At 67.9% G+C, this 111,949-nt stretch carries 95 protein-coding genes and 1 pseudogene (1 of these 96 only partly in view); 48 read left to right on the top strand and 48 right to left on the bottom strand.

From position 1 onward, the window contains the following. Both E1J61_RS06655 and E1J61_RS06650 read left to right on the top strand, forming a co-directional pair. The coding region (locus tag E1J61_RS06655; protein ID WP_133093330.1) for a DNA polymerase Y family protein at positions 1–1,030 on the top strand (1,030 nt) is incomplete at its 5' end. Beyond that, on the top strand, positions 1,027–4,419 hold the full coding sequence (locus E1J61_RS06650) for an error-prone DNA polymerase (protein ID WP_133093329.1): 3,393 nt from the start codon (positions 1,027–1,029) through the stop codon (positions 4,417–4,419). The genes E1J61_RS06655 and E1J61_RS06650, both read left to right, overlap by 4 nt. A gap of 526 nt (positions 4,420–4,945) precedes the next feature. Here E1J61_RS06650 and E1J61_RS06645 read toward each other — a convergent pair. The 7 genes from E1J61_RS06645 to hppD form a co-directional block, all read right to left on the bottom strand. Then, positions 4,946–5,275: a DUF1484 family protein gene (locus tag E1J61_RS06645; RefSeq protein ID WP_133093328.1), complete on the bottom strand. Its 330-nt coding sequence runs from the start codon at positions 5,273–5,275 to the stop codon at positions 4,946–4,948. Positions 5,276–5,743: 468 nt separating this feature from the next. Beyond that, complete coding sequence (locus E1J61_RS06640) at positions 5,744–7,957, bottom strand: xanthine dehydrogenase family protein molybdopterin-binding subunit (RefSeq protein ID WP_133093327.1); 2,214 nt, start codon at positions 7,955–7,957, stop codon at positions 5,744–5,746. Positions 7,958–7,969: 12 nt separating this feature from the next. Continuing rightward, complete coding sequence (locus tag E1J61_RS06635) at positions 7,970–8,962, bottom strand: xanthine dehydrogenase family protein subunit M (RefSeq protein WP_133093326.1); 993 nt, start codon at positions 8,960–8,962, stop codon at positions 7,970–7,972. A gap of 9 nt (positions 8,963–8,971) precedes the next feature. Further along, positions 8,972–9,544, bottom strand: a complete 573-nt coding sequence (locus tag E1J61_RS06630) for a (2Fe-2S)-binding protein (RefSeq protein ID WP_133093325.1) — start codon at positions 9,542–9,544, stop codon at positions 8,972–8,974. A 253-nt stretch (positions 9,545–9,797) separates the two neighbouring features. After that, positions 9,798–10,994, bottom strand: a complete 1,197-nt coding sequence (locus E1J61_RS06625; RefSeq protein WP_133093324.1) for an amino acid aminotransferase — start codon at positions 10,992–10,994, stop codon at positions 9,798–9,800. Between the two features lie 118 nt (positions 10,995–11,112). Then, the gene (locus tag E1J61_RS06620) at positions 11,113–12,507 is read right to left on the bottom strand and encodes an amino acid permease (RefSeq protein ID WP_133093323.1); all 1,395 of its coding nucleotides are present in this window, start codon (positions 12,505–12,507) and stop codon (positions 11,113–11,115) included. 184 nt (positions 12,508–12,691) lie between these two features. Next, positions 12,692–13,771 carry a 4-hydroxyphenylpyruvate dioxygenase gene (gene hppD, locus E1J61_RS06615; protein ID WP_133093322.1) on the bottom strand — a complete coding sequence of 360 codons (1,080 nt, stop codon included), beginning with the start codon at positions 13,769–13,771 and terminating at the stop codon, positions 12,692–12,694. 409 nt (positions 13,772–14,180) lie between these two features. Between hppD and E1J61_RS06610 the strand changes: the two genes are divergently transcribed. After that, on the top strand, positions 14,181–14,654 hold the full coding sequence (locus E1J61_RS06610) for an Lrp/AsnC family transcriptional regulator (protein WP_063240375.1): 474 nt from the start codon (positions 14,181–14,183) through the stop codon (positions 14,652–14,654). Positions 14,655–14,671: 17 nt separating this feature from the next. On the opposite strand, the gene E1J61_RS06605 is transcribed toward E1J61_RS06610, so the two are convergent. Next, positions 14,672–16,588: a PAS domain-containing sensor histidine kinase gene (locus E1J61_RS06605; RefSeq protein ID WP_243736806.1), complete on the bottom strand. Its 1,917-nt coding sequence runs from the start codon at positions 16,586–16,588 to the stop codon at positions 14,672–14,674. Between the two features lie 574 nt (positions 16,589–17,162). Here E1J61_RS06605 and E1J61_RS06600 point away from each other — a divergent pair. The 3 genes from E1J61_RS06600 (at position 17,163) to E1J61_RS06590 (ending at position 19,257) form a co-directional block, all read left to right on the top strand. After that, positions 17,163–17,786, top strand: coding sequence for a response regulator transcription factor (locus tag E1J61_RS06600; protein ID WP_133093342.1), 624 nt, complete (start codon positions 17,163–17,165; stop codon positions 17,784–17,786). A 42-nt stretch (positions 17,787–17,828) separates the two neighbouring features. Next, positions 17,829–18,512: an Hpt domain-containing protein gene (locus E1J61_RS06595; RefSeq protein WP_133093321.1), complete on the top strand. Its 684-nt coding sequence runs from the start codon at positions 17,829–17,831 to the stop codon at positions 18,510–18,512. A 214-nt stretch (positions 18,513–18,726) separates the two neighbouring features. After that, complete coding sequence (locus E1J61_RS06590) at positions 18,727–19,257, top strand: hypothetical protein (protein ID WP_133093320.1); 531 nt, start codon at positions 18,727–18,729, stop codon at positions 19,255–19,257. A gap of 144 nt (positions 19,258–19,401) precedes the next feature. Here the strand turns inward: E1J61_RS06590 and E1J61_RS06585 are convergent, their stop codons facing one another. Together E1J61_RS06585 and E1J61_RS06580 are read right to left on the bottom strand one after the other, a co-directional pair. Beyond that, positions 19,402–20,304 (bottom strand): patatin-like phospholipase family protein, encoded by a 903-nt coding sequence (locus tag E1J61_RS06585; RefSeq protein ID WP_133093319.1) that lies wholly within the window; start codon positions 20,302–20,304, stop codon positions 19,402–19,404. Positions 20,305–20,584: 280 nt separating this feature from the next. Beyond that, positions 20,585–21,328 (bottom strand): YceH family protein, encoded by a 744-nt coding sequence (locus E1J61_RS06580; protein WP_133093318.1) that lies wholly within the window; start codon positions 21,326–21,328, stop codon positions 20,585–20,587. 212 nt (positions 21,329–21,540) lie between these two features. Between E1J61_RS06580 and E1J61_RS06575 the strand changes: the two genes are divergently transcribed. Continuing rightward, on the top strand, positions 21,541–23,298 hold the full coding sequence (locus E1J61_RS06575) for an FAD-dependent oxidoreductase (protein WP_133093317.1): 1,758 nt from the start codon (positions 21,541–21,543) through the stop codon (positions 23,296–23,298). Between the two features lie 8 nt (positions 23,299–23,306). Here the strand turns inward: E1J61_RS06575 and ada are convergent, their stop codons facing one another. Continuing rightward, a complete protein-coding gene (gene ada / locus E1J61_RS06570; protein ID WP_371703039.1) occupies positions 23,307–24,401 on the bottom strand; it encodes a bifunctional DNA-binding transcriptional regulator/O6-methylguanine-DNA methyltransferase Ada in 1,095 nt (364 codons plus the stop codon). An 8-nt stretch (positions 24,402–24,409) separates the two neighbouring features. Next, the gene (locus E1J61_RS06565) at positions 24,410–25,186 is read right to left on the bottom strand and encodes a 2OG-Fe(II) oxygenase (RefSeq protein WP_133093340.1); all 777 of its coding nucleotides are present in this window, start codon (positions 25,184–25,186) and stop codon (positions 24,410–24,412) included. Positions 25,187–25,440: 254 nt separating this feature from the next. Between E1J61_RS06565 and E1J61_RS06560 the strand changes: the two genes are divergently transcribed. Next, complete coding sequence (locus E1J61_RS06560) at positions 25,441–25,920, top strand: nuclear transport factor 2 family protein (RefSeq protein ID WP_133093316.1); 480 nt, start codon at positions 25,441–25,443, stop codon at positions 25,918–25,920. 78 nt (positions 25,921–25,998) lie between these two features. Here the strand turns inward: E1J61_RS06560 and E1J61_RS06555 are convergent, their stop codons facing one another. Beyond that, a complete protein-coding gene (locus E1J61_RS06555; protein ID WP_133093315.1) occupies positions 25,999–27,771 on the bottom strand; it encodes a dipeptidase in 1,773 nt (590 codons plus the stop codon). 255 nt (positions 27,772–28,026) lie between these two features. On the opposite strand from E1J61_RS06555, the gene E1J61_RS06550 reads away from it, so the two are divergent. The 4 genes from E1J61_RS06550 to E1J61_RS06535 all read left to right on the top strand — a co-directional run bounded on the left by E1J61_RS06550 (position 28,027) and on the right by E1J61_RS06535 (position 33,484). Beyond that, positions 28,027–28,758, top strand: a complete 732-nt coding sequence (locus E1J61_RS06550; protein WP_133093314.1) for a glutathione peroxidase — start codon at positions 28,027–28,029, stop codon at positions 28,756–28,758. 217 nt (positions 28,759–28,975) lie between these two features. After that, complete coding sequence (locus tag E1J61_RS06545) at positions 28,976–30,367, top strand: dihydrolipoyl dehydrogenase (protein WP_133093313.1); 1,392 nt, start codon at positions 28,976–28,978, stop codon at positions 30,365–30,367. Between the two features lie 122 nt (positions 30,368–30,489). Continuing rightward, a complete protein-coding gene (locus E1J61_RS06540) occupies positions 30,490–31,038 on the top strand; it encodes a TetR/AcrR family transcriptional regulator (RefSeq protein ID WP_133093312.1) in 549 nt (182 codons plus the stop codon). Positions 31,039–31,279: 241 nt separating this feature from the next. After that, a complete protein-coding gene (locus E1J61_RS06535; protein WP_133093311.1) occupies positions 31,280–33,484 on the top strand; it encodes a TonB-dependent siderophore receptor in 2,205 nt (734 codons plus the stop codon). Between the two features lie 9 nt (positions 33,485–33,493). Here the strand turns inward: E1J61_RS06535 and E1J61_RS06530 are convergent, their stop codons facing one another. The 3 genes and pseudogenes from E1J61_RS06530 to E1J61_RS06520 form a co-directional block, all read right to left on the bottom strand. After that, positions 33,494–34,015 carry a thioredoxin domain-containing protein gene (locus tag E1J61_RS06530; RefSeq protein WP_133093310.1) on the bottom strand — a complete coding sequence of 174 codons (522 nt, stop codon included), beginning with the start codon at positions 34,013–34,015 and terminating at the stop codon, positions 33,494–33,496. Between the two features lie 99 nt (positions 34,016–34,114). Then, positions 34,115–34,325 (bottom strand): annotated as a pseudogene (locus E1J61_RS06525) (ionic transporter y4hA); the annotation flags it as partial. A gap of 386 nt (positions 34,326–34,711) precedes the next feature. Continuing rightward, on the bottom strand, positions 34,712–35,386 hold the full coding sequence (locus tag E1J61_RS06520) for an SOS response-associated peptidase (protein WP_133093309.1): 675 nt from the start codon (positions 35,384–35,386) through the stop codon (positions 34,712–34,714). A gap of 261 nt (positions 35,387–35,647) precedes the next feature. On the opposite strand from E1J61_RS06520, the gene E1J61_RS06515 reads away from it, so the two are divergent. Both E1J61_RS06515 and E1J61_RS06510 read left to right on the top strand, forming a co-directional pair. Beyond that, positions 35,648–37,306, top strand: coding sequence for an AMP-binding protein (locus E1J61_RS06515; RefSeq protein WP_133093308.1), 1,659 nt, complete (start codon positions 35,648–35,650; stop codon positions 37,304–37,306). 147 nt (positions 37,307–37,453) lie between these two features. Further along, entirely contained in the window at positions 37,454–38,185 is a 732-nt protein-coding gene (locus tag E1J61_RS06510; protein ID WP_133093307.1) for a BON domain-containing protein, read from the top strand. A 19-nt stretch (positions 38,186–38,204) separates the two neighbouring features. Here E1J61_RS06510 and E1J61_RS06505 read toward each other — a convergent pair whose 3' ends face one another. Continuing rightward, complete coding sequence (locus E1J61_RS06505) at positions 38,205–39,305, bottom strand: helix-turn-helix domain-containing protein (protein WP_243736804.1); 1,101 nt, start codon at positions 39,303–39,305, stop codon at positions 38,205–38,207. Positions 39,306–39,502: 197 nt separating this feature from the next. On the opposite strand from E1J61_RS06505, the gene E1J61_RS06500 reads away from it, so the two are divergent. Beyond that, positions 39,503–40,762 (top strand): M20/M25/M40 family metallo-hydrolase, encoded by a 1,260-nt coding sequence (locus E1J61_RS06500; protein ID WP_133093305.1) that lies wholly within the window; start codon positions 39,503–39,505, stop codon positions 40,760–40,762. A gap of 206 nt (positions 40,763–40,968) precedes the next feature. Beyond that, positions 40,969–41,232 (top strand): hypothetical protein, encoded by a 264-nt coding sequence (locus E1J61_RS06495; RefSeq protein WP_133093304.1) that lies wholly within the window; start codon positions 40,969–40,971, stop codon positions 41,230–41,232. Between the two features lie 9 nt (positions 41,233–41,241). Here E1J61_RS06495 and E1J61_RS06490 read toward each other — a convergent pair whose 3' ends face one another. The 3 genes from E1J61_RS06490 to E1J61_RS06480 form a co-directional block, all read right to left on the bottom strand. Next, positions 41,242–42,819 (bottom strand): phospholipase D family protein, encoded by a 1,578-nt coding sequence (locus tag E1J61_RS06490; protein WP_133093303.1) that lies wholly within the window; start codon positions 42,817–42,819, stop codon positions 41,242–41,244. 123 nt (positions 42,820–42,942) lie between these two features. Further along, positions 42,943–43,542, bottom strand: a complete 600-nt coding sequence (locus E1J61_RS06485) for a superoxide dismutase family protein (protein ID WP_133093302.1) — start codon at positions 43,540–43,542, stop codon at positions 42,943–42,945. 129 nt (positions 43,543–43,671) lie between these two features. Further along, complete coding sequence (locus tag E1J61_RS06480; RefSeq protein WP_133093301.1) at positions 43,672–44,607, bottom strand: LysR family transcriptional regulator; 936 nt, start codon at positions 44,605–44,607, stop codon at positions 43,672–43,674. A 383-nt stretch (positions 44,608–44,990) separates the two neighbouring features. Here E1J61_RS06480 and E1J61_RS06475 point away from each other — a divergent pair, with 383 nt between their 5' ends. From E1J61_RS06475 to E1J61_RS06445, 7 genes are all read left to right on the top strand, one after another. After that, positions 44,991–45,941: an alpha/beta hydrolase gene (locus E1J61_RS06475; protein ID WP_133093300.1), complete on the top strand. Its 951-nt coding sequence runs from the start codon at positions 44,991–44,993 to the stop codon at positions 45,939–45,941. A 183-nt stretch (positions 45,942–46,124) separates the two neighbouring features. Next, complete coding sequence (locus E1J61_RS06470) at positions 46,125–47,366, top strand: efflux RND transporter periplasmic adaptor subunit (RefSeq protein ID WP_133093299.1); 1,242 nt, start codon at positions 46,125–46,127, stop codon at positions 47,364–47,366. Positions 47,367–47,476: 110 nt separating this feature from the next. Next, the gene (locus E1J61_RS06465; RefSeq protein ID WP_133093298.1) at positions 47,477–50,665 is read left to right on the top strand and encodes an efflux RND transporter permease subunit; all 3,189 of its coding nucleotides are present in this window, start codon (positions 47,477–47,479) and stop codon (positions 50,663–50,665) included. Between the two features lie 11 nt (positions 50,666–50,676). Further along, entirely contained in the window at positions 50,677–52,200 is a 1,524-nt protein-coding gene (locus E1J61_RS06460) for an efflux transporter outer membrane subunit (RefSeq protein WP_243736803.1), read from the top strand. A 164-nt stretch (positions 52,201–52,364) separates the two neighbouring features. Next, positions 52,365–52,931 carry an SRPBCC family protein gene (locus tag E1J61_RS06455; protein WP_165971436.1) on the top strand — a complete coding sequence of 189 codons (567 nt, stop codon included), beginning with the start codon at positions 52,365–52,367 and terminating at the stop codon, positions 52,929–52,931. A gap of 112 nt (positions 52,932–53,043) precedes the next feature. Beyond that, positions 53,044–53,460 carry a hypothetical protein gene (locus tag E1J61_RS06450; protein ID WP_133093296.1) on the top strand — a complete coding sequence of 139 codons (417 nt, stop codon included), beginning with the start codon at positions 53,044–53,046 and terminating at the stop codon, positions 53,458–53,460. A 76-nt stretch (positions 53,461–53,536) separates the two neighbouring features. Beyond that, entirely contained in the window at positions 53,537–54,007 is a 471-nt protein-coding gene (locus tag E1J61_RS06445) for a DUF2127 domain-containing protein (RefSeq protein ID WP_133093295.1), read from the top strand. Here E1J61_RS06445 and E1J61_RS06440 read toward each other — a convergent pair. Further along, complete coding sequence (locus E1J61_RS06440; protein ID WP_133093294.1) at positions 54,004–55,809, bottom strand: ExeM/NucH family extracellular endonuclease; 1,806 nt, start codon at positions 55,807–55,809, stop codon at positions 54,004–54,006. The genes E1J61_RS06445 and E1J61_RS06440 overlap by 4 nt on opposite strands. Positions 55,810–55,961: 152 nt before the next feature. Here E1J61_RS06440 and E1J61_RS06435 point away from each other — a divergent pair, with 152 nt between their 5' ends. Beyond that, on the top strand, positions 55,962–56,252 hold the full coding sequence (locus tag E1J61_RS06435; RefSeq protein WP_133093293.1) for an antibiotic biosynthesis monooxygenase: 291 nt from the start codon (positions 55,962–55,964) through the stop codon (positions 56,250–56,252). Positions 56,253–56,259: 7 nt separating this feature from the next. Further along, positions 56,260–56,898 (top strand): phosphatidylcholine/phosphatidylserine synthase, encoded by a 639-nt coding sequence (locus E1J61_RS06430; RefSeq protein WP_133093292.1) that lies wholly within the window; start codon positions 56,260–56,262, stop codon positions 56,896–56,898. Between the two features lie 45 nt (positions 56,899–56,943). On the opposite strand, the gene E1J61_RS06425 is transcribed toward E1J61_RS06430, so the two are convergent. After that, positions 56,944–58,245, bottom strand: coding sequence for an MFS transporter (locus tag E1J61_RS06425; RefSeq protein ID WP_133093291.1), 1,302 nt, complete (start codon positions 58,243–58,245; stop codon positions 56,944–56,946). Positions 58,246–58,351: 106 nt separating this feature from the next. Next, positions 58,352–58,945: a TetR/AcrR family transcriptional regulator gene (locus E1J61_RS06420; protein ID WP_133093290.1), complete on the bottom strand. Its 594-nt coding sequence runs from the start codon at positions 58,943–58,945 to the stop codon at positions 58,352–58,354. Between the two features lie 127 nt (positions 58,946–59,072). On the opposite strand from E1J61_RS06420, the gene E1J61_RS06415 reads away from it, so the two are divergent. Both E1J61_RS06415 and E1J61_RS06410 read left to right on the top strand, forming a co-directional pair. Next, positions 59,073–59,840 (top strand): SDR family NAD(P)-dependent oxidoreductase, encoded by a 768-nt coding sequence (locus E1J61_RS06415; RefSeq protein WP_133093289.1) that lies wholly within the window; start codon positions 59,073–59,075, stop codon positions 59,838–59,840. 137 nt (positions 59,841–59,977) lie between these two features. Next, positions 59,978–60,409 carry a cupin domain-containing protein gene (locus E1J61_RS06410; protein WP_133093288.1) on the top strand — a complete coding sequence of 144 codons (432 nt, stop codon included), beginning with the start codon at positions 59,978–59,980 and terminating at the stop codon, positions 60,407–60,409. On the opposite strand, the gene E1J61_RS06405 is transcribed toward E1J61_RS06410, so the two are convergent. The 3 genes from E1J61_RS06405 to E1J61_RS06395 are packed head-to-tail and all read right to left on the bottom strand — an operon-like array spanning position 60,393 to position 63,956. Then, the gene (locus tag E1J61_RS06405; protein ID WP_133093287.1) at positions 60,393–61,385 is read right to left on the bottom strand and encodes a tripartite tricarboxylate transporter substrate-binding protein; all 993 of its coding nucleotides are present in this window, start codon (positions 61,383–61,385) and stop codon (positions 60,393–60,395) included. The two genes, E1J61_RS06410 and E1J61_RS06405, sit on opposite strands and share 17 nt — an antisense overlap. 35 nt (positions 61,386–61,420) lie before the next feature. After that, positions 61,421–62,923, bottom strand: coding sequence for a M81 family metallopeptidase (locus tag E1J61_RS06400; RefSeq protein WP_133093286.1), 1,503 nt, complete (start codon positions 62,921–62,923; stop codon positions 61,421–61,423). A gap of 34 nt (positions 62,924–62,957) precedes the next feature. Then, a complete protein-coding gene (locus E1J61_RS06395) occupies positions 62,958–63,956 on the bottom strand; it encodes a tripartite tricarboxylate transporter substrate binding protein (RefSeq protein ID WP_133093285.1) in 999 nt (332 codons plus the stop codon). Between the two features lie 204 nt (positions 63,957–64,160). On the opposite strand from E1J61_RS06395, the gene E1J61_RS06390 reads away from it, so the two are divergent. The 5 genes from E1J61_RS06390 to E1J61_RS06370 all read left to right on the top strand — a co-directional run bounded on the left by E1J61_RS06390 (position 64,161) and on the right by E1J61_RS06370 (position 69,525). Continuing rightward, a complete protein-coding gene (locus E1J61_RS06390; protein WP_243736802.1) occupies positions 64,161–65,186 on the top strand; it encodes a LysR family transcriptional regulator in 1,026 nt (341 codons plus the stop codon). Positions 65,187–65,485: 299 nt separating this feature from the next. Further along, positions 65,486–66,511 (top strand): acetamidase/formamidase family protein, encoded by a 1,026-nt coding sequence (locus E1J61_RS06385; RefSeq protein ID WP_133093283.1) that lies wholly within the window; start codon positions 65,486–65,488, stop codon positions 66,509–66,511. 89 nt (positions 66,512–66,600) lie between these two features. After that, complete coding sequence (locus E1J61_RS06380) at positions 66,601–66,828, top strand: XapX domain-containing protein (protein ID WP_133093282.1); 228 nt, start codon at positions 66,601–66,603, stop codon at positions 66,826–66,828. A 15-nt stretch (positions 66,829–66,843) separates the two neighbouring features. Then, complete coding sequence (locus tag E1J61_RS06375) at positions 66,844–67,035, top strand: DUF1427 family protein (RefSeq protein ID WP_063240339.1); 192 nt, start codon at positions 66,844–66,846, stop codon at positions 67,033–67,035. 99 nt (positions 67,036–67,134) lie between these two features. Further along, positions 67,135–69,525 (top strand): acetamidase/formamidase family protein, encoded by a 2,391-nt coding sequence (locus E1J61_RS06370; protein ID WP_133093281.1) that lies wholly within the window; start codon positions 67,135–67,137, stop codon positions 69,523–69,525. Positions 69,526–69,542: 17 nt separating this feature from the next. Here the strand turns inward: E1J61_RS06370 and aspA are convergent, their stop codons facing one another. The 4 genes from aspA to E1J61_RS06350 form a co-directional block, all read right to left on the bottom strand. Next, positions 69,543–70,988: an aspartate ammonia-lyase gene (gene aspA / locus E1J61_RS06365; RefSeq protein ID WP_133093280.1), complete on the bottom strand. Its 1,446-nt coding sequence runs from the start codon at positions 70,986–70,988 to the stop codon at positions 69,543–69,545. Between the two features lie 31 nt (positions 70,989–71,019). Beyond that, positions 71,020–72,036 (bottom strand): MBL fold metallo-hydrolase, encoded by a 1,017-nt coding sequence (locus E1J61_RS06360; protein WP_133093279.1) that lies wholly within the window; start codon positions 72,034–72,036, stop codon positions 71,020–71,022. 317 nt (positions 72,037–72,353) lie between these two features. Beyond that, positions 72,354–73,472, bottom strand: a complete 1,119-nt coding sequence (locus tag E1J61_RS06355) for a nitronate monooxygenase family protein (protein WP_133093278.1) — start codon at positions 73,470–73,472, stop codon at positions 72,354–72,356. Positions 73,473–73,733: 261 nt separating this feature from the next. Continuing rightward, positions 73,734–75,497 carry a sigma-54-dependent Fis family transcriptional regulator gene (locus E1J61_RS06350; RefSeq protein WP_133093277.1) on the bottom strand — a complete coding sequence of 588 codons (1,764 nt, stop codon included), beginning with the start codon at positions 75,495–75,497 and terminating at the stop codon, positions 73,734–73,736. 177 nt (positions 75,498–75,674) lie between these two features. Between E1J61_RS06350 and E1J61_RS06345 the strand changes: the two genes are divergently transcribed. The 10 genes from E1J61_RS06345 to E1J61_RS37345 all read left to right on the top strand — a co-directional run bounded on the left by E1J61_RS06345 (position 75,675) and on the right by E1J61_RS37345 (position 89,859). After that, positions 75,675–77,225: an acyl-CoA carboxylase subunit beta gene (locus E1J61_RS06345; RefSeq protein WP_133093276.1), complete on the top strand. Its 1,551-nt coding sequence runs from the start codon at positions 75,675–75,677 to the stop codon at positions 77,223–77,225. A gap of 51 nt (positions 77,226–77,276) precedes the next feature. After that, complete coding sequence (locus E1J61_RS06340) at positions 77,277–80,594, top strand: carboxyl transferase domain-containing protein (RefSeq protein ID WP_133093275.1); 3,318 nt, start codon at positions 77,277–77,279, stop codon at positions 80,592–80,594. Between the two features lie 42 nt (positions 80,595–80,636). Beyond that, entirely contained in the window at positions 80,637–83,108 is a 2,472-nt protein-coding gene (locus E1J61_RS06335) for a CoA transferase (RefSeq protein ID WP_133093274.1), read from the top strand. A gap of 44 nt (positions 83,109–83,152) precedes the next feature. Beyond that, positions 83,153–84,181, top strand: coding sequence for a tripartite tricarboxylate transporter substrate binding protein (locus E1J61_RS06330; protein ID WP_133093273.1), 1,029 nt, complete (start codon positions 83,153–83,155; stop codon positions 84,179–84,181). 196 nt (positions 84,182–84,377) lie between these two features. After that, positions 84,378–85,724 (top strand): MFS transporter, encoded by a 1,347-nt coding sequence (locus tag E1J61_RS06325; protein ID WP_133093272.1) that lies wholly within the window; start codon positions 84,378–84,380, stop codon positions 85,722–85,724. 94 nt (positions 85,725–85,818) lie between these two features. After that, positions 85,819–86,439: a TetR/AcrR family transcriptional regulator gene (locus E1J61_RS06320; RefSeq protein WP_133093271.1), complete on the top strand. Its 621-nt coding sequence runs from the start codon at positions 85,819–85,821 to the stop codon at positions 86,437–86,439. A gap of 158 nt (positions 86,440–86,597) precedes the next feature. Beyond that, complete coding sequence (locus tag E1J61_RS06315) at positions 86,598–87,815, top strand: YbfB/YjiJ family MFS transporter (RefSeq protein WP_133093270.1); 1,218 nt, start codon at positions 86,598–86,600, stop codon at positions 87,813–87,815. Positions 87,816–87,907: 92 nt separating this feature from the next. Beyond that, the gene (locus tag E1J61_RS06310; protein WP_133093269.1) at positions 87,908–89,023 is read left to right on the top strand and encodes an NADH:flavin oxidoreductase/NADH oxidase; all 1,116 of its coding nucleotides are present in this window, start codon (positions 87,908–87,910) and stop codon (positions 89,021–89,023) included. A gap of 29 nt (positions 89,024–89,052) precedes the next feature. Then, positions 89,053–89,475, top strand: coding sequence for a VOC family protein (locus E1J61_RS06305; RefSeq protein WP_133093268.1), 423 nt, complete (start codon positions 89,053–89,055; stop codon positions 89,473–89,475). Between the two features lie 216 nt (positions 89,476–89,691). After that, on the top strand, positions 89,692–89,859 hold the full coding sequence (locus E1J61_RS37345; RefSeq protein ID WP_165971435.1) for a hypothetical protein: 168 nt from the start codon (positions 89,692–89,694) through the stop codon (positions 89,857–89,859). 47 nt (positions 89,860–89,906) lie between these two features. Here the strand turns inward: E1J61_RS37345 and E1J61_RS06300 are convergent, their stop codons facing one another. The 3 genes from E1J61_RS06300 to E1J61_RS06290 form a co-directional block, all read right to left on the bottom strand. Continuing rightward, complete coding sequence (locus E1J61_RS06300; RefSeq protein ID WP_133093267.1) at positions 89,907–91,772, bottom strand: hybrid sensor histidine kinase/response regulator; 1,866 nt, start codon at positions 91,770–91,772, stop codon at positions 89,907–89,909. Next, the gene (locus E1J61_RS06295) at positions 91,769–92,407 is read right to left on the bottom strand and encodes a response regulator transcription factor (protein WP_133093266.1); all 639 of its coding nucleotides are present in this window, start codon (positions 92,405–92,407) and stop codon (positions 91,769–91,771) included. The genes E1J61_RS06300 and E1J61_RS06295 overlap by 4 nt, the downstream gene beginning before the upstream one ends. Positions 92,408–92,670: 263 nt before the next feature. Continuing rightward, entirely contained in the window at positions 92,671–93,375 is a 705-nt protein-coding gene (locus tag E1J61_RS06290) for a Crp/Fnr family transcriptional regulator (protein ID WP_133093265.1), read from the bottom strand. A gap of 156 nt (positions 93,376–93,531) precedes the next feature. On the opposite strand from E1J61_RS06290, the gene E1J61_RS06285 reads away from it, so the two are divergent. Then, positions 93,532–95,166: an acyl-CoA synthetase gene (locus tag E1J61_RS06285; protein WP_133093264.1), complete on the top strand. Its 1,635-nt coding sequence runs from the start codon at positions 93,532–93,534 to the stop codon at positions 95,164–95,166. A 12-nt stretch (positions 95,167–95,178) separates the two neighbouring features. Here the strand turns inward: E1J61_RS06285 and E1J61_RS06280 are convergent, their stop codons facing one another. The 3 genes from E1J61_RS06280 to E1J61_RS06270 form a co-directional block, all read right to left on the bottom strand. Next, complete coding sequence (locus E1J61_RS06280; protein WP_133093263.1) at positions 95,179–95,451, bottom strand: hypothetical protein; 273 nt, start codon at positions 95,449–95,451, stop codon at positions 95,179–95,181. Positions 95,452–95,466: 15 nt separating this feature from the next. Beyond that, positions 95,467–95,745: a hypothetical protein gene (locus E1J61_RS06275; protein WP_133093262.1), complete on the bottom strand. Its 279-nt coding sequence runs from the start codon at positions 95,743–95,745 to the stop codon at positions 95,467–95,469. A 267-nt stretch (positions 95,746–96,012) separates the two neighbouring features. Next, positions 96,013–96,261: a hypothetical protein gene (locus E1J61_RS06270; RefSeq protein WP_133093261.1), complete on the bottom strand. Its 249-nt coding sequence runs from the start codon at positions 96,259–96,261 to the stop codon at positions 96,013–96,015. 179 nt (positions 96,262–96,440) lie between these two features. Between E1J61_RS06270 and E1J61_RS06265 the strand changes: the two genes are divergently transcribed. After that, entirely contained in the window at positions 96,441–97,562 is a 1,122-nt protein-coding gene (locus tag E1J61_RS06265; RefSeq protein WP_133093260.1) for an AGE family epimerase/isomerase, read from the top strand. Between the two features lie 88 nt (positions 97,563–97,650). Here E1J61_RS06265 and E1J61_RS06260 read toward each other — a convergent pair whose 3' ends face one another. From E1J61_RS06260 to E1J61_RS06240, 5 genes are all read right to left on the bottom strand, one after another. Next, on the bottom strand, positions 97,651–97,857 hold the full coding sequence (locus E1J61_RS06260) for a hypothetical protein (RefSeq protein WP_084402732.1): 207 nt from the start codon (positions 97,855–97,857) through the stop codon (positions 97,651–97,653). Between the two features lie 206 nt (positions 97,858–98,063). Continuing rightward, on the bottom strand, positions 98,064–98,432 hold the full coding sequence (locus E1J61_RS06255; RefSeq protein ID WP_133093259.1) for a hypothetical protein: 369 nt from the start codon (positions 98,430–98,432) through the stop codon (positions 98,064–98,066). A 67-nt stretch (positions 98,433–98,499) separates the two neighbouring features. Next, entirely contained in the window at positions 98,500–99,183 is a 684-nt protein-coding gene (locus E1J61_RS06250) for an alpha/beta hydrolase (protein ID WP_133093258.1), read from the bottom strand. Positions 99,184–99,310: 127 nt separating this feature from the next. After that, on the bottom strand, positions 99,311–99,610 hold the full coding sequence (locus E1J61_RS06245; RefSeq protein ID WP_133093257.1) for a hypothetical protein: 300 nt from the start codon (positions 99,608–99,610) through the stop codon (positions 99,311–99,313). Between the two features lie 176 nt (positions 99,611–99,786). After that, positions 99,787–100,827: an alpha/beta hydrolase gene (locus tag E1J61_RS06240; protein ID WP_243736801.1), complete on the bottom strand. Its 1,041-nt coding sequence runs from the start codon at positions 100,825–100,827 to the stop codon at positions 99,787–99,789. Between the two features lie 347 nt (positions 100,828–101,174). On the opposite strand from E1J61_RS06240, the gene E1J61_RS06235 reads away from it, so the two are divergent. The 4 genes from E1J61_RS06235 (at position 101,175) to E1J61_RS06220 (ending at position 104,329) form a co-directional block, all read left to right on the top strand. After that, the gene (locus tag E1J61_RS06235) at positions 101,175–101,651 is read left to right on the top strand and encodes a copper resistance protein CopQ (protein ID WP_133093256.1); all 477 of its coding nucleotides are present in this window, start codon (positions 101,175–101,177) and stop codon (positions 101,649–101,651) included. A 273-nt stretch (positions 101,652–101,924) separates the two neighbouring features. After that, positions 101,925–102,491, top strand: a complete 567-nt coding sequence (locus tag E1J61_RS06230; protein WP_133093255.1) for a TetR/AcrR family transcriptional regulator — start codon at positions 101,925–101,927, stop codon at positions 102,489–102,491. Positions 102,492–102,887: 396 nt separating this feature from the next. Beyond that, a complete protein-coding gene (locus E1J61_RS06225; RefSeq protein WP_133093254.1) occupies positions 102,888–103,520 on the top strand; it encodes a copper resistance protein CopQ in 633 nt (210 codons plus the stop codon). Between the two features lie 221 nt (positions 103,521–103,741). Next, entirely contained in the window at positions 103,742–104,329 is a 588-nt protein-coding gene (locus E1J61_RS06220) for a TetR/AcrR family transcriptional regulator (protein ID WP_133093253.1), read from the top strand. Here the strand turns inward: E1J61_RS06220 and E1J61_RS06215 are convergent. From E1J61_RS06215 to E1J61_RS06185, 7 genes are all read right to left on the bottom strand, one after another. Further along, the gene (locus E1J61_RS06215; protein ID WP_133093252.1) at positions 104,315–105,067 is read right to left on the bottom strand and encodes an alpha/beta fold hydrolase; all 753 of its coding nucleotides are present in this window, start codon (positions 105,065–105,067) and stop codon (positions 104,315–104,317) included. The genes E1J61_RS06220 and E1J61_RS06215 overlap by 15 nt on opposite strands. A gap of 15 nt (positions 105,068–105,082) precedes the next feature. Continuing rightward, positions 105,083–106,108 carry a M14 family zinc carboxypeptidase gene (locus E1J61_RS06210; RefSeq protein ID WP_133093251.1) on the bottom strand — a complete coding sequence of 342 codons (1,026 nt, stop codon included), beginning with the start codon at positions 106,106–106,108 and terminating at the stop codon, positions 105,083–105,085. Beyond that, positions 106,105–107,010, bottom strand: coding sequence for a LysR substrate-binding domain-containing protein (locus E1J61_RS06205; protein WP_133093337.1), 906 nt, complete (start codon positions 107,008–107,010; stop codon positions 106,105–106,107). Before E1J61_RS06205 ends, E1J61_RS06210 begins: the two co-directional genes overlap by 4 nt. Positions 107,011–107,153: 143 nt before the next feature. Further along, entirely contained in the window at positions 107,154–109,307 is a 2,154-nt protein-coding gene (locus tag E1J61_RS06200; protein WP_133093250.1) for a phosphocholine-specific phospholipase C, read from the bottom strand. 68 nt (positions 109,308–109,375) lie between these two features. Then, a complete protein-coding gene (locus E1J61_RS06195; RefSeq protein WP_133093249.1) occupies positions 109,376–109,564 on the bottom strand; it encodes a hypothetical protein in 189 nt (62 codons plus the stop codon). Between the two features lie 68 nt (positions 109,565–109,632). Next, entirely contained in the window at positions 109,633–111,684 is a 2,052-nt protein-coding gene (locus E1J61_RS06190; protein ID WP_133093248.1) for a LamG-like jellyroll fold domain-containing protein, read from the bottom strand. A 242-nt stretch (positions 111,685–111,926) separates the two neighbouring features. Next, positions 111,927–111,949 carry the final stretch of a DUF2474 domain-containing protein gene (locus tag E1J61_RS06185; RefSeq protein WP_133093247.1) on the bottom strand. 106 nt of this gene lie beyond the right edge of the window, so 23 of the gene's 129 nt are visible here — the last part of the coding sequence; its start codon lies beyond the right edge, outside the window; the stop codon is at positions 111,927–111,929.

The following is a 111,949-nucleotide window of genomic DNA, read 5'->3' as shown; positions in this document are numbered from 1 at the left end:
CCGGGCGGTGGGCATGGCGCGGCTGCACCGGCTGCTCGACCGCCTGCCGGTCGAGGCGCTGCACACGCTGGCCGACCCGGCCTGGCTCGACGGCATCGGCTGCCGCACGCTGGGCGAGGTGCGGCGCCTGCCGCGCGCCGGCCTGACCCGGCGGCTGGGCCCGGCGCTGCTGGCGCGGCTGGACCAGGCCTATGGCGAGGCCCCGGCGCGCTTTGCCTGGTACGCGGCGCCGCCCACGTTCGCGCAGCGCATGGACCTGCCCGGGCGCATCGAATCCGCCGAAGGCGTGCTGGCCGGCGCGCAGCGCCTGCTGCTGGCGCTGGCCGGCTGGCTGGCGCTGCTGCAGGCCGGCGTCACGCGCTGCGCGCTGGTGCTGGAGCATGAGCGCTACCGGCGCGGCGTCGATACCGAAGGGACGCCGGTCGCGCTCGGCCTCGCCCAGCCCAGCCGCGATCCCGCGCACCTGTCGCGGCTGCTGCGCGAAAAGCTCGACAAGCTCAACTTCCACGCCCCGGTCACCGGCCTGGCGCTGCGCGTGGAAGCGATGCAGGCCTGCGTGCCGCAGAGCGACGCGCTGTTCCCAGAGCCCGGCGGCTCGCCGGAAGACCTGGGCCGCCTGCTCGATACGCTGATGGCGCGGCTGGGCCGTGACAACGTGCTGCAGCCGCGGCCCTTGGCCGACCACCGTCCCGAGCGCGCCAACCGCTGGGTGCCGGTCGACGAACCGCAGCCCGGTGGCAAGGCTGGCGGCATGCCCGGCCCGCTGCCGGAGCGCCCGCTGTGGCTGCTGCCGCAACCGCTGCCGCTGCCGGTGCAGCAGCACCGCCCCAGCCACGGCGGGCCGCTGGCGCTGCTGAGCCGGCCCGAGCGCATCGAGGCCGGCTGGTGGGACGGTGCATTAGCCACGCGCGATTACTTCATCGCCGAGCGCGCCGACGGCCTGCGCTGCTGGATCTATCGCGAGCGCCCCGGCCATGGCGCGGACGAGGGCAGCGAGTACCGCTGGTTCCTGCACGGGCTGTTCGCATGACGCCGGTGATCCCTTCGCTGCCCGGCCTGCTGCCGGCGCTTCCGGACTACGTGGAGCTGCACTGCATCTCCAACTTCAGCTTCCTCACCGGCGCCTCGCACCCGGGCGAGCTGATCGAACGCGCCTTCGGCCTGGGCTACCGCGGGCTGGCGCTGACGGATGAATGCTCGGTGGCCGGCACCGCGCGCGCGCACGATGCGATCCAGACGCTGCGCAAGCGCCTGCACGACGCGGTGACACGCAGCGCGGCGCGCGGCGCGGAGGCGGACATCGACGAGCCGCTGCTCGATCCCGAAGGCGACGCCGATACCGGCGAGGACGACCCTGCCGCGCACGCCAGCCGCCACCAGCGGTTGCAGGCGCTGGCCGCCGCCGCCGACGGCTTCGCGTTGCTGATCGGCAGCCGCTTCAGCCTGCCGCCGGCCGATGGCTCCGAACGCCCCGACCGCCCGCCGCTGCGGCTGGTGCTGATCGCCCGGCACCGCGACGGTTTCGGCAACCTGTCCGAATTGATCACGCTGGGCCGCCGCCGCGCGCAGAAGGGCAGCTACCGGTTGCACCCCGAGGACATCGCCGCGCCGACCGGCGACGAAGCCCACCTGCGCGGCATGCCGGGCTGCCTGGCGCTGCTGCTGCCCGACTATTGCGCCGATCCCGAACAGCTGCGCGAACAGGCGCAGTGGTGCCGCGACGTCTTCGGCGAGCGCGCATGGATCGCACTGGAGCTGCTGCAAGGCCATGCCGACGGCTTGCACCGCGCGCGCCTGGAAGCCGTGTCGGCGCAGACCGGCGTGCCGCTGGCCGCCGCCGGCGCGGTCACCATGCACGTGCGCTCGCGCAAGCCGCTGTCGGACGTGATGACCGCGATCCGGCTCGGCCAGCCGCTGGCCGAATGCGGCATGGCGCTGGCGCCCAATGCCGAGCAGCACCTGCGCATGCGCCAGGTGCTGTCGCGCCTGTACCCGCGCGATGCGCTGGCGCAGACGCTGAAGATTGCCGCGCAGTGTGATTTCTCGCTGGGCATGCTGCGTTATGAATATCCCGAGGAACTGGTGCCGCCGGGCTTCACGCCGATCTCTTACCTGCGCGAGGAAGTGAAGCGCGGCAAGGCCGAACGTTTTCCCAATGGCCTGAAGCCGGAATGGGAAAAGCAACTGGAGGAAGAGCTGCAGCTGATCGAGGAAAAACAGTACGAGCCCTTCTTTCTCACCGTGCACGACATCGTGCGCTTTGCCCGCGCCAACGGCATCCTGTGCCAGGGCCGCGGTTCGGCCGCCAACTCGCTGGTGTGCTTCTGCCTGTATGTGACCGAGGTCAGTCCCGAGCAGGCCAACCTGCTGTTCGGCCGCTTCCTGTCGCGCGAGCGCGATGAGCCGCCCGATATCGACGTCGACTTCGAGCACCAGCGGCGGGAGGAGGTGATCCAGTACATCTACCAGAAGTACGGCCGCCACCGTGCTGCGCTGGCGGCGTCGCTGATCACTTACCGTTCGCGCAGCGCGCTGCGCGACGTTGGCCGCGCGCTGGGCATCGACGCCAGCGTGGTCGAGCAGGTGGTCAAGGGCCAGGCCTGGTGGGACGGCCCCGGCTTCGTGGAGAAGATCGCGCGCTACGGGCTCGATCCCGACTCGCCGGCAGTGCAGCAGTGGGCCAGCCTGACCGCGCAGCTGCGCGGCTTTCCGCGCCATCTGTCGCAGCACGTGGGTGGCTTCGTGATTGCGCGCCACAAGCTGTCGCGGCTGGTGCCGATCGAGAATGCGGCCATGGCGGACCGCAGCGTGATCCAGTGGGACAAGGATGATCTGGAATCGCTGGGCCTGCTCAAGGTCGATGTGCTGGCGCTGGGCATGCTGTCGGCGATCCGGCGCGCGCTGGAGATGATTCCCAACCCTGACAAGACGCGTGTGGGATTGCCTGCGCGCATGGAAGACATCCCCAAGGAAGACCCGGAAACCTACGACATGATCTGCAAGGCCGACACCATCGGCGTGTTCCAGATCGAATCGCGCGCGCAGCAGTCGATGCTGCCACGATTGCAGCCACGCGCGTATTACGACCTGGTGGTGGAAGTGGCGATCGTGCGCCCCGGCCCGATCCAGGGCGGCATGGTCCACCCTTACCTGAAGCGGCGCGAGGCGTTCCGCTTGACGAAGAAGCTGCCGGTCTACTTCAACGCCGTGATCGAGAAGGTGCTGGGCCGCACGCTGGGCGTGCCGATCTTCCAGGAGCAGGTGATGCAGCTGGCCATCGACGCAGCCGGTTTCTCGCCGGGACAGGCCGACCAGCTGCGGCGCTCGATGGCCGCGTGGCGGCGGCGCGGCGATCTGCGCCAGCACCAGGACGCGCTGGTGCGCGCGCTGACCGGCAATGGCTATCCGGAATCGTTTGCGCTGGCGATCTGCAAGCAGATCGAGGGGTTTGGCGAATACGGCTTCCCGGAGAGCCATGCGGCCAGTTTTGCCAAGCTGGTGTATGTCAGCTCGTGGCTCAAATGCCACCATCCGGCGGCTTTCCTGTGCGCGCTGCTGAACAGCCAGCCGATGGGATTCTATTCGCCGTCGCAGCTGGTGCAGGATGCGCAGCGGCATGATGTGGTGGTCTTGCCGGTGGACGTCACGTCGAGCCGGTGGGAAAGCACGCTGGAGCCGGTGGAGGCCGATGCCGCGCAAACGCATCCGCGCGTGCGCCTCGGCCTGAGCCGCGCCAAGGGCATGCGCGAGGAGGCCGCGCGGCGGATCGAGGATGCGCGTGCGCAGCGTGCGTTCGACAGCGTGGAAGACCTGGCGCTGCGTGCCGCGCTGGATCGGCATGATATCGACGTGCTGGCCGCTTCAGACGCGTTGGCGCCGCTTGCGGGTCATCGTCGGCAGGCGCGGTGGCAGGCACGCGCGGCGGCCGAGCATGCGGCGCACCGCGATCTGCTGTACGAGGCGCCGCCGGCGGAAGATGCGCTCGTGCTGCCTGCGCCGCGGCTGGGAGAGGATGTGACGGCGGACTACGCCAGCCTCGGGCTCTCGCTCAAGTCGCATCCGCTGGCGTTGTTGCGGGACAGGTTGAAGGCGATGCGGTTTGCTACCGCGAGTCAGCTGCAGCGCTGTGGCAATGGGCGGCGGGTGAGGGCTTGCGGGATTGTCACGGTGCGGCAGCGGCCTGCTACGGCCAGTGGAACTATTTTTGCGACGATCGAGGATGAGACTGGTACGGTCAATCTGATCTTATGGCCGGATCTGGTGGAAAGGCAGCGGAAGGAGGTGTTGGGGGCTACGTTGCTGGGGGTAGTGGGGACCTGGCAGCGGCAGGGGGACGTGCGGCACCTTGTGGCTAAGGAACTGGTGGATCTTAGTCCTTTGCTGGGGAGGTTGATGGTGGGGAGTCGGGATTTTCATTGAGGTTTTTGTTTTTTTGGCCTGCGGCCTGCATCTGGTGGATATTTGATGCTCCCCGTTCCGCCCTAAAGGGCGGGTAACTCTTTGTCCGAGCGACAAAGAGTCACCAGAAAGCGCGTTTACTGCCCTGCGGGCGGCTACTCTTATCGTAGTGTGCTTCGGCTTTCGTACGGGGCTTTGCTTCGTTGCAGGGCTGGACTGCCTGACGCCGTGGTGCGCCATGGTGGCTTGGGATTGACGTGATGTTTGAACGAGCCCAGAGCTGTGGGTGGCCCCTGCTGTGTGTGTCATCGCAGGAACGCCTACGGCTGCGCTGCGCGCCGGCAGCATCTCAGGTCAGGGGCTCTGGCACGCAACGCCTCGCTGCGCTCGCTTGACGCTATCGCCGATGAGCCCTCGTGCCTGTCCCCGCCCGCTTGTTTGCGCCCCTCTCCCGCGCGCGGGAGAGGGGCGGGGGAGAGGGCCAGAGTCTCCACGAAGTGGAACTCCCTTCGCACACCCTGCCTTGAATCAGCGTTGCAAGCTCTCGCTAGACAAGCGCTTGCAGCCGATCAACGCTCTTGTCGATCTGTTGCTTGAGCGGCAACAGTAGCGCATGCAGGCCGATACTGTCGACACGGGTATCGCTCTGCAAATCGAGCAAAGTCAAGACGGATTGAAACCCAGCGCTAATCCGCAGAAGATCATCGCTAGCTTGGACAATGTGCTCCTCGATCGTGACGGTCTTTCTCGATGACGGCGGTTCAGTACCGGCGAGCCGGCGGGCGAGGGCGCGATCAGCCTTGGCTCGGCTACTCGCAAGCTCGGCTTGGTCTTGGATGAGGGTTGGCTCTTTTGGAGCCCGGCTGGTGCTTTGCATGGCAACCTCCGAGTTAGAGATGGAGGCTCGCCGTCCGCTGCTAATCGGGTGGGCGAGCACAGGGCAGGGTTAGCAGACCGGGACACTCGGAAACCGGCGAGCCCAAAGGCTCCCCAGCCAAGGCTCGCCCATTGAGCAAAGGGCGTGCGAAGGCATGCCGAAGAAGGCTGAATGTGCAACCCTCTTCGATGAGTGTTCGACAGGCTGCTAAACCTGGTCGCTGTTGTCTTGGCGACGAACCATTCTCAAACACCCGCACTTAACCGGTCAATGAGCCTGACCAAGCGGAAACGAATTTTGACATACGAAGGCCGTTTAAGCATTTCTTCGGCTGCAGGGCCCTCTCCCCCGGCCCCTCTCCCGCAGGCGGGAGAGGGGAGCAAACAAGCGGGCGGGGACAGGCACGAGGGCTCGCGTCCCATGCCAATGGACAGCATGCTCGAGTTTTATAATTGCCGCGCCCCGACGTCAGTCCAGCAACTTGTCAAGCGTCAGCGGCAGGTCACGCACACGCCGTCCAGTCGCGTGGTACACAGCATTGGCAATGGCCGCGGCCACCCCCACGATGCCGATTTCACCGATACCCTTGGTGCCCAGCGCATTGATATGCGGATCGTGCCCGTCCAGCATGTCGACCTCGATCTCCCCCACGTCGGCGCTGACCGGTACATGGTATTCGGCGAGGTTGGCATTGGCCACGCGGCCGGTGGCGAGGTCCAGTTCGCTTTTCTCATGCAGCGCCATGCCGATGCCCCAGACGATGCCGCCCACCAGCTGGCTATGCGCTGTCTTGCGGTTCAGCACGCGGCCCACGTCGTAGCAGCCGGCCACGCGATGCACGCGGACCTCGCCCAGGTCGGGATCGACATGCACTTCGGCAAAGACCGCGCCGAAGGCGTGCATCGAGTATTGCTTGCGCTCATCGCCCGGCCTGGCGCTGGCGTGGGCCTCGACAGGCTGGCCGCCGGCGCGCGTGACGGCGGCGCCGACCGGCTCGCGGCGCGACGGGTCGCCGCGCAGCCGCAGCCAGCCGTCCACGACCTCCACGTCATCCGGGCGAGCGCCGGAGAACGGCGAGGCGGGATCGGCCACGGCCAGCGCCACCAGCTTGCCGCGCGCGGCGGCGCAGGCCTGCTGCACCGCCGGCGCGACGCTGGCTGCCGACTGCGATCCGCCCGAGACCGGCGCCTCCGGGAAATCCGTATCGCCCAGTTCAAAGCGCACGCGCTCCAGCGGCAGGCCGAGCGCGTCGGCCGCCACCTGCGTCATCACGGTATAGGTGCCGGTGCCAAGGTCCTGCGAGCCGCTGCGCACCAGCGCGGTCCCGTCCGGCAGGATGCGCGCCAGCGCGCTCGCGCCCGAACGGTTGGCAGGGTAGGTGGCGGTGGCCATTCCCAGGCCCACCAGCTTGCCGCCGGCCTGCATCGAACGCGGCTTCGGATTGCGGCGCGACCAATCAAAGCGCTCGGCCGCCACGCGATAGCATTCGCGCAGCGATTTGCTGGAGAAGGGCTTCTGCTTGTGCGGATCGGTATCGGCGTGGTTGCGCAGGCGCAACTCAAGCGGATCGATGCCGAGCCGATCGGCCAGTTCATCCAGCGCGCACTCCAACGCGAAGCTTCCCGGCGCCTCGCCCGGCGCGCGCATGAAGGTCATGGTGCCGACCTGCAGCCGGGCCACCCGGTGGCTGGTTTGCAGGTTGGGGCATGCGTAGAGCGAGCGCGTCAGCACGGCGCAAGTCTCGAGCCATTCCTCGAGTTGTGCGCTGCTGACGACGACGTCGTGGCGCATCGCCTGCAGGCGGCCATCGCCGCCGGCAGCGGCGAGTACGCGCTGTTCGGTGACAGGCCGCGCGCCCACCGGCCCGAACATCTGCACGCGCTCGATTACCAGCTTGACCGGCCTGCCGGCCGCGCGCGCCGCCATGGCCGCCAGCACCACGTGCGACCACATCGAACCCTTGCAGCCGAAGCCGCCGCCGACGAAGGGGCAGCGCACGCGCACCTTGCCGGCCGGGATGCCGAACGTGGCCGCTACCGCCTTGCGCACGCCGCTGACGTACTGGGTGGAGTCGTACAGCGTCAGGTTGTCGTCGTCCCAGGCGGCGATGGTGGCATGCGGTTCCATCGGGTTGTGGTGCTCCATCGGCGTGGTGTAAACCGCGTCGACCGTCGCGCTCGCTGAATGCAGCGCGGCGTCGACATCGCCGCGATGGCTGTCGGCCTCGCCAGCGTCTTCGCCCCGCGGCCTGGCGGCGTGCAGGCGCGCCTGCGCGAAATCCAGCACGGCCGGCTGCTCGCGGTAGCGGACCACCAGCCGCGCCGCCGCATCGCGCGCCTGGTCCAGCGTATCGGCCACGACCACGGCGATGGGCTGGTTGTTGTAGTGGACCGCGGTGTCCTGCAGCAGCGTCATTACGTGTCCGGCGGTCGGCGTATCTGCCCCGGCCTTGCCGCCCCTGGGCAGCTTCGGCGCGTTGAAGGGCGTCATGACCAGCCGGACGCCGGGCAACTGCTGGCACGCGGCGCTGTCGATCGATTCCACCTTGCCATGCGGGATAGTGCTGGTGACCATCACCGCGTGGACCAGTCCCGGCAGGACATGGTCGGCCGTGTAGCGTGCGCGGCCGGTGACCTTGAGCACGCCGTCGGTGCGGTCGATGGGAGCGCCGGTAACGCTCATTGCAATGCTCCTTCAGGCGCCTTGCGGGCGGGCTGCCACCTGCAGCGCGCGCACCACGGCGCGTTGCGCCAGCCCGACCTTGAAGGCGTTGTGCTCATACGACCGGGCGCCGTCGAGCAACAGGCGGGCGGCTTCTGCCGCGCTGTGCGCGCTCAGCGGCCGGCCGGTCAGCGCCTGCTCGGCGCCGGGCACGCGCCAGGGCTTGTGTGCCACGCCGCCCAGCGCAATCCGCGCGCTGCGCACGGTATGGCCGGAAAATTCCAGCGCCGCGGCCACCGAGACCAGCGCGAAGGCGAAACTGGACCGGTCGCGCACCTTCAGGTAGTGCGCATGCGCGGCGTAGGGCGAGGGCGGCAGTTCCAGCGCCACGACCAGTTCGCCGGGCGCCAGCGTCGTGTCGATCTCGGGCTTGTCTTCCGGCAAGCGATGGAAGTCGGCGATCCTGATGCGGCGCTCGCCGCCGGGCGCGCGCACGACAATGACGGCCTCCAGCGCGGCCAGCGCCACGCACATGTCGGACGGATGCACGGCGATGCAATGCTCGCTCGCGCCAAGGATCGCGTGCATGCGGTTGATGCCGTCGAGCGCACCGCAGCCCGAGCCTGGCTTGCGCTTGTTGCAGGCCGGGAAGCCCGTGTCGTAGAAATAGTGGCAGCGCGTGCGTTGCAGCAGGTTGCCGCCGAGGGTGGCCATATTGCGCAGCTGCCCGGACGCGCCGGACAAGAGCGCCTGTGCCAGCAGCGGGTACTGCTCGCGCACCGGCCGCAGGTTGGCCGCGTCGGTGTTGGTAAGCGTCGCGCCGATGCGCAGGCCGCCGTCTGGCAGCGCCTCGACCCGCGCCAGCGGCAGGCGGCTCACGTCGACCAGCTGTCGCGGCGTTTCGACACCAGCCTTGACCAGGTCGATCAGATTGGTGCCGCCGCCGATATAGCGCGCGCCCGGCTGGCTGCCCAGCCGCAGCGCTTCGTCAATGGTGTCGGGCCGCGCGTAGGAGAATGGCTGCATGCCGCGGCCTCAGTGCGCGCCTGGCTTGCCGCCGGCCTCGCGGATCGCGGCGACGATCTTGGGATAGGCGCCGCAGCGGCACAGGTTGCCGCTCATGCGCTCGCGGATCTCGTCGTCGCCAAGCGGCAGCGTGGGCGCTGCCAGCGGCCGCACCGCGCTGGCCTCGCCGGCGCGCGCCTCGGCCAGCATGCCGACGGCCGAGCAGATCTGCCCCGGCGTGCAGAAGCCGCACTGCAGTGCGTCATGCGCGACAAAGGCTGCCTGCACCGGGTGCAGCGCGTTGCCGCCGGACAGGCCTTCGATGGTGGTAAGGTCGCGGCCCTCCTGCATCACCGCCAGCGTCAGGCAGGCCTGGATGCGGCGCCCGTCGCTGAGCACCGTGCAGGCGCCGCACTGGCCGCGGTCGCAGCCTTTCTTGGTGCCGGTCAGGTGCATCACTTCGCGCAGCGTGTCGAGCAATGTGGCGCGTGGCTCGAGTTGCAGGGTGTGGGACTGGCCGTTGATCCTGAGCGTGACGGGTCGCGCGCCACTGCCTGCGGGCGCGGTGGCATCGCGCCGGGAGGGCTCCTTGTGTTCGGACATCGTGCTGGCCTCTTGTGGACTGGGCGGCACCACGGGGATGGCGTCGCGCCTGATAGTGCAGCAAGAAGGACAGCAAATTCGGTGCCCGTCGGCGGGGCAGGCTTGTACCAGCAGTGGCAGGGAAGCGGGGCCGCCGCGTGCGTCATAACTCCACGTGGGCTTGTAGAAATTACGCTCGCGCCAGCCGGCCAGCAAAAAGAAAAGCGGCGCACAATGGCGCCGCCCCTGGCATTGTTTGCGAAACCGGAAAGGCTTAGCCCTTCAGCACGCTGCCGATGGCCTTCGCCACGATGCCCACGTTGCGCTCGTTCAGGCCGGCCACGCACATGCGGCCGGAGCGCAGCAGGTAGACACCGTGCTGCTCGCGCAGGCGCTCGGCCTGGTCGGCGCTCAGGCCGGTGTAGGTGAACATGCCGCGCTGCGTCAGGTAGCGCGACAGCGCCTCGCCGCTGACATGGTCGCGCAGGTTGTGGTGGATCGCTTCACGCATGCGCGCGATGCGGCCGCACATCTGGGCCAGTTCTTCTTCCCACAGCTGGCGCAGCTCGGGCGTGGTGAGCACCTTGGCCACCACGCGCGCGCCGTGCGTCGGCGGGTTGCTGTAGTTGGCACGCACCGCGCCGGTCAGCTGGCCGAGCACGTTGGCGGCTTCGCCGGCGGTGTTGCAGAACACGCTCAGGCCGCCGCAGCGCTCGCCATACAGCGAGAAGTTCTTCGAGAACGAATTGGCCACCAGGCAAGGCACGTCCTGCGCCACCAGTTCGCGGATCGCAAAGGCGTCGTCCTCCAGGCCGGCGCCGAAGCCTTGGTAGGCCATGTCGACGAAGGGCAGCAGGTTGTTGGCCTTGACCAGCGCGATCAGCTGGCGCCACTGGTCCTGGTTCAGGTCCACGCCGGTCGGGTTGTGGCAGCAGGCGTGCAGCAGCACGATGCTCTGCGCGGGGATGGCGCGCAGCGCTTCCATCATCGCGTCGAACTTCAGGCCGCCGGTGGCGTCGTCGTAGTACGGGTAGGTGTTGACCGTGAACCCCGCGCGCTCGAACACCACGCGATGGTTTTCCCAGCTCGGGTCGCTGATCCAGACCTGCGACTGCGGGTAGTAGCGCTTGAGGAAGTCCGCGCCCACGCGCAGCGCGCCGGAGCCGCCCAGCGTCTGCAGCGTGGCGATGCGGCCGGCGGCGCGCGCCGGCGAGTCTTCGCCGAACACCAGCGCCTGCACCGCGCTGCGGTAGCCCGCCAGGCCCGACATCGGCAGGTAGGGGCGCGGGCCCATGTCGGCCAGCAGCGCGGCTTCGGCCTTGGCAACCGCCTGCATCACCGGCAGGCGGCCGTCATCGTCAAAGTAGATGCCGATGCTCAGGTTGACCTTGTCGGTGCGGGGATCTTTCTGGAAGTCCTCGTTGAGCGAGAGGATGGGGTCGCCGGGGAAGGCTTCGATGTGTGCGAACATGGGATGCGATGGAATCAGGTCGGAGAGGGCTGCTGCGTGGCGCAGGCAGGCGCCGGGCACCGCGCAGCAAGGATTCTAACCGGCGGCGCCCGCGGTTTGCAGGCGCCGCACTGGCCGTTCAGCGCAACTGCTGGGCGGCGACGCCGTCCTGCAGCAAGGCGGCTGCTTTCTTCTGGCGCACCAGGTAGCTGACGCCGAGCACCACCAGCCACACCGGGATCAGGTAGACGGAAAGGCGCAGGCCTTCGGTCAGGTACATCACCACCAGGATGCCGCCCAGGAACACCAGGCACAGGTAGTTGGTCAGCGGGTAGCCCCAGCTCTGGAACTTCGTGGCCTGGCCGGCGCGGCGCTTGTCGGCGCGGAACTTCAGGTGAATCAGGCTGATCATGGCCCAGTTGATGATCAGGGCCGACACCACCAGGCCCATCAGCAGCTCAAAGGCCTTGCCCGGCATGAAGTAGTTGATCACCACGCACACCGCGGTGGCCAGCGCCGAGAAGGCCAGCGCCGTCAGCGGGATGCCGCGCTTGTTGACCTTCAGCAGCGCCTTGGGCGCATTGCCCTGCTGGGCCAGGCCGTACAGCATGCGGCTGTTGCAGTACACGCCGCTGTTGTAGACCGACAGCGCCGCGGTCAGCACCACCACGTTCAGCACGTTGGCAACCCAGTTGCTGTTCAGCGCATGGAAGATCAGCACGAACGGGCTGCCCCCGGTGACTACGTTCTCCCACGGGTACAGCGACAGCAGCACTGCCAGCGCGCCCACATAGAAGATCAGGATGCGGTAGATCACCTGGTTGGTGGCCTTGGGAATGGTCTTCTCGGGCGAATCCGCTTCCGCTGCGGTAATGCCCACCAGCTCGAGCCCGCCGAACGAGAACATGATCACCGCCATGGCCATCACCAGGCCGCCCATGCCGTTGGGGAAGAAGCCGCCGTGCTGCCACAGGTTGGCCACGCTGGCCTGCGGGCCGGCATTGCCCGACATCAGCAGGTAGCCACCGAAGCCGATCATGCCGATGATGGCCGCGACCTTGATGATCGAGAACCAGAATTCCATCTCGCCGAAGGACTTCACGCTCGACAGGTTGATCGCGTTGATCACCAGGAAGAACACCAGCGCCGAGACCCAGGTCGGGATTTCCGGCCACCAGTACTGCACGTAGATGCCGACGGCGGACAGTTCGGCCATGCTCACCAGGATGTACAGCACCCAGTAGTTCCAGCCGGAGAGAAAGCCGGCGAAGTGGCCGCAGTACTTGTCGGCGAAGTAGCTGAAGGAGCCGGCGACAGGCTCGTCCACCACCATCTCGCCGAGCTGGCGCATGATGAAGAACGCCACGATGCCGGCGATCGCGTAGCCCAGCAGGACCGAGGGGCCTGCCATCTTGATGGTCTGGGCGATGCCCAGGAAAAGGCCGGTGCCGATGGCGCCGCCCAGCGCGATCAGCTGGATATGCCGGTTCTTCAGGCCACGCTTGAGCGTGCCGTCATTGCTGCTTGCATGCATTCAGTTGTTTCCTCTACCCATTCTCATGGAATGCGGGCCCGCGCCTCTGGCTGTTTGGAGTCGGACGCTTGGGCCGGGGGGACGCAACCACCCGCGCGGCAGGGTGACTGCCGCGTGAGTGGTTCGCTTACCGGAACCGGCTGGTGCCTGGCACAGGCGGCCGGTCAGTGAAGGCCAATGCCGGTCAGGCCTCGACCTTGAGCGTGCCGCGTTCGATCTGGTCGCGTTCCAGCGACTCGAACAGCGCCTTGAAGTTGCCTTCGCCGAAGCCTTCGTCGCCGCGGCGCTGGATGAACTCGAAGAACACCGGACCCAGCGCGGTCTTGGAGAAGATCTGCAGCAGCAGGCGGGGCTTGCCGCCTTCCGTGGTGCCGTCCAGCAGGATGCCGCGCGACTTCAGTTGCTCGACGGGCTGGCCGTGGCCGGGCAGGCGCGTGTCCAGCGCTTCGTAGTAGTAGTCGTTCGGCGCGGTCATCAGCGGCACGCCCGCGAGCTGCAGGTTGTCGATGACCTCGATCAGGTTGTCGGTCAGGAAGGCGATGTGCTGGATGCCCTCGCCGTTGAAGGCCATCAGGAACTCTTCGATCTGGCCGGCGCCCTTGGACGATTCCTCGTTCAGCGGAATGCGGATTTTACCATCCGGCGCGGTCATGGCCTTGGAGGTCAGGCCGGTGTACTCGCCCTGGATGTCGAAGTAGCGGATTTCGCGGAAGTTGAACAGCTTTTCATAGAAGTTGGCCCAATAAGCCATGCGGCCACGGTAGACGTTGTGCGTCAGGTGGTCGATCAGCTTGAGGCCGTGGCCGACCGGGTGGCGGTCGACACCCTCGATGAACTCGAAGTCGATGTCATAGATCGACTTGCCTTCCTCGAAGCGGTCGATCAGGTAGAGCGGCGCGCCGCCGATGCCCTTGATCGCGGGCAGGCGCAGTTCCATCGGGCCGGTCGGGATTTCCACCGGTTGCGCGCCCAGTTCCAGTGCGCGGGCATAGGCCTTGTGCGAATCCTTGACGCGGAAGGCCATGCCGCAGGCGCTCGGGCCGTGCTCGGCGGCAAAGTAGGCGGCGTGGCTGTGCGGCTCGCGGTTGACGATGAAGTTCACCTCGCCCTGGCGGTACAGCACCACGTCCTTGGAGCGGTGCTTTGCCACCAGCGTGAAGCCCATCTGCTCGAACAGCGGCTCGAGCACATTAGGGGTGGGCGAGGCGAATTCCACGAATTCGAAGCCCATCAGTTGCATCGGGTTGTCAAACAGGTCGGCCATGGCTTTCTCACTAAGGGGAAACTAAGAGGAGGTTAATGATTGGATCGGTGCGGCGCCCGCAGAGTGCCGTCGGGCAGGACGGGCGCGCGCCGAAGATCGGGATTCCGGTTCAGCGCTCCGCGCCGTTGGCGCTGGCGCCTGGCGTGCCAGGCTGGGAAGGCAGGTTCATGGTCATGGGGGGCGTTCAGAACCGGTCAGTCGGGAAATATTATTGCAGTGGCGACGCTGCCAGGATCGGGTGGCGCCGCCGCCAGTCATGCCGGCGTACCTGGTCTTGGCGCTGGCTTTATGTCGCTGGCTTGGGATGCAGTGTATATTCTGCCCAGCAAAATTGGATTTCGTTAGCCACACAGGGAAACCCTAGCTTATGAAATCAAATTGCTTGAATCTCTGAAGTGAGGAAATCAAAGTGCAAACGATCGAGCTGGACCGTACCGATCGCCGCCTGCTCGCGGTCTTGCAGGAGCGCGCGCGCGCCTCGAACCTGGAGCTGGCCGAGGCAATTGCGCTGTCTCCGGCACAAACGCTGCGGCGCCACCGCCGCCTGGAAGAGGCCGGACTGGTCAAGCGCTACGAAGCGCGGCTGGATGCCGCTGCCCTCGGCCTGGGCGTCGTTGCCTTTATCCACGTGACGATGGAGCGCGGGCATATCCGCGAGCTGTCCAACTTCAAGCGGCTGGTGGCGGAACTGGCGCAGATCCAGGAGTGCTTTTCCGTGACCGGCGATATCGACTATGTGCTGAAGGTGGTCGCGAAGGACCTGAAGGCGTTGTCTGACTTCCTGCTCGATACGCTGATGCGGATCCCGGGCGTCAGCGCGGTCAAGTCCAGCGTCTGCCTGGACGAGATCAAGTGCACCAGCGCCGTGCCGGTGGAAGCCTGAAACCGCGCGGGTTCCCGTTACTCCGGGACCGTGTCGATCCGGTCGCACGCCACGTTCATTGCGCGGCAAACGGCACACCAGGCCGCACAGGAGCCGGGCTTGCCGGCGTTCGGCGCATCTTCGGCGGGCGGCTCGGATCGCACCGCATGCACCGTCATCGACGGCCGCGGCGGCGGAAGGCGGCCGCTGCAGGCGCGTGCCACCGCTTCGTCCAGATCCTGCAGGCCCACCGGCTTGACGATCACCGCATTCATGCCGGCAGCCAGCGCGGCGGTGTGGTCTTCCGCCACGGCACTGGCGGTGCAGCCGACGATGGGCACGTCGCGGACCGCGTCATCACGGCCCCGCACCACACGCGCGAACGCCAGGCCGTCCATCACCGGCATCGCGCAGTCGCAGACCACGACGTCGAACACTGCGCCATCGAGCCTGGCCAGCCCGTCACGGCCGTCCTTCGCGGTAGCCACATGGTGGCCCAGGTACTCCAGCTGGCGCTGCAGCAGCAGGCGGTTGGGCGCGTGGTCGTCGATCACCAGGATGCGGGCATGGCAGCGCGCGCAGCCCGGCATTGGCACCGGCTGCGCCGGCTCGGCAGCGACGGCGTCGGCCAGCGCCAGCGGCAGCGACACCGTCACGCGCGTGCCCTGGCCCGGCTGGCTGGCCAGCGCAATCTGTCCGCCCATCGCGCTCGCCAGGCGCCGGCAGATCGCCAGGCCGAGCCCGGTGCCGCCTGCGTGCGCGCGCGACTGGTCGTGTACCTGCGCGAACGGCTCGAACAGCCGCGCTTGCGCCGCCGGTGGTATGCCGATGCCCGTATCGGTAACAGTCAGCGTCACGCCTTGCTTGCCGTCCTCGGCCGGCTCGGCTTCGAGCTGGATATGGATCGTCCCGCGGTCGGTAAAGCGCACGGCGTTGGACACCAGGTTGCCCAGGATTTGCCGGAAGCGCAGGCCGTCGACCTGGTGCAGCGGCGCGACGCCGGCGCCGGTTTCGCCGGTCAGCGTCAATCCCTTCTGCTCGGCCACGGGACCGAATATCAGCAGGGTGTCGTTGACCAGCGCCGGCAGCGATGCCGGCGCCGGGTGGACGCTGAACTTGCCGGCCTCCATCTTTGACAAGTCCAGGATGTCGTCGATCAGCGCCAGCAGGCCGAGCGCCGACTGATGCGCGGTCACCAGCTGCAGGCGGTCGCGGTCAGGCAGCTGGCATTGCGCCAGTGTCAGCTCCAGCATGCCGGTGATCGCGTTCATCGGCGTGCGGATCTCATGGCTGACCGAAGCCAGGAAGGTGGATTTGGCGCGGTTGGCGGCTTCCGCCTCGGCCTTGGCGAGAGCCAGCTCGGCCAGCATGTCGTGGCGTTCGGTCAGGTCGACGCAGCCGCCCGCGAGGCCCTTGACCTTGCCGTCGGCGCCGCGCAGCGGCGTAATCCAGTTGAGCACATGATGGCTGCGCCCGTCGAGCTGCAGGCAACGGTCCTTTCGCAGCGGCGCGCCATCGTCGAGGACCTTGCGGTAGTCGCGCGCCAGCTCGGCCATGTCGGTGACGATGGGATGCGCATGGCCCGGCGCATCGAGCGGCTGGCCGCGCAGCAGCTCGCGCGTGACGCCGACGAGTTCCTCGTAGCTGCGGTTGCAGGTGATGAGCCGCAGCGAGGCATCGCGCAGGTAGACCGGCTGCGGAATGCCGTCAAGCAGCGCCGACTGGATCGCTATATGGTCGTTCAGCGCGCTCTCGGCCGCGCGGCGCCGGCGAACCTCGCGATGGAGCACGGCGATCCATGCCAGCAGGCATGCACTGAGACCGCAGAACAGCATCGCGGCCCAGCCGTACAGGCGTTCATGGGCAGGCGACGCGGCGCGCAGCGGCGCCATGGTCTGGCCCACGGCGCCGGTCGAGAAAGCGAACAGGACCATCGCGGCCCAACGATGCAACACGGCAATGGCGTGGCGGGGTGGCGATGGGGCGCGGCATGCCGTGCTGGGGGATTTCGAACGGACCGGCAAGCAGGAAAGGAGGGAAAGGCAGGACAGGCGGGGCAAGGCGGACCAGGAAAATGCGGCTGGTATTCACTCTATGAGCCAAGCTGCACCACCTCATTCAGACAATGCCGAAAATGCCTGTGGAAATTTCCGATTCGAGTGCCGACAGTGCCTAACGCGCTGCCAAGGGCGGGCCTGCAGCGGGGATTTAGTGTGCGCCCACGCCGAAGTTATGCATGTCCGGCGACGCTCTCTGCACATTGCGAGTGTGATTGCGGCGCTATGATTCGCCCTGCCAACCGCGATGCCTACGCGCTCCATCCATGCGGCACCGCTCGCGACCGAAACACGGGCCGGCATAGGACAATCAGCACAACCCGCTTGCCCGCTCACGAAGATAGGAAGATTCCTTTCACGCCTCGGAATCTTCAGGTGTATTCGTGGGCAAATGCTGCGCACAATTCTGCAACGCCTGACTTCTTCGCGCCCTTCGCGAAGGCACAGAAAAGTTTGCAATGGAGTAAATGCAGTGGCCACTATCCTGATCGTCGACGATCATCCGCCCGTGCGAGTCGTCCTCAAGACCCACTTGTCCCAGGTGCTGGGCGTCACGCATGTACTGGAAGCAGACAATGGCCAGGCCGCCGTGGAAATCGTGCGGCAGTGTGCGCCCGACGTGGTGATCCTCGACCTGGACATACCGAAGATCAACGGCCTTGACGTGATTCCCCGCCTCAAGGCCGTTCATCCGGGCGTGCGCATCCTGGTGATCTCGGGCCAGGACCAGAATACCTTTGCCCCGCGCGCGCGCCAGGCGGGCGCGCATGGCTTCGTGAGCAAGACCCAGGAGATTTCGGAAATCGTGCGCTGTGCCGAATCGGTGCTGGCGGGCTACACGGTAATGCCCGAACTCGAGGGCGGAAAATCCGAGTTCGGCGATGAGGCATTGCGCCTGGCCAGCCTGTCGGACAAGGAGCTGATTATCATGCAAATGCTGGCGAAAGGGATGAGCAACAAGGAGATTGGGGAAGTCCTGTTTATTTCCAATAAGACTGTCAGCACCCACAAGACGCGGATCATGGAAAAGCTGGGGGCGCGCTCGATCGTGGATGTCATCGATTTTGCGCGGCGCCACCATATTGCGATCGGCTAGCATGGCGGACTTGGTTTCATTCGCATTGCCCAGGGAGTTGCCATGAATTGCGCGCTGCTGATTGCCGCCCTGCACGACGGACAGTGGGCCGCCAGCGTGGCGGCGCTGCTGCCGCGGCTGGGGTTTGCACCGCACCTCGCCGCGCCGGGTTCGGCACTTGCGCAGGCATCGGCCGGCAAGGCCGGGCTGGTCATCGCGGGGCCGGGCGCGCCCGTGCCGCCCACGCTGCTGGAAGGCTGGCATGCCGCCGGCGCGCTGTGCGCGGTCGCGGTACCGCCCGGGAAACCGGCGGACCATGGTGCCTTCGTGGCCCGATTGCCGGTGCCGACAACCGAAGCGGCGATTCTTGCCATGCTGGCCGAGCGCCATTACATTGCGCTCCCTGCGCACGAGGCGGCTGCGATCCCGGCTGCGATTGCCGCGCAGACCCTCGGCGACAAGGGGTTCGCAGCCGAATTGCTGCAGGCGCTGGTGACGTCGGCGCAGGACGACCTGGCACAATTGCGCGCCGCCGGCACCGAACTGGAAACGTGCGGCAGCATCGCACATCGGATGAAATCGTCTGCGCACTATGTCGGTTGCGACTCGCTGCGCGGGCTGGCGCAACGCATGGAAGACGCCGCCCGCGGCGGCGATGCCGGCACGGTGATGGCACTCCGCGCGGTTTTCGAACCGACCTGCGCGCGCCTGGTTGAATTGCTGGCGGCTCTGGCGGCCAGGACATAAGGCCAGGCCAGTTGATGTGATTATCAGGCACGGTGATTTACCGGATTGGCGCAGGCGCGCCGCTTGATTATGCTGGATTGACTGTGGCTGGTTATTCTGGATATCCGGTAATGAATGCCGCCGATTCATTCCGGGTGGGTATGGAAGGATTTTGGCGCGGCAATTCCAGCCAGATTTTCCCTGGCTGGTCGCCGGCATTTTCCGGGGACGGGTCATGAACCATGCGTTGGCGGCATTGCCGGAATCGGCCTTCTATTTCCACCTGGCTGCGGTGGCCCTGCTGCTGCTGTCGTTCTTTTCCGGCCGCGCCATCTTGCAGGTGCTGGCCACACGCGAGGGACGCCGCGAACGGGCGCAGCGCCTGGCCCGCGTTGCCATTGGCCGGCTGGCCGCGCTCGGCGCCATCTGGACGGCGATTGTCTATGGGCACGGCGCATGGGAGCGCGCCGGTGCCCACAACTGCCGGCACCTGCCGGCGGTGGATGCGGCTGTGCCCTACGCCGCGGAATATTGCTACCTGCGCCATGACCGGTTGCTGTTGCGCGTGTATGGCGAAGGGCGGGGCGATGGGCGTAGGGAAGGGCGCGAGCACGTGCTGGCGCACCGCACCATCACCAGCGTCGGTCCGATCCACGTGAGCTGGGATGGCCAGGCGCTGGTTTACGCGTCCCCGGCCGCGGGAACGCAAGGACGGCTGGCGCTGCCACCCACTTGGCGCGACCGGTTGCTGGCGCGGCTGCCCTGAAGCCCTCGCATGGCCTTGCTCGATCAGCAAGGCTGCGGCGGCTTCGACCAGGGCCCCTGGCGGGTACTCGCGCTGCGCTCGGTCTGGGACGGCACGCCGGCCATTCTAGCAACGTGCCGGAGCCTGCCCCCAGGGGTGCCGCCGTCAGTGCGGAGCGGCCGCCGGGATATCGGTGCTGCAGCTGGGCGACGCGTCGTCGTGCGAATGCACGTGCAGCGCGCCCGGGACATGCCGGCTCTCCAGGCCCTTGCCCTGCAGCCACTGGGCGGTGGTGGCGGCGGCACGGTCGATCAGTTCGCCGCAGCGCGTGTAGTCGTAGGGCGAGATATCGAGCGGGCATAGCGGTGGCACCACGCTGATATGCGCCCGGTCGGCAAAGTGCTGCAGGTCGTTCACCAGCTGGCGCGCCACCAGCAGCGACAGCGCATTGAAGGCATGTTCCAGCGCGCCGCGCGGCGCCCGGCGCTCGGCGCAGGTGAAGCCCGCGGGCAGCACGATCACTCGGGTGGCGCCGAGGGCGACCGCGGTGGATACGGGGGTATTGTTGGCCACGCCGCCGTCGATCAGCGTGCGGCCTTCGAACTGCACCGGCGGGAACACGCCGGGAATGGCGGCGCTGGCCAGCACCGCATCCACGATGTTGCCGCGCGAGAGCAGCACCTCATCGCCGCTGTTCATGTCAGTCGCGACCACGTGGAGGGGCAGCTCGGCCGCTTCCAGCCGGCGCGGCCCGAAATGCCGCGCCAGCAGCGCGCGCAGGCCTGCCGACTCGACCAGGTGTCCGCGGCTGCGCCCGACCATGCCGAGCACGCTGCGCCAGCCCCACGGCATGATGTCGGCGCGGCGGATGCCGCGCCACAGCTGGTCCAGCTGGCCGGCGCCGGCAACGCCTGGGTTGCAGGCGAAATAGGCCCCGTTGATCGCGCCTGCCGAGGCGCCAATGACGATGTCGGGCGTCACGCCCCATGCCACCAGCTCGCGCAGCATGCCGACCTGGATTGCGCCGAGGCTGCCGCCGCCGGCAAATACGAAGGCTGTCTTGTCCATGGCTGTCGTGATGGCGCGGTGCGTCCGCGCTGTCTCCCCTTGCATGTCGGCTCGCGTGTCGCGACCCTGGCAAAAGCATAACCGACACCAGACCGGCTCGGCATGATGGTGTCCCCGAAGCGCCGGTCCGTCACGTCGGCGTTCTGTGCCTGAATAATGCAATTAACCGCCAGGCACAAATTTTCCACAACTTCAGGCAGGGCTGGCCTCAGGAGGATCCTCGCTGGCAGTACCCGGGGCCCCGGCAGAGCATGCCGGGACGCGGAAAGTTCTGGGTGCGCTATTCCAGGAATTCGTCGGGAGCAATCCCGAGCTGGCCGGCCATATGGTCGACGAGGGCCTGCAAGCGCGCGACCTTCTCCGAGAGCGCCTGGTGTTCCGCGCGCAGTTGGGCAAGTTCGCCGGTAGTCCCGGCGCCCGCCTCGGCACTACCTTGGCCGCCGCCGTAAGCCGCCTCCTGCGCGGCTTCCAGCCCCGCATCGCCGCCCAGCAGGTGCATCCAGCGGTGCTCGCGCGCGCCGGGCGCACGCGCCAGCCGGACCACGAAGGGCGGCTCGCGCTCGGCCAGTTCATCCAGGAACCCCTCCACCGCCGAAATATCGGCAAACGCGTGCAGGCGCGCCGTGTTCAGGCGCAATTCCGCCGCGGTCTGCGGCCCGCGCAGCAACAGCATTGCCAGCAGCGCGACTGACTGGCTCGGCACGGCCAGCGCGCGCTGCATATTGTGTTCGAAGCGCGGCACGCGGCTGCTGCTGCCCTCGAAGACCAGGCTCAGGTGCTTGAGCCCGTCGATGGCGTCGAGGATCTCGGGCTCGCTCACGTTCATGACGGGCGCGCGGGCGGTCTTCTGGTTGCAGCCGGAGGCGAGGGCATTGAGCGACAGCGGATAGGTGTCGGGGACGGTGTGCTGTTTTTCCACCAGCACGCCGAGCACGCGGCCTTCCACGGCTGACAGGGGCCGCGGCGCGGGGCGGGCGGGGCGTTCGCCAGGCTGGCTGGCGTCGGAGACGGAATCGGGTTGCATCAAGACTCTGGGTTGGACTCGGACGGCGCCTGCCGGCCTGGCGGCGCGCTCCCATTCAAGCGCAAGGCAGCGCCAGGCGCAACTATGCCATGCCGGCGCTGCCGCGCCGCGGTTTGCGCCTGGTTCGTCCCTCGCATTCTGCGGCGTGCCGTCTACTATCGATAGGCCGCGCTGCCACCGGCTGCGCGCGTACCGACTACTGGGGGGCCAACATGGCGATTTCACAGGCGGAAGCGATGGCAACGGGTGCCACCGATGGCGAGGCTGGCGGAGCGGGCGCAACGTCCGACGGCGCCGGCCTGGAAGCGCCGTACTCCACGCTGGAGTCGCGCTGGCACCAGATGTTCCCGCAGCTTGGCGCCGAAGACATGGCACGGGTGAAGCGCTTCGGCACGCCGCAGCGCTGGCGCGCCGGCGAGAAGCTGTTCTCGATCGGCCAGACCGGGCGTGGCATGTACCTCGTCACCAGCGGCTGCGTGCGCATCGTGCGCCGCGACGGGCTGGGACGCGAGCACACGATCACTGAACAGGGACCTGGCCACTTCCTGGCCGAGGTCGGCACGCTCAGCGGCCGGCCGGCCCTGGTCGACGGCGTCGCCTTGAGCGACACCGACGGCTACGCCATCACGCCCGAGCGCCTGCGCGCGCTGCTGGTGGCCGAGGCCGAACTGGGCGAGCGCATCATGCGCGCGCTGATCCTGCGCCGCGTCGGCCTGATCGAGTTCGGCAGCGGACCGGTCCTGGTCGGCCACGGCACCGAGCCGCTGCTGCTGGCGCTGCAGGCGTTCCTGCGGCGCAACGGCTACCCGCATACCGTGATCGACATGGACGTGGACGGCGACTGCTCGCTGCTGCTCGAGTACGCCCACGCGCCCGCGAGCGACTTCCCGCTGGTGATCTGCCCCGACGGCCGCGTGCTGCGCGCGCCGGACGAGGGCCAGCTGGCGTCATGCCTGGGGTTGTTGCCGGAGTTCGACCCGCACCATGTCTATGACGTGGTCGTGGTGGGCGCGGGGCCGGCTGGCCTGGCCACAGCGGTGTATGCGGCATCCGAAGGGCTGTCGGTCGCGGTGATCGACTGCCGCTCGCCTGGCGGCCAGGCTGGCGCCAGCGCGCGCATCGAGAACTATCTGGGCTTTCCCACCGGCATCTCCGGGCAGGCGCTGGCCGGACGCGCCTTCGTGCAGGCGCTGAAGTTCGGCGCGCATATCGCCATCCCGCTGGAAGTGAAGGCCCTGCATTGCGGCACCGACCCGATCCGGCTGGAGCTGGTCGACGGACGCATGATCCCGACCCATACGGTGGTGATCGCCACCGGCGCGCAATACCGCCGGCCCGGCATCGAGTCACTGGAGCGTTTCGAAGGGCGCGGTGTTTACTACTGGGCCTCGCCGGTGGAGGCCAAGCTGTGCCGCAACGAACCCGCGATGCTGGTCGGCGGCGGCAACTCGGCCGGGCAGGCCGCGGTCTACCTGGCGTCGCATGCCGCGCACGTGCATATGCTGGTGCGCGGCCCCGGGCTCGCAGCGACCATGTCGCGCTACCTGATCGACCGCATCGGTTCGCTGCCCAATGTCACGCTGCATACCCATGCGCATATCACCGCGCTGATGGGCAATGGCTGGTTGTCTCGGGTGCGCTACGACGCGCCGGGCGAAAGCCCCACGCCGGTGGAAATGGACGTGCGCCACCTGTTCCTGTTCATCGGCGCGGACCCTAACGCGAGCTGGCTGCGCACCTGCCATGTCGAGGTCGACGACAAGGGCTTTGTGCGCACCGGAGGCGGCGAACTTGGCTGCGCGGCGGCGGTGCCCTATCCGCTGCAGACCAGCGTGCCGGGTGTCTTCGCCATCGGCGATGTGCGCTCGGGCTCGACCAAGCGCGTCGCGGCCGCGGTGGGCGAGGGCGCTGCGGTGGTGGCGCAGATCCATGACTACCTGGCCAAGGTGCAGCTGGCGGCGGCCCGATAGCGCAAGCTTCAGCCTTTTGCTTCGCGCGCAAGCAAATCGCGCTTGCGCGCAACGCCCCAGCGGTAGCCTGACAGGCCGCCGTCGCTGCGCACGACGCGATGGCAAGGAATCGCCACCGCCAGGTGGTTGGCCGCGCAGGCCTGCGCCACCGCGCGTACCGCCCGCGGCGCGCCGATGCGGGCCGCGATCTCGGCATAGCTGGCGGTGCTGCCCGGCGGGATTTCTTGCAGCGCTTGCCAGACGCGCTGCTGGAAGGCGGTGCCGCGCACGTCCAGCGGCAGCGCCAGGCCGGTCGCTGGCGCCTCGACAAAGCCCACTACCTGCGCCACCAGTTGCTCGAACCGCGCGTCGCCGCCGATCAGGTTGGCGCGCGGGAACTGGTCCTGCAGATCCTGCAGCAGCGCCTGCGGATCGTCGCCCAGCAGGATCGCGCAGACGCCGCGCTCGCTCTGCGCGACCAGGATCGCTCCCAGCGCGGACTGGCCGATGGCGAAGCGGATATCCGTGCCGGCGCCGCCAGCGCGGTAGCGCGACGGCGTCATGCCGAGTACCGCGTCCGCGGTCTCGTAGAAGCGGCTGTTGGAGCCGAAGCCGGCGTCGTAGATGGCCTCCGTCACCGATTCGCTGCTGCCCAGTTGCGTGCGCAGCTTGCTGGCGCGGTGCGCGGCCGCGTAGGCGCGCGGGGTCAGGCCGGTCGCGGCCTTGAAGAGCCGGTGGAAATGGTAGGGGCTGACGCCGGCGGCGCGCGCCAGTTCGGGCAGCGCGGGCAAGGTATCGGCCGCTTCGATGCGGCGGCATGCGTCGGCCACCATGGCGGCGTGCTGTGCGGCCAGCGCGGGCGGCGCGGCGCGGCGGCTTGGCCGGTAGCCTGCGGCTTCGGCCGCCGAGGCGTTGTCGAAGAACTCGACATTGGCCGGATGCGGCAGCCGCGACGGGCTGCTGGGCAGGCAATAGACGCCGGTGGTCTTGACCGCGTAGACAAAGCTGCCGTCGGCGGCGGGATCGCGCGCCAGCACGCGCGCCCAGCGCGGGTCGTTCTCGATGGCGGATTTGTTGTCGGTGCTGCCGGCGTTGCGGCGCGGCCCTGGCATGGATGCAGGCATGTCGATCCTCAGCTGGCGTCGTGAAAGAGGATGCCGAGCGTGTAGCGCTGGCCCGCATGCAGCCGGCTGACGCCATGCCGCAGGTTGACCCGGTAGCTGCCGCGGCTGCCTTGCACGGGCCGCTGGCTGACGGCGAACACCACTGCATCGCCCTGGCGCAGCGACACCACTTCGGCGCGCGACTGCATGCGCGGGCGCTGCTCGGTCATCACGAACTCGCCGCCGGTGAAATCGCGTCCGGGCTCGGACAGCAGCACCGCCACCTGCAACGGAAACACATGTTCGCCGTACAGGTCCTGATGCAGGCAGTTGTAGTCCCCCGGGCCGTAACGCAGCAGCAGCGGCGTGGGACGCGACTGGCCGGCCTGGTGGCAACGCGCAAGGTAGTCCGCGTGCACGGCGGGAAAGCGCGTGTCGATGCCCATCGCGGCGTTCCAGCGGTTGGCGACGGGCACCAGGCGCGGGTACAGCGCCATGCGCAAGGCGCCGACGATGTCGGGCAAGGGATAGGCGAAATACTTGTACTCGCCCTGGCCGAAGCCGTGCCGCGCCATCACGATGCGCGAGCGGTACAGCCCGTCCTGCTGGTAGCGCGCGGCGAGCGCCCGGCATTCCGCTTCGGCGAGCAGGCCCCGGATGGCGGCGCAGCCGTACGCGTCGAGCTCGCATTCCAGCGTGGCCCAGTCGATGCTATCGACGCGCGCGCCGATGGGCGCTCGCACTGGCGGCTGGCGCCCGATTTCCTGCGGGGCCGGCACGGGGCGGCGTGGCCCGCCTACCGCCATCGCGCGTGGCTGCGGGTGCTGTGCCTGCTTGGTCGTCACTGCCGTTCTCCGGTGTTGGCTTGCATGGTGCCCACTTTAGGCCGGGTAGCCGGCGGTGGCACTCCGGGTCTTGCTTTTGAATTCTGCACGAGAAATCGCCTTGACAAGACAGATCTGTCTACAAATAATGAGACAGGTCTGTATCATTACGACTCGTTTCGAGCGCCGATCCAGGCCGCCAACCCGTCCACCTTTTGCTTTGCAGGAGAACGCCGATGTCCGCCCAACCCGAAATCCGCCCGCCACTGCCTCCTTTCACCCACGATTCCGCCGTCGCCAAGGTCCGCGCCGCCGAAGATGGCTGGAACAGCCGCGACCCCGAGCGCGTGGCGCTCGCCTATACCGTCGACAGTGCCTGGCGCAACCGTGCCGAGTTTGTTAAGGGCCGCGCGGATATCGTCGCCTTCCTGCAGCGCAAGTGGCAGAAGGAACTGGATTACCGCTTGATCAAGGAGCTATGGGCGCACGACGGCAACCGCATCGCGGTGCGTTTTGCCTATGAATGGCACGACGATTCCGGCAACTGGTACCGGTCGTATGGCAACGAGAACTGGGAATTCGACGAGGCGGGACTGATGCGGCGCCGGTTCGCCTGCATCAACGATGCGCCGATCCGGGAGGCGGATCGCAAGTTCCACTGGCCGCTGGGGCGGCGCCCGGACGGGCATCCTGGGTTGAGCGAGTTGGGCCTGTAAGCGAAAAGCTGCTGTTGTTTGCTTCCCTCTCCCTGTGGGAGAGGAGAGCAAACAAGCGGCTTGCGGGTCAGCCCGGCGCTACTGCATCTTGTCCAGGTTGCCGATCCGCACCAGCATTTCCGTGAACATCTGCATGTCGAGGTTCAGGTCGGGCACTTCCTTGTACTCGCGCGCATTGTGCGCGGTGTACTTCTTGCCCGGCATCGCCGGCCCGAAGTTGATCGCATTGGGCATCAGCTTGGCGGTGGTGCTGCCCGCGGTCGCGACCGGCTTCGCTTCCAGTCCGGTCGTGTCGCCGAAGATATTGAGCAGCGTGGACAGCCAGGCGCCCTTGGGGTCGCGCGCCATCCAGTTGCCCTGGTCGTACTTGATCTCCACCGGCCCGTGCGTCGCGGCCCAGCCGAAGATGCGCTTGGTGATGCGGGCGCCCAGTTCATCAGGCGTGCGTCCGCGCGGCATGCGCACGTTGGTGACCACGTCGACATACTCGCCGCGCTCGCGCACCAGCGTGGGCGACATCGTCAGTGGCCCCATGAAGGCGTCGCGATATGCCAGCTCCATCTTGTTGCCGAGGTAGTCAAGCCCGTACAGGTCGTTCAGGTAGCGCACCGCGTTCAGGTAGTGGTTGTCGGCAAAGCGCACGCCGCTGGCCTGCAGGAACAGCGCCAGCCGCGGCAGCGGGTTGACGCCTTCTTCCGGACGCGAGCCGTGCGCGGAGGCGCCGGTGACCTTGACTTCGACTTCATCGCCCTCGCGCTTCACATCGATCGAGAACTTGCCGCGCGGCGCGTTGCGGCGCACGAAGTCCGCCTTCGCCTGTTCGAGCGCCGCGGCCACCGCGGCGGCATCGCCGCCGGCAATGCGCGCGGTGGCGGTCTCGGGAATGGCATTGGCCGAGGCGGCGCCGCGCATGGCCACGATGGCGGGGCCCTTGCTGTCTGCCTTGCCGCGCTCGGCCTTGCCGTCGGCCGACTTGATGCCGAACGAGACCGTCAGGGTGCCGGCGCCTTTCTCCGCGACCACGGCGGGGTACTTGCTGTCGAGCACGATGTTGTACTCCGGCAGCGTGGTGTGCTGGCGGTAGTACTTCATGCCGTCGCCGCCGGTCTCCTCGGTGGTCTCGATCATCAGGCGGATGGTGCGTTCCAGCGGCACGCCGCTTTCCTTGACGGTCTTCATCGCATACAGCACGGCTGCGATCGAGCCCTTGTCGTCGATGGTGCCGCGCCCGTAGAGCTTGTCGCCCACGCGCGTGAGGCGGAACGGATCGAGGCGGGTGCCGTCGTCCAGCACCCATTCCTCGGCCACGGCGGGAACCACGTCGGCGTGCGTCAGGATGCCGAAGGTGTCCTTGCCGCCGCCAGGCAGCGTGACTTCGAACACGCGGTTGTCCACGTTGCGGTAGGCCAGCCCGAAGTCGCGCGCCATGCCTTCCACCAGCTTGCCGAACTCCACGATGGCGGGGTTGTCGTGCTGGGCGATCTTTTCATCGCGCACGGTGCGCAGCGCCACCATCTTGCCGATGGTGTCGATCACCGCCGCTTCGTTATGGACGCGGTTGTAGACGCCCAGCAGGCGGCCGATATTGGCCAGGTTGTCGCCAGCCAGCGGCGCCCTGGCCTGCCAGGCGGCGACGGCCGGGGCGACCGCCGGCTCGGCCTTGGCGGCGGATGCCATGAAGGCCTGCAGGTCGGCCGGCGTGGCGGCGCGGGTGCTGCTCACCAGCGCGTCCAGCGCCGGCTTCTTCAGGGTTTGCGCCTGCCCCGGGTGCGCGATCAGCAGCGATAGCGCAAGCAGGGCAGCCCACCGGCGTGGCGTCGGCCGGTGGTGCGGGCGGCAAGTTGAGGTCATTGCGAAGCAGGGTGTCAGGTTGGATGCCGCATGATAGGGCACTCGCCGGGGTTTGCTGAAGAAATATGGCGTCGAATGCGCGCGCGGTGTGCCCCGGGCCGCAATAACGGATTCCAATACTGTATCAATAGCTAAAGACAATCAGTTCATTTGAAATGATGAATTGTACAAATCACATCCATGTCGACAGAATGAGGCCTTCGCTGCAACACGCAGCCGAACAACCGAATGAACCCAGACCAAGGAGTGATTCCGATGCTGCAATCCCGTGAAGGCCAACGCGTTCCCAATGTTTCTTTCCGCGTCCGTGACGACAACGAGTGGAAGACCATCACCACCGGCGAGCTGTTCAGCGGCAAGACCGTGGTCGTGTTCTCGCTGCCGGGCGCCTTCACGCCCACGTGTTCGTCCACCCACCTGCCGCGCTACAACGAGCTGGCGCCGGTGTTCGCCAAGCACGGCGTCGACGACATCCTGTGCGTATCGGTCAACGACACCTTCGTGATGAACGAATGGGCCAAGGACCAGGAGTCCGACAACATCACCATGATTCCCGACGGCAACGGCGAATTCACCGAGGGCATGGGCATGCTGGTGGACAAGGCCGACCTGGGTTTCGGCAAGCGCAGCTGGCGCTATTCGATGCTGGTGCGCGACGGCGTGGTCGAAAAGATGTTCATCGAGCCGGAAGAGCCGGGCGACCCGTTCAAGGTTTCCGACGCCGACACCATGCTGAACCACATCGCGCCGGGTGCGCGCAAGCCTGACCAGGTGGTGGTGTTCTCGAAGGTGGGCTGCTCGTTCTGCGCCAAGGCCAAGCAGCTGCTGGACGACAACGGCTTCGACTACATCGACGTGCCGCTGGACAACAAGGTGCGCGGCAAGGTGCTGGGCGCCGTGTCGGGCGAGATGACCGCGCCGCAGGTCTTCATCAACGGCAAGCTGGTCGGCGGCGCCGAGGCGCTGCAGCGGTACCTGGCCAGCTAAGTGGCTAACTAAGCGGCTAACTAAGTGGCCAACTGGCCAAGTGGCCAAGTGGCCAACTAAGCCGCTCAGATCCCTTCCTTTCCGCTTGCGCGGACCGGCAGTCGCCGGACCCGATGGCACCGTCTTGCCCGCGTTCGCCGGCAAAGGGCGGGGCGGTGCCATCCAGCCCGTTGATTGACCCCTGAATCACGCCATGACAACCAAGGAACCGTACGCCATGACTACCATCCAGACCGACGTCGCCGTGATCGGCGCGGGCACCGCCGGCCTTGCCGCCTACCGCGCCGCGATTGCCGCCGGCAAGCGCGCCGTGATCATCGAAGGCGGCCCGTATGGCACCACCTGCGCCCGCGTTGGCTGCATGCCTTCGAAGCTGCTCATCGCCGCCGCCGAGGCCGCGCACGAACTGCGCCACACCGCGCCGTTCGGCGTGCACGTGGATGGCCAGGTCCGCATCGACGGCCGCGAGGTCATGGCGCGCGTCCGCGGCGAACGCGACCGCTTTGTCGGCTTTGTCGTGCGCGGCGTGGAGAATATCCCGGAAGCCGACCGGATCCGCGGCTACGCCCGCTTTATCGACAACACCACGCTGGAAGTGGACGGCCACACGACCGTGCGCGCCAGCCGCGTGGTCATTGCCACCGGCTCCAGGCCTGCGCTGCCGGCACCGTTCAAGGCCTTTGGCGACCGCCTCATCGTCAATGACGATGTGTTCGCATGGGAAGACCTGCCGGGCAGCGTGGTGGTGTTCGGGCCGGGCGTGATCGGGCTGGAGCTTGGGCAGGCGCTGTCGCGCCTTGGCGTGCGGGTGCGCGTGCTCGGCGTCAGCGGTTCGCTCGGGCCGCTGACCGATCCGGCGATTCGCGCCTATGCCGCCAAGGCCTTCAACGATGAGTTCTACCTCGACCCGGAGGCCAGGGTCAGCGAAATGGGCCGCGATGGCGACCAGGTGGTGGTGACCTATGCCGACCGCGAAGGCCGCAGCGTGACCGAGCGCTTCGACTACGCGCTGGCGGCCACCGGCCGCGAGCCGAACGTGCGCGGCCTGGGCCTGGAAAACACCGGTCTGGCGCTGGACCAGCGCGGCGTGCCGGTGTTCGATCCCGAAACGCTCCAGTGCGGCAATGCGCCGGTGTTTATCGCCGGCGACGCCAACAACATCCTGCCGCTGCTGCACGAAGCTGCGGACGAGGGCAAGGCCGCCGGCGAGAACGCCGCCAGCTATCCGCAGGTAACGCGGCTGTCGCGCCGGGCGCCGCTGGCAGTGGTGTTCTCCGACCCGCAGATTGCGATGGTCGGCCAGCGCTATGCCGACCTGGCCGAGGGCAGCTTCGTCACCGGCGAAGTCAGCTTTGAAGACCAGGGCCGCAGCCGGGTAATGCTGAAGAACCGCGGGCTGATGCATGTCTACGCGGACAAGGCGAGCGGTCGTTTCCTGGGCGCGGAATGGATCGGCCCGCGTGCGGAAAACATTGCGCACTTGCTGGCGTGGTCGTACCAGCAGGGCCTGACCATCGAGCAGATGCTGGGCATGCCGTTCTACCACCCGGTGGTGGAAGAAGGCTTGCGCACGGCGCTGCGCGACGCGGCGGCCAGGCTTGCGGCGTGACCGGCGCGCACGATTGCTAGACAGGTCTGTCTGTCATAGTATTGACGTAGCGAGCCCGGCTGGCGTTTCCTCGCCGCCGGCCTGTTTGCCGATTCCCCTCACAGACCTTTCGCCGTGCCACCATGGCCAACCCCTCCGCCCGCGACCGCATCCTCGACACCGCCGCCCGCCTGTTCTACCAGGAGGGTTATCGCGCCACCGGCATCGACCGGATCATTGCGGAATCGGGCGTGGCCAAGATGTCGCTGTACCGGCATTTCGCTTCCAAGAACGACCTGATCTCGGCGTTCCTTGAGCGGCGCCATGACGAGTGGATGGTCTGGTTCCGCGGCAACGTCGAGGCCCGCCTGGCCGCGCGCCCGCATCTGGACGTGATTGCCGACGCGCTGGCCGACTGGTTCGCCGCGGACTTCCGCGGCTGCGCCTTCATCAACGTGGTCGCCGAGGCCGGCGGCGATGCCCGCGCGGCCGAGCAGGCTGCCGCACACAAGCAAGAACTGGCGTCATTCGTTGCCGATATCGCCACGCGACTCGGGCTGAGCGAGCCAGCACAGGTGGCGCAGGAAGCCATGCTGTGCATCGAAGGCATGATCGTGCGCTACCAGATGCACCGCGACCCGGCTGTGATCGAGGCCGGGCGGCGGTTGCTGGGCAGGTTGCAGGGCGACTGAAAACAGGCTGGCGCCGTGGCGGCATGCGATGCCGCTTGCCTTTCGGTCTGGCCGGGTAGCGCCGGCGTTCCACAAATGCCTTCGCTTTTTCCAGAGCCATCCCTGGAAAAATGTATCGCCTCTGACACATTCAGGCTACAATCGAAATTTAATTGCGAATTGTTCGTATTCGCAATCAAGAATTTCCAATGGCAAGCCGCCGGCGTCTGTGCACGCCACGCTACATTTCCGTTCCTGAGTGATGTCCTTCAATCCGATCTCCCGGGCCAGGCCAACCCTTGCCCCTACCCGGCTGGCGCCTCCCCGCGGCCTTTCGCTGACCACCCTGGCCCTGAGCCTGCATGCCGGCGGCGTGTTTGCCCAGTCGGCGGCCACACCGCAGGCTGCCTCCGGCGCGGCCGCCGAATTGCCAGCCGTGACCGTGCGTGCGTCTGCCGCGGATGAAACCGCAACCGGCCCTGTGCACGGCTTCGTTGCCAGGCGCAGCGCCACCGCGACCAAGACCGATACGCCGGTGATGGAGACGCCGCAGTCGATCACGGTGATCACGCGCGACCGGATGGAAGCGCAGGGTGCGCAGTCGGTGCAGCAGGCTATCGGCTATACCGCCGGCGTCTATGCCGGGCCGTACGGCAACGACGCGCGCGGGGACTGGGGCAAGTTCCGCGGCACGGACTTCACGCAGTACCGCGACGGGCTGCTCAACCAGGTCGGCTTCTACAACAACGTGCGCGCCGACGTTTACGGGCTGGAGCGCATCGACGTGCTGCGCGGCCCGTCGTCGATGCTGTTCGGGCAGGGCGCGGTGGGCGGCATCCTGAACCTCGTCAGCAAGCGTCCGCAGGCCGAGGCCGCGCGCGAGGTCGGCGTGCAGTTCGGCAACTACAACCGCAAGCAGGTGCAGGCCGACCTGACCGGCCCGCTCGATGCCGAGGGCAAGTGGATGTACCGGCTGGTGGCGCTGGCGCGCGACAGCGACACGCAGGTGGACTACGTGCCCGACAACCGCTACCTGATCGCGCCGTCGCTGACGTACCGTCCCAATGCCGATACCTCGTTCACGCTGCTGACCAATTTCCAGCGCGACGAAAGCGGGACCTCGGTCGGCTTCTTCCCGTGGCGCGGCACGCTCTATCCGAACCCGGGCGGGCAGATTCCCGATCACCTGTTCATCAGCGAGCCGGGCTACGACCGCTACAACGCCGAGCAGACCTCGGTCGGCTACGAGTTCCAGCACAAGGTCAACGATGCGCTGACGGTCCGCCAGAACCTGCGCTACTCGCACAGCACCGTGGATTACCGCAGCATCTACGCCGCCGGCTTCACCGGCGCGACGCACGGCTGGGTGCCCGGCAGCAGCACGCTGATGCGCCGCACGGTCTACCTGAACCAGCCGACGCTGAATGCCTTCGTGGTCGACACGCAGGCACAAGGCAACTTCCGCACGGGCCCGGTCGACCATACGCTGCTGGCCGGCATGGACTACCAGCATGCCGAGATCACCGGCCGTTCGGGCGTAGGCGGCACCGCTGCGCCGCTGGATGTATTCAACCCGGTCTACGGCAATTTCACGCTGCCTGGCACGCGCGACCTGAACCCCAGCAAGCAGATCCAGACCGGCGTGTATGTGCAGGACCAGCTGTCGTGGAACAAGTGGCTGCTGATGCTGGGCCTGCGCTATGACTGGTCGCGCGCGGCGCAGGACAACACGCCTGCGGCCAGCCGCGAAGACAACGAACTGACCAAGCGCGCCGGCCTGATGTACCGCTCGGACATCGGCCTGAACCCGTACGTCAGCTACACCGAGTCGTTCCAGGGCCTGCCGGGTTTCAACCGCTCCAACCAGGCCTTCAAGCCGCTGCGCGGTTCGCAGTGGGAGGCGGGGATCAAGTACCAGCCGCCGGGCAAGAATGCTTCGCTGACCGTGGCGGCGTTCGACATGCGCGAGAAAAACCGGAAGACGGCCGGGGTGGTCAACGGCATTCCTGACCAGGTGCAGGTGGGCGAGGCCCGCACCCGCGGCATCGAGGTCGAGGCACTGGCCTCGCTGACCAATCGCCTTGACCTGATCGCGACCTATACCTACCTGGATGCGCGCGTGATCGAAGGCAGCGCCGCCGAGGTCGGCAAGCGCCTGGCCAGCACGCCGTCGAACATGGCGTCGCTGTGGGCCAATTACCGCTTCAAGCTGTTCGGGCTGCCGGGCTTCGTGGCCGGCGGCGGCGTGCGCTATGTCGGCCCGAGCTATGACGGCACCGACCAGAACCGCGTCGGCGGCGTTACGCTGTACGACGCCATGATCGCCTACGACCACGGCCCGCTGCGCGTCGCGCTGAATGCCAACAACCTGTTCGACAAGCAGTTCCTGACCACCTGCCTGGCACGCGGCGATTGCTACTTCGGCGCGCGCCGTACCGTGGTCGGCAGCGTGACGTACCGCTTCTGACGCGGCCGGCTAGGCTGCCAGCGCGGTATCGATGGCGCGCTGCAGCCGCTCCATGCCGAAGGTCACATCCTGCACCGTGCCGTTGACGAAGAACGCGGGCGTGCCCCGCACCCGGCAGCGCGTGCCGCCGTGCTGGTCGGCGCGGATGTGCGGCAGGTGCCGGTGCGTGGACATGTCGTTGTCGTAGCGATCGAGATCCAGGCCGGCCATGCCGGCGTAATGGCGCAGGGCGTCGGGCTTCAGCCCCCGCGGGTGCTCGTAGAGCATGCGGTACATCTGCCAGAAGCGATCCTGTGCCGCCGCGGCCTCGGCGCACTCGGCCGCCGGCTCGGCGGAAGGGTGCCAGCTGGCCATCGGGTAGTGCCGGTAGACAAAGCGCACCTGCGGGCCATAGTGCTCCAGCAGGATCTTCATGGCGCCGTAGGCGATGCGGCAGTAGGAGCATTCGAAGTCGCCGTATTCGACGACGGTGACCCTGGCGGTATCGGGGCCGACGGCATGGTCGGCGGCGGTGACGGCGACTTCCAGCATTGGCGTTCTCCGGTGCGTGCGCGGCAAGGCATGCGCGGATTCGCGGTGGGAGGTTCCAGTGTAGACGCCGCAGACGCCAGGCCAAGGGCCTGGCGCCGGCTACGGCACGATCGACAAGAACAGGTAGGCCGCCAGGATCACCAGGTGCACGGCGCCCTGCAGGATCGTGGTGCGGCCCATGCCCGGCGTCAGCGACGACACTACCAGCGTCAGCAACAGCAGCACCATGTCCGTCGGTCCCAGCCCCGGCTCCAGCGGCTTGGCCGATCCGGATGAACACCGCCGCCACGGTCGGGATGGTCAGCCCGACTTGGCAGGGATTCAGCGGCTTTTGAGCCGCAGTTCGCGCCAGTAGATTGGTCAGCCGGGCCCTGGCGGATCGTCCTTGGCAGCGCAAGGCGGCCGGGTGGGCGGGCGCTCGCGTAGCGCGGGATGGTTACGCAGGATCCAGCGCGCGGCAAACAGTAATGCGACAAGGGACCCGAAAAAATACGCGCACAACGCGATGACGTTTTGCATGATGGACTGACCCGGGGATGTCGGCTCTTGTGGCCGGTGTGCGCGGCAGTATGCGCAGCATTCGCAACGTCCGACACCCTCTTGAGGGAGGGCTCGCGGCGTTTGGTGCCGGCCTTGAACCGGATTTGAACCGGATTTGAACCGGACTTACACGGCCTGGCACCGTTTGCAGGCGGGTCAGTCGGCGTCCGGGATCGGCGCGCCGGTGATCTTGGGCGCCGGTTCTGCCTCCATGGCCGCGGCGGGAAGCAGCTTCAGGAAGGTGCGGGCGACTTCGGGGTCGCGGCAGGCAAGCCACTCGTCCCATTGCTCGCGCGGGATGACGACCACTGAACGTTTCTCATCGCCTGGCTTGTGGAAGCGCTCCATCACCGGATGCTGCCCGGAGTTCACCGTCAGCATAGTGAAGGACAGGCTCGCATCGGGCCAGCCGCGCCACAGGCCGGCGATGCCGAAGGCGGGCTCGCGGGGCAGCCAGACGCGCCAGCGCACAGGCTTGCCGGGCGGGCCACCCGGCATCGCGTCCTCGGGGTAGGCGTACTCGTAGAACGCCGTAGCCGGCACCAGGCACAGCTGCCCCTGGCGCCAGTAGCGGGCGAAGGCAGGGCGCTCGCCGACGGTTTCGCTGCGCGCGTTGGTGGTGTCGTAGCGGCGCGTGCCGGGCGGGATGCGCTGCCGCGGCACCATGCCGAACGACGCCAGCCCGGCATGCCGCACGCCGTCGTCCGTGGCGCGCACGATCGGCGCCAGGTAATCGGGATAGGTCTCGGCCTTGAAGACGCCCGGCGGCGGCTCCACGCCAAAGATGTCGCGCAGGATCTGGCGCTGGACCGGGGCGTAGTTGGTGCACATGCGCTGCCCTCCTTGCCGTGATGCACGTATCGTCGGCGCCGGGCCGCATGGCGTCAAGCGCACCGCGCGTTGCGTCCGGGGCATGGCAAAAACCGTCAGGCGCGCTGGCGGAATCGGTTATTGCCCGCCGGCCCGGCAGTGCCGCACACTGCTGCGGCAGCCGCGCCACGCGGCACCGATGATCACAGACCATCACAGACGATAACAGGCACCATGTCCCGGGCAGCGTCCGCGGCAGGAGCCGGACAAACTGGAGACACCATGCGCGACTACGCCCAGGCCTACGACGGCTTTTCCTATGACGAGGCGGTGGCCCGGCAACTGCACGGCAGCCTCGATGCGATCAACGCCTGCGTGGAATGCTGCGACCGCCATGCCGAGGCTGGCCGCATCGCGCTGTACTGGGAAGGCCGCGACGGCAACGCGCGCAGCTGGACGTTTGCCGAACTGCAGGCGCTGTCGGCGCAGTTTGCCGGCTTTTTGAGGGCGCAGGGCGTGCAGCCGGGAGATCGCGTGGCGGGGCTGCTGCCGCGCACGGCCGAGCTGCTCGTGACCATCCTGGGTACCTGGCGCGCCGGTGCGGTGTACCAGCCGCTGTTCACGGCGTTCGGTCCCAAGGCCATCGAGCACCGGCTCAACAGCTCGGGCGCGAAAGTGGTGGTCACGGATACCGTCAACCGTCCCAAGCTCGATGAAGTGGAGGGCGCGCCGCCGGTCGTCACCGTGGCCGGCACCAGCGAGGCGCCCGGGGACGCAGCTTCCGGCGATTTCAGCTTCTGGGCCGAGCTGGCGCGCCAGCCGGCCAGCTTCGAGCCGGTCATGCGCGGCGGCGACGATCCCTTCCTGATGATGTTCACCTCGGGCACCACCGGGCCGGCCAAGCCGCTGCTGGTGCCGCTGAAGGCCATTGCCGCGTTTGCCGGGTACATGCGCGACGCGGTCGACCTGCGCGACGAAGACGCCTTCTGGAACCTGGCCGACCCGGGCTGGGCCTACGGCCTCTACTATGCGGTGACGGGGCCGCTGTCGCTGGGGCACGCCACCACCTTCTACGATGGCCCGTTCACCGTGGAAAGCACCTGCCGCGTGATCCGCAAGTACGGCATCACCAACCTGGCGGGATCGCCCACCGCCTACCGGCTGCTGATCGCCGCCGGGCAGGCCGTGTCGGAACAACTGCGCGGGCAGCTGCGCGCGGTCAGCAGCGCCGGCGAGCCGCTGAACCCCGAAGTGATCCGCTGGTTCGCCAGCGAGCTGGACGCGCCCATCCACGACCACTATGGCCAGACCGAACTCGGCATGGTGCTGTGCAACCATCATGCGCTGTCGCACCCGGTGCGCATGGGCGCCGCGGGCTTTGCCAGCCCGGGCCACCGGGTGGTCGTGGTCGACGACGAGCAGCGCGAACTGCCCGCCGGGCAGCCCGGCACGCTGGCGCTGGACCTGGAGCGCTCGCCGATGTGCTGGTTCGGCGGCTACCATGGCACGCCGACCAGTGCGTTCGCCGGCCACTATTACCTGACCGGCGACTCGGCCGAACTCAACGACGACGGCAGCATCAGCTTTATCGGCCGCGCCGACGATGTCATTACCACCTCGGGCTACCGCGTCGGCCCGTTCGACGTGGAAAGCGCGCTGATCGAGCATCCGGCCGTGGTCGAGGCCGCGGTGATCGGCAAGCCGGACCCCGAGCGCACCGAGCTGATCAAGGCCTTCGTCGTGCTCGACCGGCAGCACGCGGCCACGCCCGAGCTGGCCGAGGCGCTGCGCCAGCATGTGCGCAAGCGCCTGGCCGCCCATTCCTATCCGCGCGAGATCGAGTTCGTCGCCGAGCTGCCCAAGACCCCAAGCGGCAAGGTCCAGCGTTTCATCCTGCGCAACCAGGAGGTGGCGCGCGCCCGCGAGGCAGCCTCGGCCTGAGCCCGGACGCCCCTGGACCGCTTCCTATAATGAGGAAGCGGTTGCCAGGTCCCCGGCGGTGATGGAGGCCGCGGCGCCGCGCCAGGCGCGCCCGCAGGCCGGGCGCACGTCTTTTCATCTCCAGACCATTCGGGCGAGGCGATCAAAATGCAGACTAGCGAAGCGGTGCTGACGCAGGCGCGCGCAGCCTTGGCGCATGTGCCTTATCAGGGGCATGTTCTCCATCCCACCATCCAGTTGCGGCTGTCGGACGGCGCGCTGATCCTGGAGGGCGAGGTAGCCGATATCGTCGACAAGACCCGCGCGGCCACCGCGCTGCGGCGCGTGGACGGCGTGACCAGCGTGATCGACCATCTGCGCGTGATGAACGGCAGCGTCACCGTCGGCGACGGCGAACTGCGCGATGCGGTATGCGAGCGCCTGCTCAATGCCATCGAATTCCGTAGCTGCAGGATCTGCGCGCGCGTCAAGGGCCAGCACGAGACCGTGCGGGAGCCCGTGGGCGAACGCAGCGGCTGGATCGAGGTCGAGGCGCATGACGGCGTGGTGACGCTGTGGGGCCAGGTGATCAGCCTGTCGCACATGCGCCTGGCCGGCGTGCTGGCCTGGTGGTCGCGCGGCTGCCGCTGCGTGGTCAATGAGCTGGTGGTGGCACCCGCCGAAGCCGACCGCGACGATGAGATCACCGAGGCGCTGATGCTGGTGCTGGAGACCGATCCCTTTGTCGACGCGGCCCAGGTCAGCGTGCGTACCGAAAACCGCGTGGTCACGCTGGAAGGCTGCGTCGCCAGCGAGAACACGCGCCGGCAGGTCGAGCGCGACGCGTGGTACGTGCAGGGCGTGGAGGACGTGGTCAACCACATCTCGCTGCGCGCCTGACCTTGCCCCTTGCCGCCGCCTAGCCCGGCATGCCGCGCCGGGCCGCCGCATCCTCCATGCGCCAGTAGCGCCGCCGCGCGCGCAGCGCGAAGCGCGCGCGATAGTCCGACATCGACATCGCCGCGATGCGCTGGAACAGCCGCCTGAACGCGGCCGCGTCGCTGTAGCCGCAGGCTTCGGCGATCGCCTGCGTGCCGTGCAGCGTCACCTCCAGCAGCATGCGCGCGCGCTCCACGCGCAGCGTGTGCAGGTAGTCCAGCGGCGTCATGCCGGTGACCTGCCGGAAATGCCGCAGCAGGGTCCGCTCGCTGACCGCCGCGGCCTGCGCCACCGCAGCCAGCTGGTAGGGCTCGGCCACATGTTCCTGCAGCCACTGGACAGCCCGGTAGACCGGGCTGTCCGCCGTGCGGCTGAGCCAGCGCTGCGACACCAGCGCCGGCACGCTGCGCTGGCGTTCGGGCTGGTACAGCATCAGCTGCGCGGCGGCCTGCGCCAGATCGGGGTCGTGCAGGTGGCCCAGCACGCGCAGCATGAATTCCACCTGCAGCGCGGGCGCCACGCAAGAGAACACCTGCCCGTGCACGCTCATGGCCTGGTCCCCGCCCAGGTCCGCGCGCGGGAACTGGTGCGTCATCCAGCTCTGGTACATCCACGGCGCGCCGCTGCGGGCGCCGTCCAGCAGGCCGAGCTGCAGCGGCAACAGCATCCCCGACGAACACGCGGCAAGCCAGCCGCCGGCTGCCACATGGCGCTCGACCATGCGCAGCGCGGCGGTATCGCCGCGGACGATGTCGCCGAGCTGGTGCGCATTGCTGGCCAGCAGGGCCGGGATCACCAGCAGCGAGCGGCTGCCCGCGGCGCGGATGCGGCGCGTGGAGGCTTCCAGGCCCGGCAGGTCGGCCGACAGCATGCGGCCGTTGGCGCCGCACAACTGCCAGCTCAACGTCGGCGCGGCATCGGGGCGCTGCAGGCTGGCCACGCCGGCGACGGTGCGCAGCACGTCGAGCGTGGTGAAGAGGGTGCCGGGCATCGCATGGGGCAGCCATAGCAGGCGGACATGCAGGGGTGTTGCGGACGCGGCGGGGGTGTCGGGGACCAGTGGATCAGTGGGGGCGCGCATGTCAGGGGCAATTGGTGCAGGGTCGATCGCGGGCCAGGCGTGGCGGGATCGGCATTGTGATTGGCGATATTGATCCTCCCCATGCCCGCTGGCAAGGGCTAGCATCTTGCACGTTGTGCCGTGCATGCCGGCGTTGCGACACGGCATGGCCCCAACAAGCTTCCAAGATCCCAACAAGACCAACCCGAGGAGATTCCATGCCGTTTTCCGTTCGACACGTTGCCGTTGCCGCCGCCCTGGCACTTGCCGGCGCAGGCCGCCTGGCCGCTGCCGCCCAGCCTGATGCTGCGCTGCTGGCCGCTGCCCGCACCGCCCAGCCGGCGGTGGTGCAGTCGCTCAAGGAGATGGTGTCGATCGAATCCGGCAGCGCCAACGCGCAGGGCCTGGCCCAGATGGCCAGCTACACCGAGAAGCGGCTGCAGGCGCTGGGCGCCAGGGTGGAGCGCGTGCCGGTCGCCAAGGGCCCGGGCACCATGGTCAAGGGCACGTTTATCGGCAACGGCAAGCGCCGCATCATGCTGATCGCCCACATGGACACGGTCTATCCGGAAAACACGCTGGCGACGCAGCCGATCCGCGAGGAGGGCAACCGGCTCTACGGCCCCGGCATTGCCGACGACAAGGGCGGCATTGCGGTCATCCTGCATTCGCTGGAGATCCTGAAGAACAAGGGCTGGCGCGACTACGCGCAGATCACCGTGCTGTTCAACCCCGACGAGGAAGTGGGTTCGGTCGGCTCCGGCGAAACCATTGCCACGCTGGCCGCGCAGCATGACGTGGTGCTGTCGTGCGAGCCCACTGCCGCCAAGGACGTGGTCAAGGCCGAGTCGCTGCTGCTGGGCGCGTCCGGCACCGCCACCGCCACCATGCAGGTCAAGGGCCGCGCCGCGCATGCCGGCGCCGCGCCCGAGCGCGGCCGCAATGCGCTGGTCGAGCTGGCCTACCAGCTGCAGCAGACCCGCGACGTCGCCACGCAGGTGCCCGGCTCGCAGCTGAACTGGACCCAGGCGCAGGCCGGCACGGTGCGCAACCAGATCCCCGAAAGCGCGGTGGCCTATGGCGACGTGCGCACCACGGCCAGCGGCGCCGCCGAGAGGCTGAAGGTCGTGCTGCAGGACAAGGTCAGATCGGGCCAGCTGGTGCCCGACACGCAGACCACGGTGACGATGGAGGAAGGCCGCCCGCCGTTCGTCGCCGACGCCCGCGGCCGCGCGCTGGCCAGGCGCGCGCAGGAGATCTACGCGGAGCTGGACGGCCGCACCCTGGCACTGGCCGAAAGCACCGGCGGCGCCACCGACGCGAGCTACGCCGCGCGCTCGGGCAAGCCGGCGGTGGTGGAGAGCTTCGGCCTGGCGGGATACGGCTACCACGCGCGCGACGAGTACATCGAGCTGGATTCGATCGTGCCGCGGCTGTACCTGATGACGCGGATCCTGGAGGATATTGGACGCAACTGAGCGGGGGCAACTAAGGGGGCGCAACTGAGCGGGGCGCGCCACCGAGGCCCGGGCCGGTGTGCGTAGGATGGCACCCGCGGGCGCCGAGGTGGCGCGTCAGGTATGAGCCATGCGCCGCCGGCGGCCACAGGCCGCGGCATCCTGCTACAGTGTCAACGCCGCCCGCAAGTGGCGGCCATGACAAGACATAGTGGGGAGACCGCAGCATGAACCGCAAAGGCCTGGTCGATGCCGCCTCGGCATTGGAAGACCTGGCGGCCGGCAATGTGCCGGCTGCCGCGCAAGTCGCGGCAGGCGCCGCCGCGCTGGAGAAGATCCATGCCGATTACCCGGGCTGGCGCGACGTCGGCGATGCCCTGTTCGGCCTCAAGGCCCTTGCCAGCGGCAGTGCCATGGACCTGGACGCCAATGGCCGCCAGCGCGCCGGCCGCCTGGCCGACGTCGTGCGCAGCCTGATCGACCAGATCTGAACGGCCCGGCTACAGCATCGACTCGATCGGCAGGATCGACAGGAACCAGATGCCGAGCCGCCGCCACCAGCTGGTGTTGGGTTCGGTGTCGTAGCGCACCACCTCGTTGCCGCGCCGCTCCAGCCAGTACAGCTTGCCCTGCTCGTCGAGCTTGACCTGGTAGGCCGCTTCCGGCACCACCGTGGCGAAGGTCGATTCGATGCGGCCGGCCAGAGCCGGGCTGTCGATGACGAAGCCCAGCTCGGTATTGAGGTGGGCCGAGCGCGGGTCGAAATTGAACGAGCCGACGAACACGCGGCTGGCGTCCACGCCAAAGGTCTTGGCGTGGAGGCTCGAGCCGGAACTGCCGAACGGGCCGGCGCGGTTCTCTTTCTTGTCCGGTGCCGCCGACCGCCGCAGCTCATACAGGTCCACGCCTGCCTCCAGCAGCGCCTTGCGGCGCTTGGCATAGCCCGAATGGACGGCGGCGACGTCGGTGGCCTCCAGCGCGTTGGTCAGCACGCGCACCGCAACGCCCTTTTCGGCCAGCTGCGAGAAATACGCGGTGCCCGCGGTGGACGGGACGAAGTAGGGCGAGACCAGGTCCAGCTCGCGCTGGGGTTCGCCCAGGATCTCGCGCAGCTGATGCGCGACCAGCGTGTCGCGTTCCGCCTCGCCAAGGGCCTTGGCGGGATCGTCGCTGACGATGCGCGCCCTGGCCCACTCGAACTCCAGCGTGCCGTCGAGCATGTGCCGCACGTCGGGCACCTCGCGCAGCGCCGCCACGTAGGCCGCAGCGGCCGGGTTCTGCTCCACCGCGCGGGCGTTGCCGGCCAGTTCGTCCAGGCGCTCCATGCTGACCGGCGGCACCAGCCGGTCCACCGGGTATGCCGAAGCGCTCGCCCAGTAGCGGTCGAAGTCGTGCGCCACGTCGGCGGCGGCGGGGCCGATCGCAATCACGTCGAGGTCGGCGAACAGCACGCCGTCCGTGGCCCCGAAGTATTCGTCGCCGACATTGCGCCCGCCGATGATCGTGGCGACGCCGTCGGCGGTGAACGACTTGTTGTGCATGCGCCGGTTCAGGCGCCGGAAATCGGTCAGGAAATTGAGCGCCTTGGGCTGGCGCAGCACGAACGGGTTGAAGATCCGCACTTCGGCCTGCGGGTGCGCGTCCATGGCCGCGAGCAGCTCGTCCATGCCCGACAGCCCGTTGTCATCGAGCAGCAGGCGCACGCGCACGCCGCGGTCGGCGGCCTCGTGCAGCGCCTCCAGCAGCAGCGTGCCGGTCAGGTCGTTGCGCCAGATGTAGTACTGCACGTCGAGCGTGCGCTGCGCCGTGCGTGCCAGGTGGATGCGCGCGGCGAAGGCGGCCTGGGCGTTGTTCAGCGGGTGGATGCCGCTGAGCCCGGGGTGGCCGGCCAGCGCGGCCGCGATCGCGCGGCCCAGCGGCGTGGCCGCGGCCTCGGCGGGCGTGATGGCGGTGGATTCGGTGCGATTGTCCAGCGGCGGCAGCGCGCAGCCGCCCAGCAGGGCGGCGCAGCACAGCACCAGCGAACTGGCGTGCAGGCGGTGGTGGGGCACGAACGCAGCGTCTGTGGGCAATGGCATGGCTATGGTCGGTGCGTCCCGCGGGCGGGGCCGCGCGTGTCGGCAATGACCGCCATGTTGCCATGCCCTGACCCTCTCCCGCGAGCGGGAGCGGAGATACTTTAGGTGCGAAACGCCTGCGACTTACGAAGCCGCCACTACCCCACAGGCAATGCGTCCGCCCGCATTGCCGGTCGGCTGCGTCTTGTAGTCGTCCGGATCCTTGTGCACCACCACTGCGCGCCCGATCACGCTGTTGGCTCCGGTACCCACCGACAGGTCCGGCAGCAGCATGCTGACCCTGGCATTGCCGCTCGAGTCGGCAGTGATGTTGTTCATGTCGCCGGCGTGGTGATCAGGCATGGTCATCTGGCCGTGCGGCTTGCCACCCGGATTGAAATGGCCGCCGGCGCTCATCGCGTCGGGCGCGGAACAGTCGCCCTTTTCATGGACGTGGAAGCCATGGACGGTATTCGGCGGCAGTCCTGTGATCGAGGCGGTCATCAGCACGCCGCCCGGCTGCTGCTGGAAAGTCACGGTGCCGGCGGTATTGGTGCCGCTCTTGGGCTGCAGCGCGGCCGCGGCGCGGGCACCGCTCGTGGTCGACGACGATGCGGCGGCAGCGCTGGCGCTGGCGCCGGTGGCGCTGGATGAGGCCGAGGCGCTCTTGCCGGAACCGGCGCAGCCGGCCAGCACCACGGTGGCGGCAACGCAGGCGGCCAGGGGGATAAGCACTTGTTTCATCGGAATCCTCTTCTCGTCGTGATTTCGGATGAAACAGTATAGGACGGGCAACGCGCTCGCGGCTTCCGGTTTTGTCCTGCCAGGCACGTTTCGGAGGCTCCGGCGCTTGCAACTTGCGTCAGGGCGCGCTCAGGCCGCCACCGCGAGGCGCTGCTGTACCGCACCAAAATGCGGGTGGCGCGAGAACAGGTCCGCCGCCCAGTTGACAAACACCCGCACCTTGGCCGACAGGTGCCGGTTCTGCGGATACATCGCCGAGATCGGCAACTCGTCGGTCTGCCAGTCGGCCAGGATCTCGACCAGCCGGCCGCTGGCCACGTAAGGCTCGGCCATGGCGCGCGAGATGCGGGCGATGCCATGGCCTTCCAGCGTGCAGCCCACGTAGACCTCGGGATCGTTGGTCGAGATCGCCGAGGGCAGCAGTACCTCGCCGCGCTCCGTGCCGCGCGCCATCGGCCACGGCATCTCGCGTCCGGTGCGGTTGGACAGGTAGTTCACCGCCTTGTGCTGCGCCAGCTCGGCCAGGTCGCCCGGCGTGCCGGCGCGGTTCAGGTAGATCGGCGAGGCGTAGAACGCCAGCTTTACATGGCCGATGCGTCGGGCCACCATCGATTCGTCCAGCGGGATCCCCACGCGCAACACCACGTCGACGCCTTCCTGCAGCAGGTCGATGGGCTTGCCGTTGATGGTCAGTTCGAGCTTCAGGTCGGGGTAGGCCTGCAGGAAGTCATTCAGTGCAGGCACGAGAACCAGGTTGGCCAGCGGCGCGGTGGTGTCGACCGACAAGGTGCCGCGCGGCGAATTGTTCTGCCGCGTCAGCGACTGCTCGGCTTCTTCCACGTCCGCCAGGATGCGCACGCAGCGTTCGTAGTAGGCCGCGCCGTCGTTGGTCACGCTGATGCGGCGCGTGGTCCGGTGCAGCAGCTTGACGCCGAGGTGCGTCTCCAGGTTCTGGATCAGGCGGGTCAGCGTGGCCTTGGGCAGGTCCAGCGATTCGGCGGCGCGCGCAAAGCTGCCGACGTCCACGACCCGTGTGAATGCCTGCATTGATACGAGACGGTCCATGATGAGGTTCCGACGAGAGATCCGAACGGCGTGCCGCGCGCGCTCGTGACGCGCACGGCGTGGCTTGTGGTTGTGATTGGGGGAGTGCTGCCGGCTGGCTGGCGCCGGATGCGCGGGGGCGCGGGCCGGCGTGGGTTTGTCAGGGCGAGCAGCGCCCGCAACGAAGGCAGGGTTGCGGGTCGCCATGCGTGCCAGGAACTGGAGTGAATCACATTTTCGATGACCTTGTCACGCGTGGGGTTTCGGCCATCGGGAGTGGTTCGATTATTCCAATCCCGGAACAGTGCATTGGCGATCTCTCGCTTTATCCCATCCTCGTCAATCACCATAATCCGTTGCATCGCAACACTCAAGCGCATTGTTTTTCCCGTGCGCCGGACGCCATGCCAAACCAGCCAGGCCAACGCCAGAACGCCGCTTCCGCCGCCACCGGCCAGGGCGAGCCGCGCGTGGTCGAGCACACGGTAACGAGCGACGGCCGCGAGATCGCGGTGTGCGTGTGCTACCCGCCGGGCTATCCCGCGCCGGGCGCCGAGGCGGCCACGTGGCTGCCCTGGCTGGTGTACCTGCATGCCGGCGGCTTTGTCGATGGCGGCCTGGAGCGGGCGCGCAAGCTGGTGCAGGACCTGGCCAGGGCGGTGCCGGCCGTGGTGGTGACGCCGGCCTATTCGCTGGCGCCCGAAAACCCGTTCCCGGCCGCGCCTGAAGATGCGCACAGCACGGTGCAATGGGTGCTGCGCAACGCCCGGCGCCTGAAGCTGGACAAGACCCGCTTCGCGCTGGTGGGTGAGGAAGCCGGCGGCAACCTTGCGATCGCGCTGGCGCAGATGCTGCGCGACCGCGGCACCGCGCAGCCGCGCGGCCAGTGGCTGATCCGGCCGGTGACCGACCCCTGCCTGCAGCACGCATCGTGCGCGGGCTTCGGCAGCGGGCAGGTGCTGATGGAAACGTTGCGGCGCATGGCCTGCAACTATCGCGATTACTTGCCGACGCCGGCGGACAGCGTGCATCCCTATGCCGCGCCGGCGATGGCTTCGCGCCTGGCCGGGCTGCCGCCCACGCTGGTCCAGGTCGCGGAACAGGATACGCTGCGCGCTGAAGGCGAGGCCTTCGCGCAGCGGCTGGGCAAGGCCGGTGTGCCGGCCCAGGCCATGATCATGCCCGGCGCCTGTGGCGACGGCGTGGAAGAGACCCATGACGCGTGTCAGGCATGGGTCGACGAAGGTGCGCGGTTCCTGCAGCGATGTCTGGCTGCGGCCGACGATACCTCACCCCTGACCGAACGCCAGGCTGGCGCAAGCGCCAGCCGGCCTGGAGCCAAGCCCGCCGGCTGAGCCGCTCCAGCCAATCGCCAGCCGGCTCTGTATCGGCCAGAGCCAGGTCCGCCGGTTTGCATGGGCGGACCTAAGTCCGACTATCCAATCTGAATCGGTTCCGATCCGCCCTGCGCGGACCGGCAGGCGGCGTTCGGCCATTTGCTTTTCCGGTTGAAGAAAACCCGAACAGGAGTTTGAGAAATGCAGCAGCATAAGCGACATACCCTGATTGCCCTTGCCATCGTCGTGGTGCTCGGTGCCGGCGTGGCCGGCGCGGTCCTGCGCCCGTGGCACAGCGGCGAGGCCCATGCCAACACCCCGCCGCCGGCCCCGTCGATCGAAGTGGCCGCCGCGGTGGGCCAGACCATCACGGAGTGGGACGAGTTCTCCGGCCGACTGGAGGCGGTCGACCGCGTGGAGATCCGCCCGCGCGTGGGCGGCACCATCGATGCGGTCCACTTCCGCGAGGGCGCGCTGGTGAAGAAGGGCGATCCGCTCTTTACCATCGACCCGCGCCCCTACGCCGCCGAAGTGGCACGCGCCGAGGCCGCGCTGGCTGCCGCGCAAGTCCGCGCGGGGCACGCCAGGAGCGAGGGCGAACGCGCGCAGCGGCTGCTGGACGACAACGCCATCTCGCGCCGCGAGTTCGACGAGCGCATCCACGCCGCGCGCGAAACCAGCGCCAACGTGCGCGCCGCGCAGGCACAACTCGAAGCCGCGCGCCTGAACCTGACCTATACGCGCATCATCGCGCCGGTGTCCGGGCGCGTGTCGCGTGCCGAGATCACCGTGGGCAACCTGGTGGCGCCGGGCACGGCCACGCCGGCGCTGACCACGGTGGTGTCGGTGTCGCCGATCTACGCGAGCTTTGAGATCGACGAGCAGAGCTACCTGCGCTACACCGCGCCGGGCGCCGGCGGCGGGCAGGCCAACCTGCCGGTCTACCTCGGCCTGGCCAACGAAGACGGCCACCCGCACCAGGGCAAGATCCAGTCGGTCGACAACCGGCTCGATACTCGCAGCGGCACCATCCGCGTGCGCGCGGTGTTCGACAACGACGACGGCCGGCTGCTGCCGGGCCTGTACGCCAAGGTCAAGATGGGCGGCGGCGCGCCGCACGCGGCGGTGCTGGTCAACGACCGCGCCGTCGGCACCGACCAGGGCAAGAAGTTCGTGCTGGTGCTCGACAAGGCCAACAAGCTGGTCTACCGCGAAGTCGAGCTCGGACCCAACTACGAAGGCCTGCGCGTGATCCGCAAGGGGCTGAAGCCGGGCGAGAGCATCGTCGTCAACGGGCTGCAGCGGGTGCGGCCGGGCGACACGGTTCAGCCCAAGGCGGTGGCCATGGCATTCCGCAGCGAGCTGGAGCCGCGTCCGGCGGCGCCTGATCGCAAGCAGGCCGCCGCCGGGAAGGGCGACGCGGACGCCAAGCCGGTGAGCTGATCCGCCTACCGACAGCAGTAAACCTTTAGCGCTCCCCCTGCAGATGTGGATGGCGCCCGCCACGGCGGGCCGCCAGGGGGACCGCTACGCCAACGCAGGCAGAGACCAAGATGAACCTCTCCAAATTCTTTATCGACCGCCCCATCTTCGCCGGGGTGCTGTCGGTGCTGATCTTCCTGATTGGCGCCATCTCGATGTTCAAGTTGCCGATCTCGGAGTACCCGGAAGTGGTGCCGCCGTCGGTGGTGGTGCGCGCGCAGTATCCGGGCGCCAACCCCAAGGTGATCGCCGAAACCGTGGCTTCGCCGCTGGAAGAGCAGATCAACGGCGTCGAGGACATGCTGTACATGTCGTCGCAGTCCAACAGCGACGGCCTGCTCACGCTGACCGTGACCTTCAAGCTGGGCACCGACCCGGACAAGGCGCAGCAGCTGGTGCAGAACCGCGTGTCGCAGGCCGAGCCGCGCCTGCCGGAAGACGTGCGCCGGCTGGGCATCACCACGGTCAAGAGCTCGCCGGACCTGACCATGGTGGTCCACCTGGTCTCGCCCAACGACCGCTACGACATGACGTACCTGCGCAACTACGCGGTAATCAACGTCAAGGACCGCCTGGCGCGGATCCAGGGCGTGGGCCAGGTGCAGCTGTTCGGCTCGGGCGACTACGCCATGCGCGTGTGGCTCAACCCCGAGAAGATGGCCGAGCGCCAGCTCGCCACCAGCGATGTCATCAAGGCCATCCGCGAGCAGAACGTGCAGGTGGCGGCCGGCGTGATCGGCCAGTCGCCGTCGCTGCCGGGCGCCGACCTGCAGCTGTCGGTCAATGCGCAGGGCCGCCTGGGCACGGTGGAAGAGTTCGGCGATATCGTCGTGCGCACCTCCGCCGACGGCGCGGTGACCTACCTGAAGGACGTTGCCCGCATCGAGCTGGGCGCGTCCGAGTACGCGCTGCGCTCGCTGCTGGACAACAAGCCGGCAGTGGCCATCCCCATCTTCCAGGCGCCGGGCTCCAACGCCATCCAGATCTCGGATGACGTGCGCAAGACCATGGAAGAGCTGAAGCAGAACTTCCCGGACGGCATCGACTACAGCATCGTCTATGACCCCACGCAGTTCGTGCGCCACTCGATCGAGGCGGTGACGCATACGCTGTTCGAGGCCATCGCGCTGGTGGTGCTGGTGGTGATCCTGTTCCTGCAGACGTGGCGCGCATCGATCATTCCGCTGCTGGCGGTGCCGGTGTCGATCGTCGGTACCTTCGGCCTGATGCATGCGTTCGGCTTCTCGATCAACGCGCTGTCGCTGTTCGGGCTGGTGCTGGCCATCGGTATCGTGGTCGACGACGCGATCGTGGTGGTGGAAAACGTCGAGCGCAACATCGAGGAAGGGCTGACGCCGAAGGAGGCCACCTACAAGGCCATGCGCGAAGTCAGCGGCCCCATCATCGCCATCGCGCTGACGCTGATCGCCGTGTTCGTGCCGCTGGCCTTCATGACCGGCCTGACCGGCCAGTTCTACAAGCAGTTCGCGCTGACGATCTCGATCTCGACCATCATCTCGGCGTTCAACTCGCTGACGCTGTCGCCGGCGCTGTCGGCCCTGCTGCTGAAGAGCCATGACGCGCCCAAGGACTGGCTGTCGCGCGGCATGGACCGCGTGTTCGGCGGCTTCTTCAAGCGCTTCAACAACTTCTTCGGCCGCAGCGCGGAAAGCTATGGCCGCGGGGTGAAGGGCGTGATCCGCCGCAAGGGTTCGGTGTTCGGCGTCTATGCGGTGATGCTGGCGCTGACCTGGGGCGTGTTCCAGCTGGTGCCCAAGGGCTTCGTGCCGGCGCAGGACAAGCAGTACCTGGTGAGCTTCGCCAAGCTGCCCGACGGCGCCACGCTGGACCGCACCGAGGACGTGATCCGCAAGATGAGCGAGATCGCGCTGAAGCATCCGGGCGTGGAATCGGCGGTGGCCTTCCCGGGCCTGTCGATCAACGGCTTCACCAACAGCCCGAGCGCCGGCATCGTGTTCGCCACGCTCAAGCCGTTTGAAGAGCGCAAGAGCGCAGAGCTGTCGGGCGCGGCCATTGCCGCCGACCTCAACCAGAAGTATGGGGCGATCCAGGATGCCTTTATCGCGGTGTTCCCGCCGCCGCCCGTGCAGGGCCTCGGCACCATCGGCGGCTTCAAGCTGATGATCGAGGACCGTGCGGCGCTGGGCTATGACGCGCTGTTCGAGGCAACCAATGCCTTCGCCACCAAGGCGCGCGCCACGCCCGAGCTGACCGGCATCTTCAGCAACTACCAGGTCAACGTGCCGCAGCTCGACGTCAAGCTGGACCGCGTCAAGGCCAAGCAGCTGGGCGTGCCGGTGACGGAGGTGTTCGACACGCTGCAGACCTACCTGGGCTCGGCGTACGTCAACGACTTCAATAAGTTCGGCCGCACCTACCAGGTCAAGGTGCAGGCGGATGCGCCGTTCCGCGCCCATGCCGAGGACATCCTGCAGCTGAAGACGCGCAACGCCGCCGGCGACATGGTGCCGCTGTCATCGCTGGTGCAGGTGAAGCAGGGCTTCGGTCCGGACAGCGTGGTGCGCTACAACGGCTTCACGGCTGCCGACATGAACGGCGGGCCCGCGCCGGGGTTCTCGTCAGGGCAGGCGCAGGCCGCCGCCGAGCGCATCGCCGCGGAAACGCTGCCGAAGGGCATGAAGTTCGAATGGACCGAGCTGACCTACCAGGACATCCTGGCCGGCAATGCGGGCGTCTGGATCTTCCCGCTGTGCGTGCTGCTGGTGTTCCTGGTGCTGGCTGCGCAGTATGAAAGCCTGACGCTGCCGCTGGCGGTGATCCTGATCGTGCCGATGAGCCTGCTGGCGGCGATGACGGGGGTGTGGCTGACGCAAGGCGACAACAACATCTTCACGCAGATCGGTTTCATCGTGCTGGTGGGGCTATCCGCGAAGAACGCGATCCTGATCGTGGAGTTTGCGCGCGAGCTCGAGCATCACGGCCGTACCGTGGTGCAGGCCGCGATCGAAGCGAGCCGCTTGCGCCTGCGTCCGATCCTGATGACGTCGTTCGCTTTCATCATGGGCGTGGTGCCGCTGGTGGTGTCCAGCGGTGCCGGCTCGGAGATGCGCCATGCGATGGGCGTGGCGGTGTTCGCGGGCATGCTCGGCGTGACTTTCTTCGGGCTGTTCCTGACGCCGGTGTTCTACGTGGCGCTGCGTTTGCTGGCCACCCGGGGCCAGCGCCGCGCGGCGGCGCAGGAGCAGGGCGCCGCCCGCCTGACCGCATCGGCTGAATAATGGTGATCAACATGAATGCTGCTGCAATGTCGACAACAAACTACTGGTTGCCGAAGCTGGCTACGCTGGCCGCCGCGCTGATCCTGGCCGGCTGCTCGCTGGCGCCGACCTACAAGGTGCCGGAGACCGCCACGGTGCCGGCCTACAAGGAAGCCGAGGCCGCGCAGGCCGAAGGCGCGCAATGGAAGACCGCGACGCCCGCCGAAGGCCAGCATCGCGGCGAATGGTGGAAGATCTTCGGCGACGGCGAGCTGGACCGCCTGATGGCCGCCGCCGGCGAATCCAACCAGGATCTCGCCATCGCCGCGGCGCGCCTGAAGCAGGCGCGTGCCTTCACCGGCGCGACCGAGGCGGATCTCTACCCGCAGCTCAGTGTGGGGCTCGATCCGACCCGATCCCAGCCGTCGGCCGCGTCGCAAGGCCTGCCTGATGGCACGCGGGTCTCGCCGCAGACCGTGCTGAAGGCCCGCGCCTTCGCCAGCTATGAGTTGGACCTGTTCGGCCGCGTCGCGTCCAGCGTCAATGCCGCGCGCGCCGATGGCGAGGCGGCCGAGGACCTGTACCGCTCGGTGCAGCTCGCGCTGCAGGCCGACGTGGCGCAGGCGTATTTTGCGCTGCGCACGCTCGACAGCGAACGCGACCTGCTGAATGCGACCATCCGGCTGCGTGAAGACGCGCTGAAGCTGCTGAAGAAGCGCTACGACGCCGGCGAGACCACCGACCTTGACCCGGCCCGCGCCGAGGCCGAGCTTGGCACCGCGCGCGCCGACCTGGCCGGCATCGAGCGCCGCCGCGCCAACCAGGAGCATGCGCTGGCGGTGCTGACCGGCGTGCCGCCCGCGGCGTTCTCGCTGCCGGCGCGGCCGTTCGATGCCGCGCCGATCGCGATCCCGGCCGGGCTGCCGTCCGAGCTGCTGGAGCGGCGCCCGGACATCGCCGCGGCGGAGCGGCAGATGGCTGCGGCCAACGCCCGCATCGGCGTGGCCAAGGCGGCGTTCTTCCCGCGCATCACGCTGACCGGGCTGTTCGGCTTTGAATCGGCCGACCTGTCCAACCTGTTCAAATGGTCGTCGCGCACCTGGATGCTGGGGCCACTGATCGGCTCGACCATCGCGCAGACGGTGTTCGACGGCGGCCGCAACAGTTCCAACCTGGCCGGCGCGCGTGCCGCGCACGAGGAAAGCGTAGCCGCGTACCGGCAGACCGTGCTGGTGGCCTTCCGCGAAGTCGAGGACAGCCTGGCCGATGTGCGCTGGCTGAGCCAGCAGGCGGGCGCGTTGGACAGCGCGCTGGGCGGCGCGCGCCGCGCGGCGCGGATCTCGCGCAGCCGCTACGATGCCGGCGCCGTCGACTACCTGACCGTGATCGATGCCGACCGCACCGTGCTGCAGTCCCAGCGCGAGGCCAATGCGGTGGCGGGCTTGCGCGCTGCCGCAACGGTGTCGCTGATCCGCCGGCTGGGCGGCGGCTGGGGGCCGGTGCCGGAGACGGTGGCGGCAACGCAGCCGGTGACGGCCACCGTGCCCGCGCAATGACGCGCCGCAGCGGCATGCCATGACGCGGTGCAACCGCGCGCCGCAAGGGCGTCGATCAGTACGCCGATGCTGGCGCGATGCCCCGGAATCACTACACTGGAAGCATCGCGCCACGCGTCCCCGGCGCCCCGGGACAGGTCTGCGGGCGCCTGGGTTGCATCGTCATGCCTCGCTTCAGGAAACCGGTCTGGGGATTGATCTTTGCCGCGCTCACGGTGGCGCTGCTGCTGGTGCCATTGCCGTGGGCGGACCGCACCAGCATCCACGACGAAGTGGTGATCGCCCGGACTCCGGCCGAGGTGTTCGACTACATTGCCACGCCGCAGCACTGGCCGGCGTGGTATCCCGCCTCGGGCGCGGTAGCGGGGGCCACGGACCATCCGCTGGCGCTCGGTGAGCGCGTGGCCGAAAGCTTCGTGGCGGGCGAGCGCAGCGCCGTGGTGATCTGGACCGTCACCATCAACCAGCGTCCGCGCGTCTGGGCGATTGCGGGCGAGGTGCCGGGCGGGCGCCGGGCCGGTACCATCACCTACAAGCTCACCCCGGCCATGACGCCGTCGCTGACGCCATCGGCGGAAAGCACGCGTTTCGAACGGGAATTCAGCTACCAGTCGCCCACGCTGCTCTTTGCGCTGCTCAATCGCCTGATGCTGCGCTCGCGCCTGCAGTCCGAGTCCGCCGAGGCCGTCAGGCGCCTGAAGGCGAGGCTGGAAGCACCGCAGGCGCCATAGCCTTGCACGGCGGGGCGATCGGCACTAAGTTGGAAACAGCGGCCCATGCCGCTGCAGGAGCTTTGCCATCACCATGACGTCCCGTACCCTTGGCCCCGATACCGCAGACTGAATGTGGCGGCTGGCATTGGGCGCCGCGCTGGCACTGGCGTTGCAGTTCGGCGCGGCACCGCTGCGCGCCCAGCCGCATGAGTCGGGTCCAATCACGATCGGCGGATCGGCGCAAGTGCAGGGGCCGGTGCGGGTCCATGGCACCCTGACCGTCGCCGGCCACGTCTATGCCAGCGGCCCGCTGACCGCAGCATTCTTCACCGGCCCGGTCAGCGCCCGCTCGGTGCCGTATCGCGGCGGCTACCTGAAGGTGTTCAAGGGACCGTTGACCGTGCATGGCGACATGGTGGTCAATGGCGACCTGAACGTTGCCGGACCGCTGACCGTCGATGGCCCGCTTGCCGCCAGCGGCGGCATCGATGCCGACGGGCCGATGCGCGAGCGGGACTACGGCGACTACCGCGACTACCGCCGCTGACTACCGCCGCTGCGTGGCGTTTCCCTGTTGCACAATACCGGCTTTGCAGTCACTGCAATCCGGACGGGGAACACGCATGGCAAAGCAGGGCGAGGGCGCACTGGGCCTGAAGGGCATCGCAATGTTCGAGGCGGCCAAGGGCCTGCTGGTGATCGTCGCCGGCCTGGGGCTGGCCGCGCTGCTGCACCGCGATGCGCAGGCGCTGGCCGAAGCCATCATCCAGCGCCTGCACGTCAACCCCGCCAGCCGCTATCCCACCATCTTCCTGTCGCTGCTCGCGCATCCCGATGACGCGCGCCTGTGGGCGATCGGCGGCTCGGCGGCGGTCTATGCGCTGATGCGCTTCGCCGAGGCCTACGGACTTTGGCGCGGGCTCGCCTGGGGCAACTGGATCGGCATCTGGTCCGGCGGCATCTATATCCCGCTGGAGTTGTACGAAGCCTTTGTCCATCCGAGCTGGCTGCATGGCGGGCTGGCGGCGGCCAACCTGCTGGTGGTGCTGTACCTTGCGCAGGGATTGCTGCTGCGGCGCATGTCGGCCGGCTAGGGCGATCCGGCGGCCAGGGCGAGGTCGATCAGCAAGGGGTCGTGGTCGGAGGACCGGTATGCATCGGGGGCGTAGTAGGCCGGCACCGAAGGCGCGCCCGGGGCCGGCGCATAAGAGAACGCCGCCGGCTCGTCGGCATTGATATGCCACGGCTGCACGGCTACGACATGCCTCGCGGCCGCGGCATCCGCCAGCACATGGTCGAGGTAGCCGGCCTGTCCGTTGTAGACGTAGCTGTAGGCCTGCGGCCCCGCCAGTTTCGCCACCATGTCCGCATAGCCGCGCCGTGCCAGCAGCCGCACCGGATCTTCCATTGCATAGCTGTTCAGGTCGCCGATCACCAGCACGCCCGCGCCGGGGGCGCCGGTCGGCACCATGGCAATCCAGTCGGCCAGGGCGCCGGCGGCCTGCACGCGCGAGGGATTCCAGCATCCTTGCCCATCGCCCTGGTCGGCTTGCGCGCCAGCGGCTTCCGCGCAGTTCTTTGACTTGAGGTGGTTGACCACGACCGTCACTGGCGCGCCGCCGGCCTTTGCCCGGAAGCTGGCGGCAAGCGGCTGGCGGCTGCGGGCGCCCAGCCAGGTGGTGGCGGCACGGCCTACGATCTCCGTGGCGCGGGCGTTGTACAGCAGGCCCACCGCGATGGCATCGCCGCCGAGCGCGGGCGTTCCGGGATCGACGACGCGCCAGTCGGGCCCGAGCCGCGCCGCCAGTTGCCGCACGGCGCTGTCCGGGCCAAAGCCGTTGTTCTGCAACTCCATCAGGCCGATCACGTCGGCATCCAGCGCACGCAGTGCGGCGGCCAGCTTGGCCTCCTGCCGGGCCAGCGCCGCTGCGGTCCGCGCGCCGCGGTTGTCGCCCGAAGCGAGGCCACCACTGCCGCCACCGCCGTTAAGGTAGTTCTGCAGGTTGAATGCCGCCACCCGCAGCGTTGCGGCGGGATGGCGCGCCGGCGCGCGCGGGCGCGGATTTGCGGCCTGGAACGCCGGCGCCCGCGCGCCGCGTACCGGCTGCAGGCGCCACTGCCCGTGGCGCTTCTCCAGCACGCCGGCCACGCCGCTGACGGTATCGCCGGTACGCAACGGATGGCTGGCGGCAAGCTGCGGCGGCGGGTACGGCACCACTTCCGGGTACTGGCGCGTCGAGCCATCGTCGAGCAGCAACCGGTTGCGCAAATTGGCCGCCGCGGCTTGCGCTGCGCCCGCGCCTGGCAAGGCGACCTGCGTGGGCGCGAACGGGCGCCCCACGCTCAGCGCCAGCGTGCCATAGCGCGCCAGTTCATGGGTTTCGCTGACCGTCAGCGTCTGCGGCATCCTGACCAGCATGCCGGCGCGGGCACGCAGGTCGGCATCGCTGGCCGGCAACACCAGCGTTGCCGGCGTGACCGGAATGCCGCTGGCGCAGACCGCCGGCGCATCGGACAAGGTCAGCTGTGTTTGTCCGAATTTTTCCTCGACCCTTCCGGACAGGCGCACGAGGTCGCCCGTACGCGCCACTGCCCGCGGGGCATAGACGAACAGCCCTTCGGAAATGCCCGGCCGCTGCTGGCGCTGGGCGTCGGCCTGCTGCACGAAGAAGCCGCGCAGGCCGCGATCGCCGCTGAAATCCGCGGTGACCACCGCTTCGACATCGACCATCCGGCCGGACCATGCGCCGCCGTCCTGGATTTGGGCAATGGCCGTCGCCGGCGCGCCGCATGGCTGCACGGCGCCAAACGCCGGCGCGGCACCGGGCAGGCAGAGAAGAATGGTGAGGGCAGGGATGCAAAAACTTCCGGGCAGCGGTCGCAAGCGGGTCGGCATGGCAGCTCTGGCAACGAAGTGGCAAGGTCCACGATGCTAGCCGAGCGGTGTAACGGAATGCTTTCCGCGGCATGCGGCGCCGTCGATCGTGCTAAGGTAGTAAGAACCCGCCGGCGCGCGCCGGCCTCCTCCCCAAAGGTAATAAAACCGCCATGATCAAGGAAATCGCACAACTCACCATCAAGCCCGGCATGGAGCGGCAGCTCGAACAGGGCGTCAGCCAGGCCAAGCCGCTCTTCCTGCGCTCGCGCGGCTGCCATGGCGTGCAGCTGTTCCGCTCGATCGAGCAGCCCGAGCAGTACACGCTGGTGGTCGACTGGGAGACCGTGGAGGACCACATGGTCCACTTCCGCGAATCGCCGGAATTCCAGCAATGGCGTGCGCTGGTGGGCGATACCTTCGCTGCACCGCCGAGCGTGCACCACGTATCGCAGGCCCTGTAAGCGCGCGATGAACACACGGCCGGAGCGTCCCCGCCATTTCTCGATGCTGCGCGAACTGCAGCTTGCCGACGTGTTCACGCTCGGCAATGCAGCCTGCGGCATGGGGTCGGTCTTCTTCGCCATGTTCTACGTGGCGGACCAGCAGCTGTCGCACTTCTACACGGCCGCGGCGCTGGCGCCGCTGGCCTTTATCTTCGACGTGCTCGACGGCCGCATCGCGCGCTGGCGCCATGCCCATTCGGCGCTGGGGCGCGAGCTCGATTCGCTGGCCGACGTGATCTCGTTCGGCGTGGGGCCGGCCACGCTGGCGTTTGCCGCCGGCATGCGCGGCGGCTGGGACCTGGCCATTCTGATCTACTTCGTCTGCTGCGGCGTGAGCCGGCTGGCGCGCTTCAACGTCACCGCCGAATCGCTGGCCGCCGGCAGCGACAGCGGCAAGGTGGCGTATTTCGAAGGCACGCCGATCCCGACCAGCGTGCTGCTCACCGCCGTGCTGGCATGGTGTGCCTGGCGAGGACAGCTGGGTGGCGACCTGCCTGGCGGCGCCTGGGTGCTGGGCCCTGCCGTGCTGCATCCGCTGGCGCTGCTGTTCGCGCTGTCGGGCACGCTGATGGTCAGCAAGACGCTGCGCATCCCCAAGTTCTGAAGAATGGCCCGGTGCGTGCGGGAACCCGCGCGCACTGCGTGGGGCTCACGCGCGAACGGGCTCCGCCATGCTTGCCGCACGCTTGCGGCTGGCCATCAGCACCAGCAGCGCCGCCACCAGGCAGGCCGCGCCGGCGCCATACAGCGCCGGCGTATAGGTCAGCAGCAGCGTGCGGGTCATCCCCGCGCCGAACGCCGCCACGGCCGCGCCGATCTGGTGGGCCGCGAAGATCCAGCCGAACACGACCGGCGCGCGCTCGCGCCCGAACGCGGTGGCGGCCAGCTTGACCGTCGGCGGCACGGTGGCGATCCAGTCCAGCCCGTAGAACATGGCAAAGATCGACAGGCCGTACAGCGTGAAGGTCGAATGCGGCAGCCAGAACAGCGACAGGCCGCGCAGCGCGTAGTACCAGAACAGCAGCTTGCGGCTGTCATAGCGGTCCGACAGCCAGCCCGACAGGATCGTGCCGACGAAATCGAAGGCGCCCATCATCGCCAGTGCCGACGCCGCCGGCACCGGGCCCATGCCGAAGTCGCCGCAGAGCGCGATGAAATGCGTCTGGATCAGGCCATTGGTGCTCAGGCCGCAGATAAAAAAGGTGCCGGCCAGGACCCAGAACGCCTGCGTGCGCGCCGCATCGCGCAGCACCGCGAACGGCGCGCGCAGCGTCAGCGGCGCCGGGGGTGCGGACGGCTGCACCGGCGCCGCGGCCGGGACTTCGCCGAACGCCGCCAGGCCCACGTCGGCGGGACGGTTGCGCATCAGGCCCAGCACCAGCATGGCCAGCAGCGCGCACGCGGCCAGCACGGGCAGCACGGCGACGCGCCAGCCCATATGCTCGATCAGCCAGGCAGCCACCGGCAGGAACGCAAGCTGGCCGGTGGCCGAACTGGCGGTCAGCAGGCCGATGACCAGCCCGCGCCGCGCGCTGAACCAGCGGTTGGCGACCACGGCTGCCAGCACCAGCGCGGTCAGCCCGGAGCCGACACCCAGCATCAGCCCCCACGCCACGAAGAGCTGCCACAGCTCGGTCGACACCGTTGCCAGCGCCATGCCGCCTGCAATCAGCGCCAGCGCCGCGCAGACCACGTTGCGCACGCCGAAACGCTCCATCAGGATGGCCGAGAACGGCGCCATCAGCCCGAACAGCGCAAAGCGGAAGGCAAGGATCGACGAGATCTCGTCGGTGTTCCAGCCCATCTCGCGCGCCAGCGGCGACAGGAACGCCCCGGGCAGGCCGAGCGCGGCCGAGGTGGTGAGCATCACCAGGAAGGTAAGGGCGGCGACCAGCCACGCGTAGTGGATGCCGCGCCGGTCGAGCCGGCGGGAAAGGGCTTGCGCGAACATTGGGTTTCTCTGACCTGGGAGTTGGGTGGCGACAGGCGAAAGAGGCCCAGCCCGCCAGCCCGTAGGTGGCAGGGGGAGGGCCCGGCACGTGGTTAAGGGGGGCGGGCTAGGCGGAACTGCCCAGCAAACGGTTGCGGACGGCGTCGAGCATGGCCTCGGAGAGCGGATCGCCCTCGGTTGCGCGCGCCAGCGTCAGCGCGCCGACCAGCATGGCCATGCGGATCAGGGCTTCTTCCTCGCGCACCCGCGGGTCATCGCTGGCTACGGTCGTGGCCATCTCATCGACCAGTACCTTGAAGCCGTCCAGGTAAGCCTGCCGCACCGGCTTGTCGGCGGGCTCGCGCGCAACGTCCACCGCCAGCGAGGAGGCAGCGCAGCCGACGCCAGGGTTAGCGCAGTGCGCAGCGGTCAGGTAAGGCTCGACCAGGTTGGCCAGCATGGTGTGCCGGTCGCCGTTGGCGCGCGCCAGCCGGCGTTCCCAGCGCGCGGCGGATTCTTCAAAGGCGCGCTTGCAGGCCTGCGCGGCGAGCGCGTCCTTGGAGGCAAAGTGGCCATAAAAGCCGCCGTGGGTCAGGCCGGCGCCGGCCATCAGCTCGGCGACGCTGACGCCGTTCAGTCCGCGCTCGCGGAACAGCCGCGACGACGCTTGCTCGATCGCCTCGCGGTTCTTGTCGGCTTGTTCGCGTGATGCGCGTGCCATGTGAAGGACTCCTCGGAATTCTGCCTTGACCGCAGTTTAGATGATGGCCATACTTTATTCAATAGATGTCAGTCATCATCTATAAAACGCCCAAAGCAGCATCCAACCCCTTCAGGAGTTATTCGTCATGCACAATCTTTTCGATCTGAGCGGCCGCGTTGCCGTCATCACCGGATCCACCCGCGGCATGGGCCTCGCCATGGCGCGGGCGCTCGGCAACGCCGGCGCCGCCGTGGTGGTATCGGGACGTGACGGCGAAGCCGCGCGCACCGTCGCCGCGCAGCTGGAAGCGGACGGCATCCGCGCCACCGGCATCGCCTGTGACATTGCCGACGTCGACAGCGTGCGCGCCTTCGCCGAGCAGGCTCTGGCCGCGTACGGCCGGGTCGATGCGCTGGTCCTCAACGCGGCGGCCGGCGCCACGCCGGGTTCCATGCTGACGCAAGGCCCCGAGCTGTTCGATGCGGCCATGGCCGGCAATGTGCGCGGCAACCTGATGCTGGTGAACGCGCTGGCACCGCAGATGGCCGAGCGCCGCGATGGCTCGATCACTTTCATGTCGAGCATCGCGGCCAAGCGCGGCTCGGCGTTCCTTGGCCTGTACAGCGTGACCAAGGCAGCGATCGACCAGGCCATGCGCAGCCTTGCGCTGGAGCTCGGCCCGTCCGGCATCAACGTCAATGCCATTAACCCGGGCCCGGTGCGCACGGAATTCTCGCGCGATGCCTTGTGGGGCGACCCGGAGCGCGAAGCGCGGCTGGCCGCGGGCGTGCCGATGCGCCGCATCGGCGAGGCGGAAGACGTGGCGGGGCTGGCGGTGCTGCTGGCGGCGCCGGCCGGACGCTTTATCCATGGCCAGAGCATCGGCGTGGATGGGGGCTTGTCGGCGCAGTAAGGCGATGCGCGGCCAGGCGCAGCGGCGCAATTGAACGGCCATCGGCAAATCACTATGATGAATTTCCCGATGGCCGATAAGGCCTGGAAATGCCGGCGTGGCGCCCCTGGCGAGCCGAGAGAGCGGAGCATTGCATCATGCAGACAACGAGCGCGAGCATTCCGTCGACCCTGGTGGCGGTGCGCCCGGACCGGGAAATCGCCACCAGCCAGAAGCTGCCGTATTTCGTTGGCATTTCCGGCACGACGGCAGGCGCGAGGGCATTGTCGATGCACCTTGTCGTGGTCCCACCCGGCGCGCACGCGGAAGCCCATGTCCATTGCGAGCACGAGACCGCCATCTACGTGCTGGAGGGCAGGGTGGAAACCCGCTACGGCCCCGGCTTGCGAGATTCCGTGGTCACCGGGGCGGGCGAGTTCCTGTTTATCCCGCCCGGTGTTCCGCACCAGCCATTTAATCTCAGCGCCACCGAGCCGGCCCGCGCCATCGTTGCCCGCAACAGCCCGGAGGAGCAGGAGCGGGTACTGCCGTACGATCCTGCCGCGGATACGACTACTCGGTCGCCGTAAAGCCGGAAGCCATGACTACAGGCTTCCACCGCCCCCGCTGGTCCTGGATGGTCTGACGCAGTGCCGCGGCCGGCTGGCCGTTCAGTTCCATGCCCAGCGTCGCCATCCTGTCGCGGAGGTCGCGCGCGCGGACAGCCTCCAGCAGCGCCTTCTCCAACCTGGCAACGGCGGCGGGCGGGGTGCCCGCCGGCACGAACGCAGAGTACCAACCGGAGGCCGTCTCGAAGCCGGGGGCGCCGGCTTCTGCCAGCGTCGGCACGTCAGGCAGCAGCGATGAACGCCTGGTGCCGGTAACGCCGAGGAAGCGGATCTTGCCGGCGCGGTACAGCTCCATCTGCCCGGCAATGGCGTCGATGCCGATGGGCAGCGTGCCGCCGATCTCATCGGTCAGCATCATCACCACGCCGCGGTACGCCGTGGGCGTCAGCGGCACGCCGATTTCCTTGCCGAGGGTGACGACGCCGAAATGAATGCTGCCGCCGAGGGTCACCAGTCCGACTCCGCCTTTCGAGGGATCGCGCTTCACCCACGCCAGGTATTCCTGCATGGTCCGGTACGGCTGGCCGACGCTGGTCGATGCCACCAGCGGCACATCTGCCAGGTACGCGACAGGGACCAGGTCCTTGTCCGGGTCGTAGGGCAGCTGTTTGTAGGTCAGTGGAAAGATCGTGAACGGCGGCGCCGGTGAAATCAGCAACGTCTTGCCGTCGCCGGGTGAGCGCCGGACATTGTCCAGCGCCAGCCGGGCTGAAGCGCCCGGACGATTTTCCACCAGGACCGGCGTGTCGAGGGATGCGCGCAGCTTCTCGGCCAGCGCACGCGCAAAGATGTCGAGGGCGCCGCCAGGCGCGAATCCAACCACGATGCGCAGCGGGGTATCGGTGGGGGCCGCGAGCGCGGTGGCCGGCAAGACGCCCATGCCCAAGGCAAGGGAAATGCCGACTGCGAGGTTGCGCAGTGCGAATCGGACCGGCATGGTGTCTCCTTTGGGAAGCGAGAATACATCGATCATCAGAACGTCTGGAGCGCGGTGTGTTCGTCCAGCGGATAGATGGGGCGGCTCAGGTTGCGGAAGGGAAACTGGCTGTAGTCCGAGTTGCAGACGCCAGGGCCTGCCACCAGCACGATGTCCTTTGCGATCGGCTCGAAGCCGGCGCGGAAATGCTGGCGCGACTTGATCAGGACATACTTGCGGCGCGACAGGTCGATCCCGGCGTGGGTGAAGACGCCAGTATCGAATGGCTCCTGCGGCTTCTCGCAGACGACGACCAGCGTGCCGTCCACGTCAAGCACCGCTGTCCGGCCGAGGCTGAGCCGCATGCCCGTGAACATCGGCCCGGTCACCTGGTAGGCGCCATCGGTGATGCAGCGAACTTGTCCGGTCAGGCGTAGCGGCTTGCCTTTCAGGCCGAGCGCGGGCATGTCGGTCTTGCCGCCCACGTCGACCGTCACGGTCGTGCCCACACCCGCCTCGATCATCAGGGCCACGGCACCCGGGTCCCAGAAGGGCCCGGCGACAACGTCCTTCAGTCCCTGCCGCAGCACCTCACCAAGCACCGTCATCTCGTCGGTCGGCCCGCCCGCACCGCAATTGTCGCCGTGGTCGACGAGGATCACGGGGCCGGCCTTGGCTTCGCGTGCGCGAGCGATGGACGTTTCCATGGGTTCGAGCGGAAAGACGAAGTCGGCGCGGCGCTCCCATGCTGCGGCGCTGAGTTCGTCGAGCAGCTGGATGCCCGCCTCGGCATGGGCTGCATCGGCGACCACGACCACCGTCAGGCCGACATGTGGAATATCCGCAAGCGGAAAGCCGCCGAAGATCGACACGTTCAGCACCTCGCCATCGCGCTCCGCGGCGATGGCTCGATCCATGATGTCCTTCATCGGTTGCTCGCGCGGTGTCTGGCGCAGCATGTGGGTGAGCATCGGCAGCGTGCGCCACAGCATGACCGGGCGGACTTCGCCACGGATTGCCGCCATCAGCGTCTGCGCAGCGCGCGCTCCGGTCTCGTACACGTCCACATGAGGATAAGTCCGGTAGCCGGCAATGACCGTGGCATTGTCCACCAGTGCCTTGCTGAAGTTGGCATGGAAATCGAGCGATACCGCGATCGGCACCTCCGGCGCGGCGGCGCGGATCCGGGCAAGCAGTTCGCCTTCGGCATCCGCAAGGCCTTCGGCCACCATTGCACCGTGCAGGTCGAGCATGACGGCGTCGCAGCCTTCGCGCACGGCCTCGATGATGGTGGCCGACATCGATTCGAAGGCTTCCCGTGTCACCACGCCGCTAGGTACGGCATTTGCCATCAGGGGCATCACGAACTGGTCGCCCTGGGCGACCACCAGGTCCATGAACGCCGCCGCAGCGCTGTTGGTGCCCTGGCAGGCGCGCACGGCGTCGTCGCCATACAGCGGACCATCGGTGCTGCTGCCGCGGCTGAAGGCGGACAGCGGCGTGGGAATCGGCGAGAAGGTATTGGTCTCATGCCGCATCAGGGCGATGACGAAGCGCATTGGGCGAGCTCCAGAAAATGGGTCGGACGTGATGTCAGTTGGATTCGAGATTGACCGTGCGAGCGATGGCGCCGTAGCGCACGGTCTCGGCGTGGATCAGGCGGCGGCTCTCGGCGGGCGTGGTGAGGACCGGTTCGTAGGCGAGCGACTGCAGCCGCTCGACGAAATCAGGCTCCTGCATGCTGGCGCGCACCTCCCGGTACAGCCGCTCGACGACGGCCTCGGGTGTGCCGGCCTTGGCGACCAGCGCCAGGTTGGCGCGGACGAGCAGGGCATCCTTGCTGTCAGCGGCCTGCCGCTGGAGCTTGGGGAACTGCGCGACCGCCGCCGTTTGCAGCACGGCCAGCGGCTTGACCTTGCCGTCGCCGACGTAGCTGATGGAGGAGCCGATGACATCCACATGGGCATCGGTCTGGCCGCCGATCAGGTCCGACATGGCCGGCGGAGAGCCGCGATACGGCACGATGGTGAAGTCCAGTCCGTTGCGTCGCTTCCAGTCCGCCAGGCCGAGATGCGCCGCGCCGGCGACAGCATTGATGCTGATCGAGACCTTGCCCGGGTGCTTGACGATGTAGTCCCTGAGCTCGGTCAGGTTCATCTGCTTGCGGTCCACCCGCGTGACGATCCAGTGCGGCACGGTACTCACGATGGTGACGGGCGTGAAATCCCGGTCGGGGTTGTAGCGCAAGCCCTTGACGGTATGCGGATTGATGTTCAGCGTGCCGTCGCTCGCGAGCAGCAGCGTATTGCCGTCGGCCTTCTCCTTCAGTACCGACATGACGCCCGGCACGGTAGCGCCGCCAGCGATGTTCTCGACCACCACCGGCTGCCCGAGCCGCTGTTCCAGCTTGCGCGCCAGGGTGCGGCCTACGATGTCATAGGAACCGCCCGCGGGAAACGGCACCACCAGCCGCAGCGGCCGATCCGGCCATGCCGCGGCAGCGGCGGGTTGAATCGCGACAAGCATGGTGCCCACCGTGGCGGCTGCCATCACCCCGCGTACGATCCTGGCAATAGTGTTCAGCGTGATCATCGGTTCTCCTCCTGGGGTCTTGCGCCGCCTTGTATTGATGGAATGCCGCCGACTATAAGGGATCGAGGTCTCTACCAAAAGCGAATAAAAGTCACTGTAGATAAACCAAATGGTTAACTCTTAAAATGCGGCTATCTCCCCGTCACTAGTTTTCCACCGATGCCGAATGATCCTGCCCGCGCCGTCCGGGAATCCGCCCAGTCCATGCTTGGTCGCCTGAAACTTCGTCATCTCCGCCTCGTTCTTGCGCTCAGCGAAGCGGGTACGGCCGCGGCGGTGGCCGAGCGCCTGCACGTCAGTCCGGCTGCGGTGTCGAAGGCATTGGGGGAAATCGAGGATATTGTCGGCACGCCGCTCTATGTCAGGAGCCGACGCGGCCTGGTGCTGACCGAGCCCGGCCGCGAGATGGCGGCTCACGCCAAGGTGCTGCTGGCGCAGTTCGAGCGGCTGGCGGAATCGCTGCACGCGGTGCGTGCCGGCAGCCAGGGCGAGCTGCGCATCGCCTTTCGGACGATCTCGGTGCAGCCGCTGCTGGCGCAGGCCATGACCGATTTCCACCGTGACAATCCGCGCGTGGAAATCAGCGTGATCGAAGGCGGCATCGGCGAAATGACGGAGCAGCTTGTCGACGGCTCGCTTGACCTGCTGTTTGCCTACGACGATCCTCGCCTGTCCCGGCCGGCATTGCAGACCACGCCTGTAGTGCCGGCGCAGAACGTCGTGATCGTGGCCAGCCGCGACCACCCGCTGCTGGCGCGCCGCAAGATCGCGGCACAGGCCTTGTCTTCAGAGCGGTGGTGCATACCTGCGGCCGGATCGCGCATGCTCCACCTGCTGCACACGGCCTTCCACGCCTTTGGCGTTGCGCCACCGGCATCGGGAATCCGCACGAGCGATGTCGCCGCGACCGCAAGCCTGATGCAGACAGGGCATTACCTGGCAGTCTTCCCCGAGCGCATCGCCGCGCAGCTCTGCGAGGCCAAGGTCGCACGCATTCTGCGCTTCGACCTGCGCAGCCATGTGGAGCCGGTGGTCGTGGTCTGGAATGGCGAAGTCACGCCGCGGCCCGCGGCGCAGCGTTTCCGTGACCTGGTCGTGGAACGGGCCAACCCCGGCGCCTGGCGGCACGAAGGCGTGCCGGTGCTGGGCGCGCGTGCCGTGGCCGCGGCGGGCATGGTGGATCGCGAACCGAAGCCGTCAGCGAATCGTAAGCCGCGCGCGTCCCACTGATGCCCAGATCGTGCCGCCCCAGCGCACGTTTACCCTAGTACGCGCCAGCACAAGTCTTTGGGGCGTATCGCCCTATCGGTCATGCACCGGCCCTCTCTAGTATGGATTCACCGCGCGGCACCGATAGCACCGCGGCGCGGCATCCGGGCTTCCCTGCCTGGACGTGAATCGCCGGGCTCAATGACGGCGATTCATAAGAAACACGAATAGCCGATATCCCCCTCCCTGCCTGACCGGATACAGCCGATCACCGAGTGAGCGGCTGGGGATGCGGCTGCGAAAAAAATCCAGGAGACGACATGCTGCATGACCTGCCCGCCCGCCCCGAGACCATCCACTGGGGCTATTTCGATGCCACCAAGGCGCCCGCCCTGACCGTGAAAAGCGGGGACCTCATCCGCGCCGAAGCGGTGACCCATCACGCCGGCGATGCGCCAGACCTGATGATGGATGCCGCCATCCGCGAGATCTACCGGACCATCCCGCACGATGACCGCAACCCGGGCGTGCATATCATGACCGGGCCCATCTATGTCGAGGATGCCAGGCCCGGCGATATGCTGGAGGTGCGCTATCTCCAGATGATCCCGCGCTTTCGCTTCGGGGCCAACGTTGCGGCGCACTGGGGGCAGCTCTACCGGGAGTTCGAGAAAGAGCGGGTCACGATCTACGAGCTGGACCAGGCCTCTAACACCGCGCATGCGCTCTATGCCTTCGACTATCCCGGCAAGCTGACCACGCCCGGCAAGGTGGTCGACGACCGCGAATGCTGCCGCCAGCCGGCGCTTGCCGGTGTGCGCGTGCCGGTGCGCCCCCATCTTGGCACGGCCGGGGTCGCGCCCGACAAGCGCGGCCGGGTCACTACCGTCGAGCCCGGGCTGCATGGCGGCAATATCGACAACTGGCGTATCGGCGCGGGGGCCACCATGTACTATCCCGTCCAGGTCGATGGCGCGCTGTTCTCGATCGGCGACCCGCATATCTCGCAGGGCGACGGCGAAATCAGCGGCACGGCGATTGAAGCCTCGCTGAACGTGTTGTTCCAGGTGATCCTGCGCAAGGATTTCCACTTCCCTTCGCCGCTGCTGGAAACGCCCGACTGCTGGGTCGTGCACGGTTTCCACGAGGACCTCGATGAAGCCGGCAAGAACGCGGCCCGCGACATGATCCAGCTGCTGACCGAGCAGCAGGGCCTCTCGCGCGACGATGCCTACTCGCTGATGAGCGTCTCGGCCGACTTCGGCGTGACGCAGGTCGTCGATGGCACGCAGGGCATCCATTGCACCATGCCTCGCGCGATCTTCCCACCGAAAGGCAAGGGCTGAACTGGCATCCTCATCGAACCCATGCACTGCCGGACGCCCGCCGCCATAAAGGGGGGCCTCCGCGCGGCTGCGGCACCGGAGCACGCGGCATGCAATACGTCTATGTAGGACGCAACGAATGGGTGGCCCTGATCGTCGGCCTGGTCACCGGCACCCTGTATTCCTGGCTGGACTTGCCGATTCCCGCGCCCAATGTCACCGGCGGGATCTGCGCCATCCTTTTTACTTACCTCGGCTACCTGATCGTGCAGGCGTTGCGCAGGACGATCGCCTTCGGGCGCCCGCCGCAAGGCAGCCAGGGCAAGGGAATTTCCTGAGAGCGGGAGAACGACATGGTCGAAATTGCATTGGGGACGACCGAGTTGCAGGCAGCGGCCGTCGGACTGGTGACTGGTATTGTCTACACTGCTGTTCGTGCGCCGATACCGGCGCCTAACGTGCTCGGCGGCATCTTCGCCATCTTCGGCACATTTGCCGGTTTCGTGCTGGTTGCCGCGATGCGGGGCCAGCTGCTGGTCGGATAAGCTGACGGGTTGAAGGCCCTTGCATGAGATGCCTGAAGCGTTGGCGGACAATCATGTCCGCCAATTGCGCTGTTGCAGAACGCTGCCTGGGAGGCTGAATTGCACCTTTTGCGCTTTTCCACCGAAGCCTATCCGCACAACCGGCGCGGCGCCGCCTGGCGCGACGAACTCAGGATCGCGCGCCTGCATTGCGAAAGCCTGTGCGCGGATCACACCCTGCACGGCACGATCCAGTCGCGGACAACGCCCGCGGGGATCGAGCTGGCGTGCATCTCGTCGGTTCCACAGACCCTGAGCATTGCCGCGGGAGGCGGGCGCGGCATGATGCTGCTGATGCTGGTCGAAGGTAACGCCACCCTCGCCGCGCCGGACCTGCGCGAGCCGCTGCGGCCGGGCCAGCTGGCATGCGTGCCGCAGCAGGACTCCCGCAAGCTGGTGCTGAGCACCGGCTTCCGTCTGATGGCGGTACACATCGGCCAGGCCTTGCTCGGCGCAAGGATCACGGACCCGCTGCCGGGCGCCGCGCTGGTGCTTTCCGGCGATTCGGCCGAGCTGTTTGCCCGGCTGCTGCAATCGATGGCGCTCAGTTTCGATACGGTAGTGGCCGCCGAGGGCAAGGCGCTCCAGCCGTTCGAGAACACCATCATTTCGTGCCTGGGCGCGGTCCTTGCGGACAGCCGGGCAACGCCGGCCGCGGACATGACGCCATCGAGGTCCGCCATCTTTGCGCGCGTCTGCAGCCGCATCAACGCCCGCCTTTCGGAACCCGAGCTCGGCCTTGCCGCCATTGCCGCGGACGAGCGCCTGTCGGCCCGCTACCTGCAGAAGCTCTTCGAGAAATCGGGCAGCAGCTTTTCATCCTATCTGCGCACCAGCCGGCTTGACCGATGCCGGGCCGATCTGGCCAACGCGCAGTATGAAAAGCTCTCGATTGCCGATATCTGCTATCGCTGGGGCTTCAACGACCCGTCCTATTTCAGCCACGCGTTTCGCGAACAGTTCGGGATCTCGCCGCGCGCATACCGCGACCAGATGGCGATCGCGCCCGCGCCCCGGCCACCGCAGAAAGTGTCGCGCGGACTTCCCGCGCACGCGAGGCTTGCGCCTGGCATGCGCGCAGCGCCGCCCGGTGATGGCCCGGTTGGCGCGCAACAAGCAGCCCCGGCCGTGGTTTCCATTGCCCAGGCGCGCGCGCATGCCGCACGCCACGAAGGCCGGCACCACTGGCTGCAGGCGACGGACAAGACCGTGCATTGGGGCTACCTGAGCCATGAACTGCAGCCGGTGCTGGAGGTACAGTCGGGCGACACGGTCACGATCGAGACGCTGACCCAGCACGCATCGGACGACCGCGAGCGCATGATCGAGGGGGATCCCGGCGCGGAAAGCGTCTTCCACTGGACCGCGGAGCAGAAGAACGTGAACCGGCGCGGCGCCGGGCCGATCGATGCGTCGGTCTATGGCCGTGGTGCCGGAGAAGGCTTCGGCGTCCATATCTGCACCGGCCCGGTCGCGGTTCGTGGCGCCATGCCCGGCGATGTCCTCGAGGTGCGCATCCTCGACGTACGTCCGCGGCGGTGCGCCAACCCGCGCTTTGCCGGCAAGGCCTTCGGCAGCAACGCTTCGACCTGGTGGGGGTTTCACTACCGCGACATGCTGACGGAACCGCGCGAGCGCGAGGTGGTCACCGTGTTCGAGATCGATTGCGAACGTGCCGACGGTTGCGCGCGCGCGGTCTATAGCTTTCGCTGGACGCCGCAGCGCGATCCCTTCGGCGTGCTGCATCCGACCATCGACTATCCCGGCGTGCCGGTCGACCATGCCACCATCAGCAAGAACTACGACGTGCTGCGCGACGTGGCCATACCGGTCCGGCCGCACTTCGGCGTCATCGCCGTGGCGCCGGCGCAGGACGGGCTGATCGATTCCATCCCGCCATCGAGCTTCGCCGGAAACCTGGACAACTGGCGGGTCACGCGGGGCGCTACCGTCTACCTCAGGGTTGGCGTTCCGGGCGCGTTACTGTCGATTGGCGATCCCCATGCCTCGCAGGGAGACTCGGAACTATGCGGAACGGCCATCGAATGCTCGCTCACCGGAGACTTCCAGCTGGTCCTGCACAAGAGCACCATGATTGAACGCGGGGCTCCATTTGCCGACCTGAGCTACCCGTTGGTAGAGACCGCCGACGAGTGGATACTGCATGGCTTCAGTTCACCCAATCACCTGACCGAGCTGGGCAAGACGGCACAGAGCGATATCTACCTGAAATCCACGCTCGACGATGCCATGCGCGATGCCTTCCGCAAGGCGCGCCGCTTCCTGATGACGGTCAAGGAGCTGACCGAAGACGAGGCGGTCACCCTGATATCGGTCGCCGTCGATTTCGGGGTGACGCAGGTCGTCAATGGCAACTGGGGCATCCATGCCATCATCAAGAAGTCGTTGTTTGCCGGCACACCTGCCGGGCGCGATTACGGCCAGGGATGAGCCACGGCGAATCCTGTTCATGGCTTGCCGGTGGGCTTGTCTGCAGGTTTGTCGGCGAGCTTGTCCGCACGGGGCCGGATCAGCGTTTCGGGCCGCAACGCCTCGTCGAGCGCTTCGGCGGTCATCAGGCCCCGCGCCAGCACCACTTCGCGGATGGTGGTGCCCTTGGCATGGGCCTCGGCGGCGACGGAGGTCGCGTTCTTGTAGCCGATCACGGGATTGAGCGCGGTCACCAGGGCGATCGAGCGCTCGATGGTTTCGCGCAAGCGTTCAGGGTTGGCGGTAATGCCGTCGACGCACTTCTGCGCCAGCGTCTGGCAGCCATTGGTCAGGTGCCGGAAGCTGCGTAGCAGGCTGGCGGCAATCACCGGCTCGAAGGCATTGAGCTGCAACTGGCCGGCCTCCGCGGCAAAGGTGATGGTGGTGTCGTTGCCGAACACCTCGAAGGCGATCTGGTTGACAACCTCCGGAATGACGGGATTGACCTTGCCGGGCATGATCGACGAGCCCGCCTGCATCGGCGGCAGGTTGATCTCGCCGAAGCCCGCGCGCGGCCCGCTCGACAGCAGCCGCAGGTCGTTGCAGGTCTTGGACAGCTTGACGGCAATGCGCTTGAGCACGCCCGAGATCTGCACGAAGGCGCCGCAATCCTGCGTGGCCTCCACCAGGTTGGGCGCGAGGCACAGGTCGATGCCCGTGATCCGCCGCAACGCGGCCAGGGCCTTCGGCGCGTAGTCGGGATGCGCGGTGATGCCGGTGCCGATCGCGGTGGCGCCCAGGTTGATTTCGCGGATCAGCAAAGCGGTTTCGCGCAGGCGCGCCATGTCTTCCTCGAGCATGACCGCGTAGGTGGAGAATTCCTGGCCGAGCGTCATCGGGACCGCATCCTGAAGCTGGGTGCGGCCAAGCTTGAGCAGGCCGGAGAACTCCGTCGCCTTGCGGTCGAACGCGGCGCGCAGGACTTCCATCGCTTCGAGCAGGTGCTCGATGGCGAAATACGTGGCGATGCGCAGCGCGGTTGGATAGACGTCGTTGGTGCTTTGCGCCATATTCACGTGCTCGTTCGGGTGCAGGAACTGGTATTCGCCCTTGCGGTGCCCCATGTGCTCGAGCGCGCGGTTGCAGATGACCTCGTTGGCATTCATGTTCGTCGATGTGCCGGCGCCGCCCTGGATCGTGTCGACAATGAACTGGTCGTGCAGCTTGCCTTCGCGCACGTCATGGCAGGCGGCCAGGATGGCGTCGCGCAGCGTGGCGGGCAGCAGGCCGAGTTCGGCATTGGCCTCGGCGGCGGCCTGCTTGACGGAGGCCAGCGCAATGATCAGCTCCGGCCACGATGAGATGGGGGTGCCGCTGATCTGGAAGTTCTCCCAGGCCCTGAGGGTGTGGACGCCGTAGTAGGCATCGGCAGGCACCTGGCGTTCGCCAAGCAGGTCGGCTTCGGTGCGATGGGTATTGGTCATGACGCGATTCGATAAGGGTTGATGCGGCTGCTCAACGTCGCAGGTGCTCCCGGGCCGCCTGCACTTCACTGGCCATCTCCTCCGCACGGCCACGGTAACGCGGCGAGAAATGGAACGGCGTCACCGCGCGGGCGCCAATGCAGGACGCGATCCGGCCAGCCTGGGCGGCGGTCAGGTGGTTCTTGCGCAGGGCGTGGGCGCGATCCGCTTCCAGGAACACGCTCTCGATAAAGAGATGGTCGACGCCCTGCATCAGGTTCGACAGCGCCTGCATGTTGTCGCTGGTATCGCGCAGGTCGGTCGCATAGCCGATGCGCTGGCCAGGCTCGGCGTCAAGGATCAGGCGGCTTAGTTCGCCGACCGTTCGCGTTACCGCATGGTCGCCGCCGCTGTCGCGCCATTGCACGGGAATCGGCGTGTCGACGGGGGCACCGGTCAGGACCGCATGCTTAAGCTCGCGCAGCCACGCGCCTTTTGTCATGCCCGATGCGCCAAGGCGCTCCTTGTCGACGCCGAGCCGGACCTTTTCTTCGACGATGTAGGACAGGCAGGGAATGCCGTGGTCGACAAAGCAGGCGCGCACTCGGAATGTTGTCTCGTCATGCACGATATCGCCGCATTGCTCAGTCGTCGCGACTGCCACACTGGCAAAGCGGTCCCGGCTTGAAAACCGCGCGCTGCGGATGTGGCCATCCAGTGCAAGTTCGAACGCCTCAACGACCAGTTCCAGATCGTAGCGGTGCACGACATTCCAGGTATAGGCACGCAGCTTATGCCCGACTTGCGCCACGAACCCAGGCCCGCCGTACAGCGCGATGGACGGCTTGCGCCCGAGCAGTACGCGCAGCAGGTGGTCGAAGCCGGAAAAGTGATCCATATGGGTATGCGTGACGAACACATGCGACACGCGCATCAGATTGCGCGGCATCAGCGCCGTGATGTCGCCCAGGTCGAAGAGCAAGGCGCGCCGTTCGTCGAGAAAGTCGACGAACAGGACGGGGTCGCCGAAGACGTCATTGACGAGGCGGGCTTGCAGCAGGGGACGCATGGTCACACGCGCGGGGGAAATCAGGAGAGGCAAGGTGCCTGTGCGGGCACATAGGCCGATTGCCGGGCCCTTGTATCAGAATAGGACGCTCCGGTTTGCAGCGCTTCCATTGACCTTTTTTCGCGTGCGCCGGGCGATTTCGCGGGGTTCTCATCCCTCACCGGCAGTGATGGAAGGCATCACCAAAGATGTTTTACGTGAGCGGTCCGGCCACCTGATTTAGGCATACCCAACCTTATCGGCATCCCTGCTGCAAGATCAAGGCATCACGCCGGCCGGCCCGCTGCATCGCTGACACGGCGGCCGGCACGGCGATGCTAGGCGGCCACGTGTTGCAGAGAGGCCAGGCGCGCGATCGCGTCCCGCAGTTCCGACTGCAGCCGTCCGACCAGTTCGGCCGCGGGCAGCGCTCGCGCCAGCGGCACCGCCTGTCCCGCCCACTGGGCCGCATAGTCGGCGCTTCCCGTGGCCTTGGCGGCAGCGTGGAGCGCCTTGCCGGCGTCATACGTGGTGGGGTAGTCGGGGATGGCGGGCGCGTCCGGATGCTCGCCCAGTGCCGTGAGGCGGTTCGCAAAGCCCCGGGCGGCGCGGCCGGAGATGGCGCGCGTGAGCGTGGTGGGGCGCTTGCTGTCCGCCGCGAGGGCGCTGCGATAGGCGGCGTCGACCGCCGTCTCGGGGCAGGCGATGAATGCGGTGCCAAGCTGCGCCGCTTGCGCGCCGAGCGCCAATACCGCGGCAATGCCCGCGCCATCCATGATGCCGCCGGCTGCGATCACCGGCAGGCTCGTCTTCTGCACCAGGACACGCACCAGCGCCAGCGTCCCGAGGCCCTCGTCGTAGGCGGCCGGATCGAACACGCCACGATGGCCGCCCGCTTCGATGCCCTGCGCGACAATGGCGTCGATGCCCGCCGCTTCGATCTGGCGCGCCTCTTGCAACGAGGTCGCGCTGGCCAGCAGCACGATGCCCGCGCTGCGCAGGGCATCGATCTTCTGCTGCGCGGGAAGCCCGAAATGAAAGCTCACGACTGCGGGTTTCTCTTCCAGCAGCATGCGCAGCATGTCCTCGTCTTCGACGAAGCTCTTGTAGATTTCGCGCAGCGTGGCGGGGGCCGTGCCGCCGTGCTTCAGGAAGTGCGGGGTGAGATAGTCCAGCCAGGTCTTTTCGCGCGCGGGATCGGGCTGGGCCGGCGCATGGCAGAACAGGTTGACATTGAACGGCTTGCCGGTCAGTGCCCGGGTCTCGCGGATCGCCTTGCGCGCGCCCTCGGCGTCCATGGCACCGACGCCGAGCGAACCAAGGCCGCCGGCCTCGGACACGGCAGCCGCCAGTGCGGGCGTGCCGACGCCTGCCATCGGCGCCTGGATGATCGGCGTGGAAATATGCAGGCGCGCAAGCAGGCCGCGGCCATTGTCCAGGGGCTTCGATGTTTCCATGTGCAGTTCCTATGTTGAATCGCCCGGCGCCTAAACGCTCCGGGCAGAAAGCGGTTGCAGCCCGCAATGGCGCTCGAGCGGGCGCTGGTCAGTCATGGCGCAGTTCGCGCACGAAGGCCTCGTATGCGACGGGCTCATGAATGCAGGCGCTGGTCAGGCCCGGTCGCGATCGGTCGACGCACATTCTATCGACATCGGCGACGGTGCCGATAGGGCGCCTGGCGACCCGGTGGGCGGCAACTTCAGCCGGGTGGCGCGCACCTATTTCGATTGCGACGGGTTCGGTCCGCGTTCCAGGATCTTGTACAGGTGCGAGCGGGAGATCCGCAGTTGCTCGGCTGCGCGCTTCTTGTTGCCGCCATGGCGCGCGACCGCGTCCATCACCGCGGCATAGGCCAGTTCCTTCATGCCCGCGGCCGGGTCGCCCGGCGTGCGAAGTGCGGAAGAGGGCGATGGCAGCTCGTCCGCCGCGGAAGCCTCATATCGATGCGCTTGCCCGGCCGCATGCACAGGGGGCTGGCTTTCCAGCCCCGATAGCCCGCGCGCCGATTCGCCGCGTGCGAAGTCCGCTACGCGCAGCGTCCGGCCATCGCAGAAGACCAGCGCTTCCTCGATGCGCTGGCGCAGTTGGCGCACATTGCCGGGCCAGGGCTGGCCGGCGAGGTGGCGCGCCACTTCGTGGTCGATGCCTGGCGCCGGCATGGCGTTGCGCGCGCAGAAGGCGTCGACGAAATGCTGCAGCAGAGCCGGGATGTCCTCGCGCCGCTGGCGCAGCGCGGGAATGCGCAGCACCACGCCGCTGAGCCGGTAGTACAGGTCGAGGCGGAAACGCCCGGCATCGATCAGCTCGGGAATGTCGCGGTTGGTGGCCGAGACCAGCCGGAAGTCGACCCGCTGCGCGCGGCGGCTGCCCAGGCGTTCGACCATGTGGTCTTCGAGCACGCGCAACAGCTTGACCTGCATCTCCATCGGGATGTCGGCGACCTCGTCGAGAAAGACCGTGCCGCCCGCTGCCAGCTCGAGCTTGCCCGCCTGTCCCTGGCGCTGGCTCCCGGTAAAGGCGCCGGGCGCATGGCCGAACAGTTCGGATTCGATCAGCGTGGCTGGCAGGGCGGCCAGGTTCAGGCTGACCAGCGGACGGGCGCTGGCCGGCTCGGCTCCGGCGCCGTGGATGGCGCGGGCCACCAGCTCCTTGCCGGTGCCGCTTTCGCCCAGGATCAGCACCGGCACGTCAAGGCGTGCCACGGTCTGGATTTCGCGGCGCAGGCGCTGCATCGGCGCGCTTTCGCCGATCAGGCCAAAGGTCGGCTGCCGCTCGGGCAAGCCGTCGCGCAGGTGATCAAACTCGCGCTGGTAACGCGCCACTTCCGAACGCAGCTCGACCAGTTCCTTGTGCATGCGGCCCAGGGCTTCGGGCCCCTTGAACATGACCTGGCCGATGGCGCCCACCACCTCGCCGTCCTGGCGGATCGGCATGCGGTTGACCACGCGGGTGGCGCCGTCGAGCTGCTGCAGCTGCCCGATCTCCGCCTTCCCGCTGGCCACCACCTGCGGCAGCCGCGAATTGGGGATGACCTCGGCCGCCGGGCGGCCGATGCCGGCACCGGTGTCGAGGCCCAGGAATTTCTCGTGGACGGGGCTGATGAAGCGCACCCGTCCCTCCTTGTCGACCACGGTGATGGCCTGGTAGGGATCGTTCAGGAAGTGGTCCAGGATCGCGCCGGCGAAAGGCACTGTGCCAAGGAAGTCGAGCAGCACGGCCTGTCTGTCGGTGCGATGCAGAAGGATCAGCTGGTGGTCGCCGTCTTCCAGGCTCAGGCCGATGAAGCGCCGCGTGCCTGCCTCGACGGGGAAAAGCCGGCGCCCCTCGCCCGGCGCCTGCGCGTGTGCGCATGCGGTGAACGCCGCGTCGGCAATGGCCGGGTCGGTACAGGCTCCGATCGCCGCCAGCCGGCAGCCGTCGCGAGAACAGACCAGCACCCCGAGCGCGATTTCGTCGATGTCATGTGTCGTCAATGAGGACACTTGATCTCTCCATGCGTGCCTCTGATGCGGACACGCCTGTGTACTTGTGACGGACATCCTAACGGCGGCCCGGTATTTATTCAATGAAATCAACGCGTAATCGAGCGCCCTGTGGCTGGCACGGCTCCTGCGGAGTGTTGGCGACACGTGTACCGCGCAAAGACACAGGAGAGGACAGTGAGCTGGCAGCCCGAAATCGATGAACTGGCCCACCGCCGGCGGCTTGCCGCCCGGATGGGCGGCGAAGGCAAGGTGGAACGCCACAAGGCGGCCGGCAAGCTGACGGTGCGCGAGCGTATCGATGCCCTGGCCGATCCCGGCTCGTTCCGCGAGGTCGGGGGCCTGACCGGCAGCGGCCGCTATGACAGCAACGGGCGGCTGGTGGACCTGGTTCCCTCGAACCTGGTGATGGGCCGCGCGCAGGTCGGCGGCCGGCCGGCGGTGCTGGTGGGCGACGACTTCACCGTGCGCGGCGGCGCCAACGAAGGCGCAGTGGGCGACAAGCTGATCCACGCCGAAAAGATGGCGCACGACCTGCGGCTGCCGATGATCCGGCTGGTCGACGGCACCGGCGGCGGCGGTTCGGTGCGCAATATCGAGATCAAGGGCCATACCCTCATCCCCACCATGAAGGTCTGGCAGCACGTGGTGGAGAACATGTCCGTGGTGCCGGTGGTGTCGCTGGCATTGGGATCCGTGGCGGGCATGGGCGCGGCCCGCGTGGCCGCCAGCCATTATTCGGCGATGGTCAGGGAAACCTCGCAACTGTTCAACGAGGGCCCGCCGTCGGTGGTGGCCCGCGTGGGCGAGGAACTGAGCAAGAACGAACTGGGCGGCAGCCAGATCCACACCCGCAACGGCGTGGTGGACGACGAGGTCGGCACCGAGCAGGAAGCCTTCGCGCGCGCGCGCCGGTTCCTGTCGTATCTGCCGCCTTCCGTTTTCGAGCTGCCGCCGCGGAGCGAGCCCGACGACGACCCGGCGCGCCGCGACGAATGGCTGCTGTCGGCAATTCCGCGGGATGGCCGGGCCGACTACAGCATCCGGCCCATCGTGCAGGCGCTGGTGGACGCCGATTCCTTCTTCGAGATCGGCATGCACTGGGGCTGCGCCGTCATCACCGCGCTGGCACGGCTGGATGGCTGGCCGGTGGCGGTGATCGCCAGCGACCCGTCCTTCCATGGCGGCAGCTGGGACAGCGCCAGCGCCGAGAAATTCACGCGCTTCGTCGACATGGCGCAGGCCTTCCACCTGCCGGTGGTCAACCTGGTCGATACGGCCGGGTTCCAGGTGGGCCTCGAGGCCGAAAAGGCGGGAATCATGCGCTACGGCGTGCGCGCGCTGTCGGCGCTCTACCAGGCCACGGTGCCGTGGTGCTCGGTGATCCTGCGCCGTGCCTACGGCGTGTCGGCGGCCGGCCACCAGCACATGGGGCGCTTCAATTTCCGCTACGCGTGGCCCTCCGCCAACTGGGGCGCATTGCCGATCGAAGGCGGCCTCGACGTTGCCTACAAGGCCGAGATCGAAGGCGCCGACGATCCGGTGCAGAAGCGCGCCGAGATCGAGCTGCGCGTGCGCAGCCTGACGTCGCCGTTCCGCAGCGCGGAAGCGTTCGTCATCGAAGACATCATCGACCCGCGCGAGACCCGCACGCTGCTGTGCGAGTTCGCCAACCTGGCGGCGCCGCTGCGCGAAGCCGGCATCAGCCGGTTCGGCATCCGGCCCTGAGCGGCCAGGCACCCACGGCACAGACATCGAAATACAAACGAGGAGACTGCATTGAAGAAGCTGTTGATCGCCAATCGAGGTGAGATCGCGCTGCGCGTGCTGCGTGCCGCACGCGATCTCGAAATCGGGACCGTCGCGGTCTATTCGCAAGACGACCAGGGCGCGCTGCACCGGATCCTGGCCGACGAGGCCGTTGCCCTCGATGGTGCCGGGCCGGCTGCGTACATCGACATCGCAGGCATCATTGCCGCGGCGAAAGCATCCGGTTGCGATGCCATCCATCCGGGCTATGGCTTCCTCAGCGAACGGGCCGATTTTGCTCAGGCCTGCCACGAGGCCGGCATCCGCTTTATCGGCCCCACCGTCGAGCAGCTTGCACTATTCGGCGACAAGGGGCGGGCGCTGGAACTGGCGGCCGACAGCGACGTGCCGGTCATGCCGGCCACGCGCGGCGCAGCGTCGCTCGAGGAAATCACCAGCTTCTTCGACCAGCAAGGCGGCGCGGGCGTGGTGATCAAGGCGGTCGGTGGCGGCGGCGGGCGCGGCATGCGCGTGGTGCGCCGGCGCGAAGAACTGGCCGAAGCCTATGCGCGCTGCCGCTCCGAGGCGGGCTCGGCGTTCGGCATCGATGCCGTCTATGCCGAGCGGCTGGTGGCCCGCGCGCGCCATATCGAAGTGCAGATCGCCGGCGACGGCGCGCACGTCATCGCCCTCGGCGAGCGCGACTGCACCCTGCAGCGCCGCTTCCAGAAGCTGGTGGAAATCGCCCCCAGCCCGGTGCTCAGGCCGCAGCTGCGCGAGCAGATCATCAAGGCGGCGCTCAGGCTGGCGCGCAGCGTCAGCTACCAGAGCCTGGGCACCTTCGAGTTCCTGGTCGAGGAAACCGAATCCGGCGAGCAGAAGGATTTTGTCTTTATCGAAGCCAATCCCCGCCTGCAGGTCGAGCACACCATCACCGAGCAGGTCACCGGCGTCGACCTGGTCGCGCTGCAGATCGGAATCGCCGCGGGACAGACCCTCTCCGATCTCGGCCTGGACCCCGCTGCGCCGCCGCAACCCCGCGGCTATGCCATCCAGGTGCGCATCAACGCGGAAATGACCGACGCGCACGGCCTGGCGCGCCCGGTGCACGGCCGCCTGGAGCGCTTCGATCCGCCTTCGGGCCCCGACGTCCGCGTCGATTCCCATGGCTACGCCGGCTATGAACCGTCGCCCAACTTCGACACGTTGCTGGCCAAGCTGATCGTCAGCAGCGCGGCGCCGAAGTTCGACGCGGCCGTGCGGCGCCTGCAGCGCAGCCTGGCGGAGTTCCGCATCGCCGGCGTCCCGACCAACCTCGACCTGCTGCGCGCGCTGGTGCAGCGCGACGATTTCCTCGCGCAGGATGTCCATACCCGGCACTTCGAAGCGATCGTGCAGGAGCTGACCGCATCGGCGGAGGCCATCGCTCAGGCCGGGCGCGCGCAGGAAGCCTTGCTGGGCGGCCCGGCCCGTGCTTCGCATGCGCCTGCGCCGCGCCACGCCGATGCGGAAGAGGAGGTCGGCGAGGGACTGGTGGCGATCCGTGCGCCGCTGACCGGCAGGGTGGTGGAGATTGCCGTCGCGCTGGACGAGATCGTCAAGCCGGGGCAGACCGTCGCGGTGCTCGACGCCATGAAGATGGAGCACGCCATCGCCGCGGAATGCGGCGGGCGCGTGGTCGACCTGCGGCTGGAGCCGGGCGCGCTGGCCGCCGAAAACCAGGTGCTGATCGTGCTGGAGCAGCTCGAGGCCGATGGCATCGCCGTGGCTGCCGCCCAGCAGGTCGATCCCGATGCGATCCGCGCGGACCTGCAGCGCGTGCTGGACCGGCATGCCTACCTGGATGACGCCGCGCGCCCCGATGCCGTCGCCAGGCGCCGCTCGCGCGGGCAGCGCACCGCGCGCGAGAACGTCGCCGACCTGTGCGATGCGGATACCTTCGTCGAGTATGGAGCGCTGGCACTCGCCGCGCAGGCTTCGCGCCGCAGCCAGCAGGACCTCATTGCCAACACCCCGGCGGATGGCCTGATCACGGGCATCGGCAATATCAATGGCGAACTGGTCGGCAAGGATCGGGCGCGCAGCGCGGTGATGGCCTACGACGCCACGGTGATGGCCGGCACGCAGGGCAAGCGCAACCATATCAAGACCGACCGCATCGTGGAGGTGGCGCTGCGCGACGAACTGCCGCTGGTGCTGTTTGGCGAAGGCGGTGGCGGCCGGCCCGGCGACGTGGATTTCCCTTCGGTATCCGGGCTGTACCAGCCGTCGTTCGCCGCCTTTGCCGAGCTGAGCGGTAATGTGCCGGTGGTGGGCATTGTCTCGGGGCGCTGCTTCGCCGGCAACGCGGCCTTCCTCGGCTGCTGCGACGTCATCATTGCCGACCGGTCGGCCAATATCGGCATGGCGGGACCGGCCATGATCGAAGGCGGCGGCCTCGGCATCTTCAGCCCCGAAGAGGTCGGGCCCGCATCGGTGCAGCATGCCAATGGCGTGGTCGATATCCTGGTCGACAACGAGGCCGAAGCCGTGCAGGCAGCGAAGCACTATCTGTCGATGTTCCAGGGCCGCGTGGCGCACTGGAGCGCACCGGAGGCGCTGGCGCTGCGCCATGTCGTCCCCGAGAACCGGCTGCGCGTCTACGACACCCGCAAGGCCATCGAGGGCATTGCCGATGCCGGCAGCGTGCTGATGCTGCGCAGCGGCTTCGGCGCGGGCATCCACACTGCGCTGGCCCGCGTGGAAGGGCAGCCCGTCGGCGTCATGGCCAACAACCCCTATCACCTTGGGGGCGCCATCGATGCGGATGCCGCGGACAAGGCGTCGCGCTTCATGCAGCTGTGCGATGCGCATGGGCTGCCGATCGTCTCGCTGATCGACACCCCCGGGTTCATGGTCGGGCCGGAGGTCGAGGCCCGCGCACAGGTGCGGCACGTGTCGCGCATGTTCCTGACGGCGGCCAAGCTGCGTGTCGCGCTGCTGGCGGTGACGCTGCGCAAGGGCTACGGGCTTGGCGCCATGGCCATGGCGGGCGGCGGCTTCCGCTCGGCCAGCTTCACCGTGTCGTGGCCGACCGGCGAGTTCGGCCCGATGGGCCTGGAAGGCGCGGTCAGGCTGGGCTTCAAGAAGGAGCTTGAGGCCGTACCGGATGGTCCCGAGCGCAAGGCGCTGTTCGACCGGCTGGTGGCCCAGTCCTACGAGCGCGGCCACGCGATCAACACCGCGGCCGCCGTCGAGATCGACGCGGTGATCGACCCCGCGCAGACACGGAAGTGGATCGCACAGGGCATCGCCTCCGCGGAAGTGCGCAGCCGCAGGGAGCGCCGCGGCTTCATCGATGCGTGGTAAGCGCCGTGCCTGACGAGTCCACAGACAGAGCCAGGAGTTTTCATGATCAAGCATGGGATTGACCCGGCGCAGCTGGCGCTGGGTGGGTTGCGCGTGCTCGAAGTCGGCAGCGGGCCTGCGCTGGCGTACGCAGGCAAGCTGTTTTCCGATTTCGGCGCCGAAGTCATCAAGGTGGAAAGCCCCTCCGGCGACGCCTGGCGGCGGATGCCGCCCATGGTCAGCGCAGCGGGGGCCGCGCAGCCGGAAAGCGCGCTCTTTGCATGGCTGAACACCAACAAGCGCAGCGTCACCGCGGACGACGGTAACGCCGAGGACCGCGCATGGCTGGCCCATCTGGCGCGCACGTGCGACGTGGTGCTGGATGCCCGTGCGCTGGCTGAAGGCCCGGGCATCCTCGGCACGCCGGTCTGGCAGGGCATGGCCGAGGAAGCGCGGGGGCAAGAGCCGATCGAGGTGGCACTCACCTGGTTCGGCGAGAGCGGACCATACAGCCATTACGCTGGCGCTGAAGCAGTATGCCGCGGACTTGCCGGCGCCGTGCATGGCAGCGGCCCCGCAGATGGGCCGCCACACATGCCGCACGACGTGCAGTCGGCGATCGTGGTCGGCTTGAGCGCATTCTCGGCCGCCGCCGCGGCGCTGATCGGGAGCGGGCAGGGCAGCCGCCGCTATGTGCTGAGCGCCCACGAATCCATCTTCAGCGTGGTCGAGATGGAAGCCGGCATGGTGCAGGACAAGCGCCATCCGCTCCAGCGCCTTGGCGTCAACCGGTTCTGCGGCACGCATCCGGCCGGGATCTACCAGACCGCCGAAGGCTGGATCGGCATCTTTACGCACACCCTGCCGCAGTGGAAGGGCCTGTGCGAGGCCATCGGGCGTCCGGACCTCGGCAGCGATCCGCGCTACGCAAGCGGCCCGGAGCGGATGGCGCGCGCAGACGAGATCGACGCGCTGCTTCTGCCTGCGTTCCTGGCGCGCACGGCCCGGCAGTGGTTCGAGATCCTGGGCGGCAAGAAGCATCCCGCCGTGATCGTGCCGACGATGGAGACCCTGCTCGGCCAGGAAGTGCATCGGCAGCGCGGTGCCTTCGTGCCGGTCGGCGTGGGCGGCGCGTCGTTTGAAGGCCCGGTGGTGCCGCTACGCCTCGACGCGGCGGGTCCGCTGCCCGGCGGGAATGCGCCGGCAAAGGGCGAGCATGACCTGCACTATCGAACCTCGGGGCTGGATCATCGCCCGCGTCTGAGCCTCAGGCGAACGGCAGGGGAGCGCTTGCCGCTGCAAGGTATCCGCGTCATCGACCTGACGATGGGCTGGGCGGGACCGCTTGCGGCGCGGACGCTGGCCGACTTTGGCGCGGAGATCATCAAGGTCGAAAGTACCGGCTATCCCGACTGGTGGCGCGGCGCCAATTTCACTGAGGCTTTCTATCGGGACAGGCTGTACGAGAAGAACTCGAACTTCAACCTGATGAACCGCAACAAGCTGGGCATCACGCTGGACCTGACGCGCCCCGAAGGCAAGCAGTTGCTGCTGCAGCTGGTCGAAGGCGCCGACGCGGTCATCGAGAATTACTCCGCGGAGGTCTTGCCAAAGTTGGGGCTGGACTACGAAGCGCTGCGCGCCAGGAACGAACGGCTTGTCATGCTGTCGATGCCGGCCTTCGGGCTTGGCAATGCGTGGAGCAATACCCGCGCCTACGGCGGCACGCTGGAGCAGGCCAGCGGGCTGCCGCTCTACACGGGGCACCCCGATGGCCCGCCGGCGATGACGTCATACGCTTATGGCGACCCGATCGGCGGCCTCAATGGTGGCGCGGCGATCCTGCTCGCGCTGTTTGCCCAGCAAGCGACGGGGCAGGGGCGGCACATCAACCTGTCGCAGGTGGAGGCCATGTTGCCGATGGCCGCGCCGTTCATGCTGGAGCAGTCCATCTCCGGCGCCGTATCGCCGCGCCAGGGCAATCGCCATCCGATGTACGCGCCCCATGGGTGCTTCCGCTGCGCTGGCGACGATGCGTGGATCGTGCTGACTGTTACCGACGCGGACTGGCCCGCGCTATGCCGGGCGATCGGACGGGCGGACCTCTCCGCCGATCCGCGGCTGGCGCAGGCAGCGGGGCGGCGCGCCGAGGCGGACAGGATCGAGCAGGCGATCGGGTCCTGGTGCATGGCGCGGGACGCCGAACAGGCAATGCACCTGCTGCAACAGGCCGGGATCGCCGCTGGCGTGGTGCGTCCCATGTCGCAGGTGCTGCAGGACGCCCATCTGCGGTCGCGCGGATTCTGGTGCGAAGTCGAGCGCGCCCATATCGGCACCTACACCAGCAGCACTGCCTGGTTCAGGACCGGGCCAGGCCCTGTGCCCATCCGCAATGTCGCGCCGACGCTGGGCGAACACACCGAAGCGGTGTTGAGCCGCGTGCTTGGACTGGGCGCGGAGCAGATCGCAAGCCTGGAGCGGCAGGGCATCACCGGCACCGTCGCGAAACCAAAGCACGCGAAGGAAACGCCATAGGCCGGCAAGTATTCAGCACACCATTACTACGATACGGAGACGATATGAACAAACCGACATGGATCCAGCGCTGCCAGGCAAGCGCAAAGGCCGGCAAGTTCAGCATGGCGGCAGCCGCGCTGGGCATCCTGGCCGCGACGATAGCCGCGCCGGCTGCGGCGCAGAATAACGGCTGGCCCAGCAAGCCGATCCGCATGATTGTCCCGTTTCCGGCGGGGTCGTTCACGGATACCGTGGCGCGGGTGCTTTCGGAGCGCCTGACCAAATCCCTCGGCCAGCCCGTGGTCGTGGAAAACAAGGCCGGAGCGAACGGGCTGATCGGTGTCGGCGAGGCCGCCAGGGCCGCGCCCGACGGCTATACCTTGCTGGTCACCAACTCCAGCAGCATCACCATCAATCCGCAGATCTACAAGAAAGGCACTTACTCGCCGAAGGACTTCACGCCGGTCACCCTGGTCCTCGAAGCGCCATTCATCCTTGTCACCAATCCGGACTGGTCGCAGAAGAACTCGGTCGGTTCGGTACCGGAGCTGGTGCGCTACGCGACGCAGCATCCCGGCAAGGTCAGCTATGGCTCGGCCGGACCGGGCAATATCGCGCATCTCAGCTTTGCCATGCTGAACAACCGGGCGAAGATCAAGACCACGCACATTCCGTACAAGTCCGCTGCGCAGGCACAACTGGCCGTGATCAGCGGCGAACTGGATACTGCCTTCGATACCTGGACGGCACTGCCGCAGATCAGGGCCGGCAAGCTCAAGCCCATCGCCGTCAGCGCATCGAAGCGCATGGCGCAGTTGCCGGATGTGCCGACGCTGGAGGAACTCGGCATTGCGCCCTTCAACGTGACCTTCTGGATCGGCATGCTGGCACCGGCCGGCACGCCGCCGCAGATCGTCCAGAAGCTCCATTCGGTGATGCAGGGGGTTCTCGAGGACGGCAAGGCGAAGACAGCGCTGGGACAGCAAGGCGATGTCGTGATGATCGATCCGGCCAACTTTGCGAAGCGCGTGGAGAAGGAAGAGGGCAACTGGACGGCGGTGATCCAGCGTGAAGGCATCACGCTGGACTGACCCGGCAGACTGCACGGCGGCGGACGGGAATCCTGCGGGAAATGTGCATACATATGAAGCCCTCTTCAGCACGCTGAAGCGTTTTCCCGTATCGTGTCGGTCTGGTGCTGCCACTGGCGGCCACCGGTAACCGGCAACGACAGTGTCAAGCACAGCGCCCCTTCCCTCCGCGTCTGCCGCCGCCGCAGACAACGCCATGACCGCGCGCGAGCGCCGCGGCATGGCCGCCATCCTGATCGCGGTCGCCCTGGCGACCCTCGATACCGCCATCGCCAATACGGCGCTGCCCTCGATCGCCGCCGACCTGCGCGCCACGCCGGCGGCGTCGGTCTGGGTGATCAATGCGTACCAGCTGGCCATGGTCGCCACGCTGCTGCCGTTCGCGGCGCTGGGCGGCATCCTGGGGCACCGGCGCATCTATCTTGGCGGCGTCGCGGTATTCACCGTCGCGTCGGTCATCTGCGCGCTGGCGTGGTCGTTGCCGACGCTGGCGGCGGCACGTGCGCTGCAAGGCATCGGCGCGGCCGCGATCATGAGCGTCAACACGGCGCTGATCAGCTCGATCTTTCCGATGCACAGGCTGGGGCGCGGGGTGGGATTGAACGCGCTGGTGGTCGGGGTGTCGTTCGCGGTGGGGCCGACGGTGGCGTCGGTGATCCTGTCGTTCGGCACGTGGCCGTGGCTGTTTGCCGTCAACCTGCCGATCGGTCTGCTGGCGCTGGGGATCGCGCGCGGCGCGCTGCCGCAGACGCCGCGCGGCACGCAATCTTTCGACCGGGTCGCGGCGCTGCTCAACGTGGTGGCCTTTGCCGCGCTGATCTTCGCGCTCGGCGAGGGCGCGCAACGCGCGCCGCTGCACGAGTCGCTCGCGGCCGCGGGCATATTCGTGGTGGCGTTCGGGCTGCTGGTCTTGCGCGAACGCGGCCGGCCCGCGCCGATGCTGCCGCTGGACCTGTTCCGCCGGCCGATGTTCGCGCTGTCTACGCTGACCGCGGTGTGCTCGTTCGCGGCGCAGGGGCTGGCGTTCGTGTCGCTGCCGTTCTACTTCCAGCATGTGCTGGGGCGAGGGCAGGTCGAGACCGGGTTCCTGCTGACCCCATGGTCGGTGGTGGTGGCGCTGATGGCGCCGCTCGCTGGCCGGCTTTCCGACCGCTATCCGCCCGGCCTGCTGGGTGGCGTGGGACTGGCGGTGCTGAGTGCGGGCATGGTGTCGCTGGCGCTGTTGCCGGACAATCCCAGCGCGCTCGATATCGGCATCCGCATGTGCATCTGCGGGGCCGGCTTTGGCTTTTTCCAGTCGCCCAACCTGAAGGCCCTGATGGCCAGCGCGCCGCGTGAGCGCAGCGGCGGCGCCAGCGGGGTGATTGCCACCGCGCGCCTGCTCGGCCAGGCCACCGGCGCCGCGCTGGTGGCGTTGTGCTTCGGCATCGGCGGAACCCACGGTCCGGGGCTGGCCCTGGCGCTGGGCGCCGCGTTTGCCGCGGTGGCGGCGATAGCGAGCTGGCTGCGGCTGGTCGCGCCCGACCCGCTGGCGCCGGCCTGACCCTTGCCTGACCCTTGCATCGAGCATGGCCTTGTGTTTTGTATCGATCGATCTATAATTCGTTTCATAGCGAACGATACAAAATCGAGCGACCATGGCCAGACCCCGCAAATTCGACGAACAGACCGCGCTGACGGCGGCGCTGGATGCCTTCTGGGCGCGCGGCTACGAGGCCACGTCCACGCGCGACCTGACCAGTGCCATGGGCATGACCCAGCCCAGCCTGTACAACGCCTTCGGCGACAAGCGCTCGCTGTTCCTGCTGGCGCTGGAAGGCTATGTCGAAGCCAGCATGCGCGAGCGGATCGCCCGGCTGGGCACGACGCTGCCACCCGGCGCGGCCATTTCGGCGTACCTGTCTGAAAGCCTGGAGCGCTCACTGGCGGATCCGCTGCACCGCGGCTGCCTGCTGGTCAACACCGCACTGGAAGTCACGCCTGACGATCCCGGCCTGCAGCAGAAGGTCGCGGACGCATTCGCCGAAATCCGCGCATTCTTCCGCGACCGTTTCGCCGCCGCGCAGCAGCAGGGCGCGGCCAGCACCGGCGTGTCGGCCGACGACGCTTCGGCACAGCTGTTGGCGACGCTGCTCGGCATGCGCGTGCTGGCTCGCTCCGCCCCCCAGCGCGCCTTGCTCGAGGCGGCTGTGCGGCCGACGCTGGCGCTGCTCGGCCTGCCGCCACTGAGCGCGGCCGCGGTGCCCGGCACCGGCTGATTCCCGCCATCCCTGCCTGACCTTTCCCGTTTGTAGTTCCCGGACACGCCGCCCAGGCAGCGTGGCGGGCAGCTGCATGCCCTTTTTCCGGCGCCATGCCTGGCGCCGATGGCCCCGTTTTGCCTGGCGCAAGGGCGGGGGCCACACCGGAGATTCCCATGTCCAGACCTGCCGGCCTCTGCGCCGCCCCCACCGCGCCCGATCCCCTGGCATGGCGCGAGATCTACGCCGCGCTGTGCGGCCTGTGCGCGAGCCTCGTCGCCATCGGCCTGGCGCGCTTTGCCTACACCGCGCTGGTGCCGCCGCTGATCCAGTCGCACTGGTTCCCGGCCTCGCAGACTGTCGCGCTGGGCGCGGCCAACTTCGCCGGCTACCTGGCCGGCGCCTTGCTGGGCCGGCCGATGGTATCGGTCTGGTCCAGCCGCACGGTGCTGCGCGCGTTGATGCTTGCCGCGACGCTGGCATTCTTTGCCTGCGCGTGGCCTTTGTCGGTGGCGTGGTTCTTCGGCTGGCGCTTTGTCTCGGGGCTGGCCGGGGGCGGCATCATGGTGCTGGTGGCGACCTCGATCCTGCCGCATATCCCGGCGCCGCGCCGCGGGCTGGCGATGGGCACGATCTTCGTCGGGCTTGGCCTGGGTATCGCTGCCTCGGGCACGCTCGTGCCGCGCCTGCTGCAGTTCGGCCTGCGCGAGACCTGGCTTGGGCTGGGCGCGTTGGCGCTGGCGCTGACCGCGTTCAGCTGGTTCGGCTGGCCCGGCCCGCTGCCGCAATCCGGTGCGGGCGCGGCGGCAAAGGCACCGCCGGCAGCGGCGCGGCGTCGGCTGCAATGGCTCTACGCGCAATACGCGATCAATGCGTTCGGACTGGTGCCGGCGATGCTGCTGCTGGTCGACCTGGTCGCACGCGGGCTGGGGCGCGGCAGCGAGGTCGGCGCATCGTACTGGGTGCTCTATGGCCTGGGCGCGATCGCCGGGCCGCTGGTGTGCGGCTTTGCCGGCGAACGCATCGGCTTCGGCGTTGCCTATCGCGTCGCGCTGCTGCTGCAGGGACTTGCCGCGGCGATGCTGGCATTGTGCGGCGATCCGCTTGCGCTGGGCGTGGCGGCGGTGGTCCTCGGTGCCTTCACGCCCGGCATTGCGCCGCTCGGACTGGGTGCGATCCAGGAGGCGCTGCCGCACGACCCTGCCGCGCAGCGCGCCGCATGGAGCCATGCCACCAGTGCCTTTGCGCTGTTCCAGGCGCTGGCCGGCTACGGCTATGCATGGCTGTTTGCGCATTCGCATGAGAACTACGCGCTGATCTTCGGCTGCGGCGCGGCGGCGCTGGCACTGGCGCTGGTGTTGAGCCTGGCCGGCCAGCGCCGCGCGGCACCGTGAACGTCGCCGGCAGCAATCCCGGCATCGGCCTAGAATCCAGATTTCCCCCGGCCCCGCTGCGGGCCGGCATGACCTGCAAGGAGCAGCAACGCATGAGCCATCTGTTCGAACCGCTGGAAATCGGCAGCCTCCGGCTCGCCAACCGCATCATCATTGCGCCGATGTGCCAGTACTCGGCGCAGGACGGCAACGCCGGCGACTGGCACATGATCCATCTCGGCACGCTGGCGCTGTCAGGCGCCGGCATGCTGATCGTGGAAGCGACCGCGGTCTCGCCGGAAGGCCGCATCACGCCGCAGGACCTGGGCCTGTACTCGGACGACAACGAGACGGCGCTGGGGCGCGTGGTGCAGGCGATGCGCGCGCATTCGCCCATCGGCATCGCGATCCAGCTCGGCCATGCGGGCCGCAAGGCGTCGAGCCATGCGCCGTGGGACGGGGGTCAGCAGATCGCGCCGGATGCGCCCGGCGGCTGGCACGCGGTGGCACCGTCGGCGGTGCCGCATGGCGACGGCGAAGTGCCGCCGGCCGCGCTCGACCGCGCCGGCATGGACAAGGTGCGCGACGACTTTGTCGCGGCGGCGCGGCGCGCGGCACGGCTCGGGCTGGACGGCATCGAGATCCATGCCGCGCATGGCTACCTGCTGCACCAGTTCCTGTCGCCGCTGGCCAACCATCGCGACGACGAATACGGCGGCAGCCTGGAAAACCGCATGCGCTTTCCGATCGAAGTCTTCGACGCGGTGCGCGAAGCGTTCCCAGCGGAGCGGCCGGTGTGGATGCGCATCTCGGCCACCGACTGGGTGCCGGGCGGATGGGACATCGAGGGCACGGTGGCCTTGTCCAAGGCAGTGCAGGCGCGCGGCTGCGCGGCCATCCACGTCACCACCGGCGGCGTCTCGCCGCAGCAGGCGATCAAGCTCGGCCCGGGCTACCAGGTGCCGTACGCACAGCGCGTCAAGGCCGAAGTGGGGCTGCCGACGATTGCGGTGGGCCTGATCACCGAGCCCGAGCAGGCCGAAGCGATCATTGCCAACCAGGAGGCCGATGCGGTCTCGCTGGCGCGCGCCATGCTGTACGACCCGCGCTGGCCGTGGCATGCGGCCGCGCGGCTGGGCGCCAGCGTCCATGCGCCGAAGCAGTACTGGCGCTCGCAGCCGCGCGAACTGAAGGACCTGTTTGCCGGCGCCGCCTTCGGCCAGCGCTAGGCCCACCACATCTGCAGGAGGGTAGTGCCATGAAGCCTCGCATCACACTGGTCACGCTGGGCGTCGACGACCTGGAGCGCGCGGTGCGCTTCTATCGCGATGGCCTGGGACTGTCGACAACGGGCATTGTCGGCCAGCAGTTCGAGCACGGCGCGGTGGCGTTCTTCGACCTGCAATCCGGGCTGAAGCTGGCACTGTGGCCGCGCGCGAGCCTGGCGCACGACGCCGCGCTGACGGTGACACCGCGCGCGTCCACCGATTTTTCGCTGGCCCACAATGTCGGCGACAAGGCGGAAGTCGATGCCGTGATGGCGCAGGCGAAGGCGGCAGGCGCTACCGTGGTCAAACCGGCGCAGAACACGTTCTGGGGCGGCTATGCGGGCTATTTCCAGGATCCCGACGGGCACCTGTGGGAGGTCGCTTGGAACCCGGAAATGCTGCCCGCCGGCTGACCTGCCACGCCTCCCTTGCGGCGGCGCACCAGCCGTGGTGCGCCGCCGCAAAGGGATTTCCATGATTGCCACGCCCGCGCGAACTCCCGACTATCCTTAGTAACAGACAGCCTTAGCATGGCGGCGGAGCGGCCCCCACGCAGTGCCTTTGCATCACGCTTCGCCGGCAGACCACCGAAGTAAAGCAATAAGAACAAAAGGCCAAGGGAGACATCCATGCAAGTCTATGACAGCCTGCTGTATGTGACTGCGATGGTGCTGGTGTGCTTGTACGTGTATCTGGGCGTGCTGTCGCGCAGTGCCGCGATCCGCCTGGGTTCGCCGGCGATCGTGGCGGGACTGGTGCTCGCTTACTCGCTGTCCCCGCTGCATTCGGGCGGCTGACGCCCGCAGCGGTGCGCGGCCATCCGGCTTGATGCGGGAGGGCCGTCCTAATCAGCTTCGGCCTGTGAACGGCCGCGGCGTGTTTCGCCCTGCGCGTCCTGCACATTCTGCGCGGGGACATCGCGCAGCAGCGTGTCGATCGCCGCGTGCAATTCCTGCGGAACCACCGGCTTGTGCAGCAGCAGCGTGCCTGCCGCATGCGCGGTCCGCAGCCGGTCCGCCGCCGTATCTCCCGTGATGATGATCGCCGGCACATGACGGCCCAGCCGCTGCCGGATCGCGTCCAGCGCTTCCTGGCCGGTGCGATGGCCGCGCAGGCGGTAGTCGGCAAGCACCAGTGCAGGCTGGAACGCCGCGAGCATGGCCAGCGCCTCGTCCTCGGATTCGGCCGTGCGGCAGTCGCATTGCCATGCCCCCAGCAGCTCCGACATGGCGGTGCGGATCGCTTCGTCGTCGTCGATCACCAGCACGCGCAGCCCGTCAAGCCCGCCCGGTGCCACCGGGTGCGGCGTGTCTTCCGGCGTGCTCCACGCGCGCGGCATCACGAAGCGGAACACCGACCCCCGCCCCGGCCGCGAGCCCAGCGTGACGTGCGTGCGCATCGTCCGCGCCAGCCCCTCGACGATGGCCAGCCCCAACCCCAGCCCCTTGCGCTGGTCGCGCTCCGGATTGCCGAGCTGGTGAAACTCGCGGAAGATCTCGCGATGCTGCGCGGCGGGAATGCCGATGCCGGTGTCCCATACCTCGATCACGGCATGCAGCCGGCGCTGGCGGCACGCCACCAGCACGCCACCTTCCCGGGTATAGCGGATCGCATTGGCGATCAGGTTGCGCAGCACCAGTTCGACCAGCGTGGGATCGCCGTACAGCGTTGTGGTGGTATCGCGCGTGCGGTACACCAGCCCGCGCGCATCGGCCTGCGGCGCGAATTCGTTCTCGAGCTTGTGCAGCAGCGGCTGCAGCCGGAACGGCCGCGGCCGCGGCGTGACCACGCCGGCTTCGAGCTTGGAGAAGTCCAGCAGCGAGTTCAGCATTTCGCGTGCGGCGCCGGACGATGCCTCCACATGCTCCAGCAACTGGCGCTGGCGCGCATCCAGCGCGGTGCGGCCCAGCGACACCAGGAACAGCCCCATCGCATGCAGCGGCTGGCGCAGGTCATGGCTGGCCGAGGCCAGGAACACCGACTTGGCGCGGCTCGCTTGCTCCGCCGCATGCTGCGCGCCCTCGGCACGCGCGGTCTGCTCGCGCAGCTGCGAGATCAGCTCGATGTTTTCGAAGCGCAGCGCGATCGAATGCCGCGCCACGCGCGAATAGTTGCGTGCGAACATGATCAGCACGAACAGGTACAGCGGTGTGCCGAGGAACATCGGCAGGTATTCGATATCGCCGGTGACCAGGAACGCGATCCAGACCGGCACGATCGACGGAATAAAGAAGCCGATCGCCACCGGCAGGCAGGCGGAGAACACCGCCAGCGCCGCCGCGCTCATGCCGGCGATCAGCGACAGCACGCAGATCACCACCGCCGGCATGCTCACGTCCAGGTAGAGCCATGCCACCAGTCCCCACAGCGCGCCGATCAGCGCGAGCATGGCGGTCATGCCGCGCGCATAGCGGCCCGCGCCTGCCTCGGTCAGCCGTCCGGCCAGCGCCAGCCGCCCGAAGTACGCCACCGCGCAGGCCACTGCCATCGCGCAGGCCCAGGGCAGGGCGCCGGGACGGTCGCCCGACAGCGTCAGGCCCGCGGCGAGGATAAAGGCCGCCAGCGAGCAGCCCAGCATGGCGATGCCGAAGCTCTGGTCGATCAGCGCCATCTGCGCGGCCAGCAGCCGCGGCTCGTCGAAGCGCGGCAGCAGCCGCAGGCCCTGCGGGCGATCCCCCCTTACGCGCGGCGGCGCCTGGTCCGCGGTCATCGCGCCGCCTGCACCAGCCCGCGGCGCTGCGCTTCCAGGATGGCTTCGACGCGGCTGACCACGCCGAGGTGGTCGAGGATGGCGGCCACATGAACGCGGACGGTGTTTTCGGACAGGCCCATGTGGTAAGCAATGACCTTGTTGGAGCGGCCCAGCGTGAGCTGGTGCAGCACCTCCAGCTGGCGCGGCGTGAGCGTGCTGGCGGCATACGGCGCCGGCGCGGCGGCACGGCCGGCCGCACTGGCGTCATCGGAGAAATGCGTGCCGCCGGCGAGGCAGCAGGCGATCGCTTCCTCGATCTCGCGCGCATCGGCCGACTTGGGCAGGAAGCCGGCGATCTCGCGCCGCACGTCGGCCGGAATGGTTTCCAGTCCGGAAGTGCCGGAAACGATCAGGATGCGCGCCGCGGGGAAATGCCGCCGCAATACCTTGACGCCCTCCAGGCCGTTCAGGCCCGGCATCTGGATATCGAGCAGCAGGATATCGACCGCGGCGCCGGCATGGTCCTGTACCGCCTGCATGACAGAGCCGGCTTCGATGATCTGCCCGACGCTCGGGCTGTCGGCCAGGACCAGGCGCAGGCCGGTGCGGAACAGGGTGTGGTCGTCGATCAGCAGCAGGCGGGCGTGGGGCATGGGGAACAGGGCCGTGAGCAGCGGGGCGCAGGTCAGTCTGGATGCCGTCGCAGCAGGCACGGGTCGACAGACATTGGACAAGAATCCATGGAGATTGTCCATGCACCAGACGCGTCAGCGCGACTAGTCCGGAAAGATTATTGGCCCGGCGCGGCGCCGGTGCGAAGATCCTCGTCGTGGACAGTTCCGCGACATGTCCGCACCACTTTTCGTTACCCACTACCACCCGGCTGTGGGTATTTTTTTGTCTGCGATTTTGCGGGTTACAGCTCTGACAGCCCGAAGCTGCGCAAGCGCGGCAGGTCGGTCACGCGGATGCTCTGGTAGGACAGGTGCACCATGCCGGCGTCGGCCAGCCGTCGCAGCGCCTGGTTGACGCGTTGCCGCGACAGCCCGGTCAGCAGGCCGATTTCTTCCTGCGACAGCTCCAGCACGGGACTGGTGCGCGGATACAGGTCGGGATGGAACAGCTGCGCGATTGCCTGCGCCACGCGCGCATCGGCGCCGAGCAGGCGGTCGTTCTGCACCGTGGCGATGAACTGGCCCATGCGCTCGTTGAGCTGGCGTACGACAAAGCTTGCAAACGGCAGGCTCTGCGCCAGCAGCGTGTTGAAGACCGGCTCGGGCACCAGCAGCACTTGCGAGTCGCGGATGGCGATCACGTCGTAGCGGCGGTCTTCGCGCTTGATCACGCTGCCTTCTCCGCACCAGCCGCCGGCCGGCACGCCGGAGAAGGTGCAGCCGCGCCCGTCCGGCGTGTACACCGCCAGCTTGATCAGGCCGCTGTCGACCCCGATCCAGTAGCGCGAAGGCTCGCCGCGCCGGGCAATGAAGGCGCCCGCGGCGAAGGACTGCAGCAGTGTTTCGCGCGCGGCCAGCGCCTGGTGTTCCGCCGCCAGCGCGGCGTACCACACATGGCTGGCAAGCATGCTTTCAGGGGCGCGAGTGGGGTTCTGGGATGCGGTCATGACATCGGCGCGAGCGGCTGCGCGGCACTTTGTAAGATTTGCGTAAGCCTTGGCTGGCGCGGGTTTGCGGGAAGTTTGTCGTCCGGACGACAGTGCGCCGGGCGTGTGCGATGATAGCCTTGCCCCAGAAAAAGTGCGACTAGCGGAGACACAGCAATGCCAACCGATTTCGACAGCGGCCTGGCCCGCAATGCGGCCAATTTCGTACCGCTCACACCCATCGACTTCCTGGTCCGCGCCGCGGAGGTGTACGGCGACCGCCTGGCCATCGTGCACGGTCCGGTGCGACAGAACTGGCGCGACACGTATGCGCGCGCGCGCCGCATGGCCAGCGCGCTGGCGCGTGCCGGCGTCGGCAAGGGCGACACCGTGGCCGCGCTGCTGCCCAACACGCCGGCCATGGTCGAGGCGCATTTTGGCGTACCGATGGCGGGCGCGGTGCTCAATGCGCTCAATATCCGGCTCGACGCCGCCAACCTCGTCTTCATGCTGCGCCATGGCGAGGCCCGCGTGCTGCTCGCCGACACCGAGTTTGCCGACGTTGCGCGGCAGGTTGCGCTGGAAATTCCCGGGCTCAAGGTGATCGCGGTCCATGATGCGCTGGGGCCGCAGGCCGAGCCTTTCGGCGAGACCGACTATGAATCCTTCCTGGCTTCAGGCGACCCGGACTATGCGTGGCGCATGCCTGCCGACGAATGGGATGCGATCGCGCTGAACTACACCTCGGGCACCACCGGCGATCCCAAGGGCGTGGTCTATCACCACCGCGGCGCGGCCATCAACGCGATCTCCAACATCCTGGAATGGGACCTGCCCAAGCACCCGGTCTACCTGTGGACGCTGCCGATGTTCCACTGCAATGGCTGGTGCTTCCCTTGGACCATCGCGGCGCGCGCGGGCGTCAACGTCTGCCTGCGCAAGTTCGAACCCAGGCTCGTGTTCGACCTGATGCGCGCGGAAGGCGTCACGCACTACTGCGCCGCGCCGATCGTGCATACCGCGCTGGTCAACGCGCCCGCATCGTGGCGCGAAGGCGTGCGCGGCCCGGTGCGCGGCATGGTCGCCGGCGCGCCGCCGCCGGCAGCGGTGCTGGCACAGATGGAGGCCATGGGCTTCGAACTGACGCACGTCTATGGCCTGACCGAGGTCTATGGCCCGGCCGCGGTCTGTGCCGAGCAGGACGACTGGCGCACGCTGTCCGAACAGGACCGCGCCGTGCGCAAGGCGCGCCAGGGCGTGCGCTACCACCTGCAGTCGCAGGTGGCGGTGCTCGATCCTGATTCTATGCAGCCCGTGCCCGCCGACGGCGAGACCATCGGCGAGATCATGTTCCGCGGCAACATCTGCATGAAGGGCTACCTGAAGAACGAGAAGGCCACGCGCGAGGCCTTCGCCGGCGGCTGGTTCCATACCGGCGACCTCGGCGTGTGCATGCCCGACGGCTATATCAAGATCAAGGACCGCAGCAAGGACATCATCATTTCCGGCGGCGAGAATATTTCCAGCGTGGAAGTGGAGGACGCGCTCTACCGGCACCCCGCGGTGCTTGCCGCGGCGGTGGTGGCACAGCCTGATGCCAAGTGGGGCGAGACGCCGTGCGCCTTCGTCGAACTGAAGGATGGCGCCAGTGCCACCGCGGAGGACCTGATCGCGCATTGCCGCACGCTGCTGGCCGGCTTCAAGGTGCCCAAGGCGGTGTACTTCGGGCCGCTGCCCAAGACTTCAACCGGCAAGATCCAGAAGTTCGAGTTGCGCCGCAAGGTGAAATCGGACGCGGCCATCGATGTCTGAACGCGGCGGTTGCTAGGGCTGTACCGCTTCCTCGGCATCGCGCTGTCCGGCGATATCCGAGTCGATGGCTTCGCGGCCCCAGGCCATGCCCGCGCGCGTGGCATCGCCGGCACAGCCAAAGCGCGTCTGCATCACGGGGCACGGCCATGGCAGCCGTGTGCCGTGATGCCAGACTTCGGCGCGCAGCGTCCACCAGCCTTCGTGCTGGCTGCCATAGCGCAGCGCCGCGACGTGAATGCGATAGCCGCGGTAGCTGGCGTTCTCGTCATGCCATCCGCTGGGCATGCGCTAAGCGGGCATTCAACGTGCCCGCGCCTCGTGTGGCGTCCCGTGGTCGCGGGGACGGTGCCAGTCCTGGGCAATGTCGGGGAACACCTCGCATTCGCCACGCACGATGTTCTCGATGGTGGCGCACACGCATTCGGTGCCGCGCGGTCCCACGCACACCAGGCTGCGGGGGTGGTCGGTATGCTGCGGAATGGCATAGACGCGCATGCCCTCCTGGTACAAGGGATGCTTGCTCAGGCGCTCGTTCATCAGCTCGACGAAGCGCTGCGGAGAGACAACCGGCTTTTCCATTTCATGCTCCTGCGGCCCTGCCACCGCACCGATGGCAAGCGCGGCGAGGCGACCAGGCCAGTAAAGGCCAGGAAGATGACAGGCAGGTGGCAGGGAAGCACCCAGGCTTCGCGAAGGCCCTGGGCGTGGCCGGAACGGAGAATCGCGGGCAAATAGCTGCCCGCGTTGCCACTGCCACGATTCCAGACTAGGACATGCGCGGCAGCGCGCAAGGTTAAGGACCGCACAGACGCCCGCGCCTGCACATGGCAGCGCGGGCGGCGTGCTTCACGTGGTGCGCAGTTCGCTCGCCGCGCGCGGGCCATCCAGCATGCCATTGCCGGCGGCCCAGCAGGCTGCCTCGGCCTCGGCATGCGAACTGTATGTGGAAGGCGCTTCAACAGTGCAGTCGGCATCGGCCGCGCCGCAAAGTTCTTCCATGACAATGCGCCAGGTGTACTGGCCGGATGGCTCTTCCAGCACGTGCAGTACCAGCGTGCGGTGATGGTCCGAAAGCGTAAGGGGCAGGGTCGACATTGGCGCCTCCCGTTGGCAGGTGGGACGCATTTGATGCTAGCAACTACAGGCGCATGGTGCCATCGGAGAATTGCAACCGCGGCATGGCAAGATACGCGTGCCGCGGCTTCCCCCGCTGCGCCGAATCCAGTAACCTTCTGCGCCTGGCGCCACGTGGCGCCTGCTTCTCGCCACCGACCATGCTCAATTCGACCGCGCTCAACCAACAGGTCGCCGCCTTGACGGCGCACTACGACGCCACGGTGCTGCCGCTGTGGACTGCCAGCGGCTGGAATGCCGGCCTGTTCCTGCCTTATGAGGCCCTCGACGGCGCCACGGCCGCGCCGCTGCCGGCGGCGCGCTACCGTGCCATGGCCTGTGCGCGGCAGCTTTATGTGTTTTCGGTGGCGGGCCAGCATGCGCATGCCGATACGCTGTTCGGCTCGCTGCAGGCGTATTTCGGCGACGGGGCGGGCGGCTGGATCTACAGCGTCGGACCGGACGGCTCGCCGCTGGACACCACGCGCGACCTTTACACGCACGCCTTCGTGATCTTTGCCTGCGCCAGCTACCACGCGCTGCGCGGCAATTCCGATGCGCTCGAAGTGCTCGACGAAACCGTCGACGTCGTCGAGGACTTCTTCACCGAAGATGGCGGGCTGTACCATGCCGCGCTTAACGAGCACTTTCGCCCGAAAGGCGCAGGCGTGCTGCAGAACCCGGTGATGCACCTGACCGAGGCCTACCTGGCCGCGCTCGATGCGACCGGCGACGAATGGTATGCCGAGCGGCTGCGCGAGATCGCGATGGCCGTGTTCGAGCGCTTTGTCGATCCCGCGAGCGGCTGTATCGCCGAGCTGCCGCAGGGCAGTGCCGACAATCGCATCGAACCGGGCCACCAGTTCGAATGGTTCTCGCTGGTCGCAAGCCGGCCGCAGCTGTTCGGCGACCTGCCGCTGGAAGGCGCGCTGCGCCAGGCCTTCGACTTTGCGCAGCGGCATGGCGTGGCGCCCGGCACGCTGGGCGTCAGCGCGGCACTGGACGCGCGTGGCGGGCTGCTCGACGGTACCCAGCGCATCTGGGCGCAGACCGAGTATGCACGCGCACTGGCGCTGCATGGACAACCCGGGTCGCTGGCTACGCTGGAAGCGTGGGCCGGGCAGTTCCGCAACCGCTTCCTGCATGCGCAGGGATGGCACGAATGCCTCGCGCCTTCAGGCGACGTGGTGCGTGCGGAGATGCCGTCGACTTCGCCATACCACCTGGCAACGTCCTACCTGGCGCTGGCACAGGCCGCCGGCCTGTCCTGGCCGAACCAGTGACGCGACGCAATCGTTATCAATTTTTTGCAGTCGCGGCCAGGGGCCGCGACTAGACTCAAGCCCGCGCTCCGTCCGTGCATTGTCCTTCTTAACTACCTGGTCGTCGTTCTGAAGTCGCGGGCCGGGGCGCACCCGCCTGCGGCGATACCTGCGTGCCTACGCGGACTTCCATCTGCCGTATGCGGGTGGCGGCACGGGTCTCTGCGTGGTCATTGAGGATCAGGCACAGCAGCGTCAGCAAGGCCGCTGCGATCATGCTCAGCGCGATCCAGGCGAGGCAGTGCTTGCGTTCCATGGTGGAATCGATGGGGGCATTATTGGAGCGCGCAGTGTAAGCGCCCCGCCGCAAAGCGATTGTCAACCTTTGCAAACACAGCGGTTATGCCACGTCTGGATGCTCTGGCAAGCTCTCCGGCAATCGCGCCCCATCCACGATTTAGCGTTTTCGCCAATTCCTGCAATGCCGGCGAGAAGCGCTAATTCGCTAATTCACTGATTCGCTTATTCCATCACGCCGTTCTCGCGCAGCAGCCGTTCGCATTCATCGAGCATGTCGTGCGCAAAGGCAGACTGATAGTTGGGATCGAGCGCTTCCATCATTTCGTGCGCGGCATACAAGCCCGCTTCGCGCGACAGCGTCTCGGCCAGCTGTCGTGCGAACTGGTCGCTGAGTTCCGACAGCAAACGCCGCTCGGACAGCGGCAGCTGCAGCCGCGAGCGCGACAGCCATTCGGCTGCGAGCGTCGCGCCTTGTGCGTCCGTCATCCACTTGCGGTGCTCGTAATAGGCCGACAGGCGCTCGGCGGTCAGCGCGAACAGCAGCGCCTTGCGGGTGTTGAAATCGATGCGGGGCAGTGGGGCGAGGCTCATGGGTACGGCTTGCCGCGCGGGCGTGGCCCTTGCGGCGATCTGTCAGGGTTATCGGCGTTTGATCAGGTCAGGCACCGGCAGGGCCGAAGCGCTCCGCCAGCCATGCGCCGATGGCAACGATCTCTTCCAGGCAGACCGAATGCCCCATCGGGTACGTCTGCCATGTCAGCGGATGCTGGCGCGCCTGGATAAAGTCGCGTGCCGCAACGCCCAGCTGCAACGGCACCACATCGTCCTGCGTGCCGTGCGCGGCAAACACCGGCGTGGCGGCATTCGCGGCGCTGGCCTGCGCTGCCACCGTGCCCGGCGCGGGAATATAGCTGGACAGCGCCACGATGCCGGCAAGCGGTTCCGGATGCGTCAGGCCCGCGGTATAGGCGATGGCGCCGCCCTGTGAAAACCCGGCCAGCACGATGCGGCTGCAGGGGATGCCGCGCGCATTCTCGCGCGCGACCAGCGCGCGGATGGCATTGCACGAGGCCTGGATGCCGGCCTCATCGGCGCGGCGGCCGGCCTCGTCGAGGGAATAGATGTCATACCAGGCCGGCATGACATAACCGCCGTTGCAGGTCACGGAAATCGCCGGCGCGTGCGGAAAGATAAAGCGCACGCCAGGCGAGGCGGGCAGCCGCAATTCCGGCACCACCGGTGCAAAGTCGCTGCCGTCGGCGCCCAGCCCGTGCATCCAGATCACGGCGCAGCGGGGATCGGGCGCGGTTTCGATTTCAATGGCGGGCAGCAGTTCGCTCATGGGGCAGGTTCCTGTGTGACGGCGTGCCCGCGCGCCGATGGGCGCGGCAGGCAGCGCGAGTATCGCACAGGTCAGGCCCGCTGATGCCGCACGCCCGCCATGCGGGCAGGGCGGCACGACTGCCGGTTCAGGCGGCGGACGGAACGATCGGCACGGTGGTCAGGCCCGGCGCGCGCGCATTCTGCGCGGCGGAGGGCAACTCGGCCATTGCCGGCACGGTGGCGCGGCGCTTGTCCACCACGTCCTCCACGCCCTTGGCCGAGACATCTTCCAGGAACGCGACCATGTCGCGGTAATAGGCCACCTGCATCTGCGCCTCGAGCAACTTCCGCTCGGCCTGGAATAGCGTCAGCCTCATGTCTTGCAGTTCCCTTTCGGCGATTTTTTCCGGGGTCGGCGGACTGAACAAGTTTGCAAGCCAACGCATGGCAGTACCTCCAGTTCTGTCAAAGCGAAATTGCGATGCTTGTGCCACGAGGTCAAATATAGACAAGAAATCGATAAAAGGCCTCTTGGCCTCCTTGCCGTGGTGCCTCGCCCACAAGGATGATTGCCGCTTGCGGGAGTCTGCGGTAGATTGTCCGGCGACTTCGGATCGCCCCCTCACTGCTTGCCTGGCACGCGCATCGGATCGCTGTTTTTGTGCGGGTTTTCGAGCGGATTCCGGCCCTGGCTGCATTCCCCGCCTGCTTCCACGACCTCCACGCGCGCGCCGGTTTCATGCTGCGGGAGAGTGTCCAATTCATGCACGTAACGAACGATCGGCGACCAGAATGCGGCGATATGGTCTGGCTCGATGGCGGCGCCATGCGGCATGGCGTCATGCATCACCAATTGATGCAAGTGCCGCGCGGCGGCGGCCACGCGCTCCGCATGGACGTGCGCGAACACGGCATCAGCGCGGCTATGCACCACCAGCAGCGGGCGTTCGAGGCGGCTGGCACGCGCGGCGTTGTTCCAGGGATCCGGCAGCAGCCACGCTGCCCAGGCCGGCACGCGGCCGGTCTGCACCGCGGCGCGCCGCGCCGAGCTGAAGCCGGCGGCAATGATATAGCCGTCGGGCTGCGGCGCGAGGTGCCGCGCCACGTCAAGCAGGATGCCCGAGCCCAGCGAATGGCCCAGCACCACGCGGCGCGACGCCGCGGGCGCGGCCGCAACAAACTGCCGGTATGCAGTCATGGCGTCCTGGCGCAGGTGGCGCACCGAAGGGCGCCCGCTGCTGCGGCCATAGCCGCTGTAGTCGAACACGAAGGATGCGATGCCGGACTCGGCCAGCATGGCCTGTACCGGCAGCCAGTCGGCCAGGGTTTCATTGTCGCCATGGCAGACCATCAGCGCGGGCGCATCGTGGCGGGCGGCGGGGACAAAGCGGGCATGCAACTCCCGATCGCCGCTGGCGAACGTGGTATGCCGCACAGGCATGGATGACCAGGGCACGGGAGTCCCGGTGCTTGTTTCATCCGTTCGCGTGACAAATGCTTTGCGCTCCACCGCACGAAACAGTAGATGGCGCGCAACGCCGGCGGCCAGCGCGACGCCCGCCGCCACGGCAAGCCAGCGCAGCGTGCCCGGCGCCGCCGGAGCGGGGACGGTTGCAGCAGGGTCGGGATGCGGCGTGTCGAACATGCTAGGGCGGCGTGCCATGGTCGGGTCCGTGTTATTTCAGGCTAGCAGGCTACGATGAACATGTTAAGAAATGTCCATCCGTGCGGACGGATCTCTGCCCCATGGGCCGTCCTATCGCGCCGATAGGAAAATTTTGCCTTGACTATCTACCTAGTAGTAGATAGCATTCTCTCCATGGAACCGCTGCACCGCCAGCAGCAAAGCAGGAAGGGCGGAGAAGTGGCGATCCCATCGCAATACCGCTGTGCGGTCTTTTTTTAGCGCTGTCCATCTATCTACCAGTAGATGGAAAAGCGAGAAAAGCCCAGCAGGAAGCCACTGACACCGATTGACGCGATCCGAAACATCGCCACCAGGAGCCCATCATGACCAAGTTCGCCAAGACCCTGATCACCGCCGCCACCCTTGCCGCCGCCTTCGCTGGTGGCGCCGCCCACGCCGCCGGCGTGCAGGACGGCAGCTTCGCCGGTGACAAGTACGGCTACCAGTTCCGCGTCGGCAAGACCGATGCCTTCACCGACGGTGCCCGCACCGGCAAGTTCGATCCGTTCACCGAAGGCGCGCGTGCCGGCAAGTTCGACCCGTACACCGATGGCCGTGCAGGCAAGGCTGATCCGTACACCGACGGTGCTCGCACTGTCAGCTACCGTAGCGGCCAGTTCGACCCGTTCACCGAAGGTGCACGCGTCGGCAAGTCCGACCCCTACACCGACGGCTTCCGTACCGTAGCCGGGCTGGGCCGCAGCGGTGTGTCGTCCGAGCCGTCGCGCAGCTTCGACCCGTACACCGACGGTGCGCGCGTGGGCAAGGCCGACCCGTACACCGACGGCGCGCTCGCCTGATCCCTGCCGGCCACCGGCCGGCGGCTTGACCACCTTTACGGCGGCGGCCAGCAAGGCCGCTGCCCGATGGAGTCCATCATGAGTTTGCGTGACAGCATCCTGCTGCTTGGCGGATGGCTGGTGCTCTGCGTGACGAGTGGCTCGATGATCACCTTCGCCGCGCAGGTCCTGCCTGGCTAAAACCGTAAAGCCGATGCCTCGGCGCTAGGGGATTACCCGGGCGCCGGGGCATTTCAGCTTGAGCGCCTATCTTCGCGTAGATACACTGCCTTTATGAAAACGCAATCCGTACGCGAGCAACTGCTCGAGCACACCCTGGTCCTGATCCGCCGCCGCGGCTTCAACGGCTTCAGTTATCGCGACCTGGCCGAACTGGTGGGTGTGAAAACTTCCAGCATTCACTATTACTTCCCGACCAAGGACGACCTCGTCCTCGAGGCGGTGAAGGAATACAGCGCCCGCCTGAGCGAGCACCTGCGCGCCATCGACACGAAGCTGCCGGTCACCGAGCAGGCCGCGATCTACCTGGCGCCGTTCCGCAACAGCTGCGGCTCCGACCAGATCTGCCTGTGCGGCATGCTGTCGACCGAAACCCTGTGCCTGCCCGAATCCGTGCACCAGCTGCTGCAGGGCTTCTACCTGATGCACGAGAAATGGCTGACGGGACTGCTGGAGCGTGCGCAGCCGCTGCGCAGCACGCCATTCCCGGTGCCGCCGCCACGGCTGGCGCAGGTGGTGTTCGGTTCGCTGCAAAGTGGCCTGATCGCAGCCCGGCTGTTCGGCACGTCCGACCGCGTCGAGGCAGCGGCCGATACGCTGATGGCAGCCGTGGCTGGCTAAGGGTTAGCGTTCCGATTTATCGCGCTGTCAGTGGCGCGTCCAGAGCCGTCGGGTGGCGAAAGCTGCGCGGCGGCTTTTTTCATTGGCGGCTCGCGCCCGCTTCTTTTCTCGCTATATTCTTTTGGAATCAACAACTTACTATCGGCTATCAGTCCCATAGAAATATTCTTCCTTGACTATCTACCTAGTAGTAGATAGTATTTGACTCATGGAAGCGCCGCAGCGCCAGCAGCAACGAAGAGCAGGGCCCAGCGACGATCCCATGCATGACCGAAGGCGGTCATTTTTTCAGGGCAGGTGATCTATCTACTAGTAGATAACTACCCCAAAAAATGCACCGCGAAGCCACTGACACCGATTGACGCGATCCGAAACATCGCCCCCCTGGAGCCCATCATGACCAAGTTCGCCAAGACCCTCATCACCGCCGCCACCCTTGCCGCCGCCTTCGCTGGTGGCGCCGCCCACGCCGCTGGCGTGCAGGACAGCAGCTTCGCCGGTGACAAGTACGGTTACCAGTTCCGCGTTGGCAAGACCGATGCCTTCACCGACGGTGCCCGCACCGGCAAGTTCGATCCGTTCACTGAAGGCGCACGCGTCGGCAAGGCTGATCCGTACACCGACGGTGCCCGCATCGTCGCCGGCCTGGATCGCAGCGGCGTCTCGGCTTCGCCGGCGCGCAGCGGCCAGTTCGACCCGTTCACCGAAGGCGCACGCGTCGGCAAGGCTGATCCGTACACCGACGGCGCACGCATCGTCGCCGGCCTGGACCGCAGCGGCGTCTCGGCTTCGCCGGCACGCAGCGGCCAGTTCGACCCGTTCACCGAAGGCGCACGCGTAGGCAAGGCTGATCCGTACACCGACGGTGCCCGCATCGTCGCCGGACTGGACCGCAGCGGCGTCTCGGCCTCGCCCGCACGCAGCGCCGACCCGTACACCGATGGCGCACGTGTTGGCAAGGCCGACCCCTACACCGATGGCGCACGTGTTGGCAAGGCTGACCCCTACACCGACGGTGCAATCGCCTGAGGCAAGCGTCTGAAAAACGGCCGGCAAGTTGCCGGCCCCCTGTAACCACCGGGCTGCCAGCGAGCAGCCCGGTTCATGGAGTCGATCATGCGTTGGCTTGACACTGCGCTGATCCTGGGCGGATGGGTAGGGCTTTGCCTGGTAAGCGGGTCCCTCATCACGCTCGTCGCACGCGCGCTGCCGGCCTGAGCCGCGCGGTGCAGAACGAAGGAGTTGGAACGATGAAAACCCGGTCCGTACGTGAAGAACTGGTCGAACATGCACTGGTGCTGATCCGCCGTCGGGGGTTCAACGGGTTCAGCTACCGCGACCTGGCGGAACTGGTCGGGGTCAAGACCTCGAGCATCCACTATTACTTTCCGACCAAAGAAGACCTGGTGCTGGAAGCGGTGCGCGAATACAGCGCACGCAAGCAGGCACGGCTGGCGGCCATCGACAGCAGCCTGCCGCCGGCCGAGCAGGCGCGCCAATACCTGGCTCCCCTGTGCGCCGGCGCCGGCACCGACGAAGCGTGCCTGGTCGGCATGCTGGCGGCGGATGTGCTGATGCTGCCGGAGTCCGTGCGCAGCGCGATGCGCGACTTTGTCCGCCTCAACGAGCAATGGCTTGCGCGGCTGTTCGAGCGCGCGGCCGCGCAGCGGCAGGCGCCTTACCCGGCGTCGCCCCAACAACTGGCGGAGATTGCGTTCGGCGCGCTGCAGAACGGCCTGATCAGTGCGCGGCTGTTCGGCAGCACGGACCGGCTCGACGCCGCCGCGGGGATGCTGACCGGCCTGATGCCGGCGGAGCGGGCGCTAGCCGTTGCCTGACACCATGCGCGCCACGGCCTCGCACAACCAGCCCGGATCGTCGTGGGGCAGGTCGTGGCCGGCCCAGTGATGCGTCAGCACCGGCGCGTTCCAGGCCTGTCCGATACGTGCGGAGCAGGCCGGGTCGACCAGCCGGTCCGATGACGATGCAATCAGCAGCAACTGGCAGCCAGGCGCGTTCGCCGGTGCCCGATAGCGTGCCGCGGCCACCAGTTGCGCCAGCGCGGCGCAGCGGCTGACCGGCGCGTCGGCGGCAATGGCTTGCCAGGCCGCGATGTCGGCGACGAGCGTATCCGCGCGCGCGCAGGTGATGGCGTGAATGGTGCGCTCGCAATAGGCGCGGTCGTGCCAGCGCTGCGCGACGCGCAGCAGCTTGCCCCAGTTGCGCGGCCGCAGCCGCTGCATCGGCGTGCAGAAGGGCCGCATGCTGGTGTTGACCAGCACCAGCCCGCCGACTTCGTCCGGATAGCTGCTGGCCCACTCGGTGGCGACCATCGCGCCCAGCGACATGGCCAGCACGCGGTACGGCCCGCGCGCGCCGGCCGTCGACAGCTGCCGGCGCACCGCGCTGACCATGTCGCGCACGCACCAGGGCGCGGGCTGCACCGACAGCGCGCCATTGCCCGGCAGGTCGGGCAGCAGCGGCCGGCCCAGCCCGGCCGCTTCCCATTGCGCGGGCAGGTGCCCCCAATGGCGCGTCTCGCGCGTCAGTCCCCGCAGGAATACCCATCGGCTCATGCCAACCTCAACAGTTCATGGCAACGCTTCTGTCTGCCAGTGCGCGCGCGCCTGCTGCAGCAGTGCCTCGCGCTGCGGCCCGTGCGGCAGCCAGCGTTCCGGCGCAAACGCGACGCGCCCGAGGAAATCGAACAGGCTCACGTGGCGGCGCAGCACGCGCGCGGTGCGGTGCGCCTTGATCGGGTTGAAGATCCCCTCGCGCGAGAACAGCTGGCGCGGGTTTTTCTTGATCCACAGCCACGAGCCCAGCTCCAGCGTCATCGGCAGGAACAGGTTGCCGGCCGGCGTGAGGTCATACGCATGGTCCCACAGGTCGCCATGCAGCAGGTACTGGTGGCTTTGCGGCTCGAAGGTGTAGCCGTGGTGCGGGTGCGCCTGCTCGAACAGGGTCTTGAGCAGGTACATCTCGGGCAGGTGCGCCATCGGCCGGCGCGTGCGCGCGTACGGGAACCAGATGCTGTCGCGCCAGCCGTAGCCGGAGTGGCAGTCCACCGCAAAGCTGAGCGGGCGCGGCAGCAGTTCTTCCTGCACCACGCGCAGCAGCGCGCGGCTCTCCAGCTCCATCGGCCCGCCTTCCGGGCCGCGATACCAGGGCAGCCAGGCGCCAAGGCGCTGCCCGCCGGCCAGGAACGGCACGGGCGCGTCGGCGTCCTGCGGGCCGTTGCGCATCAGGTCGACGCCGTTGGGATTGGCCCGGGTGCCGGCCCACATGCCGCCGGGATTGACGATCGGCATGAACACCAGCCGCACGGCCTGCAGTTCGCGATGCAGCAGTTCGTCCCATGCCAGCCGGCCCAGCACGGAGCGCAGGTAGTCCAGCACCAGCTGCGTGCCGATCCGCTCGAGCCCGTGGATGCCGCCGAAGATGCCGATGGCCGGCGCCTGCGGGTCGCGGCTGCCAAGGGTGGCCACATGCAAGCCGAAGCGGTGGCCCTGCACCACGGCTTCGCCCACCACGCGGCAGTCGAGCACATGGCTGGCGGCGTCGAACAGCGCCAGCAGCTGGTCGTATTCAGGAAAGGCGTCGGCGCGCGCGATCATGCCGCCCGCGGCTCGGCGGCGGCAGCGGCATCGGCCGCGGCATCGGTCGCCGTCAAGCAGGGCAGGAAGGCACCCACCAGACGCGTGCCGCGCCGGCTCTGCAGGCAATACAGGTATTCGTTCAGCACGGGCGCGCCGTGCGCAAACGGCACCACCCGCAGCAGCGGGTCTTGCGGCACTTCGCCCAGCGGCACCACGCTCGCGCCGAGGTTCTGGCGGATCGCTTCGTAGATGGCCTCGCGGCTGCCGATCACGGTATGCCGCGGCAGCTGCTGCGCGCAGGCGGCGAGCGCATCCTCGGTCGCCTTGCGTGTCATCGAGCCATGCTCTCGTACCAGCAGGTGGCAGCCGCGCAGCTGGGCCAGGTCCACCTGCGGCAGGCGCGCCAGCGCATGGTCCGGATGCACCACCAGCACCATCGGCGCCGAGGCCAGGAGGATGCGCGCAAGGCGGTCGTCTTCGACCGGATGCGACGACACGGCCGCGTCGATCCGGTACTCGAACAGTGCTTCCAGCATCTGCTGCGAATTGCCGATGTCCAGGCTCACCTCGATTGCCGGATAGCGCTGCCGGAACGCGGCCACCGCGCGCAGGATGTAGTAGGGACCCGTGGCGCCGAGGCGCAGGCTGCCGAAGCGCAGGTCGCCGGCGTTGCGCAGCAGGTAGTCGGCCTGGCCTTCGTGCTGCATCAGCTGCTCGACCACCGGCATCAGCGCCAGCCCCACGTCGCTCAGGTCAACCCGGCTGGCGCGGCGGTGGAACAGCTCAACGCCATACGATTCTTCGAGCTGGCGGATGCGGCCGGTGACGGTGGGCTGGCTCACGCGCAGCTGTCGGGCCGCCATGGTGATGCTGCCCTGGCGCGCCACTTCGAAAAAGGTCATCAGCAGGTCGCCAAGCATGGTCATCCGCGGTGGTTGGGGGGAGCGCACCGGACAGGTCCGGACGACCGCGCAGTCTAGCGGGGCAATATGACAATACGGCGACGCCCGCCGCGGCGTGGGCCGCGGCGGGGCTGGCGGGCTTGGCATAGGGCAGGCAGGCCTCAGCCGGTCACCCCCATGGCCGGATCCGACACGCTGTCCTTGCCGGTCTCGATACGCCCGGCAAAGCGCCGCGTGAAGCCGCCTTGCGACGCGGTCACGGTGAAGTCGTACCAGTTGCCCTGCAGTCCCACCGGCCAGTGCTGCTGCAGTTGCTTGCCGGCCGGCACTTCGAAACTCCACGGGCCGTCATTGCGGTAGGCATTGGGCCGCACGGTGAAGGTGGTGGCCGCGCTGCCGGTATTGATCAGGTCCAGGTAGACCGCGGCGTTGGCGATGTCATAGCAGACGCGGATCTCGGGCGCGCTGGCGCCCGCTGCGCCGGCCGCGGCAACGTCGCCGACGAAGGCGCGATGGAAGCCGTTCGGACCCAGCACCCACAGGTCGTACTTGCCGGCATCGCTGGCGAATACATCCCAGCTGCCATGCAGTTCCTTGCCCGGCTCGACCATATAGCGGCGCGGCGCGCGGTCCAGGTGCAGGCGGTCATAGACATGGAAGACCGCGGCGGCCGTGCCGGTGTTGGCGAACAGCAGCCGCACCACGCGTTCGCGCGCGTCTTCGCGGGCGCTGACATGCAGCTCGTACGGCAATGCGCGCGACGGACGCGTGCCGCGATCCTGCGGCGGCATCGGCTGGGTGCCGGCCGGGGGCAGCGGCACCTGCGGCAGCACGCCCTGCGCGGTGCGGATGGCATCGGCGCTGGCCTTGTCGCGGTTGGGCAGCGAGGGCAGCGGATTGTCGTTGGGACTGACGAAGTTGAAGGCCGAGACCAGGTCCCCGGCCACCGCGCGGCGGAAGCTGCTGATATTGCTCTCCACGACGCCAAAGCGGGCCTCCAGGAAGCGCAGCACCGACGTGTGGTCGAACACCTGCGAGTTTACCCAGCCGCCGCGGCTCCAGGGCGACACCACATACATCGGCACGCGCGGGCCGGGGCCGTACGGGTGCTTGTCGACGTGGTATTCGGCCGCCAGTTCGCCGGCGGGCAGCGTGGTCGCGCCGGCCAGCGTGTCGCCGTCGTAGGCGGGGGCGCACGGCGGCGGCACGTGGTCGAAGTAGCCGTCGTTCTCGTCGAAGTTGATCAGCAGTACGGTCTTGCTCCACACCGCGGGATTGGCGGTGAGCGCGTTGAGCACCTCCTGCGTGTACCACGCGCCCTGCACCGGGCTGGACGGCCCGGGGTGCTCGGAATAGGTGGCCGGGGCCACGATCCACGACACCTGCGGCAGCGTGCCGGCGGCAACGTCGTCGCGCAGTGCCTGCAGGAAGCCGCCGTCCGGCATGGTATTGGCCACGCCCTTGAGCAGCGGGCTGATGGCGTCGTCGGCACTGGTGTACGGCGGGTAGGGGCTGCCGTTGGCCAGGTTGCCGCGTGCGGCGTTGGCGTCGCGGTATTGCTTGAAGCCCGCGAGCGGGTTGTCGGTAAAGTTGTCCGGCATGTTCTGGTAGACCTTCCAGCTGACGCCGGCTGCGTTCAGCCGCTCAGGGTAGGTGGTCCAGGTGTAGGGCGTGTTCGAGCCGGTGAAGGAGTCGCCGCTGTTGTCGATGACCGGGCCGCCGTGCGTGCCGGCCGGATCGTTGGTGCCGGTCCAGTGGAACAGCCGGTTCGTGTTGGTGCCGCCGTGGAAGCTGCAGTGGTAGGCATCGCACAGCGTAAAGGCATTGGCCAGCGCCATCTGGAAGTCCAGCTCGGCCTCGGTGTAGTAGCCCATCGACTGGGTCTGCTTGTAGGTGGGCCACTTGTTCATGCGGCCCAGGTCCCAGGCGGCCTGCGCATCGGGATAGGAGTGCGGCGTGCCGCTGACGCGCTGCGCATTGCCGGCACTGCTGTCGAGGTGGTAGGGCAGCACGGTGCGCGTGGTGCCGCCGTTGGTATAGGTCTGCTGCCAGACGTTGAGGCCGCCCGCCAGCGGGATCGGGAAGCGGTCGCCGAAGCCGCGTACGCCGCGCAGCGTGCCGAAGTAATTGTCGAAGGAGCGGTTCTCCTGCATCAGGATGACCACGTGCTCGACGTCGCGGATGGTGCCGGTGGCGTTGTTGGCGGGGATTGCCAGCGCGCGGCGGATGGCTGGCGGGAACGCTGCCAGCGCGGCGGTTGCTGCGGCGCTGCCGCCGGCGAGCTTGAGGAAGTTGCGTCTGCTATGCGAATTCATTGGTTCTGGGCCGGATGGGTTCAGGATAGGCGAGGCGGTAGGCGAGGCGGGCGGCTGCCTGCGTCGGCTCAGGGCGCGCAGCGTAGTTGCGGCGTGACCGCGGGCGGCTGGCCGGGTTCGTTGCCGCCGGCGCCCGGGGTGCCGCCGGGCGTGCCACCCGGCGTGCCGGTAGCCGGGCTGTCGCCGGAATCGCCGCCGCAGGCGGCAAGCGCCAGGCACAGCAGCAGCGCGGCCAGCGTGGAAGATCGGAGAGTCATGGTGTCGTGCTCCTGCAGGGATGGGGCGCGCAGCGCCCCGGAAAGTGGTCGGACGCCGGGTCAGCGGTTCAGGGGTTCAGCGTGGACAGCGGCTGGCGCGCGCCGGTGATGGTCTTCAGCTCGTCGAGCGTCAGCACCCGCGTCCACATCGCCAGGTCGTTGAAGCCCATCACGCCCTTGAGCGCGCCGGGGTTGTTGCCCACGTAGTTGTGCGTGGCGTCGTCGTTGACGCCCCAGCCGGTGCCGAGCCCGGCCAGCCTGGTGACATCGGTGTTGGCGATGGCCTTGTTCTCGGTCTTCTGCAGGCCCAGCACCGGGTCGATGGCATAGGCACTGAAGCGCCTGGCCGTGGCATCGACCGACAGCGCCAGGTAGGCCCACTGGTTGGCCGATACCTTCATGCCGTTGATATCGTCGCGCTTGCCGCCGCTGCCGAGGTTGAAGCGGAGTTCGCAGCTGCCGAACAGGCCGATGGCGATGCCCGGGTTGCTGCCCGAGAAGTAATTCTTGTTGGCCAGTACCGGCGCACCGGTGCCGTTGCCCTGGGTGCAGTCGGTGCGGAACCAGAAGCCGATGGTGAATTGCGGGCTCAGCGCGATGTCGGCGCCGTTGTGCACCAGCTTGTAGGCGTCGATATTGGAATCGACCCGCAGCGACTTGCCGGTGAAGTTGTCGTCGGCCAGCGAGCCGCCGTCGGTGCCGGCGACCCACGGGCCAAGCGTGGCGCCGCCCTTGCTGTCGGCAAACGGCTTGCTGTCCATGCTGAAGTACGTGGCCAGGCCATCGCGCAGCGTGGGCGCCAGCGTGACGGGCTTGACGTAGTGGATCTGCGCCAGGTACGACACCGGCACGTCGTTGCGTACCAGCGTGTAGTTGAAGCGGTACAGGCCGGTGGGCATGTCGAAGGCGCTGTCGGTAAACTCGAGCGCCCCGGGCGCCAGCGAAGCCACCACCACGCCGTCGCGCAGCACGCGCGTGGTGCCGAAGGATTCGGTGGGGTTCTGCCAGCTCAGCGTGATGGCGTCGCTGTAGCGGCCGACGCTGGCGCCGATCGCCCGCACGCCGGCAGAGGCCGCCTGCAGCGGTGCGCCGTCGAGCCGGCTGGTGGCGGGGTCGGCGGCCACGCCGGCGTGCGCGAGCATCGTCGGCACGAGATCGGCCTCGGTCGGCAGCGCCGACAGCTCTGCCGCGGTGATGGGCGCAGCGGCGCCGGGCCGGGCCAGCGCGGCGTTCAGCGTCTTGTTGGTGGCGAAGATTGCGGTGCGGTTTTCCACGGTCGGCGCCGTGGTGGTGGCGCCGGTGGCATCGAGGCCGTGGCTGGTGGTGACCAGCACCAGCCAGTCTTCGCCCGGCTGCGCCTGGCGGCGCGCGGCGACGGCGGCCAGCAGCTCGCCCAGCGCCTTGTCGGTGTCGGCGAGGGCGCGCGCATAGGCGCCGCCGCCGAACCCGCCGGTTTCCGCTACGGCAGCCGGGGCGCTGTACTGGGCAAACACCATGCCGTAACCGGATTGCAGCTGGCGCAGCGCGTTCTGCGTGACGCAGCTGTCCACGCCGGCACAGTCAACCAGCGTATCGAGCGCTCCGGTTTCCTGTTCGGCCTTGAGCAGGGCCGGCAATACCGGCGAGCTGATGGTGGCGCCTTGCTGAAGCCCCGGCTTGCCGGCATCGCGAAGGTGGCGGAAGACAGTGGGCGCATGCAGCGGCGTGCCGCCGGTGTCGTCGTCCACGCCGTGGCGGTTGACCCAGGTGCCGGTCAGCACCGTGGCCCAGCTGGGCGCGTCCAGCGTCGGTTGCGCGGTGACGGTGCCCGGCACGCCGCCGGTGGCGGCCGGCACCACGTTCAGCTGCGACAGGTTGGGCAGCTCGCGCCGCAGGATCGCGCCCTGGACCTGCGCATAGGTGGCGCCGTCGATGCCTACCAGCAGCACGCGCGGACCGCCCTGGCCGGCGGGCGCCGGCGCCGTCGTCACGTCGGCCGGCGCGGGCCCGCTCGCCGCGGTGTCATCGCCGCCGCAAGCCGAGAGCGTCGCGGCCATTGCCGCCGCCAGCGCGCCCAGCGCCGCGCGGGCCCGTGCGCGCCCGTTGCCGTGTGCGCTGCGCGCTGCATGCTTTCCTGACATCTGTCATTCCCCTGTCTGTCTGCTGTTCTGCGCCGGCGGCCGGTGCCGCGTGGCGGATTGCGCTTCCCGCAATGCGCTCGCAGAGTAAAAACAGGGGTTGTCACCGCGGTGACAGAGGGCGAAAGAATGCTGATGCGGTTATTCAGATTCTTTCGGGCACTGCAGACAAGGCAGGCGTGACAATGCCGCGCGGGGGCACAGGAAATTCGCGCGGCATCGGGGGCCGGGGAAAAGAAGGGCCGTCAGCTACGGAAGCCGACGCCCT

It is taken from the genome of Cupriavidus sp. L7L (assembly GCF_004353535.1).
Classification (GTDB): domain Bacteria; phylum Pseudomonadota; class Gammaproteobacteria; order Burkholderiales; family Burkholderiaceae; genus Cupriavidus; species Cupriavidus oxalaticus_A.
This window is presented reverse-complemented; position numbering and strand designations above follow the sequence as displayed.

What these genes read in the sequence shown, in the direction of transcription:
- E1J61_RS06625 (WP_133093324.1), bottom strand. Translation starts at nt 10,994, where the DNA reads ATGTTCGCACACATCGAAGCCTTCCCCGGCGACCCCATCCTCTCGCTC.
- E1J61_RS06535 (WP_133093311.1), top strand. Translation starts at nt 31,280, where the DNA reads ATGTCCTTCAATCCGATCTCCCGGGCCAGGCCAACCCTTGCCCCTACC.
- E1J61_RS06285 (WP_133093264.1), top strand. Translation starts at nt 93,532, where the DNA reads ATGCCAACCGATTTCGACAGCGGCCTGGCCCGCAATGCGGCCAATTTC.
- E1J61_RS06245 (WP_133093257.1), bottom strand. Translation starts at nt 99,610, where the DNA reads ATGCGTTGGCTTGCAAACTTGTTCAGTCCGCCGACCCCGGAAAAAATC.
- E1J61_RS06515 (WP_133093308.1), top strand. Translation starts at nt 35,648, where the DNA reads ATGCGCGACTACGCCCAGGCCTACGACGGCTTTTCCTATGACGAGGCG.
- E1J61_RS06480 (WP_133093301.1), bottom strand. Translation starts at nt 44,607, where the DNA reads ATGGACCGTCTCGTATCAATGCAGGCATTCACACGGGTCGTGGACGTC.
- E1J61_RS06295 (WP_133093266.1), bottom strand. Translation starts at nt 92,407, where the DNA reads ATGCCCCACGCCCGCCTGCTGCTGATCGACGACCACACCCTGTTCCGC.
- E1J61_RS06530 (WP_133093310.1), bottom strand. Translation starts at nt 34,015, where the DNA reads ATGCTGGAAGTCGCCGTCACCGCCGCCGACCATGCCGTCGGCCCCGAT.
- E1J61_RS06290 (WP_133093265.1), bottom strand. Translation starts at nt 93,375, where the DNA reads ATGACCGCATCCCAGAACCCCACTCGCGCCCCTGAAAGCATGCTTGCC.
- E1J61_RS06405 (WP_133093287.1), bottom strand. Translation starts at nt 61,385, where the DNA reads ATGCCGGTCCGATTCGCACTGCGCAACCTCGCAGTCGGCATTTCCCTT.
- E1J61_RS06595 (WP_133093321.1), top strand. Translation starts at nt 17,829, where the DNA reads ATGAATTGCGCGCTGCTGATTGCCGCCCTGCACGACGGACAGTGGGCC.
- E1J61_RS06460 (WP_243736803.1), top strand. Translation starts at nt 50,677, where the DNA reads ATGAATGCTGCTGCAATGTCGACAACAAACTACTGGTTGCCGAAGCTG.
- E1J61_RS06280 (WP_133093263.1), bottom strand. Translation starts at nt 95,451, where the DNA reads ATGCCCAGCGGATGGCATGACGAGAACGCCAGCTACCGCGGCTATCGC.
- E1J61_RS06555 (WP_133093315.1), bottom strand. Translation starts at nt 27,771, where the DNA reads ATGACCTCAACTTGCCGCCCGCACCACCGGCCGACGCCACGCCGGTGG.
- E1J61_RS06465 (WP_133093298.1), top strand. Translation starts at nt 47,477, where the DNA reads ATGAACCTCTCCAAATTCTTTATCGACCGCCCCATCTTCGCCGGGGTG.
- E1J61_RS06390 (WP_243736802.1), top strand. Translation starts at nt 64,161, where the DNA reads ATGCTTGGTCGCCTGAAACTTCGTCATCTCCGCCTCGTTCTTGCGCTC.
- E1J61_RS06355 (WP_133093278.1), bottom strand. Translation starts at nt 73,472, where the DNA reads ATGGAAACATCGAAGCCCCTGGACAATGGCCGCGGCCTGCTTGCGCGC.
- E1J61_RS06650 (WP_133093329.1), top strand. Translation starts at nt 1,027, where the DNA reads ATGACGCCGGTGATCCCTTCGCTGCCCGGCCTGCTGCCGGCGCTTCCG.
- E1J61_RS06325 (WP_133093272.1), top strand. Translation starts at nt 84,378, where the DNA reads ATGACCGCGCGCGAGCGCCGCGGCATGGCCGCCATCCTGATCGCGGTC.
- E1J61_RS06205 (WP_133093337.1), bottom strand. Translation starts at nt 107,010, where the DNA reads ATGCTTGGCGACCTGCTGATGACCTTTTTCGAAGTGGCGCGCCAGGGC.
- E1J61_RS06375 (WP_063240339.1), top strand. Translation starts at nt 66,844, where the DNA reads ATGGTCGAAATTGCATTGGGGACGACCGAGTTGCAGGCAGCGGCCGTC.
- E1J61_RS06635 (WP_133093326.1), bottom strand. Translation starts at nt 8,962, where the DNA reads ATGCAGCCATTCTCCTACGCGCGGCCCGACACCATTGACGAAGCGCTG.
- E1J61_RS06455 (WP_165971436.1), top strand. Translation starts at nt 52,365, where the DNA reads ATGCCTCGCTTCAGGAAACCGGTCTGGGGATTGATCTTTGCCGCGCTC.
- E1J61_RS06240 (WP_243736801.1), bottom strand. Translation starts at nt 100,827, where the DNA reads ATGGCACGCCGCCCTAGCATGTTCGACACGCCGCATCCCGACCCTGCT.
- E1J61_RS06415 (WP_133093289.1), top strand. Translation starts at nt 59,073, where the DNA reads ATGCACAATCTTTTCGATCTGAGCGGCCGCGTTGCCGTCATCACCGGA.
- E1J61_RS06260 (WP_084402732.1), bottom strand. Translation starts at nt 97,857, where the DNA reads ATGGAACGCAAGCACTGCCTCGCCTGGATCGCGCTGAGCATGATCGCA.
- E1J61_RS06565 (WP_133093340.1), bottom strand. Translation starts at nt 25,186, where the DNA reads ATGGCGGTAGGCGGGCCACGCCGCCCCGTGCCGGCCCCGCAGGAAATC.
- E1J61_RS06385 (WP_133093283.1), top strand. Translation starts at nt 65,486, where the DNA reads ATGCTGCATGACCTGCCCGCCCGCCCCGAGACCATCCACTGGGGCTAT.
- E1J61_RS06510 (WP_133093307.1), top strand. Translation starts at nt 37,454, where the DNA reads ATGCAGACTAGCGAAGCGGTGCTGACGCAGGCGCGCGCAGCCTTGGCG.
- E1J61_RS06500 (WP_133093305.1), top strand. Translation starts at nt 39,503, where the DNA reads ATGCCGTTTTCCGTTCGACACGTTGCCGTTGCCGCCGCCCTGGCACTT.
- E1J61_RS06435 (WP_133093293.1), top strand. Translation starts at nt 55,962, where the DNA reads ATGATCAAGGAAATCGCACAACTCACCATCAAGCCCGGCATGGAGCGG.
- E1J61_RS06330 (WP_133093273.1), top strand. Translation starts at nt 83,153, where the DNA reads ATGAACAAACCGACATGGATCCAGCGCTGCCAGGCAAGCGCAAAGGCC.
- E1J61_RS06310 (WP_133093269.1), top strand. Translation starts at nt 87,908, where the DNA reads ATGAGCCATCTGTTCGAACCGCTGGAAATCGGCAGCCTCCGGCTCGCC.
- E1J61_RS06335 (WP_133093274.1), top strand. Translation starts at nt 80,637, where the DNA reads ATGATCAAGCATGGGATTGACCCGGCGCAGCTGGCGCTGGGTGGGTTG.
- aspA (WP_133093280.1), bottom strand. Translation starts at nt 70,988, where the DNA reads ATGACCAATACCCATCGCACCGAAGCCGACCTGCTTGGCGAACGCCAG.
- E1J61_RS06380 (WP_133093282.1), top strand. Translation starts at nt 66,601, where the DNA reads ATGCAATACGTCTATGTAGGACGCAACGAATGGGTGGCCCTGATCGTC.
- E1J61_RS06550 (WP_133093314.1), top strand. Translation starts at nt 28,027, where the DNA reads ATGCTGCAATCCCGTGAAGGCCAACGCGTTCCCAATGTTTCTTTCCGC.
- E1J61_RS06440 (WP_133093294.1), bottom strand. Translation starts at nt 55,809, where the DNA reads ATGCCGACCCGCTTGCGACCGCTGCCCGGAAGTTTTTGCATCCCTGCC.
- E1J61_RS06450 (WP_133093296.1), top strand. Translation starts at nt 53,044, where the DNA reads ATGTGGCGGCTGGCATTGGGCGCCGCGCTGGCACTGGCGTTGCAGTTC.
- E1J61_RS06585 (WP_133093319.1), bottom strand. Translation starts at nt 20,304, where the DNA reads ATGGACAAGACAGCCTTCGTATTTGCCGGCGGCGGCAGCCTCGGCGCA.
- E1J61_RS06540 (WP_133093312.1), top strand. Translation starts at nt 30,490, where the DNA reads ATGGCCAACCCCTCCGCCCGCGACCGCATCCTCGACACCGCCGCCCGC.
- E1J61_RS06305 (WP_133093268.1), top strand. Translation starts at nt 89,053, where the DNA reads ATGAAGCCTCGCATCACACTGGTCACGCTGGGCGTCGACGACCTGGAG.
- E1J61_RS06640 (WP_133093327.1), bottom strand. Translation starts at nt 7,957, where the DNA reads ATGAGCGTTACCGGCGCTCCCATCGACCGCACCGACGGCGTGCTCAAG.
- E1J61_RS06360 (WP_133093279.1), bottom strand. Translation starts at nt 72,036, where the DNA reads ATGCGTCCCCTGCTGCAAGCCCGCCTCGTCAATGACGTCTTCGGCGAC.
- E1J61_RS06250 (WP_133093258.1), bottom strand. Translation starts at nt 99,183, where the DNA reads ATGAGCGAACTGCTGCCCGCCATTGAAATCGAAACCGCGCCCGATCCC.
- E1J61_RS37345 (WP_165971435.1), top strand. Translation starts at nt 89,692, where the DNA reads ATGCAAGTCTATGACAGCCTGCTGTATGTGACTGCGATGGTGCTGGTG.
- E1J61_RS06215 (WP_133093252.1), bottom strand. Translation starts at nt 105,067, where the DNA reads ATGAGCCGATGGGTATTCCTGCGGGGACTGACGCGCGAGACGCGCCAT.
- E1J61_RS06265 (WP_133093260.1), top strand. Translation starts at nt 96,441, where the DNA reads ATGCTCAATTCGACCGCGCTCAACCAACAGGTCGCCGCCTTGACGGCG.
- E1J61_RS06560 (WP_133093316.1), top strand. Translation starts at nt 25,441, where the DNA reads ATGTCCGCCCAACCCGAAATCCGCCCGCCACTGCCTCCTTTCACCCAC.
- E1J61_RS06580 (WP_133093318.1), bottom strand. Translation starts at nt 21,328, where the DNA reads ATGCAACCCGATTCCGTCTCCGACGCCAGCCAGCCTGGCGAACGCCCC.
- E1J61_RS06505 (WP_243736804.1), bottom strand. Translation starts at nt 39,305, where the DNA reads ATGCGCGCCCCCACTGATCCACTGGTCCCCGACACCCCCGCCGCGTCC.
- E1J61_RS06255 (WP_133093259.1), bottom strand. Translation starts at nt 98,432, where the DNA reads ATGAGCCTCGCCCCACTGCCCCGCATCGATTTCAACACCCGCAAGGCG.
- E1J61_RS06230 (WP_133093255.1), top strand. Translation starts at nt 101,925, where the DNA reads ATGAAAACGCAATCCGTACGCGAGCAACTGCTCGAGCACACCCTGGTC.
- E1J61_RS06545 (WP_133093313.1), top strand. Translation starts at nt 28,976, where the DNA reads ATGACTACCATCCAGACCGACGTCGCCGTGATCGGCGCGGGCACCGCC.
- E1J61_RS06300 (WP_133093267.1), bottom strand. Translation starts at nt 91,772, where the DNA reads ATGACCGCGGACCAGGCGCCGCCGCGCGTAAGGGGGGATCGCCCGCAG.
- E1J61_RS06270 (WP_133093261.1), bottom strand. Translation starts at nt 96,261, where the DNA reads ATGTCGACCCTGCCCCTTACGCTTTCGGACCATCACCGCACGCTGGTA.
- E1J61_RS06210 (WP_133093251.1), bottom strand. Translation starts at nt 106,108, where the DNA reads ATGATCGCGCGCGCCGACGCCTTTCCTGAATACGACCAGCTGCTGGCG.
- E1J61_RS06620 (WP_133093323.1), bottom strand. Translation starts at nt 12,507, where the DNA reads ATGCATGCAAGCAGCAATGACGGCACGCTCAAGCGTGGCCTGAAGAAC.
- E1J61_RS06470 (WP_133093299.1), top strand. Translation starts at nt 46,125, where the DNA reads ATGCAGCAGCATAAGCGACATACCCTGATTGCCCTTGCCATCGTCGTG.
- E1J61_RS06395 (WP_133093285.1), bottom strand. Translation starts at nt 63,956, where the DNA reads ATGATCACGCTGAACACTATTGCCAGGATCGTACGCGGGGTGATGGCA.
- E1J61_RS06400 (WP_133093286.1), bottom strand. Translation starts at nt 62,923, where the DNA reads ATGCGCTTCGTCATCGCCCTGATGCGGCATGAGACCAATACCTTCTCG.
- E1J61_RS06445 (WP_133093295.1), top strand. Translation starts at nt 53,537, where the DNA reads ATGGCAAAGCAGGGCGAGGGCGCACTGGGCCTGAAGGGCATCGCAATG.
- E1J61_RS06420 (WP_133093290.1), bottom strand. Translation starts at nt 58,945, where the DNA reads ATGGCACGCGCATCACGCGAACAAGCCGACAAGAACCGCGAGGCGATC.
- E1J61_RS06195 (WP_133093249.1), bottom strand. Translation starts at nt 109,564, where the DNA reads ATGACTCTCCGATCTTCCACGCTGGCCGCGCTGCTGCTGTGCCTGGCG.
- E1J61_RS06225 (WP_133093254.1), top strand. Translation starts at nt 102,888, where the DNA reads ATGACCAAGTTCGCCAAGACCCTCATCACCGCCGCCACCCTTGCCGCC.
- E1J61_RS06475 (WP_133093300.1), top strand. Translation starts at nt 44,991, where the DNA reads ATGCCAAACCAGCCAGGCCAACGCCAGAACGCCGCTTCCGCCGCCACC.
- E1J61_RS06575 (WP_133093317.1), top strand. Translation starts at nt 21,541, where the DNA reads ATGGCGATTTCACAGGCGGAAGCGATGGCAACGGGTGCCACCGATGGC.
- E1J61_RS06425 (WP_133093291.1), bottom strand. Translation starts at nt 58,245, where the DNA reads ATGTTCGCGCAAGCCCTTTCCCGCCGGCTCGACCGGCGCGGCATCCAC.
- hppD (WP_133093322.1), bottom strand. Translation starts at nt 13,771, where the DNA reads ATGGCCGACCTGTTTGACAACCCGATGCAACTGATGGGCTTCGAATTC.
- E1J61_RS06220 (WP_133093253.1), top strand. Translation starts at nt 103,742, where the DNA reads ATGAAAACCCGGTCCGTACGTGAAGAACTGGTCGAACATGCACTGGTG.
- E1J61_RS06490 (WP_133093303.1), bottom strand. Translation starts at nt 42,819, where the DNA reads ATGCCATTGCCCACAGACGCTGCGTTCGTGCCCCACCACCGCCTGCAC.
- E1J61_RS06275 (WP_133093262.1), bottom strand. Translation starts at nt 95,745, where the DNA reads ATGGAAAAGCCGGTTGTCTCTCCGCAGCGCTTCGTCGAGCTGATGAAC.
- E1J61_RS06200 (WP_133093250.1), bottom strand. Translation starts at nt 109,307, where the DNA reads ATGAATTCGCATAGCAGACGCAACTTCCTCAAGCTCGCCGGCGGCAGC.
- E1J61_RS06320 (WP_133093271.1), top strand. Translation starts at nt 85,819, where the DNA reads ATGGCCAGACCCCGCAAATTCGACGAACAGACCGCGCTGACGGCGGCG.
- E1J61_RS06520 (WP_133093309.1), bottom strand. Translation starts at nt 35,386, where the DNA reads ATGTGCACCAACTACGCCCCGGTCCAGCGCCAGATCCTGCGCGACATC.
- E1J61_RS06485 (WP_133093302.1), bottom strand. Translation starts at nt 43,542, where the DNA reads ATGAAACAAGTGCTTATCCCCCTGGCCGCCTGCGTTGCCGCCACCGTG.
- E1J61_RS06190 (WP_133093248.1), bottom strand. Translation starts at nt 111,684, where the DNA reads ATGTCAGGAAAGCATGCAGCGCGCAGCGCACACGGCAACGGGCGCGCA.
- E1J61_RS06410 (WP_133093288.1), top strand. Translation starts at nt 59,978, where the DNA reads ATGCAGACAACGAGCGCGAGCATTCCGTCGACCCTGGTGGCGGTGCGC.
- E1J61_RS06430 (WP_133093292.1), top strand. Translation starts at nt 56,260, where the DNA reads ATGAACACACGGCCGGAGCGTCCCCGCCATTTCTCGATGCTGCGCGAA.
- ada (WP_371703039.1), bottom strand. Translation starts at nt 24,401, where the DNA reads ATGCCTGCATCCATGCCAGGGCCGCGCCGCAACGCCGGCAGCACCGAC.
- E1J61_RS06590 (WP_133093320.1), top strand. Translation starts at nt 18,727, where the DNA reads ATGAACCATGCGTTGGCGGCATTGCCGGAATCGGCCTTCTATTTCCAC.
- E1J61_RS06495 (WP_133093304.1), top strand. Translation starts at nt 40,969, where the DNA reads ATGAACCGCAAAGGCCTGGTCGATGCCGCCTCGGCATTGGAAGACCTG.
- E1J61_RS06235 (WP_133093256.1), top strand. Translation starts at nt 101,175, where the DNA reads ATGACCAAGTTCGCCAAGACCCTGATCACCGCCGCCACCCTTGCCGCC.
- E1J61_RS06315 (WP_133093270.1), top strand. Translation starts at nt 86,598, where the DNA reads ATGTCCAGACCTGCCGGCCTCTGCGCCGCCCCCACCGCGCCCGATCCC.
- E1J61_RS06630 (WP_133093325.1), bottom strand. Translation starts at nt 9,544, where the DNA reads ATGTCCGAACACAAGGAGCCCTCCCGGCGCGATGCCACCGCGCCCGCA.
- E1J61_RS06645 (WP_133093328.1), bottom strand. Translation starts at nt 5,275, where the DNA reads ATGCAAAGCACCAGCCGGGCTCCAAAAGAGCCAACCCTCATCCAAGAC.